The organism is Levilactobacillus enshiensis (assembly GCF_007115095.1).
Lineage (GTDB): Bacteria > Bacillota > Bacilli > Lactobacillales > Lactobacillaceae > Levilactobacillus > Levilactobacillus enshiensis.
Genome location: NZ_SULH01000011.1, coordinates 1 through 115,343 on the forward strand (window position 1 = coordinate 1; position 115,343 = coordinate 115,343).

Below are 115,343 nucleotides of genomic sequence, written 5' to 3' on the forward strand. Positions count from 1 at the left end.
CCTCAGGTGTGAATCTGGTTCTAGGCATAATAAAATCCCCTTAAGATTAATAGATGAATTATTGTTTTTCATCTGTCAACCTTAAGGGGACTATAGCACAGAGGACTGAAAAAGCTGACTTTATTTTTGGCCATTATTGTGTCAAAACGTGCGCCACCAGGCAGTTTGTTGCGCTTAACCCGAGAACAGGACTTATGCCCGGTCTTGGCATAAGTCCTGTTCTCACGTTAATGCTCGCAAACAAACCGCCTGATGGCCCACTCTATTCCTACGTTTAGGATTCGCGTTCGACGTCTTCGGCTAATTCTAGCCAAATGGTCAGTGGTGAGGGGATGTAGTCGGGCCAGACTTCCATCTTCTTTGCGCACCGGTCGAGCAGATGACTCTGACCATCTTCGGCCAAGTCCGTGAAGACACTTAACGCCTGCGCGTTGTCCTCTAAGTCGGTCATGAGTGTGGGCACATTATGTTTCCATTCTTCAATCAGATCCTGGTAGATCACAATGCGACGGGCTTGCAGAATCGTGTAGTCAACGCCCTCGACATGTAGCTGCTTGACAAAACGGTCGTATTCATTGAATACCGCCGTCTGGGCACGTTGCCAGTCCGTCTTTGTAAATTCCGCTTGTTTTTCCTTCATAACTGTTCGACCTCTTTATCTCGTGCTTAATTTCCAAAAGTTTAATGAAAACTTTTCCCTATCTTTGAGAAATTGCATCTTTTATCAGTATAGCATTTTAACGAACAATAGTAAGGTATCTTTACATGTTGGCCGGTTGGCTAGTCCGAATAGCACTAGTTGTTGGATACAAAAAGGGGAACGCAGGCGCTCCCCCATGGTTGATCTTATTTTTCCCAGCCACACAGTTTGTAGTGGGCATGCTTAGCCCATTTCAAGGTGACATGCTTGAGCTTGCCAGCGTGATTCAGACCCCGGCAGTACTTAGTATAGTGGTACTTTTTCCCGTGGTGCGGTGCAATCCAAACCTTGGTGGCCTTGGCTTCAGCAGTCGTGGTGGGGGCAGTCAGCGGTTCAACCACGCCCCCCAGCGTAAACGAGACTGCGATGAGCGCCACGGCGCGACGTAATGCTTTCATAAGATTTATCCTCCCTGAATATGTAGTGGTGACAGCTTTTTGCGTCGTCAGCAATTGGACGATCGTTTAACCGGCCTGACTATAGCCAGTCGCATAATCAATGGTGTAGCCCGGTTCGATATTGAAAATGTAAACGTTAAAGCGAATTGCGTTGGAACCAACGGACTGGGCCCGCATCTGGACACCACGAGCAACGAGTTCATGGCCCTTGAAGACGGGGGTCACCGTGTAACGAACGTAATGACGCGAGCTGGCTTTCAAGTAAGCAGCCACGTCCATTTCGTTGTGCAGCATGCTAGGGTTGTTCAAAGTTCGTGTGCCAGTCATCAGGTTCTTAGGATTATTGTTCTGTCCGGTAAATTGATAACCAATTAGGTGACTGCGATTGTACAACCACCCGTGATGCGTGCGCTTGTTGTGCCACCCGGTGGGGTCAACCGTTAAAGCTTCACGCTTGGCACTGGACATCAACGCACGATTCAGCAGGGCGGCCGCCCCAGTGACCCGATTATAACCATCGAGATTGTGGTAAGTTTGCCATGGCCCGCGTTTCGTTGAGAGTTGTGCCCGACTAAAATGCGGATTGTTGTGGTCAATGGTGATTTCCTGTTGCCCCTTGTAAGTCAGCGTTGCCAGGTTGGTCGTGGCTGGGGTAGTGGTTGGCCCTTTTTTGGCAGTCTTTTTAGCCCGGGACTTGGTCGCAGCACGCTGATGATCGTATGAAACTTGCTGTTGAGAAATGTCTTCCTTTTGACTGGATAATCGTTCTTTTTCGGCAGCGTTGGCCTGTTCCAGCTTAGCGGCCTTTTTCTCGGGTGAATGGTCGTAGACGACTTTGGTACTCGTGGTCGCCTGGGCCGATGACTTAGTAGGGGCACAACCGCTGACACCGATAGCGAAGGTGCTGAACAATGCCAACGTCAAAACTGTTATTTTTTTCATTAGCGCAGTGCCTTTCTATAGCCGGCCGCCTTGGCTTGTGCTTCCGTTTGGAAGTAGACGGCGTTACTACTATTCATGTGGTAACCTGCTTGGTCCGGCGTATGATAAATTTTGGAGTTCCGATTGCCGATAATTTTACCGGTCTTACGTGTGTCGAGGTCGCCCTTAGCGTGAGCTGCGGTGTGACTGTTGCTGGTCGCTGCCGCTCGACTCGTTGCCGTTGCCGCCTGACTAGATGCGGCGGCACGTTCTGACGCAGCTTGGCGACTGGAACGCCGGCTGGCCTGCTGACTAGCCTGCCGAGCACTTGTCGCGGCTTTGGTCGATGCAGCGGATGATGCGCTGATTTTGTCGGCCAAGGCCATGCTGGCGTCATCTTGGCGACTAGCTGTAGCTGCCAGCCGTTTGGATTCTGCCCTAGCTTTAGCTAAACGCTGTGTGCCAACGCGAACCGTCTTAGTGGTGACAATTGTCTGGGGCTTGGCATTAGCCGTGCCAATCGCATAAAAGCCACCAGACAGCACTAAAATGACACTGATGATTCCAACCAGTAGGTGACGCCTGTGATGCTGATGTGGTCGGCGAAAGGCCCAGTAGGCAACACCAGCCCATACCAGTATCCACAGAATGCTCCAAATGATAAGATGACCCCCTCAACAATAAGTTTTCAGCTTTAGCTGTTAACAATGAGTGGCAAATAATAAATGCCCAACACTAATTTTATGAGCGTAGCGGGGGTTTTGCAATGCTTACTTTTTCTTTTTTGGTAAAGAATGGGCAATTGGAAAAATTTAAGGGTAGTTTTTACGCACAGTTAATTTTGCCGGTAAACAAAAGGTCGTCTGCTGGTCCAGATGACCAGGGGACGACCGATTAACAGACAATTTATTTCTTTTCCTTCAGCAGTTCCACAATTTCCTTGAGGTAAGCCTCTTCTTGTGAGGGGGCTTCATCTTCCTCCGGCTCTTCCGGTGCTTTAGGAACCAGTTTATTGATGAATTTGATCAATAGGAAGACGACAAAAGCGATGATCAAAAAGTTAATGACGGAGTTGATAAAGGCCCCATATTTAAAGTGGGCGCTACCAATAGTTAAGACGAGATTGGAAAAATCAATATTGCCAATAAAAATTCCCAGTAATGGGTTAATCAGATTGTCGACCAGTGATTTAACGATGGCGGTGAAGGCTGCCCCGACGATCACCCCAACGGCCAAGTCCATGACGTTGCCCCGGGCAATGAATTCCTTAAACTCTTTTAACACGTGTGCTTCCTCCTTTAATTGTCGATAACGGTTACCTTCTATTTTTAACGATTAAGTTATAAAAAGCAACCAAAACGCTGGTGAGAATTTCACGGAAATCTTAGCTTTTTGCTCAGAAACTAAAGGGGAGTGTGCTATAATTGTAAGTGGTTTCAAAGTGGTTTCAAAGTGGTTCGGGAATGCCTGAAATCTGTTACATTGGTGCCTAAAAAGTGGGCCCTAACAAACGTTTTGCTTGCATTCCATTTTAAAATCAACTATTATCAATTATTGATACATTTTAACCCGTTTGGGACAACCGAAGTGGTTTTAAAATGTTTGGGGAACCGAGTAGATTGTCATTATAGGAGGTGATTACCATGCTGAGTCGAACCAAAGAGTTCTTACGGCAACATAACTATCGTTACGAAAAGTCGTATATTCGACCACTGATGGCGCCAGAGAGCGTTTATGTCTTTAAATTCGGTCAAGATTCGCTCAATAATCGGGTAATCATTCGTTATGGTCATACGTGGACGGGCCGTCAGCGAATTAACGAGATTGATTTGCGACTGCACAAGCAAAAACACCCACGTGTCTTTCAAAACGAAGCGGATATGCTAGATTATTTAGAATCGCACATTTCCCGCGGGCAGCAAGACACTGACCACACGACCGATACCGAAAAAGTTTAAGGCCGTTCTATCAATTTTTTAATTTAGCGGAGAGCTGGTGACAATTTGCGTTGTCATGAGCTCTTTTTCTATAGAAGGCGTTAAATTGAGCTGTGACTGTTGCACTCCCAGCGGCCGACCTTTAAACTGATAAATAAAGGTTGCGAGTTGAAACTGAGGTTTGGTCATCTCAAAGTGAAGAAAATGCTAACTTATTTGCGCGTCACTATAAATTTAGTAAATTAATTGAAGAAACTGTCATTAATAAGGAGGAAACAAGTCACATGCAATGGACCGAAGTGAGTGTTATTACCACGAATGAAGCGGTGGAAGCCGTTAGCAATATCTTGCAAGAAGCCGGGGCCAGTGGTGTCAAAATCGATGATGCGGCCGATTATGACCATCTCAAGGCTGGTAAGTACGGTGAAATCGTTGATCTGAAGACGATTCCACACCGTACCAGTGGGGCCGAAATCAGCGCCTACTATCCGGAAACGATCTTTGTTCCCGAAATCTTACCGACGATTAAGCAACGGGTCAGTGATCTGACGAAATTTGGGTTAGATCCAACGCCGGGGACCGTAACAACGAAGGCAGTCGATGATGTGAGTTGGGCAACTGCTTGGCAAAAGTATTACCATCCGGTTCGCGTGACGCGCTATTTGACGGTCAGTCCTAGCTGGGAAGATTATCAACCAGTCCAACCCGATGAACATGTGATTCGTCTCGACCCGGGGATGGCCTTTGGAACGGGAACGCATCCAACTACGCGACTTTCAATGACGGCATTAGAAATGGTCGTTCGCGGTGGCGAGACGATGTACGATGTCGGGACGGGTTCCGGCGTTTTGAGTATTGCTGCGAAATACTTGGGCGTGAAGCAGATTACGGCTTTTGATTTAGATGACGTTGCCGTGCGGTCTGCCAAGACAAACTTAGATTTGAACCCCGTTGCAAAGGATATCGTTGCTAAGCCGAATGATCTGCTTAAAGGGATTCATCAGCCGGTCGACCTGGTCGTGGCGAATATTCTGGCCGAAATTATCTTGCCATTGATTCCCCAAGCCTGGGAGAATTTAAACGTTGGGGGTTACTTCCTGACGTCGGGTATTATTGCGGATAAATTGAATGAAATCGTGGCTGCACAGGAAAAGCAGGGCTTTATTATTGATAACATTTTACAAATGAAAGATTGGCGCGGCGTGATTGCGCACAAGCCAACGGAGGATGAATAGACGATGCAACGGTATTTTTTAGAAACAGCCCATCAAACCGGTGATCACGTGGAATTGCCGGCATCGATTGCCCATCATTGGGTGACCGTCTTACGGGCCGAACCCGGTGCTGTGGCGGAGTTTGTGGACAATACGGCGCATCTCTTTCATGGTCAGCTCGATGCGGCAGACCCCGCAACCGTCACGTTGACGGCGGTGACTACCCCGACCGTTGAGCTACCAGTTTCAGTGACGATTGCCTGTGGTCTACCGAAACAAGAAAAAGCAGAGTGGATCACGCAAAAGGCAACCGAGCTTGGCGTCGAGCACATCATCTTTTACGCGGCGGACTGGTCCGTGGCGAAGTGGCAACCTAATAAAGTTGTGAAAAAGTTAGCGCGCCTAACTAAGATTGCTCATGGTGCTGCCGAGCAAGCCCATCGTTTGCGGCGGCCCGAGGTCAGCTTCGCCAAGAACCTCGCGGAAGTGGTTCAACGACCAGCCGATGTGAAGGTATTGGCGTACGAAGAATCGGCCAAACAAGGCGAACAAAGTGCATTAAACCAACAGCTACAGGCCATTCAGCCGGGTCAAAGCTTACTAGCTATCTTTGGTCCGGAGGGCGGTATTAGTCCGGTCGAAGTCCAAACGGCACAGGCGGCACAGGCCGTCTTAGTGGGGCTAGGTCCCCGCATTTTACGGACGGAAACGGCCCCGTTATTTCTCCTGTCAGCGGTTTCAACGGTCTTGGAGCTGCAACAACCGAGATAACAGGGTGAAATCTCACCTGAAACATGCTAAAATAATTGCAATATAAAGAGAGATAGGTGAGAGATAGATGGCAGTTTTAAATAAATTGGGGTGGCGGTACTGGCTAATCGGTATCGTTATGGGTCTCTTACTCCCGGCAGTGGCAACCTGGCTGAATATTAGTCCGGTCATGCGCTTTGGCGGTCTGTTGCTAGTTGTAAATGGTGGCTTGGCTATTTGGTTGGGGAGACTCATCTATCGGCACACGCAACCTGGTTGGTGGCTCTTGATCTGGCCACTGATCTACCTGATTGGCGCTTATTGGTTCCTGCCACAGTACACGTTGTACTTTGCCGTGGTTTATCTGTGCCTGTCTTACTTGGGGTACGGGTTAACGCAAACGAAAATTGAAGTGAAATCATAATTTAAATCTAAGGGTGGTGGCGTCCAATATGACCAAAGAACGTGTCTGGACGGCTGAAGAAGTAATTGCCAGAGTCGGTAAATATATGAATGCACAACACGTTGAAATGGTGGTCAAAGCCTGCCATTTTGCAACGGTCGCGCATAAAGACCAAACGCGTCAATCCGGCGAACCCTATATTATGCATCCTATTCAGGTGGCAGGAATCTTAGCCGACTTGAACATGGATCCCGAAACAGTTTCGGCTGGGTTCTTACATGACATCGTGGAAGATACGGGCGTTACCCTGAGTGACGTGCAGGAGCTATTTGGCGACGACGTGGCATTGATTGTGGACGGTGTGACCAAGTTAGGAAAAATCAAATACAAGTCTAACCGGGAACAATTGGCGGAAAATCACCGTAAACTCCTGCTAGCCATGTCTAAGGACATTCGGGTCATGATCGTCAAGCTGGCTGATCGGCTGCACAACATGCGGACGCTAGAACACTTGCGGCCGGATAAGCAACGGCGGATTGCGAACGAAACGCTTGAAATTTACGCACCGTTGGCTGACCGGTTAGGGATCAGCACCATCAAGTGGGAACTGGAAGATATTTCTCTGCGCTACTTGAACCCGCAACAGTATTACCGGATCGTTCACCTGATGAATTCGCGGCGAGATCAGCGGGAACAATATATCGCGGGGGCAATCAAGGATATTCAGGCGTCCATTCAGGATCTCAAACTAACGCCAGAGATCTATGGTCGGCCGAAGCATATCTACTCCGTTTACCGTAAGATGAAGGACCAGCATAAGCAGTTTAGTCAAATTTACGATCTGCTAGCAATCCGAGTAATCGTTGATACCATTAAGGACTGTTACGCGGTGCTCGGGGCCATTCACTCGCAATGGAAGCCCATGCCTGGGCGGTTCAAAGACTACATTGCGATGCCGAAGGCCAACATGTACCAGTCGTTGCACACCACGGTCATTGGGCCAGAGGGCAAGCCACTTGAGGTCCAAATTCGGACCAAAGAGATGCACGCTGTGGCTGAATATGGGGTTGCGGCGCACTGGGCCTACAAGGAAGGCGTCAAGGACAAGGTCCAAGAGACCAATTCCGGTGACAAACTGAACTTATTTAAGCACATCATCGAACTGCAAGAAGACACAGATGATGCGTCAGACTTCATGGATAGCGTCAAGGGGGAACTCTTCGGCGATCACGTCTATGCCTTCACGCCCAAGGGGGATGTCTTGGAGCTTCCCAAGGGTGCGGGGCCGCTGGATATGGCCTATGCGATTCACACTGAGGTTGGCCACCACACGACCGGGGCAACGATCAATGGGAAAATCGTGCCGTTGAACTATGAGATCAAGAACGGGGATATCGTTGACATTCGGACGTCCTCCAGTTCTGCCGGGCCAAGTCGAGACTGGATGAAACTAGTATCAACGCGCCGGGCACGAAATAAGATCAAACAGTTCTTCCGACAGACTGACCGGGAGCAAAATATCGTTGCGGGTCAGGAAACGGTTGAACGGACGATTCGCGACTTGGGATACGATCCCAAGCTGCTGATGACCAAGGAGAACTTGGATAAGGTCACGGCGAAGATGCACTATCAACACGCCGATGATCTCATGGCGGCTATTGGCTTTGGTGACATGCAGCCCCGCGGGGTCGCTAACCGCTTGACCGAAGGCGTTCGCCAGGCTGCTGAAGATGAACGTCGTCGCCGTGAAGAACGCGAGCTGCTGGAAGAACACCAGACAATCAAGAACGACAACGACAATGACAAGAAGGATCGCAAGAATAAGGACTCCGATGGCGTGGTCATCGAAGGCGTTGACAATTTGCTGATTCGGCTGAGTCATTGCTGTTCACCCGTTCCTGGCGATGACATCGTTGGTTACATTACCAAGGGTCGCGGGGTCTCGGTTCACCGGAAGGATTGCCCGAACGTCCGTAATGCTGAAAAGAATGGCGAACGGATCGTGGCGGTCCGCTGGGGCGACATGGCTGGCGACAAGACCAATTACAACGCTGACATTGAGGTCCAGGGTTACAATCGTAATGGCTTACTCAACGATGTTTTACGGACTATCAACAACAATACCAAGTACTTGACGTCGATCAATGGGAAGGTCGACCACAATAAGATGGCCACCATTTCCATCAGTTTAGGAACGCGTAATCAATTAGAATTGCAACGAATCTTAGATAATATTAAAAACATTCCGGACGTCTACGTGGTTAAACGGGCGTTCCATTAGATCAGAAGGGTGAGTTAGCATGCGAGTCTTGCTTCAACGAGTCAGTCGTGCCAGCGTGGCCATCGACGGCCAGGTTCATGGCGCCATCGATCAAGGGTTTCTCTTACTAGTTGCTGCGGAAGATAGCGATACCAGTGAACAGGTCGACTATCTGGTGCATAAGATCAGTAAGCTGCGGGTCTTTCAAGACGACGCGGACAAAATGAATTTAAGTCTAGCCGACGTTCACGGTAGCGTGCTGTCGGTGTCACAATTCACGTTGTACGCCAACACTAAGAAGGGTAACCGACCGAGTTTCGTTGCGGCCGGAGAACCCACGCACGCCAAGGCCCTTTATGAAGAATTCAATGAAAAATTAGCCGCGACGGGACTCACGGTCGCTACGGGTGTCTTTGGGGCCGACATGCAGGTTGACCTAGTTAATGATGGACCAGTAACGATTTGGTTCGATACGGATGCAAAATAGATTAAAAATGGCGGGTAGCTTCTGTGAAGGAAACTAGCCGCTTTTTAGGAGGAAAATCATGCGTTATCAGCAGTACTTTTGGGACTTCGACGGGACGCTAGTGAACACGTACCCGGGGATGGTCACCGCCTTTGGGGAAGCCCTTGTGGCATCTGGGGTCAACGATTTTGAAATCGACGGTGAAGAAATCTATAAGACGATGCGGCAACACAGTCTGGGAACGGCCCTACAACGTTTCTCAGCGGAGTATCAGCTTGATCGGGAACGGTTGGAAAAAATTTATCGACTGCAGGCGGCGCCACGACTAAAGGATGCGCAAGCCTTTAAGGGAATCGGCGAGTTGCTGGCCCAGATCACGGCGAACGGGGGTCGAAACTTTCTGCTGACGCATAAGGATCACCGGGCCATGGACCGTTTAGGCCAGTTAGGCCTAGCCCAGAACTTTACGGGCGCGGTGACGGCCGATGACAACTATCCGCGCAAACCTGACCCAACGAGTCTTCTAGCGCTGTGTCAACGCTATCAAGTCGACCCTAAAACGGCGATCATGATCGGTGACCGAAACTTGGACGTCACGGCGGGGCATCGGGCTGGTATGGCTGGGGCACTGTTTGACCCCGAACATCTGATTGTCGATGAAAGTCAACCGGAGATTCGGGTGATCAATTACGACGACTTGCGGGATTGGTTAATGACGGAGTAACTCAAAAAGACTCACGATAAGTTGTCCATACACAAGGACTGCTTGTCGTGAGCCTTTTTACGTGGAATTAGCCACGAGATAAGATCTCGTCAACGGCGCCACCATACGTTTCACCAAAGAGATTCAGGTGGGCAAGTAAGTAATATAGTTGGTAGTGCGGGAGCCGGTCGGCATAGCCCGTGTCAAAGGGATAACTGTCTTGATATCCCCGGTAGAAGTCGGCACTGAAACCGCCAAAAATGGTGGTCATGGCGATGTCGAATTCACGGTCACCATAGAGAACGTCGGGGTCGATCAGTGTGGGGGTGCCTTCGCTGGTAAAAAGGTAGTTGCCGGACCAGAGATCGCCGTGAAGTAGTGAGGGGACGATATGTCGCCCGGCGTTTTCGGTCAGAATATGTTGCCGAACGCGGTCATAGGCTGTCTGGCGTCGGTCGTTCCACAAACCGTGTTGTTGAGCCCGCCGAACCAGTGGGTCGAGGCGTTGCTGCAGATAAAAAGTCGACCAATCATCCTGCCAGTCGTTGTGCTTGGGGAGCTTCCCCACCAAGTTGTCCTGATCAAAGCCGAATTGTGGTGCTGTCACGCGATGAACCCGCGCAACGGCTTGACCGAGATCATACTGGCTGCCGTGGCCCGTTGTCAGAAATTCTAAGACGAGATAGGCATCGCCGTCAATATTGCCGGTCGCAAGAACCTCAGGGACGTTGACGGCCTGACTCAAGGCTTTTAAACCAGCGACCTCGTGACTGTAAAAGTCAGCTGGCGTCTGGGGTTGAACCAGCAGAAATGCCGGCCCCTCTGCCGTAGTTAAACGAAAGGCAAGGTTGATGTCGCCACCAGCCACGGGCGTTGCTGCCGTAATCTGTGGCAGTGGGAGTTGTGCTAACCAAGCCGTTGTGAGTGTCATATATTGTCGCGCTTCTTTCTAAAGATTAAAAATACTACTGGTATTAGGTTTTAAGCCGGTAACTGCTTAGGAGGCCGACTTAAAATAGTTGCTGAGGCCAGCGACGACACGGGTGGCCACGTGCTGCTGGTACCTGCTATTGCGAATTTCGGTAAAGTCCTTCTTGGTGTTGATGTAACCCATTTCCAGTAACAGGGATGGCCGGCTGTTATCGCGAATGACCTCGAAGTTACCAAATTCTACGCCCCGGTTGGTCAAAGGAAGATCGTTCATCTGTGAATTGACGGCTTGGGCAAGCGCGTAGGACGTTTTCCGGTGATAGTAGTAAGTGGTGGTCCCGGATCCCAGGTTGTCACTGGGTGCTGAGTCAAAGTGAAAACTGATAAAGGCACTGGCCTGATTGGTGTTGGCAAGTGCCGGCCGGTCAGCAAGACTAACCGTTTTGTCGCTTGAACGGGTCATGATGACGTGTGCACCGCGGGCCCGTAATAGTTTGGCCACTTTAGTTGCCAATTGGAGCGTGTAGGTCTTCTCATCGTGTTTCTGATCGATCGACAGGGCGCCTGAGTCACTCCCACCGTGGCCAGGATCCAAGACGATGGTAGCTTCCGACAGGTTGGTGGCCCGTTTAAGATTGCCCGGATGATCGACTAACCAACTGGCGACCCAACCAAAATGGTTATGACTGTCGCGGACGTGATACCAATTATTCTTTTCACTTAAAATGGTTAAGCGGCTATTCTTTTTAACTTTATGGGTCACTTGGTAGGTCAGTCCCGGACCATCGCGCAAGTTCAGGTTGCTAACGGTGGCGGTGACGGCGTTGTGCTGAGTAAAGGCAAAGAGCAGACCACCAGCCACTAAGAGAATGGCGAGGCTGGTGACCAAGCCCACCCAGTTTTGAGGTTTAAAGTGCATACTGTGTCTCCTTCGTCAAATTAGAATTAATTATACCACGAAAGAAATTGCGTCTTGGTTAAATTATGGTGGAAAAGGGGCTGGAAATGAAACGAGATTGTTGGTATTGGGGGTCCCATGTTGTTTAGGACAAACATGACCGGTACCGTGGAACTTTCAAACCTTAGTTTCTTCAAATAAACCGGATCATTTTCTTAGGACGCCTTGACTTTTCAAGCCATTTTCAGTATTCTTAGGAAGAATAAAATAGATTGCCAGTGAGAGAGAACAGTAGAAGAAAGCCCGTTTCCAGAGAGGTCGCGTAGCTGAGAGCGACTAACGGTGTAACTTTGAAGACACTTTTGAGGCTAATGGCGCTTGTCGTCATTCGTTTGCAACGTTATCCTGCAGAGAACTTTATTAAAGGTGGTACCGTGCATACCTGCGCCCTTGTCAATTGACAGGGGCGTTTTTTATTTTCTGCAAACGAAGAGAGGAAGAATGCTCATGCGTTATCAACGACCAAAGGGAACGGCCGACATTTTACCAGGGACTTCTGAGACTTGGCAATTTGTTGAAGCGACTGCCCGTCAGTTGTTTGCTAACTACCGCTTCAAAGAAATTCGGACGCCAATGTTTGAAAACTTTGAAGTCTTTTCACGGACTTCGGGGGACACCTCCGATATCGTGACCAAGGAAATGTACGACTTTAAGGACAAGGGTGACCGGCACTTATCCTTGCGGCCTGAAGGAACTGCCGGAGTTGTCCGGGCCTTCGTTGAAAATAAGTTGTACGGTCCCGAAACGACTAAACCTTACAAGGTCTACTACATGGGACCAATGTTCCGTTACGAACGGCCACAATCCGGCCGACAACGGGAATTCCACCAAATCGGGGTCGAAGCTTTTGGGAGTGACGCGCCTGAATTAGACGTGGAAGTCATTGCCTTAGGGATGAATCTGCTGAACCAACTGGGGTTGAAGCACTTGCGCTTAGCGTTGAACACGTTAGGTGATCAAGAGACCCGTTCGGCTTACCGGCAGGCTTTGATCGATTTCTTGGAACCGCATTTCGATGAGTTAAGTGACGACTCCAAGTTGCGGCTACACAAGAACCCATTGCGGGTCTTGGATAGCAAGGATAAGCACGATCAAGAGCTGGTTGCTGATGCGCCATCCATTCTGGACTTTTTGACGCCAGAAGCCACGGCGCACTTTGACCGGGTCAAGGCAAGTCTGGACGCCTTAGGTATCGCCTATGACGTCGATGCCACGATGGTCCGGGGGTTGGATTACTACAACCACACCATTTTTGAAATCATGGCGGATTCCCCAGCATTGGGTGAAGGCTACACGACCGTTCTGGCCGGTGGCCGGTACAACGGCTTGGTCGAAGAACTTGGCGGTCCCGAAATGCCTGGCGTTGGGTTTGGCTTAGGGGTGGAACGCCTGGTCTTATTGATGGAAGCTGAAAAAGTTGCCATTCCAGATGACCATCCACTAGACGTTTACGTTGTGGGAATCGGTGACGATACCTCACTGGAAACGTTAAAACTCGTTCAGGCTATTCGGACGGCCGGGTTAACGGCTGACCGGGATTACCTGGGTCGTAAGCCTAAGGCCCAGTTCAAGACGGCTAACCGGTTGAACGCGGCTTACACCTTGACCATCGGCGATCAAGAATTAGCCAATCAAACGGCTAACTTAAAGTCTATGGCTAGTGGTGAAGAGATCAGCGTGCCATTGGCTGACATTTATCAAGATTTCCAAAACGTCGTGACCACAAAGTTTACGGCAAAATAAGAGGGGAAAATAATGGAAAAGAATTTGAAACGGACCACATACGCTGGTTTGGTCGATGAACAATATCTGGATCAAACCATCGTCTTAAAGGGTTGGGTGCAAAAGCGCCGGAACCTGGGTGGCTTGATCTTTATCGATCTACGCGACCGCGAAGGTATCGTCCAATTGGTCTTCAGTGAAGAATATGACAAGGACGCCTTAGACGTCGCTGAACACTTACGGAGCGAATACGTTATCGAAGTGCAAGGTCAAGTCGTTGCCCGGGCGCCTAAAGAAATTAACCCTGACATGAAGACGGGGAAGGTTGAAGTCCGTGTTACGGGAATTAACCTGTTGAACAAGTCCAAGGAATTGCCATTTGAAATTAAAGATGGCGTGAATGCTTCCGATGACTTACGGCTCCAGTACCGGTACCTAGATTTACGCCGGCCAGAGATGCAAAAATCCCTGTTGCTACGGAACCGGATCGTACAGTCCGTTCACAGTTACTTTGACAAGAATGGCTTTATTGATATCGAAACGCCAGACTTGACGAAGTCCACGCCAGAAGGGGCCAGAGACTATCTGGTACCTTCTCGGATCTACAAGGGGCATTTCTACGCCTTGCCACAATCACCACAATTGTTTAAGCAATTGTTGATGGGTGCGGGCTTCGATCGGTACTACCAAATCGCCCGTTGCTTCCGTGATGAAGACTTACGTGGTGACCGTCAACCTGAATTTACGCAGATTGACTTGGAAACGTCCTTCTTAACTGCCGAAGAAATTCAGGACCTGACCGAAGGCTTGATTGCCAAGGTCATGAAGGATACCCTGAACGTTGATGTGAAGCTACCATTCAAACGTATGGACTGGGATGACTCCATGGCACGCTTTGGGACCGACCAACCGGACGTTCGTTTCGGAATGGAATTAAAGGACCTGTCTGCTATCATGGCCAACACCGACTTTAAGGTCTTCTCTGGTGCCGTTGCTGACGGTGGTCAAGTTAAGGCGATCGCCGTTCCCGGTGGTGCTGACAAGTACAGCCGCAAGGACATCGACAAGTATGGTCAATACGTGGAACGTTTCGGCGCTAAGGGCTTGGCCTGGATGAAGGTGACCGATGATGGCTTCAGCGGTCCAATTGCGAAGTTCTTCAAGGAAGGCGACTGGTTCAAGCAGATCACCGAAGCGACTGGCGCTAAGAGTGGTGACTTGCTACTGTTTGCAGCCGATTCTAAGCGAGTCGTTGCTCAGACCTTAGGTTACCTGCGGGTTGCCATTGCCAAGGAACAAGACATGATCGATCAAAACAAGTGGGCCTTCCTGTGGATCGTCAACTGGCCATTATTCGATTACGATGTCGACTTGAAGCGTTGGGTTCCTGCCCATCACCCATTCACGATGCCTGCTGAAGGGGACGCTCACTACTTAAACGATGGCGAAGACCCACACAAGGCCTACGCACAAAGTTACGACATCATCTTGAACGGGTTGGAATTAGGTGGGGGGTCCATTCGGATTCATACCCGCGAACTGCAAATGAAGATGTTGAAGGCCTTAGGCTTTACGCCTGAACGAGCAGAAAAGCAATTTGGATTCTTGCTCAAAGCCTTGGATTACGGGTTCCCGCCTCATGGTGGTCTGGCCATTGGGTTGGATCGGTTTGCCCGCTTGCTTGCTAAGCGCGACAACATCCGCGACGTGATTGCCTTCCCTAAGAACTCGAAGGCTACGGAACCAATGACGGAAGCCCCATCGACGGTTGCCGACAAGCAGTTGCTTGACCTCGACCTGTTGATTGCGGACGAAGACAAGCCTGAAGCTTAATTGAACGGACTTGAAATTTAATGAGAGGTAGTTGCAATTTGCCAGTTTGGCGGGTTGTGGCTACCTCTTTTTGAGTGAAACTAAAGGTTGAAAGACGAAATACTCGTTCCGGTATCGGTAAGTATTTGCGTCGTTAAATTAGTCTAATTTGAGTGCGCTCCGGCCGGCTACTGTGGGGACGCTTCAGCCTGGCAGAACACCAGTCTGCTCGCTTGCTTTGAGGCCACGAAAACCACGTGCCGCCCAAACGTCAACTAACACCACTTTTGCGGTTTCCAGTAAAGGAAGGGCTTGACGATACCACGAAAAAGTCGTGTAATTAGGACATTAGAAAATGGAGTGATTATGATGAGTGAAATTGAAACTGCAACGTTTGCTGGCGGCTGTTTCTGGTGTATGGTGCGGCCATTCGATGAATTTCCAGGAATTAAAAAAGTGCTGTCAGGGTATACCGGTGGGTTTGTGACCGATCCGACTTACGAACAGGTCAAGGCACAGTGGACTGGTCATACGGAGGCCGTTAAAATCTGGTTCGATCCTGCAGTGGTCAGTTACGGCCAACTGGTTGACCTCTATTGGCAGCAAACCGACCCGACCGATGACGCTGGCCAGTTTCAAGACCGTGGCAGCAACTACCGACCGGTAATCTTCGTGAATAGCCTGGCACAAGCCCAAACGGCGCAACAGTCTAGGGCGGCGCTGCAGGCACGTGAACAATTTGACCAGCCCATCGTGACGAAGATTCAAGTCGTTCAACCATTCTTTCCGGCTGAAGAACGGCATCAACAATTCTACAAGAAGAATCCAGAACGATTTGCTGCTGAGGAAGCAGGTGGCCGCGACGCCTTTGTCAAAAGTCACTGGCAGAAAGGTTAGAAGACGATAAAACCCGGTATTTGCCGTGGCCGTGGCGGCGATTAAATGCTATACTAGGCCGAGCATAGTATAAAGGATAATTAAAGATATAAGCGAGGTCGGTATTTAAATCATGGATGATGTGCAGCAGTTGTTAAAACGGCATACCTATACGGCAAAATTCTCCGTTGCTTTTTTCTACGGGGTTTTAGTGTCAATTGCGGTGAACTTTTTCTGGACGCCCGGTCATATTTATTCTTCCGGAGTTACCGGGTTAGCCCAATTGGTCAATAGTTTGACGGCTGGGTTGGGGGCATTTCATATTACAACGGCCCTGGGCCTGTTTCTGATCAACATTCCCATGTTCTTCCTAGCTTGGAAGCAGATTGGAAAGTCTTTCACGGTCTTCACCTTCATTTGTGTTCTGTTTGCGTCAGTGATGATTCGGGTGATCCAACCGGTTCATTTAACCAGTGACCCCATTATCTGTGCAATTTTTGGGGGCGCGGTCAACGGTTTCGGGACGGGATTTGCATTGAAAAATGGAATTTCGACCGGTGGGTTGGACATCATTGGCATCGTGTTACGGCGGAAAACGGGTCGTAGTATGGGGACCATCAACATTGCCTTTAACAGTTTGATCGTCATTAGTGCGGGATTTGTTTACGGCTGGCCGTATGCGCTATACTCTGCACTGGGGCTGTTTGTTAACGCCAAAGTCATTGATATGACCTTTACGCGTCAACAGCGGATGCAGGTCATGGTCATTACGGATCGGCCCAAAACGGTAATTGATAGCATTCAAAACCACATGCGCCGGGGAATTACCATCGTCCATGGTGCAGAAGGGGCTTATCGGCACGATGAAAAGACGATTTTGTTCACGGTGATCACCCGTTACGAAATGGACGCCTTAGAGACGGCCATGGAAGAGGCTGATCCTAAAGCCTTTGTTAGTATTTCTGACACGGTTAAGGTCTTGGGACACTTTTATGAGCCGAAATGGTAGTGACAACGAATTTTCAGTTAACAGGTTTTACGGCATTCCCCGTAAAACCTGTTTCTTTTCGGGGGAAATTCCGCGGTGTTTCTTAAAGGTTCTTAAAAATCGCTAGGTTCCATAGGGAGATGTGGTATAATTCTCGGTGTTATGGACTGCGAAAAATAAGTGATATTGGTGATTAGCGTGAAAGAGATTTATCTATGGTTAGTACGACTCATGTCGTTACTGTGTGCGGGTCGCCGTCAACAAAATGTGGTCTACCTGATGAGTTTCGGGGACAATCTTCCCTTCATCAAGGCATTGGCTATGGCATTGCCGGCTGACCGGACGTTGGTCGTTTTTTATCGTCCGGCGCACGAAACGGCCGCACAAGAGCTAGCTGCGGCGGGGATTACCGTTCAACCGTTTCGTGATGACCTGCGGTTTGTTTTTAAGGGAATTCCGACCATTATGCGGGCGCGCGTGTTATTTTGCGATAACTATTACGCCTTCCTCGGGGGACTTCATCATCCTAAGCGCATGCGAATCGTCCAATTGTGGCATGCGGCGGGAGCAATCAAGCGCTTTGGTTGGGACGATCCAACGACAGCGCAACGCTCACAGAGTGATCAACGGCGGTTTCAAGCGGTGTACGATCAGTTCGATGATTACGTGGTGGGGGCCGCAGCGATGGGCCAGGTCTTTGCGAAAAGTTACCATGTCCCTGCGGACCGCATGCACGTGTTGGGGTATCCACGCTCGGATCGATTGGCTAATCCAGAGTGGGTGGCGCAAGCACGCGCAAGGGTTGCCCGCCTAGCACCGGAATTAACGGGGCACCGGGTCATCTTGTATGCTCCGACTTATCGCGATGGTGTGACGTTTACACCACCGGCTGATTTGGCACGGGCTTTGCGCGCCGATCCCGATGCCCGGGTTGTCGTCAAACTCCATCCCGTGTTAGCGAATCAAGCAACGACCTTACAGTCGCAGCTGGGTCAGCAGGTCGTCGTTGCCCAGCAACTGAGTACGATTGACTTGCTAACGGTGGCGGAGACCGTGGTAACGGATTATTCCTCCGTGGCGTTTGATTACAGCCTTTTACCAAATGCCCACAGCTTATTGTTTTACCTATTCGACCTGCCAACGTATTCGCAAGATCCCGGTGTGCAGGACGATTTATTCGATTGGTTGCCGAGTCCGGCACTGACCGACAGTCAGCACTTGGCGGCAGCAATTGCTGAGGATGCGCCAACTGACTTTACACAATTCAATCAACATTGGAATAGTGCCAATGATGGCCAGGCGACGAGTCGTGTCGTGGCAACCTACGTGGCATTATTAACTGATTAATTAAAGGAGTGCAGTGCCTTGAAAGAGGTCATGACCTTATTCAAAGAACAAATTTCGAGTATCGGGATCATTTTTCGGATTTCCCGCTATGAGGATCAAGCAAGCTATCAGAGTCATTACTTAGGATTGGCGTGGGAATACTTATATCCGTTAATTCAAATCGCAATTTACTGGTTAGTCTTCGGTGTCGGTCTCAAGCATGGTCAACCCCTAAATGGAGTTGGCTACCTGCCTTGGATGGTTATCGGGATCACACCGTGGTTCTTCATGAACCGGGCAACCTTGGATGCCTCTAAGAGTATCTACCAACGGGTCAACATGGTCGCTAAGATGAAGTTCCCCGTTTCGGCATTACCAACGATCAAGATTGTCAGTAATCTGAGTTCCTTTTGGACGATGATGGTCTTCTCTATCTTCATCGGGTTGCTAAATGGTGTTTATCCGAAGGTATCTTGGTTCCAGTGGATCTACTACTTCTTCGCCATGATCTGCTTATTGGTGGCGTTGGGTATCTTGAACTCATGTATCAGTGTGCTGGTCCGGGATTACCATATCCTGCTTCAGTCCGTGATGCGGATGTTATTCTACGTGTCAGGGGTGCTATTTAACTTCGTGACGACATCGTTCCCAGCACCATTTGTTCACTTACTTGAGTTGAACCCTTACTATTACATTGTTAATGGTTTCCGGGAATCCTTTATTGGGACTGGTTGGTTCTGGCAACACCCAATGTTAACGCTGGAATTTTGGATGTTCGTGTTCTTTGTGCTGTTGATTGGTTCACACTTACACTACAAGTTCCGGTCACGCTTCGTTGATTTAATCTAATTGAAAGGGGCAACCTCAAATGGCGAATGGTTTAAGTCACATTATTCAGTCATTGAAGCTCGTTGCTCGCTATGGGCTCATCGTGTTGAACGATGGGCTTATTTGTTTACCCATTAAGCGACGGCTCGTGATGTTTGAAAGTTTTAACGGGAAGGACGTCAATGATAATCCGGCGGCCATCTACCGTGAATTGGTAAAGACCCACCCAGAATACGCTCAGACGGCATATTTTAGTGTGAAACCGCGTGAGTATGCAACATTGCAGGCAAAATATCCAGAAATTAAGTTGGTCAAGCGTTTCACGCCAAGGTGGGTGGGCTTGATGGCACGCGCCGAATTCTGGGTCTTGAACTCCCGCTTACCCAACTGGTGGCACAAGAATCGGCAGACACAAATAATCCAGACTTGGCATGGTACCCCACTGAAGAAATTAGGTGCCGATATCAAACACGTTGCGATTCCGGGAACCACGACGACCGAGTATCACCAGCAGTTCGTCACGGCCGCTAGTCGTTGGGACTACCTGATTGCACCGAACCAGTACTCACAGGATATTTTCAAGTCGGCATTTGGCTTTCACAACCAATTTTTGTCGATTGGTTATCCACGGAATGACGTTCTCTATACGACCAGTAGCGAGCGGGTTCGGCAGTTGAAACAAGACTTGCTGGGCGCGGTGACGGGACCAATCGTGACGTACGCACCGACCTGGCGAGACGACATGGCGGTGCGCCCCGGCGTCTATCAGTTTGATCTTCCGTTCGATCTGGGCGAATTCTTTCAGCATGTACCAGCAACGACTCATCTGATTATTCGGCCCCATTACTTGGTCAAGGATGCCATCGATATTCATGGTTTTGAGGACCGCGTGACGGTGTTAGCCGATACGGACATCGCTAAGCTCTATTTGATTTCAGATCTGCTGATCACGGACTATTCATCGGTCATGTTTGACTTTGCTAATTTAAAACGGCCAGAGTTATTCTTTGCCTATGATTTGGCGCACTATCGCGACCAATTACGCGGTTTTTATTTCGACTACGAACGGGAGATTCCCGGGCCGCTAGTCACAACGGCGTCAGCTTTTTACCAGCAACTTGACGTTTGGCGAACCGCCGGTGAGTTTGCTGACTATCATGACCGCCAAGCTGCCTTTTATCACAAATTCTGTGAATGGGAAGATGGCACGGCTAGTCAGCAGGTCGCACAGGTGATTGTTAACGGAAAGGAAGTTTAAAATGGCAGAATTTCTAATCGGTTCCCACGTCAGTATGAAGGGAAAGGACATGTTGCTGGGGTCGGCTCGAGAAGCCGCCAGTTTTGGCGAAAATGTCTTTATGGTCTATACAGGTGCGCCGCAGAATACACGCCGCAAGCCGATTGACGAGTTAAACATTGCCGCGGGCAAGGCATTCATGACTGTTCACGACCAACGTGCTGTCGTGGTCCACGCGCCGTACGTGGTTAATCTAGGAAATACGGTGAAGCCCCAAAATTATGGTTTTGCCGTAGAATTTTTAACGGCGGAAGTTCAACGCGCGGCGGCTATCGGCGCGACACAAATCGTTCTTCATCCGGGTGCCCATGTGGGAGCAGGGGCCCCCGCCGCCATTGCGCAAATTGCCAAGGGTCTCGATGAGATTTTAGGTGCGGCGCAGGCCCCCGTTCAGATCGCCTTGGAAACGATGGCGGGTAAGGGAACCGAAGTTGGCCGAACATTTGAAGAACTAGCCGCTATTATGGCTGCTACGGCGGCCAACGACCGCTTGTCAGTGTGCTTTGATACTTGCCATACTAGTGATGCGGGGTATGCCATTGCGGATGACTTTGACGGCGTACTCAATGAGTTTGATCACGTGCTGGGAATTGATAAGTTAAAGGTTATTCATTTGAACGATTCAAAGAATCCACAAGGCAGTCACAAGGATCGACACACTAATATTGGACTGGGGACATTGGGATTTGATGTTTTAAATGCGGTTGCGCATCATCCACAACTGACACAAGTGCCTAAAATTATGGAGACTCCGGTGATGGGGCCAGATCGGAAACATGGGGTCAATCCACATGGCTATGAGGTGGCCATGCTGAAGGCGCAGAAATTTAATCCGAATTTAGAAGCTGATGTGTTGGCAGAGAAACCGGTCGATGAATTCTTGACACGAGAATAGTGTGTTAAGTTATCTTTGGCTAAGATTAAGGGATATAAATTGTGGGCATTATGCCTGATGAAAAAATAGGAGCAGCGCTGGGTGACTGAACTGAGTCACGAGCACTGCTCCTATTTGGATGGTTAATCGGCCAGTGGATGCGGAATTAAATCGTAATCCACACTCTCCATGATCAACGTGGCCGTCTCTTCAATCGACTTATTTGAAACATCGATGACTAAACAACCAATTTTTTTATAAAGTTTAGCCGCGTAGTCGAGCTCCTCCGTAATTTTTTGGGTATCGGAATAAGCACTATCTGCGGGCAAGCCATAAGAAATCATACGTTCTTGACGAATCTTCCGTAAAATTTCTGGGCGGTTGGTTAGACCAAAGATACGCTTAGGGTCGACTTGCCAGAGTTCTTGTGGTAATTGCGTCTTGGGTGACAGCGGTAGGTTGGCGACCCGGAGATTCCGGTTGGCTAAGAACAAGGATAGTGGGGTCTTAGAGGTCCGTGAGACGCCCAAAATGACGATGTCAGCCTTTAACAGGCCAGCGGGGTCCTTACCATCATCGTAGGTCACGGCGAATTCCATGGCGGCAATACGGTCGAAATACGTGTCATTTAGATTGTGGACTAATCCCGGCACACCTTCGGGGTCTAAGCCCGTTGCGTTGTGCAGAACGGCCATGGCTGGTTGAATACAGTCGAACTGTTGTAATTGATTGGCGGTCGAGAATTCGCGGACGTGTTGACTTAATTTTGCATTGACTAACGTATGAAAAATCATGGCGCGCTGCTTCTTGGCCAGGTTTAAGATCCCTTCTAGGATGGAATCTGTTTGGATGAAGGGGAACCGTTGGTAACTGGCTTTGACGCTAGGAAACTGGGAAACAGCAGTCTGGGCAACGGTTAAGGCGGTTTCACCGGATGAATCAGATATGACGAAAATATTGATTTGCGGCATGCGGGCAACTCCTCTGACGTTTTCTTCTAGTTTAACCCGTAGACGAAAACGGTTCAAATTTTATTTGCTGGCATTATTGACGTACTTTGGGTGTTTATGTATAATAGTTAAGAACCGTTACGCCGGTGGACAAGTTCCAACCGACGTTATTACTTGTGCTCGGAGGGAGGGAATTTTATATGGCAAAGACAGTCGTTCGCAAAAACGAGTCTTTTGACGACGCTCTTCGGCGCTTCAAACGTACGGTTTCCCGTAGCGGTACTTTACAAGAATACCGTAAACGTGAATTTTACGAAAAACCAAGTGTGAAGAAAAAGTTAAAATCAGAAGCTGCGCGTAAGCGTAAAGCTAAGAAGAAGCGTTTCTAAGCTCTTTTTGCAATTTAACTAAAAAAACGCAGGACATTTACGTGTCCTGCGTTTTTTTATGCTTACTTTTCGTTGGTGAGGACGACCTTACCGATCATGCGATTGGATTCGACCAGTGCGTGAGCAGCACGCAGATTGGTGGCATTGATAGGCGTGAAAGTCTTGGTCAACGTCGACTTTAATTTACCCGTATCCAGCAGTGCACGAACTCGTTCGAGAATGTCGTGTTGGCTGATCATGTCTGGGGTCTCAAAGAAGGACTTGGTGTACATCCACTCCCAGGCGAAGGTGGCCCGCTTTTGTTTTAGTGCCCGTAAGTCAATTGGGGTATCATTTCCCGTGACGGAAACAATCGTGCCACTGGGGGCAATCAGTGAGACGATTTCGTTCCAGTGCTGATTGAGATTGCTGAGCTCTAAAATGTAATCGACGGTGGGATACCCGAGTGCCTGAACTTGAGCAACAACGTCTTCGCGGTGATTAACCACGGCATCGGCACCGTGGTCCTTCGTCCAGGCGATGGTCTCGGGACGTGAAGCCGTGGCGATGACCGTCAAGCCAGCGAGATGGGCCAGCTGGGTCGCCATGGATCCAACACCACCAGCACCATTGATGACGAGCAGGGTCTTACCAGCATTGGCGGTGGTATCGTCAAACGACAGGTGCATTTGTTCAAACAGGGCTTCCCACGCCGTCAAAGAAGTTAGCGGGACCGCTGCAATCTCAGCGGCCGTTAAACGAGTCGGGGCGTGGCCTACGAGTCGTTCGTCGACCAAATGGTACTCGCTGTCCGTTCCGGGGCGTTTAAAGGAACCAGCGTAAAAGACTCGGTCACCAGGTTGAAATAGCGTCACAGCTTCGCCAACGGCATCCACGACACCATAAGCATCCCAGCCAATTACTTTAGGGGTCGCCAGGGCTTGCTGGATTCCCCGCCGAACGCCAGTATCGACTGGGTTGACCGAGGTGGCAATCACCTTGACGAGAATATCGTGCTTCGTTGGTGTTGGTTTGGGTTCAAAAAATTCGATAAAACTTTTTTCGTCCGTAATCGGTAGCTTTTGCGTAAAGCCAATGGCCCGCATATCGGTCATAACAAAACTTCCTTTCGTATTTAGGTCTAGCGTAACTGATTCGTACGAGAATGACAATCTAAAGGTTGAAACTGCCAAAGCACCGCTCATACCTGTTTTGCCAACAACAGTTGCTCTAAAAGTAGGCGACACAGGGGTTAAGTCGCCTTACCGGCCGGCAGATATGAGCTGGATCGGTGTGAACACAATTTGAAGCCTCGCAAACCACGAGTCTACTAAGCCAGTAAGCAGATCACTTACTGACTAAGTAGAACGACGCGCCTGAACTCATATCTGCTGACCTCTCGGCTTACATTGTGTTCTCAGACAACTCTGAGAATAATCGTAACGGTTGGTTGTTATCAGTTGAATTCAAAAATGCCAGGTAGCTGTGGTTTACAGCCGTTGTCGTGATAAAACACAGGGAGGCCAGGGATGGCCCCAGCCGAGCGAGAAGACTGGTGTTCTTCCAGGCTGAAGCGTTCCCACGGCAGGCGGAATCCCTGGCAGCCGTCCTGCGCCAACTTGGACTAGTTTAACGGTACGAAAGCTTACCATTACAGAGATGGGGCCTGAATTTTATCTTTCAACCTTTAGTTAACTTTACCTGACGGGTCGCGAGATAAGGTGTAGACTAGATAGTAACCATGATTTTTAGGAGGAAATGAAATGAGTTTAGAAACCCAACTCAACACTGATTTAAAGACGGCCATGAAGGCCCACGACAAGTTGTCATTGAACGTTATCCGGATGATGAAGGCGGCTTTGACCAACGAAAAGGTCAAGCAAGGCCATGATTTGACCCCTGACGAAGAATTGACGATCGTTTCTCGTGAGTTGAAGCAACGTAAGGAATCCATGGAAGAATTTGCAAAGGGCAATCGCGATGACTTGGTTGCCGGCGTTAAAGCCGAAATCGCCATTGTTGAAAAGTATGCCCCTAAGCAAATGAGTGAAGACGACGTGGCTAAAATCGTTGCTGACAGCATTGCTAAGGTCTCTGCAAGCGGCATGAGTGACTTTGGTAAGGTGATGGGCGTCGTGATGCCTCAGGTTAAGGGCAAGGCCGATGGTGCCATGGTCAACCAGACCGTTAAGGCGCAGTTAAACAAGTAAGGGATTAGATCGCTGCGAATTTGTCGTGGCGATTTTTTTGACGGAACGGAGAAATGATTATGGGATTAACCTATCAGAAAACGACAACACCAACGCCGGAACAACTGAAACTCTTGTTATTGGCGGATCCTAGTCGACAGTTGCTGGCAACGTACTTACCGCACAGTACGATTTATGCGGCCAGTGATCACAGCGGTTTGGCGGGTATCGTGGTGTTGTGTCCCCAATCCAAGCAAGTCGTAGAGATCATGACAATTGCGGTTATTCCTGCAAAACAGCGACAGGGATATGGTCGGCAACTTCTCGAATTTTCCCGGCAGTGGGCGGCTGGACACGGGTATCAGACCGTGCGGATCGCTACGGGGACGACCAGTTTAACGCAACTTTATCTTTATCAGCAGGTCGGCTTTCGGGTAGTGGCGGTCGAACCGGATTATTTTACGACGACTTATTCGCAAGTCATCATTGAAAATGGCTTGACGTTGCGCGACCGCCTCGTCTTGGAACTGGCGATCTTACCCACTGATGGCGTGGCGACTGTCAGTTAGTGGCAGAAAAAGGCGTTCCACACTGGCTTTTCGCGTCGAATCCTTTTACAATCCGCGGCAGTATGCTAAAATTTGACTATCAGTACACCTAAATAAAAATAAAGGAGCCACCGTATTTGACTGAAAACACAACGATTGAAAAAGAATATATCTTGGAACGACCAGAAGATGAAATTGGTCTGCTGGGCGCGCAAGATCAATTTGTGACCATCCTCGAAGAAGGACAACAGGTGACCATTAAGCCTTTCGGCAATTCAATCAAAGTCTCTGGGGCCGCGGATGCGGTTGACCACACGTTGGCCATTTTACGGAACATGAGCGACTTACTAGCTAAGGGAATCAAACTGAATAGTGCTGACGTCATCAGTGCCATGAAGATGGCTGACAAGGGAACGTTGACGTACTTTAAGGATTTCTATACGGAAACCTTGATCAAGGATGCTAAGGGCCGTGCCGTACGGGTCAAGAACTTTGGTCAGCGGCAATACATCGATGCCATCAAGCATAACGATATTACCTTTGGAATCGGCCCGGCTGGTACTGGGAAAACGTATCTGGCAGTTGTCATGGCGGTTGCAGCGCTGAAGCACGGGGATGTTGAAAAATTGATCATTACCCGACCAGCCGTTGAAGCCGGTGAAAGCTTGGGATTCTTGCCGGGGGACTTGAAGGAAAAGGTCGATCCTTACTTGCGACCAATCTATGATGCGTTATATGCCATCTTAGGGGCGGAACACACGACCCGACTCATGGACCGGGGCGTTATTGAAATTGCGCCGCTGGCTTACATGCGTGGCCGGACGTTGGAATCCGCCTTCGTCATCTTGGATGAGGCACAAAACACCACGAACATGCAGATGAAGATGTTCCTGACGCGGTTGGGGTTTGGCTCAAAGATGATTGTCAATGGCGATATTTCGCAGATCGACTTGCCACACAACGCCAAGTCCGGGTTGATTCAGGCCCAACACATTTTGCAAAACGTTCAGCACATCAGCTTTGTGACCTTTAATTCTGATGATGTGGTTCGCCATCCAGTCGTGGCCAGCATCATCAACGCATACGAAGCTAACGATACTACACCAAATGGAGCTAAAAAATAATGGATTTAGAGATCTACGATAAGACTAAAGATGGCGTGCCAACGAAGCACGTTGACATGATCAAAGACGTTTTGGAATATGCCGGTAAGTACCTGAAGCTGGCAGAAAATACGGAAATGTCCGTGACCTTGATGAATAACGAAGACATTCACCAGATCAACAAGCAATACCGGGGGGTTGACCGGGCAACCGATGTCATCAGCTTTGCTATCGAAGACGATGAAGAGACTGACGATGATTTCCCACTAGTGATGGACGAAGAAATGGCGGCCGAGATTCCCGAAAATATCGGCGACATCTTTGTTTCCATGGATAAGGTTGAAGAACAAGCGGAATACTTGGGCCATTCCTACGAACGGGAATTAGGTTTTCTCGTGGTCCACGGTTTTCTACACCTCAACGGCTATGACCACATGAAGCCTGAGGACGAAAAAGTCATGTTTAAACTTCAGGCCGACATTTTGGATGCCTATGGCCTTAAGCGATAAGTCGAAACAGACGGGAAAAAATCGCGCCTTTCGTCAGTCATTAGGTCACGCGTGGGATGGCCTGCGGGCGCTGTTTCGTTATGAACGTAACTTTCGTAAACACTTAGTTGTCGGAACGCTGGCTATCGTTGCCGGGGTGATTCTGCGACTGACATTAAACGAGTGGTTGTGGCTGGTACTGGCGATTTTTTTGGTGCTGATTGCGGAAACGTTGAATACCATCGTGGAAGCAGTCGTCGACCTGATCGTGGGGGAAACCTATCATGATTTGGCGAAGCGCGCCAAGGATATTGCGGCAGGTGGGGTGTTGTTAGCGGCGATTTTTGCCGTAATCGTCGGGGCGTTGGTCATGTTGCCAGCCCTCGGCCGTTGGTTCTAGGAGGAAAAAATGGATAATCCAAATTATAAATCAGGGTTCGTGGCCATTGTTGGTCGCCCTAACGTTGGAAAATCAACGTTTTTAAATCGCGTGATCGGTCAAAAAATTGCCATCATGTCGAATACGGCGCAAACGACCCGAAACAAGATTCAAGGTATCTACACGACCGATGACGCACAGATCGTGTTTATTGACACCCCTGGGGTGCACAAGCCCAAGAGTAAGCTGGGCGACTATATGGTGCAGTCAGCGATGTCCGCACTAAACGAGGTCGATGCGGTCTTGTTCATGATCAATGCGGCTGAAAAACGAGGTGCCGGAGATAACTTTATCATCGATCGTTTAAAGGGCATCAAGGCGCCTGTGTATCTGCTGATCAATAAGATCGACCAAGTGAAGCCAGATGACCTGTTGCCAATCATGGAACAGTACCAAACGGCCTTACCATGGAAGTCGGTTTACCCTATTTCTGCATTGGAAGGGAATAACGTCGACGAACTTCTTTCGGGATTAATTGATGAAATGCCTCATGGGCCGCAGTACTATCCAGAAGATCAGGTGACCGATCACCCCGAACGATTCGTGGTCAGTGAACTGATTCGCGAAAAGATCTTCATGTTGACGCGCGAGGAAGTTCCCCATTCCGTTGCCGTTGAGATTGAAAGTATGAAGCAAAAGGACGAAGACCACGTTCACATTGAAGCAACGATCATTGTAGAACGGCCAACGCAAAAGGGAATTATGATCGGCAAGGGCGGTAGTATGCTCAAGAAGATTGGAACCATGGCGCGCCGGGATATTGAGCACTTGTTAGGAAGCAAGGTCTACCTGCAATTGTGGGTCAAGGTCCAACCTAACTGGCGCGACAAGGCAACCCTATTGAAGTCTTATGGGTACCGGAAGGACGATTTATAAACAAGGAAGTGGGGATGAGCCGTGGCACGGAATGTGACTGATTTTCACGGCATCCTCCTTTTTCGTCGGGACTATGCCGAACGTGATTTCCTGATTAAATTTTTAACAGCCGAGTTTGGCAAGAAAATGTTTTTGGTCCGCGGCGCTAAGAAGAAGGGCTTTAGGATGGTTGCTGACATTTTACCCTTTACGGTCGGCAGTTACGTCGGTGATATTGCGGATGACGGGTTGTCCTACATTCGGACAGCGCGTGAGACGAGTCAGTTTCAAAACATCAGTACCGATATCTTTAAAAATGCCTATGCGACATATATCATGAGTCTGGTCGACCAGGCTTTTCCGGATAGTCAACCACTGCCGGACTGGTACCATCGCTTGGCGCGGGCGTTGACTTTGATTGATGATGGGGTCAATCCCGCCATTGTGACGAATATCATGGAGATTCAGTTAATGCCAGCGTTTGGTGTAGCCCCACAGTTACAGGGGTGTGCCGTGTGTGGTCGTACCGACTTGCCGTTTGATTACTCCGAAAGCTATGGGGGTCTGTTATGCCAACAACATTGGCAACTCGACCCCCGGCGGTTGCATTTGAGCCAGCGGACAATTTATTATTTACGGCAGTTCTCCGTGCTGGATTTAGACCGGTTACACACAATTAACGTTAAGCCACAGACGGAGCACGCGTTGCGCCAGCTGATGGATGAAATCTATACCAGCCAGATTGGGGTGCATCCCAAGAGTAAACGGTTCTTGGATCAGATGCAGTCCTGGTCGGCCCGGTTGATGACGCCGCCGACGGATGATTCACCAGAAAAATAGTGTCATAAAAAATGCAGTTCAGGTCTACTCCTTGAGTGAGTGGTCTGGACTGCATTTTTTTATGGCGTGATTAATTGGTTTTGATGTCGCCCCACCAGTCAGGCAGGAGCGACCCCAGCGTCACCGTGCGACGAGTGGCGTAATCGGCCATAATTTGGGTATTGCGATTGTTGGTTGAAAACTGCAGGAGTGTTTATCGACAGACGCCACAAGGCATCCCGCTGATGCCGGTTGGCGGTGCATCACGAAAGGCAATGAGACGTTTGACTTCGGTTTCACCACTAGTCGTGTACATGTTGAGTAGTGCGACCCGTTCAGCACAGAGATTGAGGGTGCCGGAGAGGCCCTCGATGCAAAAGCCCGTGTAAATTTCTCCAGATTGGCTTTGCAACGCGCAAACAACGTTGTGCGCGTAGATGAAATCATTGACAGCCTCAGGGTGATACAGCGGTTTCGCCGCTTGATAAAGTTGTTCCCAAATATCCAAGGAGACCACCTCCAAGTAAAGTTAAGGCTAAGTTTAGCACAAGTCATTCGGCCCGACACAATTTTGCACTGTAACAGGAGGTAGTTAGTGCGGGTGGCCTGAGTTTTCCCTTGCTTTCAAGCTAAAAACTTAAAAAGTAAACCAATTGATACTTTCAAAGCGAAAAAACTAGCGGTATGCTTAAGTTTATTGGAAAGGAATTGAGGTCGTGTGAAGACGCGTTTGTATACGAAGGATGTCAAATTGGTTTTAGCTGCCAGTTTTTTCTTCCTGATGAGTCCCATGTTGGTCAATCCAATTATTGCTGGTTTTTCGAGTGATGTTGGGGCAACTAGTGTTGTGGCTGGCGTCGTTGCTGGAATGATGAACCTAACGTCGCTGATTTTGCGGCCACTAGCCGGCAATTTAACCGACCGTTTCTCGAAGTATCGGTTGAGTTCAATTGGGGCTAGTTTTATTTTAATTGCTTGCGTTGGATACGGCGTTTCCACAGCGGTCCCCTTGATCATGCTTTGGCGTGTCGTCAACGGGATTGGCTATACGTTGTGTTCCGTTTGCATGGCAACCTGGATGGCGAGTTTATTGCCGGCCAATCGTATCGGTGCTGGCATGGGAATCTATGGAATTGCCAATGCACTGGGGATGGCAGTTGGTCCGGCTGTGAGCGTTTTTCTCTATCATCGCTTCGGCTACCGCAGTGTTTTCTGGGTGGCAACCGGTTTTATTGTTCTTCTACTGATTACGATTCAATTCGTCGGGGATAAAAGCGTGCCGCATCCGAATTACCGGAAAGATAAGGCGGAACATCCTAAAATGCGATTAGTACAGCCCAAGGTGGTACCGGTCGCGACCATTCTATTACTTTTTTCGTTGCCTTACTTTGCGACTCAGACCTATATTGTCAGCTATGTCTTTCATCGGGGATTTGCAATTCCGGCAGGGGCCTTTTTCCCAGTCTACGCGCTAGTCCTGCTAGCCATGCGGTTAATCCTCCGTGATGCCTTTGATCAGGTGCCATTTAGGAAATTCTTCTGGATCTGTCTCGTCTGTAATCTGATTGGGATTATCGGTCTAACTGACATGACAAATTGGTCAATGCTGATCATTGGTGCGGTTGGGCTTGCTGCGGGGTATGGGTTGATGTTCTCAATTTGTCAGGCGAAGTCACTGACCTTAGTGCCCAAAGCCGATCGGGGGTTAGCCAACAGTACCTTTTACATCGGTATTGATCTGGGAATGACGTTGGGGCCAATGCTGGCGGGGGTCATTACAACGTACCTGCCTTGGTCGTGGCTTTATCCAGTCATGGCGGTCACCCTGTCAGCGATCGTGGTGGTCTACTGGGAGAATCGCCGGGGATTAGCCTAAGCACCGCTTAAAAAGCAGGGGCTTAATCGAGAGAATGTTTAAGTTGACTGAATAATTGGTTCTATGTCGGTATCGTGGTAGACTAATTTCATATTATTTTCTAATCAAATTCTTATTATTCTACCATGAATAGGGGCGCGTACAGATGAAGTATCGGCAATTGGGTCAGTCAGGATTAAGGGTCAGTGAATTGGCGTTAGGGAGTTGGTTAACGGACGTCAGTGATACCGCTAAGCAGGAGCTGGCAGCCAAGAGTGTCCAACTTGATTATGAGCAGGGTATCAATTATTTTGACTGTGCCGACGTTTACAGTGGCGGCGGTGCAGAACGGTTCTTGGGAAAGGCGCTACACCAATTTCCACGTAAAGAATTAGTGATCTCAAGCAAGGTCTACTTTCCTTCTGGTCAAGGCGTTAACGACCGGGGGCTGTCACGAAAACACATCACGGAATCAATCGACCAGTCGCTGCGCAATTTGCAGACGGACTATTTAGACCTGTACTTCTGCCATCGCTTCGACCCCCAGACACCATTAGCTGAGACGTTGACGACCCTAAGTGGGTTGGTTGATCAAGGGAAGATTCTGTATTATGGCGTCAGTGAATGGACCCCGGTTCAGCTCTTAAAGGCAGAACTGATCATTCAGAAACGGGACTTGCACCCCATCACGGTGGTTCAACCAGAGTACAACCTGTTTGACCGTTACATCGAACATGAGCTCTTAGATCTGTGCGGAGAACTGGGACTAGGCATTGTTCCATTTTCCCCGTTGGCTCAGGGACTATTGACTGGCAAGTATCGGCAGGGACAACCCGCACCAGCCGGTTCCCGGGGAACGTTCCAACCAGACTTACAGGCCCAACTAATTCCTGAGAACCTAGCCAAGGTTGAAACGTTGTCTCAGATGGCAGCGGAGTTGAATACAGACTTGGCGACGTTTGCGTTGGCCTGGGATAAGCGGGACGCGCGAATCTCTAGTCTAATTATCGGGGCCAGCAAGCCGGAGCAGTTACAAAATAATTTAAAAGCGGTCGACTTGGAGATTCCAGCAGAATATGAGGCCCGGATTGACCGGTTGTTTGGATTTAAGAAGTTTTCTCGCGAAATTTAAGTAAGCAAAAAGCGCACGCGAACTTGTTTGGTGATCAAACAGGTTCGAATGCGCTTTTAAACAAGTTACAAAGACCAGTGTAGAATGGTCGTGGCAATCCACCAGGTGAGCGTTCCACCAATAATCAAGCCAACTAGGGCGCTCAATGTCAGGACAACGATTTGATGGGCATGGGGTGATGTGGTTTTTGGTGCAGGCTGATGGCGGAGATAGGCGTTGATTTGTCGAAAGGTCTTGAGCTGGAGATGCTGACTCAAATAGATGAGGTAGCCTGCCAGCGTCAAGCCAATTGTGGTGACTGCGGCAATGGCCATCACGGTCGGAATCAATGGTAACCAACGGAGACCAATGAACAGGCCATAAACTAAGATCAGACAAACAATGGTTGCAGTAACCAATAGTTTCAAGTGATGCTTGGTCGTTTGTGATTGCATAGTCGTTAAGTCCTCCTTAACCAGGTCGTCGACGGTCACCTGATAGAGATTGGCCAGTAAGATCAAACTCTGAATATCAGGATAGGTGCGGCCGTTTTCCCAATTTGAAATTGTTTGGCGCGACAAAAATAAACGTTCGGCCAGATCGGCTTGGGTCCAATGGTGCTGCTTGCGATGAGCAATGAGTGCTGCTTGTAATTTGAGATGTTCCATGTAAGTGGCTCCTCTCTGATTAGTTCTAGCATGCCACAAACTGCGTTAGTTGTCTGTCAAAAGTCTTGGACATTGCCGGTAAATCAGCTTTTTGCGGGGGAGACATTGAAAACTTAAGTTCCCACTACCGATGACCTTTCAATTAGCGTTTCCCCTAAATTCATTGACAACCCTTACCGAGACGACTATCATAAAACTCAGTTAAATAAGTCGATTATGATGAATGAAAAACGCAGTGGTTGTTTTCAGCGAGTCCGGGGCAGTGTTAGCCGGGTAGCGAGTGCTGTGGGTTGGCACATTCGGAGTCGTTTCCAAGTAAGCTGCTAGTCAATCCATGACTAGAAGTAGGGTGGAACCGCGAAATTAAACCTTCGTCCCTACGTGAATTTGCCTCGGTGAATTCTCGTAGGGACTTTTTTGCGCGCTTATTTGTTTAATCAGTCGCTTAGTTGGCGAATGACCAGCTAACGATTATACAAGGAGGAAACAGCACCCATGACAGAAAAACTGTCCATGCAAGCAATCATTTTAAAGCTACAACAGTACTGGTCCGCACAGGGCTGCATGCTGATGCAAGCTTACGATACTGAAAAAGGGGCCGGGACGATGAGTCCTTACACCTTCTTACGGGCGATCGGGCCAGAACCTTGGAACGCCGCTTACGTTGAACCTTCCCGTCGGCCAGCTGATGGTCGTTACGGGGAAAACCCCAACCGGTTATATCAACATCACCAGTTCCAAGTGATCATGAAGCCCTCACCCGATAACATTCAGGAACTTTACCTGAACAGTCTGAAGGAACTCGGCATCAATCCACTCGAACACGATATTCGGTTCGTTGAAGATAACTGGGAAAACCCATCCATGGGTTGTGCCGGTGTTGGTTGGGAAGTTTGGTTGGACGGGATGGAAATCACCCAGTTCACTTACTTCCAAGTCGTTGGGGGGATGGAAGTTGATCCCGTTACTTCCGAAGTTACCTATGGTTTGGAACGTTTGGCTTCCTACGTCCAAGACGTCAACTCCGTCTTCGACCTGGAATGGGCTGATGGCGTCAAGTATGGCGACATTTTCAAGGAACCTGAATACGAACACTCTAAGTACAGCTTCGAAGAAAGTAACCAAGACATGTTACTTCGCCACTTCGACGAATATGAAGATGAAGCCAAAAAGCAGATTGCTAATGGTCTGGTTCACCCGGCTTACGACTACATCTTGAAGTGCAGCCACACCTTTAACCTGCTCGATGCGCGCGGTGCCGTTTCCGTTACTGAACGGGCGGGCTACCTGTCACGCATTCGGAACATGGCACGTGCCGTGGCTCGGGCCTTCGTTGCTGAACGGAAGAAGCGTGGGTTCCCATTGATCAAGGATGAAGCCTTACGCGCAAAACTATTAGCAGACGATGAGGAGGCCAAAAAATAATGGCACACACATTTTTACTTGAAATTGGACTAGAGGAAATGCCAGCCCACGTGGTGACGCCAGCAATCAAGCAACTGGTCAAGCGCACGGCTGACTACTTAAAGGAACAACGGGTCGATTATGACGACATCAAGCCATTTTCAACGCCCCGGCGCTTGGCCATTCAAATCAGTGGCCTAGCCGATAAGCAAGCAGACATCAGCGAATCCGTTAAGGGTCCTGCGAAGAAGATCGCGCAAGATGCTGATGGTAACTGGTCAAAAGCCGCCATTGGTTTTACCCGTGGTCAAGGGCTGACGCCAGACGATATCACCTTTAAGGAAATCAAGGGGACCGAATACGTCTACGTCGATAAGTTTATTGCCGGTGAACCCGTTGCCGCCGTATTGGCTGGCCTAAAGGACGTCATTACGGCGATGACCTTCCCAACCATGATGAAGTGGAGTACCCATCACTTTGAGTACGTCCGGCCAATTCGTTGGCTGGTAGCGCTGCTTGATGCCGATGTGATTCCATTTAGTATCCTGGACGTGACGACCGGTCGCAACACACGCGGTCACCGTTTCTTGGGGACCGACGTGGACGTGGCAACGGCTGCCGACTATGAAGCCGACTTAACCGCGCAATTCGTCATTGCCGATGCTGATAAGCGGAAGGCCTTGATCAAGCAACAGATTGAAAAAATCGCTGCTGACCACAGTTGGACGGTCAACATTGATGCTGGCTTGCTGGAAGAGGTCAACAACCTGGTTGAATGGCCAACTGCCTTTGAAGGTAGCTTCGATAAGAAATACCTGACCATCCCCGAAGAAGTCCTGATCACGTCGATGCGTGACCACCAACGCTTCTTCTACGCTCGCGATGCTAGTGGCAAACTTTTGCCGAACTTCATTTCCGTCCGTAATGGAAACGACCATGACTTGCAAAACGTGGTTGCTGGGAACGAAAAGGTATTGACGGCGCGATTGGAAGATGCCATGTTCTTCTACACGGAAGATCAAAAGAAGACGATCGCCGATTACGTGGAACGACTCAAGTCCGTTAGCTTCCACGATAAGATCAGTACGATGGCAGAAAAGATGGATCGTGTCAAAGCCATCGTGAGCGTCTTGGCTAAGCATTTTGACTTAAACGATGCCCAAACCAAGGCCGCTTTACGGGCTAGTGAAATTTACAAATTTGACCTGGTTACTGGGATGGTCGGTGAATTCGCCGAACTCCAAGGGGTCATGGGTGAGAAGTATGCCTTGCTTCAAGGTGAAGATCCAGCCGTTGCCCAAGCCGTTCGGGAACACTACGAACCAATCTCAGCTGATGGTGCCTTGCCAGAATCCGTACCGGGTGCTGTGCTCGCTTTAGCTGATAAATTTGACAGCATCTTGACCTTCTTCGCCGCTGGCATGATTCCTAGCGGTTCCAACGACCCTTACGCTTTACGGCGGCAGGCGACGGGAATCGTGCGGATTGCGCGTGACCAAAAGTGGTCCTTGCCGGTTGCTGAACTGGCAAGTGACTTCATTACTGCCGAAGGAGCTGCTAACGTGGCACCTGACTTGGACCAAGCTAGCCAAATCGATGCACTGGTGACGTTCATCAAGGACCGGATTCGGAAGATCTTGCGTTCCGCTAAGCAACGGCATGACATCATTGATGCCGTGACCGCTGGTTCTAGCAGTGACGTCTTACAGATCTTTACGGCTGCTGAAATCTTGGCAAGTCATGCCGAGGATGACAACTTTAAGGCCGTTATCGAATCCTTGACCCGGGTGATCCGGTTGGCCCAAAAGGCACCAGCTGAATTGGCTACTGGGACAGTGGATCCTAAGCTGTTTGAAAATGACAGTGAAGGGGCCTTAAATCAGGGCGTTGCCAAAGTTGCGACTGCAGCTGACAAGGGCTTAGATGCGCTATATGCTAGTCTGGCTGATATCCAACCGACTATTGCGGCCTACTTTGAAGCCACGATGGTCATGGATAAGAACGATGCCGTCCGGAACAACCGTTTGACGGAGCTGAGTCATTTGGCAACCTTAGCATTAACGCTGGGTGACCTGGACCAATTGATCGTTAAATAGTTAGATTCACGTGATTAATGGCGTGATTTGAGAGAATTCGAGATATCACTCAAAATCAGTTTTTTCAGACTTGTTTCTGAAAAAGCTGATTTTATTTTGCCATCATCGTGTCGAAACGTGCGCCACCAGGCAGTTTGTTGCCCTTAACGTGAGCAAAATAACCGCCTAATGGCGCTCACTTTTCTACGTCTAGCAGCGACTGCTGTGTCACCTAACTTATCACCTACTTGTACTTGTGGAACTGGCCAGATGCTGACATTATAGGAAGAAATTTCTAAGAAGTGTGGTGATTGGGATGCTATTTATGAAATTTACGCGGCAGCGGCTCCGTCTGTTTCAGGTGTTGGGGTGGCTTTTACTCGTGACAACTTGGGTCGTTCAAGTTCTGGGACTTTCGTGGCGAACACTACAACCGGTTCGCTCGTTACGGACACTCATTATTTTTACGTTACTTGCTTTATTCTGGGTGCTGATAACGGTAATATTAAAGCAGAGTAGGTGGCAGCAACGCCAAGCGTTTTTACTGGATCTGACGATTATGTGTGATTTACTCGTAGGCCTCTTGTTGGTGCTGCCCCGGGCATTGGGTGCGGTTGCACTGGCGAATCCGGTTGGCCGTGGTGGCTTGATTTGCTGGAGTGTGACGTTATTGATTGCCTACTGTCCACCGGCCGCTGTGCACGTCCCGTTGGGGTTAAAGGGAAAGTACGCTCTTATTCAGCGGTTGCTCGTGACAGAAGCCAGAGTCTTACTGATTATCAGTCTGGTGCTTCTCGTGCTGGGGGCTGACTAGCGAGCTATAAAAGTTGACACCGGTCGTAATAGGAGTAATATGTATAGTGTATTTTTGCGCACGAATTCCAATTAAAGAGTCGCACTTTTCGGGTTTCCGGGGTGCGACTTTTCAAGGCTACGGGCGCGCAGGTGAGGGAGTGATGGCTTGGCAAAGATACCCGAAGAAGTGATTGAAACTGTTCGAACGGCGACTAACATTGCAGATGTGGTTGGTCAGTACGTGCAACTCAAAAAATCCGGGAAAAACCTGTTCGGCCTTTGTCCCTTTCACGAGGAGAAGACCCCGTCATTTTCCGTGACGGAAGATAAGCAGATTTTCCATTGCTTCAGTTGTGGTCGCGGGGGGAACGTCTTCAAGTTTCTAATGGAGCTGGAACACATCAGCTTTCCCGAGGCCGTGGTGAAGGTCGCCGACTTTAGCCACGTTGATTTAGCCAGTGAATACCGGCAGGATGCTGCGGCCCCGGCTGTTGATTCCAAGACGGGACAATTGATTGCCCTCCACGAACAGGCGGCAAAGCTGTATCATCACATTTTGGTCAACACCGAGGTGGGGCAACCTGCGTTGGATTACCTGCATGACCGGGGGCTCACGGACGAGACGATTGAGACCTATCAGTTAGGATTTGCACCGAGTCAGCGACTGTTGAAGCCATTCTTCGATCAACGACAGAGCGACTATCAGTTGTTACGGCAATCGGGACTGTTCATTGAAAATGCGGATGGGGAACTCCGTGATCGGTTTACCGAGCGGGTCATGTTTCCCTTACGCAATGCCAGTGGCCACGTAGCGGCGTTCTCGGGTCGACTTTTAAAGAAGGCAGACGACCAACCGAAATATTTAAACAGTCCGGAAACGGCCCTGTTTACCAAGAGTCGGTTGTTGTTTAACTTCGATCTCGCACGGCCGGCAATTCGGCAAGCCGGTGAAGTGACGCTGTTTGAAGGCTACATGGACGTTATTTCGGCGACCCAAGCGGGTGTGCGGAATGGGATTGCCTCCATGGGGACTAGCCTGACGACCGAGCAAATTTATGCGATCGAACGGACGACGGATAAGCTCAACGTGTGTTACGATGGTGATGAGCCTGGTCAACGCGCAATCGAACGGGCCTTGTCGTTATTGGGACAGCACAGTCACCTGCAGCTCAGTGTTATTCAGTTACCGGAGGGCCAAGATCCCGATGAATATCGCAAGGCTCATGGCAACGAGGCCTTTAAGCAAATGTTGACAACGGCGAAGGAAACGCCGATTCGCTTTCAACTGCGGTACTTGCGACGTAACCGGGCGTTGGATACGGATAGTGAGCGGCTGGATTACTTAAATCAAGCCATGCCGCTGCTAGCTCAGGTCCAGGAACCGGTGGAACTTGACATGTATCTCAAGCAGTTAGCCACGGAGTTTCAGCTCGATAAGGATGCACTGGTCGCCCAGTTAAAACAGGTGCAACGTGATACGGCGGCACAACAAGAGCGGCAGCGGCCCCGTCAACAACAGGCGGCTCCAGTCCCTGCCGCTAGTCCAGCGGTCACCGTGCATCAACAGCAGCGTCCGCTCACCCGCTTAGAACGGGCAGAGCAGGGCTTGCTGTATCGGTTATTGCACGACCGCAACGTCTGGGCACAAGTCACGGCCATGCCGGACTTTAGTTTTGTTCACGACGATTATCAAATTATTTATACCTTGGCCCAGGGTTATTTCCAAACGCACCAAACGTACGTAACGGCTCAGTTCACGGACTTTATTCAAGAAGACCGGCTGCAGCAACTCGTTATTATGTTAGAGACCAAGTCTTACGCGGCGGTTACCCCGCGGGAGATTGATGACTATTTGGCAGTCATTATGGACGAGGCGCCAATCGAGGAACAGCTCCGATTGAAAAAAAATCAATTGACGGAGGCTTCCCGGTTGGGCGATGCCGAGCAACAGCGACAACTCGTTGTTGAGATTGTTCAGTTAGAACGTCAGCGACAAGCGAACAAGCAAGTTTAATAGGGGGTATTTTAATGGCAAAAAAGACCACAGATCAACCAATGTTTGACCAAAAAGCATACAACAAAACGGTGCGTGCCTTAATTAAAGATAACAAAAAGGCCGGGAGCATCACTTATGATGACCTGTCCGATAAGGTTGCGACCCCTTACACGTTGGATGCCAAGCAGATGGATAAGTTACTGGAAACTATCTCCGATGCCGGAATCAGCGTGGTTGATGCTAAGGGTGAGCCAGACCCACGGGCCGTTAAAGCCCAAAAGGCCGTTTCGAAGAAGGAATTAAAGGATGCTTCCACCACAACTGGTGTGAAGATCAACGACCCAGTCCGGATGTACTTGAAGGAAATTGGGCGGGTCAACCTGTTAACGGCGGATGAAGAAGTTGCTTTAGCCTTACGAATCGAAAACGGTGAAGAAGAAGCCAAGCAAGAGCTAGCTGAAGCCAACTTACGGTTGGTCGTTTCCATTGCCAAGCGTTACGTGGGTCGGGGGATGCAATTCCTGGACTTGATTCAAGAAGGGAACATGGGACTGATGAAGGCTGTCGAAAAGTTCGACTACCGGAAAGGGTTCAAGTTCTCCACGTACGCAACTTGGTGGATTCGGCAGGCGATTACACGGGCGATTGCTGACCAAGCACGGACGATTCGAATTCCGGTGCATATGGTTGAAACCATTAACAAATTAATCCGAATTCAACGGCAACTCCTCCAAGACTTAGGGCGGGAACCAACGCCTGAAGAAATTGGGGCCGAAATGGACATGCCAACGGAAAAGGTTCGTGAGATCTTGAAGATTGCGCAAGAACCTGTTTCTTTGGAAACGCCAATTGGTGAAGAAGATGATTCTCACTTAGGTGACTTCATTGAAGATCAAGATGCCACGAGTCCTGCCGACCATGCCGCTTACGAGTTATTAAAGGAACAGTTGGAAAGTGTCTTGGACACGCTGACTGATCGTGAAGAAAACGTCTTGCGGTTACGGTTTGGTTTGGACGATGGCCGGACGCGGACTTTGGAAGAAGTCGGCAAGGTCTTCGGTGTCACTCGTGAACGGATTCGTCAAATCGAAGCTAAGGCGCTGCGGAAGTTACGCCACCCATCACGGAGCAAGCAATTAAAAGACTTCTTGGAATAGAAAATTAGAGGATCCCACTACGACTGAATGGTTGTGGTGGGATTTTTTTCTGAGCTGACGCTTTGGCTAGCACAGTAACTTAGCAGTCGACGCAGACTAGTTGCTAGGATGAAGGTAACATGATGCTTTGAGAAACGTGTTTCTCCACGAGGTGATCACTGGCAAGTCGCCCCGCCTCGTGGTGTGATAGCACCCCTGTGAAGGGGCAGCTTCCCCAGTAGATTACAAACAAGCGGGACGTAGGTCAGGATAGACCAACGTTTATCGTTATTATACGGGACGTAACCGTTTACACACAAAAATAGCTAAATTCGTTTATAATTAGTGGGTGAAAAAGTCTTGAAAAAATAGCTAAAGGGGATATAATGTAGCTCGTTTAATCATTGCGAATTTTCAACTATTTTCATCTAAAGGAGATGTCATATGAAAGCCAAACCCAGCTTAGAACAGGCGCTGTGTATCGTTGCCTTACTTGGAATTCAGGATCGAGAGGTTCCGTTGCACGGTCGTTTAATTGCGAAGCACTTGGGAATTTCTACGAGTTACCTGAAAAAAATTGTACAAAAGTTGGCCAGTGCACAGATCGTTAAGACGATTTCGGGCCGAAATGGGGGAATCGTCTTGATGAGAGATCCCAATCAAATTACCTTGCTCGATGTCTTCGATGCCATCGAAGGAACCGTGCCGTTCGTCAAGAATACCGGGCTCGTCAAAAAGATCTTCGGCTTTGATCAAAAGCCAAAATTCATGAAAATGTATGATCTGCCTGATTTAAAGGACCAACAGCCGATTGCCAATGCGCTGGCCGTTTTTGGCGATGCGGAACAGCGCTATCGTCAGGAACTGGCCACCCTCTCAATCGGTCAGATTTCACCCCTTTCAGCGGGTCACCCCCTCCAACTGGACTGGACCGCATGGATTAGGCAACATTCAGTAGAATAGCTAAAGGTTGAAAGTCCCAAAGTATGGCTCATGCCGGTTTTGGCAACAACGGTGATCCTAAAACTGGGCAACTTAGTGGTTGAGTCGCCTTACCGGCCGGCAGATATGAGCTGGAACGGTGCGAACACAACTTGAAGCCTCGAAGAACACGAGTCTACAAGCTTGGTTTTCTACTAAGCCAGTAAGCAGACCACTTACTAACTAAGTAGAACGACGCGCCTGAGCTCATATCTGCCGACTTCTCGGCTTACATTGTGTTCTCAGACAACTCTGAGAATAACCGTAACGGTCGTTATCAATTGAATTCCAAAATACCAGGTAGCTGTGACCTACAGCCGTTGTCTTGATAAAAAATCGTCAGCATCGGCGGAGGCTAGGGATGGCCCCAGCCGTGAAAGTGGTGTAAGTTGGCGACAAATTATCAGCTGGCTTACAGCACGGGCGACTTTGGCGACATGTGGCTTCCAGTCTGAAGCGTTCCCACAGCAGCCGGAATCCCTGACGGCCTGCACCCAATTAGCCTAATTTAACGGTGTAACTGCTTACCCATACTGAGATGAGACCTGAATTTTATCTTTTAACATTCAGTAGAATAGAAAATTAAGTTACCAAATCAACCAAAGGAGGACGTCATCGTGCGTTGGATGAATAAACATTATATTTGGAATGTCTTAGGATGGTTAGTGATTGTGTTGCTAGCCGTCCTAACGATTCCTAATATGAGTAAATTGGTAGCGGATAAGGGCCAGATTACGGTACCTAACAGCTACCAAAGTACGCGGGCAACCAACATGCAAAAGCAATGGGGCCGTTCACAGCGAGGAACGACCGCTGTCGTTGTGGTTTTTAACAACGGTGATTCAGCACTGACCGCAAGTCAAAATACGCAGATCGACAAGACCATTAATCGAATCAAGTCACATGAAGACCAATATGAGATTCGGTCAATGACGGCGGCGAGTGATAGTTCGACGGCCGCTTCACAATTAATTTCGAAAGACAAGAGCACCCAGTTATTACAGCTGAACGTGCACAAGAGTTCCAGTCATTCTGTCGCATCGATTCGCTCGCAGATCACGAAGCTAGCGAAGACCAGTGGTGTGAAGACCTACGTGACCGGGGCTGACGTTTTAAATCAAGACTTCTCGGACGCCACACAAGCTGGGGTTCAGAAGACCGAAATTATTGCGGCCGTCTTTATCTTCCTAGTCCTTTGGTTAGTCTTCCGGTCACCAGTGACGCCACTCTTCTCACTGCTGACCGTTGGGGTGTCCGTGATCACCTCAATCTCCGTGGTGGCCAACTTGGTCGACCGCTTCAACTTCCCATTCTCTAATTTTACCCAGGTCTTCATCGTGATCGTCCTGTTCGGGATTGGGACCGACTATAACATCTTGCTCTATAACGAGTTTCGAGAGCGACTCGCAAGGGGGAAAGACCGATACACAGCGACTAAGGAGGCCATTAAAATTGGTGGGCGAACGGTGCTGTATTCCGGCCTATCCGTTTTAATTGGGATGAGTGTGTTGGGCTTTGCCAACTTCTCTCTGTACCGTTCAGCCGTTGGTATTGCCGTCGGGGTCGTGGTCCTACTGGCTGTGCTCCTGACGTTGAATCCATTCTTCATGGCTATCTGTGGTCCACACATGTTCTGGCCCATTAAGAAATTCCAAGGTGAAGGCGACAGCCGGCTCTGGCATGGGATGGCGAAACACGCAATGATTCGGCCAATCATCACCCTGATTGTGACCGGAATCGTGTTTGTCCCGTTGGCCCTGTCCTCACACGGAACACTGGATTACGACAACTTAGTTGAAATTGGGGACAGTGTGCCCGCTAAGCAAGGATTTAAGATCGTTCAGAGTCATTTTTCCAAAGGAACTGCTGAACCAACGACCATTTATATTCAGAGTGATCACAAGTTAGACAATGAAAAATCGCTCTTACTGATCGACCGGTTGACCAAACAATTACAAGGGTCAACGGGAGTTAAGACCGTAGCATCCGCAACTCAGCCCGGGGGAAAGGCCATTAAGGCCTTGTATGTCCGTAATCAAATGAGCACGGTCACCAGTGGATTAGTTAAGGCCCAAAAAGGGGTCAATAAAGTCAATAAGGGCCTGAAGTCGGCTAACAGCCAATTGAGTAAGCAGAACGTGGCTAGTTCCGTCAAATCAGCTAAAACGTTGGCCTCTGGTGCACAGCAGGTCAGCACGGGAACGAGTCAACTCCAATCCGCGATTGCCCAGGTATCAACCGGGGTCAACGCCTTGAACAGTCAGGTCTCTTCGGCCTCAGGCGGGAAACAGGCGGCACAGCTGGCTGAACTAGAATCAGCCTTGCCGCAGTTAAATGCAGCCATTCAGCAGCTGAACACACAAGTTTCTGCTAATTCGACGAGTACCAGTGGCGTCACGAGTTCGTTGACGACTATTGGGACACAGACCAAGGATATTGCCACGCAACTCCAGAATATCAAGAGCAGTGTCGGTAACTTGCCAAGTGTCAGTGCCAGCACGGTAGCTGCCGCGTTTAGTGCCCAAGGTGTGCCACTGTCGGCTGCGCAAAAGCAGGTCTTGGCAGGTGTTCTGGAACAGCAGACCGCTGCTCAGAACCAGTTGAAGGCGTCCTTGAGCAGTTCACTGACGAAGATTGGGAGCGATGCGAGTGCCATTGGTGCCGCTGACCAAAGTGTTGCTGGTCAGTTACAGTCGCTTCAAAGTTCAACGGCAACGTTACAAAGCGCGGTTGCCACGTTGGCACAGAATTCAAATCGAGTCTTACCGGGAGCAACAACCGCCTTACAGAAGGCTAGTTCGCAAAGTAGCCAGCTAGCGAGTGCCACCGGTCAGTTGTCGAGTGCCATGTTCAACATCAATGGCAAGATGCCAGGCCTGGTTTCCGGAGCGAGTCAAGTGGCTGCTGGCAACCAGACTATGGCCGAAAAATTGGCGGCCATGAGCAAACAGTTGACGGCACTGCGCAAGGGCCTGACCTCGGCATCGACTGGGTTGACGCAAGTTTCCAGTGGGGTCGGTACGGCCAATGTTTACCTGAAGGGTCTGCAAAAGTCGGCGGCCGCCGAGACCTTCTACATTCCAAGCAAGCAATTGCACGGGAGCACGTTCAAGGAATCCCTGAACACGTACATGTCGCCAAGCCGTAAGATCACCAAGCTGACGGTCGTCTTAAAGGATGACCCGAGCTCGGCTGCTGCGATGGCCCGGTTACCTAAACTGGAAAAGGTCGTCACGGGCTCGCTGAAGGGAACCAGTCTCAGTGGGGCCAAGGTCGCCTTTGGTGGAAATACCTCGCAGACTAACGATATCAACGAGATGGCCTCTGGTGACTTTACGCGGACCGTCATTATCATGTTGGCTGGGATCTTTATTGCCTTAATGGTAGTGACCCGTTCTCTGGTGCAACCAATCGTGATCGAGGGGATCCTCATCGTTGCTTACTCGGGAGCGTTGACCATCGTTCACTGGTTGGTCAAACCAGTCTTGGGGGCAGATATGCTGACGTGGAATACACCGTTCTTCACGTTTGTCATGTTGGTCTCCTTAGGGGTCGACTACTCGATCTTCCTGATGCGGAAATATCGTGAGTTCTTACATGAGCCGGGGGCAACGAGCGACAAGATGCTGCGCGCCGCAACCGTGATTGGGACCGTCGTTATTTCTGCCGGTATCATTTTGAGCGGGACGTTTGCCGCACTGATTCCTTCCGGGGTCATGACGCTGATTCAAATTGCGTTGGCCGTGATTATTGGGATCGTCTTGCTGGTCATCCTATTGCCAATCGTGATGCCAGCCGTCATGAAGATCACGTACCCATACCCGTACTCTAAGATGGGTGAGGCACCGGTCAATGATGAAGGTGCTGATCGTCCACAAACGCGGCGTCAGCAGAAAGATTAGCAGTTAGACGAGATGTGAAGTGGGGGAACCTCGACCACTAGCACATTCAGTTGCTGTGGGGTAGGATTCGGTCTGCACGCACATTGTCGTCTGGCGGTTAATCACTAAATATGATGCAAAATAGGTATCAAGACCGTTCACCTTAGAGTGGGCGCTCCTGATACCTATTTATTTTGGTGGAAATTTGTTGCTATTCAATTCCCCAATGGTAGCTTATACTTGAAGTTAGCGATCAGAGTTGATACTAAACATTCACGGTGCGCGCCAATTGACAACAGGTTGTGTCATTGCGAGTGCAACCGAGTTGAACGCGACTGCAGCCAAGCGGTCGGTTCTCAGACGGCCAACGCGGCTTGATTCAAGTTTGATGACCGGTAAAAGAACAGGATTGAATTAATTAAAAAATAAAACCAAGTTTCAGAAAGGAAGATTTATTCATGGATGCAGACCATCTTTCACAACGATTAGCCATTGTTGCCAGCTACGTCCCCCAAGGGGCCCGATTGGCCGACATTGGGACCGATCACGCCTATTTACCCGTGAATTTAGCGAAGAACGGCGTCATCGTCGGTGGCGTTGCCGGGGAGGTCGTTCCCGGACCATTTAAAAATGCCGAACACGAGATTACCCGTGAGGGACTGGGCGACCAAATCACGGCGCGCTTAGCCAATGGGCTTCAAGCAATCGTGCCCGATGACCACATTGATACGGTCGCTATTGCGGGGATGGGCGGGGCACTCATCACCCAGATCTTGACGCAAGACTTCGACCGGCTAGCTGGCGTGTCGCGTCTAGTTCTTCAGCCTAACGTGGGCGAGATGACCGTGCGCCGTTTCCTAATGACCCACGGCTTTCAACTGGTGGCGGAACAGATTGTGGCGGAAGACGGCCACACCTACGAAATTCTGGTCGCGGACCGTAACGCTAGTCCCGAACAATATGATGAGGAGACGTTACGCTTTGGACCGTACCTGTTGGCGGAACACAATGACATTTTTGTGGCCAAATGGCAACGCGAGTTAACGCGAACCGGTGAGGTGCTGCAACAGGTCGAATCGGCCCATGAGGTGCCAGCAGAAAAGGTTGCCGAGTTACAGACGAAGATTCAGCAGATCAAGGAGGTCTTGCAACGTGTTGGTGCGTGAGTTAGTCGATCGTTTTGAACAGTTTGCCCCGAAGACTTGGGCAGAACCTGGTGATCCAGTGGGGCTGCAGTTAGGGAGTCTGGATGCCGAGGTCCACAAGGTTCTGGTGACCTTAGACGTTCGACCAGAAGTGGTCGCAGAGGCCATTGCGGTAGGCGCTGACTTTATCTTCGCCCATCATCCGATGATGTTTCATCCGGCCAAAAATCTGGACTTAGCGGTACCACAGAATCAAATGTACGCGACCCTTTTGAAACATGACATTACCGTTTACGGGGCCCATACGAATCTGGATAGTGCACCTGGTGGCATGAATGATTGGTTAGCCAGTGCACTGGGTCTCCATGACGTGGCCGGTCTAGTTCCTAGCAACGGTACAACGGCGACCCCAGAGATTACGATGGGGCGAATCGGGACCTTGGCTCAGTCAACGACGGTCAAAGCGTTTGCCGAACAATGTAAGACCATCTTTAAGGTCAAAGGCTTGCGGTTGATCAGCCAGACCCCAGATGCGCCGGTCAGTCGCGTGGCCGTTCTGGGTGGCTCTGGTGGTCCCTTTTACCAAACGGCGTTGGCGAAGGGCGCCGACGTTTACGTGACGGGGGATATTTCCTATCATCCCGGACACGACATGATTGCTGCTGGCCTCAATGTGGTTGACCCTGGTCACCACATTGAAAGTATCTGTAAACCACACCTGACGCAGCTTTTCCGCCAATGGGCACAGGAAAATAACTGGCCAATTACCGTGGTGCCATCTACGCTAAACACTGACCCGTTTACTTTTCTTTGATCCCGAAAACGCGTACACTAATTTTGGAAGTTAATTTAATTGAGGAGTGATTCATTTTGGCAAAGTATGAAAATTTGATTCCCCGGTTTTTAAAATACGTGAAGATCAATACCCGGTCCACACCGAACTCCACGACTGTTCCCTCTAACGAGCGGCTGACGAAGTTCGCTGAGGGATTGGTGACGGACTTGAAGGCCATTGGGCTGGACAACGTTCACATCAACGCGCAATCAAGCTACGTTTACGCGACCCTGCCGGCGAATACCACCAAGCAGGTGCAAAAGATCGGGTTCATTTCCCACTTTGACACGGCTGACTTTAACAGCGAGGACATTACCCCCAAATTTGTCGAAAACTACGATGGCCACTCCGTCATCAAGCTCGATGATGCGGGTAAGTACACGTTGGATCCAGCCGTTTTCCCTAATTTGAAAAACTACAAGGGTGACACCTTGATCACCACCGATGGCAGCACGTTACTGGGGGCCGATGACAAGTCTGGGGTCGCTGAAATCATGGCGGCTGCCGAATATCTACTAGCCCACCCAGAAATCAAGCACGGTGAAATCGAAATTGGCCTTGGCCCCGATGAAGAAATCGGTACGGGTGCCGACCACTTTGACGTCAAGGACTTTGGCGCCGACATTGCTTACACGGTCGATGGCGGTCCGCTGGGACAATTGGAATATGAGACCTTTAACGCTGCCGATGCACAGGTCGACGTGACGGGGACTAACGTTCACCCCGCCGAGGCCAAAGGGGTCATGGTCAATGCGTCTCAGGTTGCCATGGACTTCCATGCCGCGTTACCTGAACATGACCGTCCAGAAAACACAGAGGGTCGGGAAGGCTTCTTCCACCTGTACAGCATGACCGGGACCGTTGATTCAGCTCATCTGAGCTACATTATTCGGGATCACGATCGTCAGGTCTTTGAAGACCGCAAAAAGCTGTTCCAAGGTGTCGCTGACCAACTGAATAAGCAATACGGGTCAAACCGGGTTCAGGTCACCATTAAGGATCAGTATTACAACATGCGCGAAGTCATCGAGAAGGATATGACGGTCGTCGATTTGGCCAAGCAGGCGCTGGAAGAACTCGACATTAAGCCACTGATTTTCCCTGTTCGTGGGGGGACTGACGGGTCCAAGATTTCCTTTATGGGCTTACCAACGCCAAACTTATTTGCTGGTGGCGAGAACATGCACGGTCGGTTCGAATACGTTTCCGAACAGACCATGGAAAAGGCAACCGATGTGGTCATCAAGATTGCCCAACTCGCCGAAGCACAGGCATAAATTAATTGGTCAAAATAGGTCAAATTATTTTGATTTTGGTCTAAAATCAGTTAGAATATGAGTGAAAAATGGAGGTTGACCTAAGGGTTGCCTCTTTTTTTGAGGCGTGTGGTCCCGGCATTTAGCTAACGAAGTTCAAGCTAGCTCATATTTTGATGGCTTAATAGTCAGCTGTGCGTTACCACATGTTGTTGGCTCACCTCAGCAGGACGCGCATCAATTGATTAGTCCTCTGCGAGGTTGATCGTTTAAAATGAGACCAAATAATCAATTAATTTAAGGGGGACACACCATGAATCCAGAAAAAATGACACAGGCATTGACCGATGCGTTGACCGAAGCACAACACATTGCGATGACCAGAAAGCACCAGGCCGTGACGGTCGCTCACCTCTTCAAGTTCTTAATTCAGCCAGGAGAACTGGGCCGAGAGATCCTCGCCGATGCGGGTGCGAACATCACCAATGTCGATGGTGAACTCGACCGGGAGCTGGACGCCATCAGTACGGTTTCCGGTAGCGGCATCCAGTATGGTCAGGAATTTTCCCGCAATTTGACGGAACTATTGCAAAAGGCCGATGCCATCAAGGATGGCTATCATGACGACTTTATGGCTGTTGACACGGTTCTCATCGCCGTGATGCAACTCAACGGGGAGAGCCTGACGGATTACCTGAAGAGCCAAGGCTTGACGGAACAGATGGTCCGCAATGCGGTCGATAAAGTTCGGGGTGGTGAACGCGTGACCTCGAAGAACCAAGAGGATCAGTACAAGGCACTTGAAAAGTATGGTATTGACCTCGTCAAGGCCATGCGTAGTGGCAAGATCGATCCCATCATTGGTCGGGATGATGAAATCCTGTCAGTGATTCGAATCCTGTCGCGTAAGACTAAGAATAATCCCGTTTTGATTGGGGAAGCCGGTGTCGGCAAGACTGCCATCGTCGAAGGGCTCGCGCAACGGATTGTGCGCGGGGATGTTCCAGATAATTTGAAAGACAAGACCATTTTCTCGCTGGATATGGGATCCTTGATTGCCGGCGCCAAGTACCGGGGCGAGTTTGAGGAACGGTTAAAGGCCGTCCTGAAGGAAGTTACCAAGAGCGATGGCCAGATCATCATGTTCATCGATGAAATTCATAACATTGTCGGGGCTGGTAAGGCGGAAGGTAGTATGGACGCCGGCAACCTGCTCAAACCAATGTTGGCCCGGGGTGAACTTCACTTGATTGGGGCCACTACGCTCGACGAATACCGGGAATACCTGGAAAAAGACAAGGCATTAGCCCGGCGGTTCCAACGAGTCTTGGTCAATGAACCCAGCATCGACGACACCGTCACCATCCTACGGGGCTTACGTGAACGATTTGAAATCCATCACGGCGTCAAGATTCACGACAACGCGTTGATTGCGGCGGCCAAACTGTCTGACCGCTACTTGACCGACCGGTTTCTCCCCGATAAGGCGATCGACCTCGTTGACGAGGCTTCCGCGTCTATCCGCGTCGAAATGAATTCGGCACCGACCGAACTGGATCAGGCCCGGCGGCAAATGATGCGTATGCAAGTCGAACAAACGGCACTCAAGCAAGAAACCGATGAGGCCTCACAGAAGCGGCTGACGGAATTGAACAAAGAACTTGCCGACATCAAGGAAAAAGTCGACAAGTTAAGTGCCCAGTGGAATCAGGAAAAGACGGCCATCAAGCGCGTTGGGGACAAGAAGACCGAACTCGACACAGCGAAGCGAGATTTGGAAAATGCCGAATCCGCCTATGACCTGAATAAGGCGGCTGAACTCCAACACGGGACGATCCCACGCCTGCAACGTGAATTAACCGAATTGGAAAAGCAGGATCAGAACCAAAACTGGTTGGTTTCCGAATCCGTCACTGAAAATGAGATTGCGGCGGTCGTCAGTCGGATGACGGGCATCCCCGTGACCAAGTTGGTCCAGGGCGAACGGGAAAAACTGTTGAAGCTTGCAGACCGGTTACATGATCGCGTCGTGGGGCAAGACCAAGCGGTTTCGGCCGTAGCCGATGCGGTGCTGCGTTCCCGGGCGGGACTCCAAGATCCCACCAAACCTTTAGGCTCATTTCTCTTCTTAGGACCAACCGGGGTCGGGAAGACGGAACTAGCTAAAGCATTGGCTGAGAACCTCTTTGATAGTGAAGATCACATGGTGCGCATTGACATGTCCGAGTACATGGAGAAGGAATCCGTATCCCGATTGGTCGGCGCGGCTCCCGGTTATGTGGGCTACGAGGAAGGCGGCCAATTGACCGAGGCGGTACGGCGTAACCCTTACACCATCGTCTTATTTGATGAAGTTGAGAAGGCCCATCCAGATGTCTTTAACCTGTTGCTACAAGTCTTAGATGATGGTCGCTTAACGGATAGTCAGGGGCGCACGGTCGACTTCAAGAACACGATTTTGATCATGACGTCGAACCTGGGATCGGACCTCCTGTTGCAGGGAACGGACGACCAGGGGCATATCAGTCCGGATGCGCAAAAGCAAGTTGCCCAGTTGCTCCAGGCCCATTTCCGGCCAGAATTCTTGAACCGAATCGACGAAACGATCATGTTCACGCCGCTGTCTTTAGCCGATGTGCAACAGATTGTGGTCAAATTGGTGGCCCACTTGGCAGTTCGGCTGCATGAACAGCAGTTAGACTTGACGATCACTCCGGCAGCCCAGGCCTGGATCGCTAAGTCGGGCTACTTACCAGCATATGGTGCCCGGCCGCTACAACGATTTATCACGACACACGTGGAAACGCCACTAGCCAAGCAACTGATTGCGGGTGAGGTGCCAGCCAACAGCCTGATTACGATTGATGTGGCAGATGACCAGCTCCAATTCACACACACCCCGCTGGCCGTAAAAGACTAAAGCTAGCGAAAAAGAAGAAGTTCTTGGTGGTCAGCACCAGGAGCTTCTTTTTTTGGTCGGTGAGAGGAAAGTGCGGACCACCGTTTTAGCAATGTAAATGCGGAAATGACCCAAGGTGTCTTCGGCGGGCGCCCAGTTTCCCTGGAGTTGTAGCAATTAGTTGACGGGAGCTGGCCAACCATCGAGTGAAAATGAGCGGTATTCGGCAGTGAAGAACATTTGTTCGCCAGCCGAGTTTTAGGGCTTATTTTCTGGTATAATAATGTCAAACTAACTGAGAGAAAGGAGTGCTGACCATGTTTGTTCCGTTACAGGTCACGAGTACGTATAGCTTACTGCAGAGTAATAGTCGCATTGATGATCTCGTACAGACGGCTAAGGACCGGGGCTATCAAGCCCTCGCCCTCACGGATAAAAATGTGATGTATGGCATCGTTGCCTTCTACAATGCCTGTCAAAAAGCGGGGATCAAACCGTTGTTAGGCCTGACCCTGTCGACTCAGGGGCTGATCGATGCGACCCAGGAACAGGATTGGCTCTTCATTGCGAGTGACTTTACGGGCTATCAGCAGCTCATGCAACTGTCGACGGCCTACCAGGTGGCCGCCGCACCTGTCAATTTGGCTGATCAGGCCCAGTACCTGAGCCACTTGAAGGTAATCGCACCGTTAAATAGTGAGGTGCACCAGGCACTGGCTGCGGGGGATGGCGCAGCGGCCGAGCGGGTATTGACCCAGATGCGGACGTTGCTCAGCACCAACAGTCTGTTTGTCGGGACCAGTCCAGAACTCACAACCGAAACGCAACAGCAAGTTCAAACTGTGGCGGATCAGGCGCAGGCAACGGTGGTAGCTTTGGCTCCAATTGACTATCTTAATCGGGAGGACCATTTCGCCGTGACGGTTTTACGGGCAATCGGCGCGGGTGCCACCCTGTCGGATACGGAGACGGCCCAACAAACTTTGGGGACACACTGGTTACGTCCTGCGGCTGAGCAAGCGGAGCTCTTCAACGCGGCGGGCTTGTCAGCGGCGGTCACGGCTAGCGAACAGTTGGCAGCTAGTACGGCGGTCACTTTAAAATTTCAACAACCACAATTACCACAATTTCCAACGCCGAATCAGCAAGACTCACAGCATTACTTAAAGGAACTGTGCCAACGCGGGTTACAGTCTCGATTGCAACAGAATCAGGTAACGGACAGTGCCCCCTATCAGCAGCGCTTAGAACGCGAACTAGGCGTCATTCACCGGATGGGGTTTGATGACTATTTCCTGATTGTTTGGGACGTCATGAACTACGCTCACCGGGCCCATATTCAGACTGGTCCCGGTCGGGGATCGGCTGCCGGATCGTTAGTGGCCTATGTCTTGGCGATTACGGAAGTGGATCCGTTAGCCTACGATCTTCTATTTGAACGTTTCTTGAACGAAGAACGGGCGCAGATGCCCGATATCGATCTGGATATTCCGGATGATAAACGCGAACAGGTCTTGCAGTACGTGCATGATAAATATGGGCATGCCCGCGTCGCCCAGATCATTACGTTTGGGACGCTGGCAGCTAAAGCGGCATTACGTGACGTAGGCCGGGTACTGGGGATGGCCCCTTATGAGATGAGCGAGTGGAGTGCAGCGATTCCCAGCCAATTACACATCACGTTGCAAGCAGCATACGAGCAGTCACAGAAATTACGAAACTTAGTGGCCGACAGTGACCAAAACAAGTTGCTCTTTGATACGGCCAAACGGTTAGAAGGGTTACCGCGGAATTATTCGACCCATGCGGCCGGAATTGTTTTGAGTCAGGGCCCACTGCTGGATCTGGTGCCGCTGCAACCAGGCGGAACGGATCTGTTGATGACCCAGTACCCTAAGGATACCGTTGAGGCGGTCGGTCTGTTGAAAATGGATTTTCTGGGGTTACGAAATCTGAGTATCTTGGCCAACGCTTTGACACTGGTAAAGAAACAGACGGGGCAGACCCTCGATTTGAATCAGATCGACCTTAACGATGCGGCGACCCTGCGCCTGTTTGCACAGGGAGAGACGAACGGGGTCTTTCAGTTCGAATCGGCGGGGATCAAACGGGTCTTGCGGCAACTACGACCGGATAGCTTTGAGCTGGTCGCGGCCGTCAATGCGTTGTATCGACCGGGGCCAATGGAAAACATTGACACCTTTATTCGGCGCAAGGATGGTCAGGAGCAGGTCAACTATGCGGCGCCAGCGCTGAAGCCTATTCTGGGGCCCACATATGGCGTATTGGTCTACCAGGAACAGGTTATGCAAGTCGCCTCTGTCATGGGGGGATTCACGTTAGGCCAAGCCGATCTGTTGCGTCGCGCCATGAGTAAGAAAAAGAAGCAGACCATGGATGCCATGCAAAAGCAATTTGTAAGTGGGGCGCAGAAGTTAGGGTATGCGCCGGCAGTGGCCGAACAGGTCTTTGCCTACATGGATCGTTTTGCCAACTACGGGTTCAACCGCTCGCATGCAGTCGCATACAGTAAGCTAGCCTTTCAACTGGCTTATTTGAAGGCCCATTACCCGGGGCCATTTTACGCAGCCCTACTCAATTCGGTGATCAACGTCCCCGTTAAGACCAAGATGTATTTAACGGAAGCTAAGCGCCACGGGGTCAACATCTTACCCCCAGACATTAACCAGTCGAGTGCTTACTTCAATCTGCGGGGCCAGGCCGTTATCTTTGGTTTGAGTTCAATCAAGGGGGTCCGGCGGGATTTCCTCAGAGAACTCCTAGCCGACCGCCATGCTAATGGGCCATTTCGTGACCTACACCAATTTCTCCAGCGAATCGATGCGAAGTATCGGAAGGCCGACCTCCTGAATGCATTGGTCTATGCCGGAGCGTTTGATCACTTTGGCTATAACCGGGCGGAATTGATTGCGGCTTTGCCTGAATTTCTGAGCACGGTCGAGCTATCGGGAGACAATGTCGAGCTTTTCGCGGCACTCGCACCCAAGGTGACGCCGAAGCCAGATCTGGATCTGATGACGAAATTGACGCAAGAGGAAGCCGTGCTGGGAGCTTATTTATCGGGCCATCCGGTCGAACAGTACCGACCACTTGCCAAGAAGATTCAGGCGCAACCGGTCAGTGACCTGACCGTCGATGCCCGTGTCAGCGTGATCGTTTATGTGACTAAGATTCGGACGATTCGAACGAAGCGCGGTGAACCCATGGCATTTGTGACCGGGAGTGATGAGACGGCTGAAATCAGTCTCACGATTTTTCCCAACCTGTACCGGCAGGCCAGCACCTGGTTGGCGACGGACCAGGTCATCGTTGTTCAGGGCAAGGTCGAACGGCAGCGGGGCCTGCAGATCGTCGTTGATCGTGTGACGCCTGCAGCCCAGATGCAACCCAGTGCGCCCCAGGCCTTACCTCAGGGAGCACGCTGGTTCGTACGGGTCGATTCGCAGCACGATGAACGAACGATTGCTGCAAAACTGGGCCAATTTCTGGTGGCGCATAGTGGCCCCGTGCCGGTCATTGTGTACCAGCCCCAGACGGATCAGAAGCGCGTTCTCCCGAAGTCCCAATGGTTACGGGGGGATGTCCAGTTACAAGCAGCATTGGAAGAGCTAATGGGTAGCGGAAATGTTGTTTTCCAAAATGGATAGACCGATTTAACTAAAAATACTTCTAGACTATTTATACTAGCGTTGGTATGATTATACCAATGATTTAATATAACGACTTTGGAGGTATTTTTTTAATGCAATTAACTGTGAAGATTTATTCCGATGGGGCGGAATTATCCGCCATGAAAGACGTCGCTGCTAAGGGACTTGTCGAAGGGTTCACCACGAACCCCAGTCTGATGAAGGCAGCGGGCATCACTGACTACTTGGCCTTTGCTAAGGCGGCCGTGGCTGCGTTCCCTGACCGGTCAATCAGTTTTGAGGTTTTTGGCAATACGCCTGCCCGGATGTTGGCCGAGGCTAAGGTTTTAGCCGCCTTAGGTCCCCATGTCGCCGTTAAGGTCCCCGTGATTCGGGCCAACGGTGAAGATAATGCTGAAGTGATTCATCAACTTTCGCTGGCGGGCGTTAAGGTCAACGTCACGGCCATTACGACGCTGTCACAGGTCAAGTTGGCGGTGGATGCCCTAGATCCCGAGGTGGGCGGTATCGTGTCCGTCTTCGCTGGACGCATCGCAGATACCGGGGTCAATCCGTTACCGGTCATGACGCAAGCAGCGACACTGTGTCATACTAAGCCCAACGTGGAATTACTCTGGGCAAGTACGCGGGAGGTCTTCAACATTGTTCAAGCTGATCAGACGGGGTGCGACATCATTACCGTACCCCCCAAGATTTTAGGTAAATTGAGCAAGTTCGACACGCCAGCACTTCAAGTTTCAGTAGACACGGTCAAAACGTTTGATCATGATATCGCGGAATTAGGATTTACAATTCCGGTCGATTCGGTTGTGACGAAGTAGAATATTTTTATCCGTAACATAACCTGTTAGTTATCAAACTAGCAGGTTTTAACTTTCTATGAGGCCCCGCAGCTGTAAGAAAACGCTTACTTTGATAATTTGTCCACAAAGTAGCGAAAAAGAGGGAAACATAGCAGACATAAATTTTTAAAAGTGATAGAATAATTTTGGAATCAAATTTGTGCCGAAACTTTTCGCTTGTCAATTTTTAGTTAAATTGATGAACAGTTCGTGCCAATTCTAAAGGAGAGATTTTTCTAATGAAGAAAACCAAGATCGTAAGTACCCTTGGTCCTGCAAGTACTGACGTTGATACGATTGTTAAGTTGATCGAATCTGGCGCCAACATCTTCCGGTTCAACTTTTCACATGGTGACCATGAAGAACACTTAGGCCGTTTGGAGAATGTCCACAAGGCTGAAAAGATTACTGGTAAGACCGTTGGTATCATGTTAGATACTAAGGGTGCCGAAATTCGGACCACTGTTGAAAAGGGCGGCAAGCTCAACTTCAAGACTGGTGACGTTTTCCGGATTTCCATGGACGACTCACTCGAAGGAACCAAGGAAAAGATTGCTGTTACTTACCCTGGCTTGTTTGATGACGTTCACGAAGGCGGCCACGTCTTATTCGATGATGGTTTATTAGATACTGTCGTTGAAAAGAAGGATGACGCAACTAAGGAATTAGTTGTTACTGTTCAAAACGACGGTGTATTGGGTTCTCGTAAGGGTGTTAACGCACCTGGTGTTTCCATCAACTTACCTGGGATCACTGAAAAGGACTCCGATGACATTCGCTTTGGTTTGGACCACGAAATCAACTTCATCGCTGCTTCATTCGTTCGGAAGCCACAAGATGTCATGGACATCCGTGAACTCCTCGAAGAAAAGCACATGGAACACGTTCAAATCTTCCCTAAGATCGAATCTCAAGAAGGTATCAACAACTTTGATGACATCATCAAGGTTTCCGATGGTTTAATGGTTGCTCGTGGTGACATGGGTGTCGAAATTCCAACGGAAAACGTACCTTTGGTTCAAAAGGCTTTGATCAAGAAGTGCAACATCTTAGGCAAGCCAGTTATCACGGCTACGCAAATGTTGGACTCCATGCAAGAAAACCCACGTCCTACCCGTGCCGAAGCATCTGACGTTGCCAACGCTGTCTTTGACGGTACTGACGCAACCATGCTTTCTGGTGAAAGTGCTAACGGTGAATACCCAGTAGAATCCGTTGCAACGATGAACCGGATCGACATCAAGGCTGAAAATGCTTTGAAGGAATTTGGTCGTGACAACTTAGACTTCGATAACGGTGACGTTACTGAATCTATCGGTGCTTCTGTTGCTCGGGTTGCTAACGAATTGGGCGTTAAGACCATCGTTGCTGCAACTGAAAGTGGCTACACCGCTAAGATGATTTCTAAGTACCGGCCAAATGCTGATATCTTAGCTGTTACCTTTGACGACCGGACCCGTCGTGGTTTGATGGTCAACTGGGGTGTTTACCCAATCGTTACCGAAAAGCCTTCAAACACTGATGAAATGTTTGATTTAGCAGCTGCTAAGGCTGTTGAAACTGGCTTAGCCAAGGAAGGCGACCTGATCTTGATCACCGCTGGTGTGCCAGTTGGCGAACGTGGGACGACTAATTTGATGAAGATCCAATTAATCGGCTCAAAGTTAGTTCAAGGCCAAGGTGTCGGTGACGACACTGTTATCGGTAAGGCAATCATTGCCAACACCGCTGCCGAAGCTAACGCTAAAGTCGTTGAAGGTGGTATCTTGATTGCTAAGAACACCGACAAAGACTACTTGCCAGCTATCGAAAAGTCTAGCGCCGTTATCGTTGAAAACGGTGGGTTGACTTCTCATGCTGCTGTTGTTGGAATTTCCATGGGGATTCCTGTTATCGTTGGTGCCGTTGGCGCTAGCGACAAGATCTCCGATGGCGAATTGATCACCGTTGACTCACGTCGCGGTATCGTTTACCACGGTGCTTCCAACGCGCTTTAATAAGAGATAAACCTGTTATGAAAAACGGACCCTCTGTCGGGGGTCCGTTTTTTGCTGTCCACCAGTTTAACCGCTCGGTAAGGTACTAATTTGGCTCAGGCTAGCAATGGTCGAGATGGTCACTATTTGGGGTTAGATTAAAAATTTGTCAGAATTAGGCTCGCTAGTTCGGCCGTTTCCGTGTAAAATATAAACTAGACACTTTTGGACGGTAAACTGGGAAACCAGTAGAATTGAGGAGATTATGGAAGAACTATTAGGCCGCATCATCGCGGGAAAAGTTACCGATGAAAATGAACAGGATTACTTCGTACAAGTTGATGGGACGACCTTTCGTCTCGATAAGGGCGAAATCGAAAAACCACTAAAACTAGGTGCGACGTTTAAAGGATTTGCGTACGAAAACGAGGGTCACGATTTACAGATTACGCGCAACGCCCCTCAGGTGCAGGTTGATCACTATGGTTTTGGGACCGTTGTGCGGACACAACGGACACTAGGGGTCTTTGTGAACATTGGCTTACCTAACAAGGACGTCGTGGTGTCATTAGATGATCTCCCAGATATGATGGAACTCTGGCCACAACAAGGGGATCGGCTTTTGATTGCCCTGCGCGAAGATGCTAAGCAACGATTGTGGGGCGTGTTAGCCGATGGTGAAGTCTACCAAGCCATCGCCCAGCCGGCGAAGAAGCACATGCAAAACGCCAATGTCATTGCGACGGCTTACCAATTGAAGTTGGTGGGGACGCGCGTGATGACTGATCACTACGAGTTAGGCTTCATTCACCCATCTGAACGGGAAACGGAACCTCGCTTGGGTGAAGAGCTACATGCTCGGGTGATTGGTGTTCGTGAAGACGGTACACTGAACCTGTCGTTACGGCCACGAACCTATGAGGCCATTGATGACGATGCAGCCATGTTATACGCAGCACTACAACACTCTGAAGATGGTCACTTAGACTTTAGTGATAAGTCCGATCCCGCTGCCATCAAGGCCTATTTCGGAATCAGCAAAGGACAATTCAAGCGGGCCATTGGTCATTTGTTAAAGGACCGTCAGATTACCCAACATGATGGTCAACTCTGGTTAGTCAGTGCCGAAACGGAACCGAGTGAGACGACGACCGAAGACTAGGAGGTCTGGCCATGACCGTTTTAGAGAATCAGACGGCAGACTTTGCCCACTATTTGACTGTGGAACAGGGATTAGCTGTTAATTCGGTCACGAGTTATACGCAAGAACTACACAACTTCAGCCATTACCTGACGAGTAAAGGCGTCTTGGACTTTAAGCAGGTGGATCGACTGCAACTTATGGCCTATCTAAGTGCGTTGACCGTGGCAGGGAAGTCACGTAATTCGGTGATTCATGCCGTCTCGGCGTTACGAAAATTCTATCGTTATCTGGTACAGACACATCAACTAACGGTCAATCCCATGGCAAACATTGCGGCGCCTAAGCATGCGGAACATTTACCGGCTGTTTTGACGGTTGCGGAGGTGGATCGCTTGCTCGCAGCGCCGGATACGACCAATAAATACGGCCTCAGGGATCGGGCCATTTTAGAAGTGATGTACGCTACCGGGTTACGGGTCAGTGAATTGGTTCACCTCAAGCTGGCGGATCTCCATTTGGAAATGGGGTTGATCCAGACGCTGGGTAAGGGTGACAAGGAGCGCATCATTCCCATCGGCGATGTTGCGACTGACTGGATCAACCAGTATCTTCAGACGAGTCGGCCGGTCTTACTGAAACAGCGGACGAGTCCCTATCTATTTTTAAATGGTCACGGTGGGGGCTTGAGTCGTCAGGCAATTTGGCAAAAAATCAAGAAGTATGTGGCGTTGACGGGGATTCAAAAGGACGTGACACCCCATACACTACGGCATTCGTTTGCAACGCATATTTTAGAAAACGGGGCTGACTTGCGGGTGGTGCAGGAACTTCTGGGCCACGCGGACATTACCACGACACAGATCTACACGCATATTTCAAAGAAACGCTTAAAGAATGTTTATGATCAGTACCATCCTCGGGCCTAGGAGCGAGGACGGGGAACGGAGGCGGACGCATGTTATTGAAATACCGATCAGATTACCAAAAAATCGCGATGGGCCTGATGAGCCTACTTCCGAGCTTCAAAGACTGGGACCGACTCCAACGTGAATTGGCCTGGTATCAGGGCGGGGAAGATCGGACCCTGTACCTGTGGAAAGATGAACACGATGACTTTGCTGGCGCCGTGGGCACTGAAACGCAGGGTGACTACCTGATCGTTCGGTTGATCACGCTAATGCCAGATAAGCAGTCGCCTTTGAACAATCGGCGAATGTTGGACCAGCTCGCTGCGTTAGCATCTAAGAAGCGACTGATGGGGACCTTGAATACGGCGAAAACGATTGCGGACTGGGAGTATCATCATGGACAAAAACAAGACAACGACTGATGGCCAGCCACTGATTCAAGTCAGTGACTTCGAGGGCCCTTTGGATCTATTGCTACATTTGATCAAGACAAATAAAATGGACATCTATGATATTCGCATTACGACCATTACCAGCCAATACCTGACGTACCTGCATCAGATGCAGACGTTACGGCTCGACATTGCCGGGGAATACTTCGTGATGGCGGCAACCCTGATGGCGATTAAGGCAAAATTATTGTTGCCCAAGCCACAGACGATTGAACCACAGGATGATGCGGAGATGGGCGATCCTCGAGAAGAGCTGGTCAATCAATTGCTGGAATATCAACGCTATAAGCAAGCAGCGCAGGCCTTGAAGGAACTGGCAGTTGCCCGACAGCATCACTTTACGCGGCCAGCTATGGCGGTTCCAGAAGATACAACGGTTACCGTAGCGTTGGGATTACAAACCAGTGATCTACAGGCAGCGTTGGTTCGGCTAATGCAGCAGACGACTCGAGCGAAACCAGTCACCCAAAGCATTCAGGAAGAACACTTTACAATTAAAGATCAGATGGTAACGGTTCTGGCCCGTTTGGAGCACGCACATGGTCCAATCGCCTTTGACCACTTGCTGGGACATGTTCCGGCGATGGAAGAGGTCGTGACGACCTTTCTGGCCGTTTTAGAGCTTGCCAGACAGCGGCAGGTTGCGTTGACCCAAGTAAGTCGCTTGTTACCATTGCAGGTCAATTTTTTAAAGCTGAAAGGAAGGTATGCCACCGATGTCACCTCTGGCACAGATTGAAAGTTTATTGTTCGTAAGTGGTGATGAGGGCATCACTGTGGCGGATTTGGCTGCTGCGACTGGATTGTTGCGACCGGCTATTCTGGCGACTTTGGAACGGCTGGCACAGAAGTACGCGGCTGATACCGATTCAGCTCTGGAACTCATGGTCAACGACACGACTTACCGCCTGGTCACCAAGGCGGCTGTGGGGGACGTGATCAAGCATTACTTTGAGAACCCCCTGAGTACCAGCTTGTCCCCGGCCTCACTGGAGGTGTTGGCGATCATTGCTTACCGGCAGCCAATTACCCGGATCGAGGTCGATGAGATTCGGGGCGTTCAGAGTTCATCGACCGTCCAAAAGCTAGTTTTACGGCGATTGATTGAAGCTACCGGACGGTTGGACGAACCTGGACGGCCGAAAGTCTATCGGACCAGTGATTACTTTTTAGATTATTTTGGCTTGAAGCAGCTCAGTGACTTGCCACCCTTACCTGCAGCTGCAACGACTAGTGAGGCGACTGGTGACGGGGGCGATCTATTCTTACAGGCCTTTAACCAGCAACTTAACCAATCAGAATCAGGAGATGAATCGTAGAATGGAACGTTTACAAAAAGTTTTAGCCCATGACGGCGTCGCTTCACGGCGGCAGTCAGAAAAGTTGATCATGAGCGGTCGCGTGAAAGTTAATGGCACCGTTGTGACTGAGCTAGGAACCAAGGTGGGGGTTCACGACCAGATCATGGTCGATGGCGTTCAGGTCACTAGTGAAGCGCCAGCCTACGTGCTGTTGTACAAGCCACGGGGCGTCATTTCAACGGCCAACGATGAAAAGGGCCGTAAAACGGTAGTTGATCTGGTCGCGGATGTCAGTCAACGGATCTACCCGGTTGGTCGGTTGGACTATGATACGTCGGGGTTGCTCCTGCTGACCAATGATGGTGAGCTTGCTAACCGCCTGACTCATCCCAAGTATGAGGTGGAAAAGACCTACGTTGCACGCGTCAAGGGAATTCCTACTAACGATGCCATGCGGAAACTACGACAAGGCATTACGGTCGATGGTGAGACCTATGCACCAGCCAAGTCTAAAGTGTTGAGTCATGACGACAAACGGAAGACGGCCATCATTGAGGTCATTATTCATGAGGGCAAGAATCATCAGGTCAAGAAAATGCTAGAAGCCGTGGGTTATCCAGTGGAGAAACTCAAGCGTGAACAGTACGGTTTCTTGACGTTGAAGGGACTGAACGCCGGTGAAGCACGCAACTTAAAGCCGGAAGAAGTTAAGGAACTCAAGCGGCTGACCGGGCTGTTAAGCTAAGCGGTTGACACTGCCTGAGAATGTTAGTATATTAAACATGTAATAAAATTTAGGTCCATCTTCAAGGCAGGGTGCAATTCCCGACCGGCGGTAAAGTCCGCAACCCGTGAGAGCGGTTGATTCGGTGCAACTCCGAAACCGACAGTATAGTCTGGTATGCAGAAGATGAGATGTTGCTTTTTGCGTAGGTGTCATTTTAAAGTACGTAAATTCCAAGGTCTTGCCCTTCTGTGGCGAGGCCTTTTTTCATGAGGTCGCGCTACGTGAGATGGCCGCAAGGAGGAACATGTGATGGAAAATAGTCGACACGGGTTAAGTGTGCGGGCAATGGTTGAGATGGCATTATTTGCGGGGGTGGCTTACGTCTTAATGTTTGTCTCACTCCCAATTATCCCCATCGTCCCTTATATGAAACTCGACCTGAGTGATTTGGTGGTCTTATTGGGGATGAGCTTGTTCGGTCCAGCAGGGGCGGTTTTGATTGCGGCCGTAAAGGAGCTGCTTTACTTTGTGACCACTGGACTGGATATCGTTAACTTTATTGGGATTTTAACGGCGTTTATTGCTGATCTGGCCCTAGTCTTGCCGATCAGTGCCGTCCTCAAGCAACACCACAATCCAACACTGAAGCGGCAGATCAGCGCCGTTATCGTGGGAACGTTGACGTTAACGTTAGTCCTGTCCCTAGCCAATTGGTGGGTGATTACGCCCCTGTACTTAAAGGTGTGGGGCATGTCATTGGGCTTACCCGTTAACAAACTGATTCTGTTAGGCGTGATTCCATTCAACCTGATCAAGGGCATCGTGCTCGGCATTCTGTTCATTCTGCTGAGTCGGCGCATGGCACCGTGGCTAGCTAAGCATACGCTGTCATAAAGTAGACAATTCTTAAATATTAAAAGGTGGGGCTGACAAGTCGTTGGCCCCTTTTGTGTATGGTAAACTAGGAGCAGACTTGATGAGGAGGGATGCAGATGGAAGCAACGGATCTTTTATACGTACTAGACCGCCAGCAGCCCCGGCGATTGCGCGTCATTGAGAATCTTTTGCGGGGCCGCCGAACCGTTTCAACGTTGTACTGGGGCCAACGTTACCAGCTGTTACCCCTACTAGACGCGGATAAGCACTTGGACCGCGGTGCGTTGATGGGACCAACGAAAGCGTTGGTTGCCGAGGGGCTCGTGACCTTAGATCCCGAGGAAGATCAGTTGTTACTCACATCTGCCGGTCAGCAAAAACTATCGGTGACTTATTACCGCCCCCAGACCAGTGAGGACTGGCTCAACTTGGACTTAGAGGCGGCGCGCCAACGGTTACTACTTGCCGTGCAGGTTACGTCGCAGTACGCCCATTCGACCAGCCGTTATTACCCCTTGGCAACGGACCTTGCAACCCGACGCGTCATTCGGTCATGGTTCCACCGACTAAAGGGACCACAGTTAGCGGCGGCCCTGGCAACGGCCATGATTCACAGCTGGCAACAGTTACCGGTTCAAACGGCAGAGGTGATGACGGATCTATTGACGGGGTATCAACACCCTGGCCTGACAGTGGACCAGGTTGCGAGTGACCAGCAGCAAACAGCTTGGGAGATTCAGTTACGACAGCGTGATGGCGTGACTCAAATTGCGCGTGATGCGCAACAGGCCGATCATCCGCTGCATGCCCTATTACACCCGCTATGGCGTTCGCCGATCACCCGGAGTGCACAGGCGACGCTGTATGCCGTGGAGCAGGGGGGGAGTTTGGACCAGGTGGCGATGCAACGCCATGTGAAAGCCAATACGGTGAAGGAACACCTCTTGGAGGCAGCAATTCTATCGCCAACGGGTGCGTTTCCCTTTGATCAACTCTTGCCGGCGCACGTCCGAGCTGACTTTGCAGCGGTGCTAAATGCTGATATTGATTCGTGGCAGTTTGCCCAGCTGCCGGAAGCGTTACGAACGCGTTATGATTTCTTTTATTTTCGACTTTACGCGATTTGGCGGGGACGGGGGATGACGGATGATGGAGTCACTGACAAGTAGTTTGCAGCGGGTGTTCGGGTTCAGTACATTTCGAACCGGTCAGGTAGAAGCACTGACGGCATTGGAGCAAGGACAGGATACACTCGCCATTTTACCGACTGGTGCGGGGAAAACCCTGATCTACCAGTTATATGGGTATCGCCATGCAGGGTGTGTGCTCGTGATTTCGCCCCTACTGTCCCTGATGAATGATCAGGTCGCTCGGATGCGGGTCAATGGGTTTCGACGCTCAGCAGCCATTACATCGCTGACGAGTTACGTAGAGCGTCAAGAGATCTTACGTCACCTGGGAGACTATCAGTTTCTGTTTCTGTCGCCGGAGATGCTGGCACAACCGCAGATGCTGGCGCAGATTCAGCAGTTACAACTCAGCTTACTGGTGATCGATGAAGCCCATTGTATTGTGCAATGGGGGCCAGACTTTCGTCCAGAGTACTTATTATTAGGTGCGATTCGGACAAAATTACACCAACCGTTGACCCTGATGCTGACGGCAACTGCTGGAAAGACAACTCGGCATGAAATTGCCAAACAGTTACGGACGACGCCGCAAGTTATCTCTGAATCGGTGAATCGGCCCAATATTTTCTTAGACGTGGAGAATGTGGCCGATGAACCAGAAAAACAGGCCCGTCTGAAAAGTTTGGTCGGTCAATTACAACAACCTGGGGTCGTGTACTTTTCTAGCAAGCAGCAGGCAACGGATACGGCGCTGTGGCTACATCAGGAGACGGGGGTGCGGGCAGCGGCTTATCATGCTGGCCTGGATAGTGAGGATCGGTTTAAGATTCAACAGCAATTTATGGCTGGGCAGCTGGACGTCATTTGTGCGACCAGTGCGTTTGGCATGGGAATCGATAAGAATAATGTGCGTTACGTGATTCATTATCACTTGCCTGCCGACCTAGAGAGCTATGCGCAGGAAATCGGTCGTGCCGGTCGGGATGGCAACCCCAGTGTGGCGATATTGCTCTATGCACCCGGGGATGAACAATTACCGTTGGCTCTGGGACAATCCAATCGACCGGATGAGACAACGATTCAACGATACTATGCGCACCCACAGCAATTTTCGGCGGAGGATCCGGTGATTCAGCTACTGGCATTTTACCGACAACATGGTATCAGTGAGGCTGCCGTAACCCAGATGTTTACGGGGCGTGAGCGAGAGCGTAACCGTGCCTTGGCTCAGATGATGGCGTATGCACGGGAAACGCATTGCTTACGGGAGCGCTGGTTAGCGGCTTTTGATGAGCAGAGTCCCGAGCACACGGTGGCGTGCTGCTCACCGGTAAATGTTCCCTTAGATTTAACGGCATTGAACTTAAAGCGTGAGCAACGCGCCACAACGGCGGAGCCGCAACGTGAGGATTGGATCACCCGGTTACAGCAATTATTTTAAGTGGGGACCTAGTTGACACATTAATTTAGTTGATTGATAATGCAAAAAGGCCTTTCATAGCGATATCTTAAGGAAATATGGGTATCGCAAAATCTGTAATAATGATACAATTACAGTCGAAGATTTTTCAGGGAGGTTAGATGATGAGTCAAAAGCGTGACGATCAAACGTCGAAGGAGCAAGAATCCCATCCTTGGGATCAATCGTTTGCCGATGATCGAGACGATCAGGGAAACCTGTCGCGAACGAAAATGCGGCGACAAAATCATAGCAATACCATGGTGACGGTCATTCTGGTTGCCATTATCGTTGTGATTGCGGCGGCCTCGTTGGTCTACGGTCTGGCACGCCAGAGCGCGGTTAACCGGCCCCAGAACACAGAAAATGTGGCTGCTGGTTCGTCGAGTTCTTCACACAAGGACAAGACAGCCAAGAGTTCTAAGAGTAGCAAAAAGGCTAAGTCCAGTAGCAAAAAGAAATCAACAACTTCAACCACAACTGCTAGTTCGGTTTCACACACTAGCAGTTCTTCTGCTACCACCGATGAGTCAACGACGTCACAGTCAAGTAGCTCAAGCAAGAGTAGCAGTAGTTCCGTTTCAGGTGCCAAATACGCGACGGTTGAGTCTGGTCAGGGTGTTTACCGGGTTGCCACTAATGCGGGGATCTCTGTGCAGAAATTATTGGAATTAAACGGCCTTTCTTCCGGGGCTTCATTACAACCCGGGCAGAAATTACGGGTTCGTTAAACTTTATTTGATAGGAGTTTGGCTTTATGGAGAAACAAGGGTTACAAGTTGCGATTGATGGTCCTGCTTCGGCCGGTAAAAGCACGGTCGCCAAGATTGTTGCGCAACGTTTTCATTACATCTATTGTGACACCGGTGCCATGTATCGGGCAATTACTTGGAAAGTCTTACAAGCTGGTGTGGCTTTGGATGATGAACCGGCCGTTAAGCAACTGCTGGATCAGATAACGATTCGCTTTGAGCCGGGGACACCCGTACAAAAAGTGTTTGTGGATGATACAGAAGTGACTTTGGCAATTCGCCAACCGGACGTCACTAACTCGGTTTCAGCCGTTTCGGCACTGCCAGCGATTCGTCAGGAATTGACTGAACGTCAACGACAAATTGCTGAGGCCGGTGGCATCGTGATGGACGGCCGAGATATCGGGTCGACCGTCTTGCCACATGCCCAGGTCAAGATTTTCTTGGTCGCCAGTGTTGATGAACGGGCACAACGGCGCTTGAAGGACAATGCCGCTAAGGGAATTGATACCCCACTGGCAACCTTGAAACATGAAATCGAAGAACGGGACCGAAAAGATTCGACCCGGAAGGTTTCTCCATTGACCCAAGCAGCCGACGCGATTCGCTTAGATACAACGTCTATGAGTATCGAACAGGTGGCTGATAAAATCGCTGAAACCATTCAAGAAAAAGAATCCCTATAGAAATGGGCTTTTTACTAGCTTTTACGGACACAATCGGCTAGAATAGTATATAGAGTTGTCGCAAGGAGGAAAAATTCGCATGAGTGAAAATGGCACGAGTCAAAACAATGAAAATAACGATCTGTTAGATGCTTTAAACAGCATCGACACCGTTAAAGTTGGTGACGTTGTTAAGGGTGAAGTCTTAGCAATCGATGATGACCAACAAGCAATCGTTGGTATTGCTGATACTGGCGTTGAAGGGGTTGTTCCAAAGAAGGAACTTTCCACGAAACCAGTAGATGATATTAATTCTGTAATTAAAGTCGGGGACGTTATGGACCTCGTCGTAATTTCTCGTATTGGTACCGATAAGGAAGGCGGCAGTTACTTACTGTCACAACGTCGTTTGGAGGCCCGTAAGGTTTGGGACGACATCCAAAAGGAATTCGAAGCAGGTCATACGTTAACTGCACCCGTTACCCAAGTGGTTAAGGGTGGGTTAGTTGTTGATGCCGGTGTGCGTGGATTCGTTCCTGCATCCATGGTATCCGACCACTTCGTTGAAGATCTTTCTCAATTCAAGGGTCAAACGCTTGAATTCAAGATCGTTGAAATCGAACCTAGCGAAAACCGTCTGATCTTGTCTCACCGTGCACTTGTTGAAAAAGAACGGGCTGCACAAAAGGCTGAAATCATGGCTAAGTTAACTGCTGGCGATATTGTCGAAGGTAAAGTTGCTCGTTTGACCAACTTCGGTGCCTTTGTTGACCTTGGTGGTGTTGATGGTTTGGTTCACGTTTCAGAAATCGCCTTTGAACGGGTTGAAAAGCCTAGCGATGTCTTGAAGGTGGGTCAAGAAGTTAAGGTTAAGGTCTTATCTGTAGACCCAGACCGCGACCGGATTTCTCTTTCCATCAAGCAAACCTTACCAGAACCTTGGGACGGGATTGAAGACAAAGCCCCTCAAGGTAGCGTCTTAGATGGTACGGTTAAGCGTCTGACTAGCTTCGGTGCCTTTGTGGAAGTCTTCCCTGGCGTTGAAGGTTTAGTTCACATTTCCCAAATTTCTCACCAACACATCGCAACGCCTGCTGACGTTTTGAAGGTTGGTCAAGAAATCAAGGTTAAGGTCTTGGACGTTCGTCCTGACGACCACCGCTTGGCATTGTCCATCAAGGCCTTGGAAGAAAAGCCACAATCTGGTGACGAAGCTTCCGAAAGCCACAGTAACAATAACCGGAGCCGGAGCAACAATGGCGGTAACAACAACCGTCGTCGTAACAACCGGAACTCTGCTGAAACTTCAACGGCTAACGCCCCAGAAGAAAGCACCGGTTTCTCTTTAGGTGACCTCATTGGGGACAGCTTGAAGAAAGATATGGAAGATAACGAAAACAACTAATACGTTTGGTTGAAGAGGGTTTAGAGCGGAACTTTGTTGGTTTCGTTCTGAGCCCCCTTTTCATGTCAACAGACGTTTTGCTTAAAAGTTAAAGGAGGGATTTGTAGTGGCATTTCCAGTAGTTGCCATTGTCGGCCGACCTAACGTTGGGAAATCGACCCTGTTCAACCGGATCGCCGGCGAACGGATCTCCATCGTGGAAGATACACCGGGGGTTACCCGGGACCGAATCTATACCCGTGCTGAATGGCTCGGAACTGAATTTCGGATGATCGATACCGGGGGGATTGACCTCGGTGATGAACCATTTTTGACACAAATTACGCAACAAGCCGAAATCGCGATTGAAGAAGCCGATGTGATTGTCTTCATCGTTAGTGCTCCTGAGGGGGTTACCGACGCTGATGAAAAGGTTGCTAAGATCTTATACCGTGCGGACAAGCCAGTCTTGCTAGCCGTCAATAAGGCTGACAATCCGGATGTTAGAGAGTCAATCTATGACTTCTATTCACTCGGCTTTGGCGATCCATACCCCGTTTCTGGGGTCCACGGGTTGGGCTTAGGAGACTTACTAGACGCCGTTGTGAAGGAATTTCCTGACGATGACGGTGCGCCTAAGGACGACACGATTCGTTTCAGTCTAATTGGTCGCCCGAACGTGGGAAAATCATCATTGGTTAACGCCATTCTTGGTGAAGACCGCGTGATTGTTTCTAACATTGCTGGGACCACCCGTGATGCCGTCGACACTAAGTTCACCGCGGATGATACCAAGTTTACGATGGTCGATACGGCCGGAATTCGTAAACGGGGGAAAGTCTACGAAAATACGGAACGTTACAGCGTCATGCGTGCGATGCGCGCCATTGACGATTCAGATGTTGTGTTAGTCGTGTTGAATGCCGAAGAAGGGATTCGCGAACAGGATAAACGGGTCGCTGGCTATGCCCATGAGGCGGGTCGCGGAATCATTATCCTAGTTAATAAGTGGGATACCTTGAAGAAGGATAATCACACGTTGACTGATTTCCAGAATCTGATTCGGTTAGAGTTCCAATACCTGAGTTATGCACCAATCATCTTTGTCTCAGCAAAGACGGGGCAACGGTTGGAACAATTGCCGGACATGATTAAGCGCGTGTCTGAGAACCACAATAAGCGGGTTCAATCCGCAACGTTAAACGACGTGATCATGGATGCGATTGCCCTGAACCCAACGCCATCCGACAACGGCAAACGGCTGCGAGTTTACTACGCAACACAAGTGGCCGTGGCGCCACCGACCTTCGTGGTCTTTGTCAACGATCCTAAAATGATGCACTTCTCCTACGAGCGATTCCTTGAGAATCAAATTCGGGAACACTTCGATTTCGAGGGGACCCCAATTCATCTGATTGAGCGTGCGCGGAAGTAATTTAGGTGCGTGGGACCAGCTTTGGGAACGATTTTAGGCGTTTTTTCACCAAAATCAGTAATTCTTTTAGGATAATTACTAAAAAGTACCGTTATCCCTTGTCATATAAGGCTTCCTGTGCTATCTTTGATAAAGAAATGATGCGGTTGACCGTATTTGTTTCATCATTTTTGGACCACTCAAAAATGATCACTAGATGGCATTCATCTAATCTTCTGTTCAGGAGGTGAATTCAAACATGGCAAACAAAGCACAATTGGTTAGCGACGTTGCAACTGCAACTGGTTTAACTAAAAAGGACGCAACGGCTGCAGTTGACGCAGTCTTCGATTCTGTCCAAGCAACGTTAGCTAAAGGCGAAAAGGTTCAACTGATCGGCTTTGGTAACTTTGAAGTACGTGAACGTGCAGCTCGTAAGGGCCGTAACCCACAAACTGGACAAGAAATCCAAATCCCTGCAAGCAAAGTACCTGCATTCAAGCCAGGTAAAGCTTTAAAGGATGCTGTTAAATAATTATTTATTTAACGCGTAAAGAAGTCAGAACGGCGTATGCCGGGCTGGCTTTTTTGGTATATGCAAAAGGTTGAAAACAGTTATCGTGCTTGATAGCCCAGAATTGGAGGTTAAGCTGGGCCTCACCATTCTCTCAATGCCATGGGCTACAGCTGGTTCCTATGGCGACAGCCGCAGGTCACGTTTTGGTAAAGCAAACGGATTTCTGTAGTTCCACCTCGGCTGGACAATTTATGCTGAATGGCTAAAAATAAGTCAAAATAGCAGTATTTCGGGCAAAAATCTTGTAAACTAGAATGGTTGCGCAATAAGTTGTGACCAGTAGTTAGCCGCCAGTATCATTTAGCGGTTAACCGCAATCGGAAAATGATAATTGGAGGCGGGTTATGAGTTACGCAGAAACGGCATTGGACCTATTAGAGAAGGGTCAACTTGAAGAATTTAAGAAGCAGTACGCTCTGTCCCTGCGACACGACGACGATGATACGCTGTTTAGTCTAGCCGAAGAGCTCTACTCGTTAGGTTTTTTGAATCAATCCCGGCGAATTTACGAAAAATTACTAAAAAAATACCCAACTGAAGATGAATTAAGGACAAATTTAGCCGATATTGCCATCGATGAAGATAAAAATGATGAGGCCTTGACCTATTTGAACGAAGTCAGTCCCGAGTCATCGGCTTACGTTCAAGCCTTGATGGTGGCTGCGGATCTTTACCAAACGCAGGAACTTTTTGAAGTCAGCGAACAGAAATTGTTAACGGCCAAGAAATTGGCCCCTGACGAGCCGGTCATCACGTTTGCCTTAGCGGAGCTCTATTTCACCATGCGTGAGTTTAGAAAGGCCATTCCGCTGTATTTAGACCTCATTACGGCCGGTACAACGGAACTCTCACGGGTCAACCTAGTCGAACGGCTGGGCGTTGCTTATGCGAATGCCGGGCGCTTTGAACAAGCCATTGGTTACCTCAAGCAGATTCATACGGGTGATATGACCCCCGATGTGAAATTTGAAACGGCCTTCACTTACCTGCAGCTGAAGGATCGGACCACGGCTATTCGTTTGTTCGGTGAGTTGAAGGACAGTGATGCCCATTACACCTCCTTGTATCCTTATCTGGGACAAGCCCTCGAAGAAGAGAACCGGTTAGCCGAAGCATTGACGACCTTGCAGGAGGGACTGGGAGTTGATCAGTACAACGAGAAGCTCTGGTTACAGGCGGCTCACGTGGCTACTAAGCTCGATGACGAGGAATTGGCTGAGAAGTACCTAAAGAAGGGTCACGAGCTCGACAGTGACGATTTAGGCGCTGTTATTCAACTCAGCAATCTGTACGTCAAGCAGGAGCGTTGGGACGAAAACGAAGCCTTAGCGAAACCATACGTGAAGGCGGAAGACGCGGATCCCCAATTATACTGGAACTTAGCCGTCACGGCTGAACATCAGGAAGAATATGACTTGGCACGCCAGTATTACGATGCGGCCCAGCCGTTCTTTATGGATCAGGCGGACTTCCTGAAGCCGGCCATCTACTTCTACCGGGAAGAAGGGGCCAGTGAAACAGTTGTGAAGCTGTTACACGCTTATTTGAAGGTCGTTCCAGACGATGCGGAAATGGCATTGATGTTGGAAGGCTACCAAGATTAAAAAAACGACGAAAAGGGCGACTCACTGGAGTTGCTCTTTTTATATAGTTAACACACAAAAATTACTTTAACTTATAAACATCAAAAAAAGCAACCGCCAAACCCGCGGTTGCAAACCCAGCCACTAACGCTTTAGTTTCCCCAGCCAACCTTTTTTAGGGACAGAGAAGGTAAATCCTTCGCCCAGCGCCTCATTCACGTTGATCACCGAAACAAACGCACGCGGATCGTTACGCTGAATAATTTGCCGCAAGCGGTGGAGTTCGCTCGGCGCAACAACTACGTAGATCATCTTACGTGCTTGATGGGAGTAACCACCTTCACCGTCAATCAGACTAACGCCACGACCCAATTCATCCATGATATTGTCCGTAATTTCTTGATGATGATCTGACACCACAATGATTCCTCGTGCCGCATACGCACCTTCCTGCGTAAAGTTCACAATGCGGGCGAAGATGTACGAGTAGATCAACGTGTAGGCCATGTGTTGAATATCAATGTAGACCAAAGAGAATAAGAGAACCACGACATCTAGGTAGAGCAGGGTTCGTCCCATGGGCACACCGCGAAACCGTTCAAAGATTCGTGCGATAATATCAGTTCCACCAGTCGTCCCACCATAACGGTAGAGGAGACCAGAACCGAAACCACCGATGACACCGGCACCTAACGCCGACAGCAAAAGGTCACTGTGTAGTTGAATGACGATCGGTACACGTTGCCAGATCCATAGGAATAAGGACAGCATAATCGTCCCGTAGATCGTATAGATCAATGATTGCCGACCTAAAAAGCGCCACCCAATTAAAATTAAGGGAACGTTAATCAGAATCGTTGAATAGGCGGGGTCAATACCAAATAAAGCCCGTAAAATCAACGTTACCCCCGAAATGCCGCCATCCGCTAAGTGGTTGGCAATGTTAAAAAATACCAATCCGAAAGCAAACATGGCGCACCCAACACCAATCATAATCAAATCTAGCACATGAATTGACTCATCCTGTTGTGTCATCTGCATCGCTCCCAACAAAAATCCTTATTTCATGATAGCACAGCCAATATAGAAACTGCTGAGAAACTGATTAGCGAATCGTGGTTTGAATTCAATTCTTGCGGCGAATCTGTTAGACTGGCATATAGAACCTTGTGACCACGTACATGTTGAACGCGGTGCAAGCACTGACAGAATTTAGCTGGCAGAAGGGTGAAAGATAATGAAGTTAGAACACTTACCAAATGAATTTGAGGCTGCGCGACCAGTACTTCAGACCATTGAAGCGGCTGGTTACGAAGCCTACTTTGTGGGTGGTAGCGTTCGCGATACCATCTTAGGGAAGGCCATCCATGACGTTGATATTGCCACGAGTGCCTATCCCAACGAAATTAAAGGGCTATTCAAGCGCACAGTTGACACAGGAATCGATCACGGTACCGTGATGATTTTAGATCATGGCACCGGTTATGAGACCACAACTTTTCGGTCCGAATCGACCTACACCGATTTTCGTCGCCCCGACCAAGTCACCTTTGTCCGTTCTTTACAAGAGGATCTAAAGCGCCGTGATTTCACGATTAATGCCCTAGCGATGCGTGAAGACGGCGAAATCATCGACTTATTTGACGGCTTGACGGACCTCCAAAACCATCACATTCGGGCCGTGGGTGATCCGCAAGAACGGTTCCACGAAGACGCCTTGCGCATGATGCGGGCGGTACGTTTTGCCAGTCAGCTCGACTTTGACATTATTCCTGAGACCGAGGCAGCCATTACTGACCACGCCCAACTCTTGGCTAAAATTGCCGTTGAACGAACACAGGTAGAATTACAAAAAATGTTCACGGGGAAGGCGCCCCAGCGCGGTCTCACCGTCTTCATGCGGACCGGTCTTTGGCAACACTGTCCGGACTTTGCAGCTCATGAACACGACCTACAGGCACTGAGTGAACAGCTTCGTCAAGGAACCTCTAGCGACACGGCGACCTGGACGTTATTAGCCACGAAATTTGGTTTAGACTATACGACGATCACACCATTTCTTAAGCATTGGAAAGCTGCCAACCAAATGATTACGGCCGTTCAAACCGCTAGTCGTCTGGCACAAACACTACTGACTGCGACCCCGAACGCTTGGCAACTCTATCAGTGCGGTGTCGAGCTGACCCCTGTCGCTAACGAAGTCGCCGTTATTCTTGGTGCGCCTGATCGAGACGTAGAGTTAACACAACACCTTCACGACTTGCCCATCCAGAACAAAAAAGAGCTTGCGGCTACTGGTAAGGACCTGATGCAAGCAGGGGTTCAACCTGGACCCCAACTTGGGGCCTTACTGGGTGATTTGGAATACCAGGTCGTCACGGGACAACTGCCGAATGAATCAACGGCATTGGTTGCTTACGCGACGGCCCAATCGAATTTGAAATAAGAGAGTGAGACATTATGCAAACCTTACGCGCAGAAAATCTACACCGCACTTACGGTGAAAAAACACTATTTGATAATCTGAATTTCATCATCAATGAGCACGACCGCATCGGACTGATCGGTGTCAACGGGAGTGGGAAAACGTCCCTGCTAAACACCCTGGATGGCATCAGTAACGAACAATCAGGGGAGATCAATACCCCTAAGGACTACACCATTGGTTACCTGACGCAAAAACCAGATTTGGATGAAAATTTAACCGTCATGGATGCCGTCTTTTCAGGTGATCAAAAAGTCTTCGTGACAATTCGCCGGTACGAGGCCGCCCTGGCAACTTATGGGGAACATCCAGAGGATTCCCAGGCGCAGCAACGTTACTTAGACGCTGAAGCCCAGATGAACGAAGAGGACGCGTGGACCGCTGAAAGTGACGTTAAGACGATTCTCACCCAACTGAAGATTACTGACTTGTCACAGTCTATCAAGACAATGTCCGGTGGCCAAATCAAGCGGGTCGGTCTGGCACAGGTTTTGATTCAATCGCCCGACCTCTTACTGTTGGACGAACCTACCAACCATCTAGACTTCGACTCCATCGCCTGGCTTCAACAATATTTAAGCTCTTATAAGGGCGCCTTACTGGTTGTCACTCATGACCGGTACTTCTTGGACCAGATTGCCAATCAGATCTGGGAACTAGACTTCGGTAAGCTCTACCAATATCCCGGTAATTATCAAGCCTATGTCCAAGAAAAAGCTGAACGGGTCACCCAAGAGGCTGAGGCCGACCAGAAGCAACAACAGCTTTATAAAAAGGAACTAGCTTGGATGAAGGCCGGGGCCAAAGCCCGTTCAACCAAGCAACAGGCCCGAATCAACCGGTTCAATGATATTGCCAGTAACGTCGGTACTCGTCAGGTGCAAAACAACGTTTCCATTTCGCTCGGCCAACAACGACTGGGAAAAAAGGTCATTGAGTTAAAGGATGCTAGCCTCAAGCTAGGCGATCATGTCATTTTGGACCACTTTAGTGACCTGATTCAAGGAAACGAGCGCATCGGAATCAGTGGTGAAAACGGGGCGGGTAAATCGAGCCTGCTTAATGTCATTGCTCAGCGTTTGCCATTGGATTCTGGAATCGTCACGATTGGGGAAACGGTTAAGATGGCGTACTATACGCAACAAATCGAACCCATTCCAGAGGACAAGCGAATGATCAGTTACCTGTCCGAAGTCGGTCAAAACGTGACCAATAATCAGGGTGATTCCGTCAGTGTTGCCGAATTGCTGGAACAGTTTCTGTTTCCGCGCTTCATGCACGGTACCTTGATTCGCAAGCTCTCCGGTGGTGAAAAACGGCGGTTATATCTCTTGAAACTACTGATGGAACAACCCAACGTCTTACTTCTCGACGAACCAACTAATGACCTGGATATTGGGACACTGACCGTCTTGGAAGACTATATCAGTCAATTTGCCGGTACCGTAATTACCGTCTCTCATGACCGGTACTTCCTGGACAAGGTGGCCGATCGTCTCCTTATCTTTACGGGTAACGGCAACATTGAACGTTACTCTGGGCAATTTAGCACGTACCTTGACATGGCCCAACAGCAAACGCATGCTGCCAAGGCCAAACCGAAGACGACAGAAAAGCCAGCTCAGGCTACCGAAGATAAGCCCAAGAAGAAGGTCAAGTTGACCTACGCTGAACAAAAGGAGTGGGAAGGCATTGAGGGGGTCATTGACGATCTTGAAAGTCAAAAATCCCAAGTTCAAGCGGATATGAATGCCAACGGAGACAATTATGATAAGTTAGCTGACTTACAAGCCAAACTAGATGACCTCGACCATCAATTAGATGATAAGATGACTCGGTGGGAATACCTGAGTGAATACGCCGAATAGGAGATAACGAGTATGTTAGAAGATGCTTACCTTAACTTAGCCAAAACCGTTCTAACAACGGGACATGAAAAGACTGATCGAACTGGTACCGGGACCATTAGTTTATTCGGCTACCAGATGCGGTTTAACCTCCAAGAAGGTTTTCCGCTGCTAACCACGAAAAAGGTTCCCTTTGGACTCATCAAATCCGAACTACTGTGGTTCTTACGTGGTGACACAAATATTCGTTTCCTGCTACAACATCACAATCACATTTGGGACGAATGGGCGTTTCAGCGCTACGTTGACAGTCCCGACTATCATGGACCGGATATGACCGACTTCGGTCGACGGTCCTTGGTCGATGCTGACTTCAACACCGCTTATCAGGCTGAAAAAAAGGCGTTCTGTGACCGCATTGTGACTGACCAAGCCTTTGGCGACCACTATGGCGATCTGGGGCTGGTTTACGGTAGTCAATGGCGTGCTTGGCAAGGACACAATGGCGAAACTATCGATCAACTTCAAAACGTGATTGACACGCTACGAACACATCCTGACTCTCGGCGGATGATTGTTTCTGCCTGGAACCCGGCTGATGTGCCGTCCATGGCCTTACCACCATGCCACACGCTCTTTCAGTTTTACGTCAACGATGGCAAACTGAGTTGCCAGCTCTATCAACGGAGTGCGGACATTTTTCTCGGCGTCCCATTTAACATTGCGAGTTACGCCTTGCTAACATCACTCATTGCCAAAGAAGTTGGCTTGGAGGTTGGGGATTTTGTCCACACGCTGGGCGATGCACATATTTACCTGAACCACATCGACCAAATTAAGACGCAGCTCGCCCGTACGCCGCACGAGGCACCCCAACTCTGGCTCAATCCAGACAAGTCCAGTATCTTTGACTATGACATGCACGATATCAAGGTCACGGGCTATGACCCAGAACCTGCAATCAAGGCCCCCGTGGCCGTTTAGGAGGGAATGCCGATGTTGATTTTCCTATGGGCCGAGAGTCAGGGCCACGTCATTGGTTTTAAGGGCCAGTTGCCATGGCACTTACCAGCTGACATGCACTTCTTCAAGACCGTCACGACCGGCAATACCATTATCGCTGGGTCTAAAACATTCGCCTCATTTCCCAAGGCATTACCCAATCGAACCAACGTGGTTTTGACCCACCAACCCGCAGAAAATTTTCCGGCGGGCGTGACAGTCTTGAACTCACGTGATGCCGTTCGGGAATACGCTGCGCAGCGACCAACTGAGAAGCTGTTCGTTGTGGGGGGCGCTGAACTCTTTAATGAGTTAAAAGACGACGTGGATTTGCTCTATCGGACCACTATTGATGCTGGCTTCGATGGCGACACTTGGATGCCCGCCCTCGATTACAGTCAATTTCAACGCATCAATCGCCAACCGGGGGTTCGCAACGAAAAGAATCCGTACGACTACGTATTCGAGCAGTTCCAGCGGATTACTGATTCCAAGTAAATAACTGTTCACGAGCGCTCAAATTCAAAGGTGACCGGCATCAAGCCTGCGTATCAGCAAGATTTTCATCCTTGGTCCCGAAAGCAATCTTGTAACTAAAAAAGGCTTTGCCATTGTCTGAAGAATCAGATAACGGCAGAGCCTTTAGTTATTAAGCGTAAAATAAAATTGAAAAGTACATGAGCCCCGTTCCGAGCATCACAAACAGGTGCCAGATGACATGGCCGAACGGAATTCCTTTGAAACTATAAATGACTGCGCCCAAAGTAAAGGCGACACCGCCGCAGAACAGTAGCGCAAATCCAACGGGTCCTAACCCCGTATACAGGGGTTTAATCCCCATCAGACACATCCAGCCCATGACCACGTAAATAATAGTCGACAATTTCTGATACTTGCCTAACCAAATGGCCTTGTAGACAATCCCCAAAACGGCCATTGCCCAGATAATGCCAAACATGGTCCAGCCCAGAGCACCGCCAACCACCAATAAACTAAATGGGGTATAGGTCCCGGCAATCAATAAGTAGATGGCACAGTGGTCGAATATTTGAAAAACATGGCGACCACGGGTAAAGTACAAACTATGAAAAAGTGTGGATGCGAGGTAAAACAGAACTAGGATGGCGCCGTAGATGGCAAACGTGGTCATTCGTAAGGAACCGCCCTTACCGTGTGCCTGTAACAACAAGATAACTAGACCCGCGATACTTAGCGCGGCACCAATTCCGTGTGTTGCGGCGTTTAAGACCTCATTGACGATTTGATAGGTGTGACTACGTTGTTTTTCCAAACAAATTCCTCCTTTATTGTTGTAAATAATTTTTATGAAAACGAACGGGGGAGTTCCGAACAACTACTGAAAAAAATTAGCAACTCTGCTATACTATTACCGTATGTTTCATTACGCATATTGTAGCATAAACCAAAATCTCTGGTCAGAAAGAGTGGAATAGCATGGCTAAAATAAAAATTGTTACGGACTCATCTGCCGGTATCTCCGAGCAGGACATCCAAGACTACAACATTACCATTATTCCGTTGACGGTCATGATCGACGATACGATTTACGTTGAACGGGAATCCATTACGAATAAAGAGTTCATTGAAAAAATGAAAACGGCAAAGACATTGCCTAAGACCAGTCAGCCACCGTTAGGGTCATTTGTTGAGACCTTTGACAAATTAGGTGCCGATGGTAGCAGTGTCATCTGCTTTAACATGCTGGCAGCCATCAGTGGGACGGTCCATACGGCCGAACAGGCGGCTAACTTATCCAAAACGGACGTCACGGTTGTGGACAGTCAAACGACCGACCAGGCCCTGGGCTTCCAAGTCGTTGAAGCCGCTAAATTGGCCGCAGCCGGCGCCACGAAGGATGAAATCATCGAGCGTGCGGCCGCTGTTCGTGACCACACCAAGTTATTCATGGGAATTGTGACCCTTGAAAACATTTTGAAGGGTGGCCGTCTCAGTCGTGCGGCAGGCATGCTAACCTCCTTGTTAAATATTAAAATCGTGTTGCAAGTTACCGGTGGTGAACTGAAGATTCGGGCTAAAGGCCGGGGTATGAAGACCATTGATCGTTATTTTGACAAGGTTTACGAACAGATCAAGCAGACGCCTGACATCGTTGCCATTGGGATTTCTCACGTTGAGGCTTTTGAATCCGTAGATAAGATTCAAGGCCACCTGCACGAGATTTTACCAGACAAAGACGTTTTAGTTAGAGAAACGGTTCCCATCATTGCGACCCACGGGGGACCTGGCGCGTTTGCTTTGATGTACTATACGGACCCAACTAAATAATCAACTTAGGAAAAGGGGTGGCCACGTCACCGCTTTTTCTTTATCCCGAGGGGGGATTGAGATGAAATTTAAAAATATCAGTAAGATCATTGGGGTGACCTTGCTACTCGTCGTTATCGTGGTTGCCGCAGTCACGTATTGGCATCCCGGCGCGCGGACGACCCAAGACACCTCATCAACACGTGATAATCACCGTAAAGTTGTCCGTATCGTGGCACTAGGAGATTCCCTAACACAAGGTGTGGGTGATCAGCAAAATGATGGTGGCTACACTGGCCGGCTGAAAACCATGATTCATCGTAAAGATCACGTGAAAGTAGTCATGCACAACTATGGCAAGTCGGGTGACCGGAGTGACCAGATTGAAAAGCGGCTATTGGATAGCAAGGATATGCAAGACCAGGTCAGCAAGGCACAAGCCATCGTGATGACGGTCGGTGGGAATGACTTGTTGCAAACCTTAGAGAAGAATGTGACGATCAATAAGCAATCGCGGCTAGATGCCCAATTAGATACCGCAGAAGCAGCGTATCAAACGAAGCTCCACCGACTATTGACCACGGTGCGGAGCTACAATGAGCGTGCGCCCATCTATCTGTACTCCATTTACAATCCCATCTACGTTTACTTTGCCAATATCGACCAGATTACCAATGCGGTCGACGATTGGAATGTTACGACAAAGACGACCGCCGCTAAGACGGATAATTTATACATGATCGATATTAATCGGGCCTTGTCCGTGGGACAGTTCAAGTCAGTGACCCAACAGGCACGGTTAAAACGGCAGTCACAGAAGTCGAATAATGGGAATATATCTACCCAAAGCCTCCAGGAGATGGCCTTATCCAGCGATAGTAGTAAGGAACTTAATCAGTACCTGTCATCGGTCGACCACTTTCATCCCAACGCTAGAGGATACCGGCTCATGACCCGCTATGCCTTTCAGCAGATGCAGGCCCATCAACAATGGTTATTAAAGTAAACTAGAAGGAGGAACCGCCGTATGCAACGACAAACAAAAAGTCCGGAACGGACACATAACTGGTGGAAATGGGGGTTCATCGCCCTGGTCGCCGTCTTACTGATTACGACCGTTACCATCGGCGTCAAGGCCTTTTCACCAGTCAAAATTGACTCAACGGCCAAGGTTACGAAGAATACGACTAACCTTGATGTGACCTTAAACAAGGCCCAGGTCAATGCCTTGGCTGACTACTATGTCAATAAGTCACTCAAAAATTCAGCGCTCAAATACAGCTTTCAAGTGACCGATCACGCGATGCTGACTGGGTCAACGCAAGTTCTCGGCGCCAACGTCAACTTTGTTTTACTCTTTAAGCCGACCGTGTTATCCTCAGGAGACGTCCAATTAAAGGCCCAAAAGCTGTCGATTGGCTCCTTACCGGTTCCCGTAAGCTTCGTCCTGAGTTACATCGCTAAGAACTATCCACTTCCCAAATGGGTCGCAATGGATACCAAAGCGGAAACCATGACCCTACACTTAACGGCCATCGGTAATGGCAATAAGCTATCGTACGTAGCCAAAGAGATCGACCTCTCCGGCGCTGGTAAGTTTGTCTTTCAGGCCCGGATTCCTAAAAACTAAGGAGACCACTAATGCCCAAAACGTTCTATCAATTTTTAATGACCCAACGCAACACCGAAAGCTACGATCCTGTAGCAACATTTGCCAACAATGCCTTTCTGGATAGCGCTTTTCCGAAACAAGAGACCCAGTTTGAGCCACTCTCCAAGTACCTAGAGGAGAATGCCCCTTATTTACCGTCCATGACGATTTTTGACGATGCCTGGCAACTATACCTGGCAGCACTCGCGTAAGAGAAAAGGAGACAATTATGAGTACCATTCAATGGTTCCCCGGCCATATGGCCAAGGCGATTCGCCAAATGGAAGAAAATATCCATCTCGTCGATATCGTATTTGAATTAGTCGACGCGCGCATCCCCGCAGCATCCCGTAATCCGGAGATCGCCCGCATCGCACAGCATAAACCGCACCTGATCATTTTGACTAAAAAAGACCTTGCCGATCCCCAGCAAACGGCCGCTTGGATGACCTATTATCGGTCCCAGGGCATCCCCGCCATCGCTATCGACTCCCGGGCTAACGTGACCCCTAAGCAGATTACCAAGATTGCCAGTAGCATTCTGGCCGACAAACTGGCTGCCGAACACGAAAAGGGATTAAAGGAACGCCCCATGCGGGCCATGACCGTTGGGGTGCCTAACGTCGGCAAGTCAACCTTACTCAATCACTTGGTTAACCGGAAGGCTGCCGTCACTGGGGATACTCCCGGCGTGACCAAGGGCCAACAGTGGTTACGCTCCAGCAAGCATTTGGAATTGCTCGACACACCCGGGATTCTCTGGCCCAAGTTCAAGGACCAGACTACGGCTCAAAAATTAGCCTTGACCGGTGCCATTAAGGAAAAACTCTACGCCAAGGACGACGTTGCACTGTACGGCCTGAGCTTCTTTCGGCAGTACTACGCCCCAGCCCTGACTGAACGCTATCACTTGGCTGCAGCCGACTTAGAGCTTAGCGACGTTGACCTGCTCCTGAAGATCACCGAAAAGTTCGGGATGCGTGACGACTATGAACGGGCTAGTGAACGCCTCATTTTAGATGCTCGGCACCGCAAGCTGGGGGGCTTCACCCTTGACCGCGCCCCTAAGGGTGATGAGTCTGATGAGTGACCGTCCCAGTTTAAGTGCCTTAAAACAGGCGCTAAATGACGTTACTGACCCCGCTGACCCGCGACTGGACTCGTTAGCCACGGACGCCCGCAAAGGGGCCCAGCAGCTTCTAGGGCAGATTAAACGCCGGCTGGCCAAAGCTGCAGCAGCCGAAGCCGCGTTTCAACAACGCTTGCACTACGAACGGCCATTCTGGGAGCAGGGGAAACTCGTCGCTGGTATTGATGAGGTTGGACGAGGCCCACTCGCTGGTCCGGTCGTGACGAGTGCTGTGATCTTACCACCGAGTTTTGACATTCCCTTAGTCAACGACTCTAAGCAGCTCACACCTAAGGAACGTGAACGCCTCTACCCCTTGATTTTAGCCCAGGCACAAGCCGTCAGCATTGGTATTGGTAGCCCGCAATTGATTGATCAACTCAACATCTATCAAGCGACTCGGGTAGCCATGCAACGCGCCGTCCTTGGTCTCGGTTTGGCACCACAACATTTGATTGTTGATGCCATGCAGATTCCGGTAGACTTACCCCAAACACGACTGATCAAGGGTGACGCTAAGAGCGCTAGTGTCGCCGCTGCCAGTATCGTGGCCAAAGTGTACCGAGACCATTTAATGGCGACTTATGACCAGCTTTATCCCGGTTATGGCTTTGCTCAGAATGCTGGCTATGGGACGGCTGAACACTTGGCGGGACTGGCTGACCGGGGAGTCACACCGATTCACCGCCAAACTTTTTCACCCGTCCAAAAAATAATTACAAACAAATCACGGAGTTAACCCTAAAAGGGAAAAAGGAGGTTGCTTATGCAACTGACACTTCGTGATTTTTTCATGCGCTTACCACTCATCTCTGGCATCGGTCATGGGACCACCACCGCTTGCTGGCATTGGACGTTGGCCCATCCCCAAGTCACTCACATCAACGCCCGCGTCCTAATGACCATGCTGACTGAACTCAACCTGCCCGAAAAGCGGACCACGGCCATTACCCAGCATCTCTTTTCGGCAAAGCTCGACGCCACCATCACCACTAATCTTGCACACAGTGGGTGCTTGACGATCGCCGACGCTGCTTACCCAGAAGCGTTGAAAGAGACCTATGCGCCGCCAGTTGCCTTATTCTTTCTGGGTGATCTCCGATTACTACGGGCGCCGCAATTGGCCGTGGTGGGCACGCGGCACCCCACGCCGTACGCCATCAAAGCGATGCGGCTCTTATTACCAGCCGTCGTCGAGCGGGGCGTCTGTCTGGTGTCTGGCTTGGCACAAGGCGTTGATACGCTGGCTCATCAGGTGGCCCTTGCCCATTGTGGCAAGACCATTGCCGTCATCGGTACGGGATTGGATCATTGTTACCCCGCAGCCAATCGCGACTTGATGACGACACTAACGCATCAACAACTTATCTTTTCGGAGTATCCGTGGGGTACCCAGGGGGCCCGCCATCATTTTCCGGAGCGTAATCGGATCATTGCCGGTCTTTCACAAAGTGTCCTGGTGATTGAGGCCGCCCATCACTCGGGCAGCCTGATTACCGCCAATATCGCGCTTCAGGAAAATCGGAATGTTCTGGCTGTTCCGGGAACTATCGACGGTAAAAATTCGGTGGGAACCAACGAATTAATTTTAGCTGGAGCGAAACCAATCTTGAATTCGGAGCATATAATGGAAGAAGTTTTAGTTGACAAGTGGCCCTGACTTGAAATATCATGTGTGGGATTATAGTGAATAAATTAGCGAACTCTAAGTTCGTCGTAAAAACAAATCAAATAGAGGTGACGGGCCCCACCAAACGGGCCTTTATCGTCTATCATTCGAGGGAGTAATGTGATTTGCCGACTAAGTCTAAACCAACAGCAAGTACCAAGAAACGGCGAAAAACGCAAAAAAAATTAGTTATCGTTGAATCACCAGCAAAAGCGAAAACCATTGAAAAATATTTAGGTCGGACCTACAAGGTAATGCCTAGTCTAGGACATGTGCGTGATCTACCGAAAAGTTCGATGGGGGTCGACACTGAAAACAATTATGATCCACACTACATCTCCATTCGTGGTAAGGGTGACGTCATTAAGGGCTTACGGTCAGAAGCCAAGAAGGCCAAAGCCGTCTATCTCGCATCTGACCCTGACCGTGAAGGGGAATCCATTGCCTGGCATTTAGCTCATGTCCTAAACTTAGATGTGAACGACAAAAACCGGGTGACGTTTAACGAAATCACGAAGGATGCCGTTAAGGAAGCCTTCAAGACCCCACGGACCATCGACATGGACCTCGTCAACGCCCAACAGGCACGGCGGATTCTTGACCGGTTGGTCGGTTACTCAATTTCGCCATTGCTCTGGAAAAAGGTGAAGAAGGGGCTCAGTGCTGGACGGGTACAATCGATTGCCTTGTCACTGATCATCGAACGGGAAAAGGAAATCAAAGCCTTCGTTCCTGAAGAATACTGGACGATCGATGGTGCCTTCAAAAAAGCACGGCACACCTTTGACGCGAGTTTCTATGGGCTCAACGGTAAGAAGGCTAGCTTAAAGGACAATACGGCCGTGCAAGAAGTGTTAGGCAAGCTCGACAAGACCGGCAAGTTTGACATTGTTAACGTTGTACGTAAAGAACGGAAACGTTCACCGCAACCACCGTTTACGACCAGTTCCATGCAACAAGACGCTAACCGGAAGCTCAACTTCAGAACGCGGAAGACCATGATGGCCGCACAACAGCTTTACGAAGGAATCAACCTGGGTAAGGAAGGGACGCAGGGGCTCATTACCTATATGCGGACCGACTCCACCCGGATTTCAAGTATCGCTAAACACGAGGCCTCAACCTTCCTGCACGAAAAGTACGGTGCCGAATATGCCGCCACGAAGCCCATCAAGGGCAAGCTGCCAGAAGGGGCACAGGACGCCCATGAAGCAATTCGGCCAACGTCTGTCTTCCGGACTCCGGCTAGCTTGAAGGATCGCCTCAACAAGGACCAATTCCGGCTCTACCAATTGATCTGGAACCGCTTTGTGGCTAGTCAAATGACGAATGCCGTCATGGATACTATGGCCGTCACGTTGGAACAAAATGGCGTGACGTTCCGGGCTAACGGCTCAAAGATGAAGTTTGAAGGGTTCTTGAAGATCTACAAGGACAACAAGGAAAAGGATAACCTGTTACCTGATCTTGAAATCGGGGACCAAGTCAACCTGGCCAAAACCGATCCGGCGCAACACTTTACCCAGCCGCCTGCACGTTATTCCGAAGCCAACCTGATCAAGGCATTGGAAGAAAACGGTGTCGGCCGGCCATCAACGTATGCCCCAACCTTGGACACGATTCAACGGCGTTACTACGTCAAACTAGTTGGTCGTCGCTTTGAACCGACTGAACTGGGGGAAATCGTCGATGGCATCATCAATGAATATTTCCCTGATGTGGTCAACGTTGACTTTACGGCCAATTTGGAACACGAGTTGGATGGTATCGAAGAGGGGCAACAGGATTGGGTCAAGGTTATCGACACCTTCTATAAGCCATTTTCAACGGAAGTTGCCCATGCCGAGGACGCCATTGAAAAGATTCAGATTCGTGACGAACCCGCTGGCTTTGACTGCGACATCTGTGGCGCACCAATGGTCATCAAGATGGGCCGTTACGGAAAATTCTACGCTTGTTCTCGTTTCCCCGATTGTCGTAATACCAAGCCAATCGTCAAGGAAATCGGTGTCGTTTGCCCCGTTTGTCACAAGGGCCAAGTCATCGAGCGGAAGTCTAAGAAGAACCGGATTTTCTACGGTTGTTCACGTTATCCCGACTGTGACTTTGTCTCATGGGACAAGCCAGTCGGCCGTGATTGCCCGAAGGACGGCCACTACTTAGTTGCCAAGAAGATTCGTGGTGGCGTACAAATCGTCTGCCCGAACGGCGACTACGAAGAGGCACCGCAAAAGTAAATAGCGTTAAACCTCAAAATAGGCATTGGCCGTTTTCCGCAAGGGAAGCTGCCAATGCCTATTTAGCTGTCAAGAAAACCACCGCGTTGCCGACCCCATGTCGACATTTTGATGAGTTAGTTGTGTTTTTCAGGGCTGTTTGCTAGCATTAACACGTACAGGAGGTGTTGTTCGTGGATGACACGGTCGCACAGTTTATGACGTATCTTAGCGGCGAACGCCAATACTCACCGGAAACGGTTAAGGCCTACCGCGAGGACATCGACGAGTTTACCCAGTTTTTAACCGACAATGGCGGCATCAAACCGTGGACGGCAATTGATCAACTAGATGTTGAGGTCTACTTGAGCGATTTGTATGATCACCATTACGCGCGCACGACCATTGCCCGTAAGTTGTCAACGTTGCGATCATTCTACAGCTTTCTGATGAGTAACGATTTGGCCAAGGATGACCCGTTTGCCTACGTGCAGCTTAAGCACCATCAAAATCATTTGCCCCGATTCTTCTATGAACGGGAAATGACCGCGCTGTTTACGGCCGCGGCTGCCAATCCGAATACGCAACTAGCAACGCGGGATTCGGCAGTGTTAGAAGTCCTGTACGGTACCGGTATTCGGGTCAGTGAGTGTGTCAACCTCACGTTACCCGACGTTGACTTCGACAACCGGATCATGTTGATTCATGGGAAGGGTAACAAGGAACGTTACGTGCCATTTGGCAATTACGCGACCGATGCCCTAGAACGTTACTTTACTGCCGCCCGCACACCGCTGATGACGAAATTCAACCGCACGCATCCGTATGTCTTTATCAACGCACGGGGAGAGCAGTTGACCCCGGCTGGCGTGACCTACCTGTTGAATCAGGTCATCAAGCGCAGTAGCCTCACCACGGACATTCATCCCCACATGCTGCGGCACACCTTTGCCACACACTTGCTTAACCGCGGTGCAGATCTACGGTCGGTCCAAGAATTGTTGGGACACAGCAGTCTGTCGACCACGCAGATCTACACCCACGTGACCCGGGAACATTTACAACGCGATTATCGCCAGTTCTTCCCGCGCGCCACTGAAGATAATTCTGATCACACAAAACAATCGTAAGGAGATTGATGAAACTATGCCAGTAAAATTTGAAGCAACTACCATCTGTGCAGTTCGGCATAACGGCCATAATGCTATGGCTGGTGACGGCCAAGTAACCATGGGTGAAAAGGTCATCATGAAGGGGACCGCGCACAAGATTCGCCGGATCTACAACAACCAAGTCGTCGTCGGCTTTGCCGGGAGTGTTGCTGACGCCTTCAACCTTGAAGAAAAATTCGAGAGCCAACTTAACGAATACAGCGGTAACCTTCAACGAGCAGCCGTGGAACTGGCTAAGCAATGGCGTTCCGATCAGGCGTTGCAAAAGTTAGAGGCCTTATTGATCGTCATGGATAAGGACGAAATGTTACTGGTTTCCGGTTCCGGTGAAGTCATCGCCCCCGATGATGATATTCTGGCTATCGGTTCTGGTGGGAACTTTGCCCTAGCCGCTGCCACAGCCTTACACCACCATGCAACTGACATGAGCGCTAAGGAAATTGCTGAAAGTGCCATCCATATTGCGGGTGGGATCGATATCTTTACCAACGAAAATGTTATTTCTGAAGAACTTTAATCGAAACGGAGGAATCCATTGTGGACGCTATTAATAAAACACCTAAAGAAATCGTCGCCTTACTCGACCAATACGTCATTGGCCAGGACGAAGCCAAGCGGGCGATTGCGATTGCATTACGTAACCGTTACCGTCGCATGCAACTAGACGCTGCTATGCAAGAGGAAATTTCACCGAAGAACATGTTAATGATTGGACCGACCGGGGTTGGGAAGACTGAAATTGCCCGCCGGTTAGCCAAAATCGTTCACGCGCCATTTACCAAGGTTGAAGCCAGCAAGTTTACCGAAGTTGGGTACGTTGGTCGCGATGTGGAATCCATGGTTCGTGACTTGGTCGAAGTTTCCGTAGCGATGGAAAAACAAGACCAATTTAAGAATGTTCGGGCCGATGCCATTCAAGCGGCTAACAAACGGTTGGTCAAGCTCTTGGCTCCCGCAAAGAAGAAGGAAAACAAGAACAACAACGACTTCGCCAACATGATGAACATGTTCTCCCAGATGCAAAACGGTCAAACCCCAACTGCACCCGGTGAAGAGGAAGAAGTCACCGACGACATCCGTAACGAACGGCTCTCCTTGTCCGAACAACTGGATAAAGGTCTACTCGAAAATCACATGGTCGAAATTGAAATGGACGATCCTCAACAAGCCAATGCGGGGGACAACAACATGCTGGGCCAAATGGGTGTGGACCTCAACGATACGTTGGGCGCGATTATGCCTAAGAAGCGGATCAAGCGCACGGTCACGGTCGCTGAAGCGCGGGAAATCCTGGTTGCCGAAGAATCCGAGAAGCTGGTCAACAACGCTGACATCAACCACGATGCCATCAAGCGGGCCGAAAATACGGGCATCATCTTCCTCGATGAAATCGATAAGATTGCTAAGGGCAGTAGCCAAAATAGTGGCGACGTCTCCCGTGAAGGGGTCCAACGTGATATCTTACCAATCGTCGAAGGTACTCAGGTCAAGACCAAGTACGGGACGATCGATACGGACCACATCCTGTTCATCGCCGCTGGAGCATTTGCTGAATCCAAGCCTAGCGATTTGATTGCTGAATTACAGGGTCGTTTCCCAATCCGGGTCGAATTAAATGACCTAAGCAAGGAAGACTTCGTCAAGATCTTGACGGAACCAAACAACGCCCTTATCAAGCAATACATTGCGTTGATTGGTACGGACAACGTTAAGGTCACGTTTACCATGGAAGCCATCGAACGCATTGCCGATCTGGCTTTCGAACTGAACCACGAGAACCAAAACATTGGGGCCCGGCGTTTACAGACGGTTCTGGAAAAGCTGTTGGAAGACCTGTTGTTTGAAGGTCCTGACATGGGAACCGGCGACGTGACGATTACTGAAAGTTACGTCAACGACAAGATCGGTGACATTGTGCAAAACAAAGACCTGTCGCGTTACATCCTGTAACTAATTTGTGGGGCCGAGACGGTTGTCTTGGCCCTTTTTTCGGCAGTCAGGTACGCCGGATTAAAGTGGGAGATTGTGCGTATTCATTAAAAATCATTCAATTTCACGACAAGGAAACGTCGGGAGGAATTTACATGCTAACGTTAAGAAACACGTATTTAACGGTTAAAATTAATCCGTTGGGCGCTGAGTTAACCAGCGTTCAGGACAACGATAGTCACTTGGAATATATGTGGCAGGCAGATAAAGCCTATTGGGGCCGCCACGCACCGTTCTTGTTCCCCATCGTGGGGCGTTTGCAGGACAATCACTATCGACTCGCCGGTAAGACCTACGAGATGAGTCAACATGGGTTTGCCCGTGATCGAGAATTTCAAGTGGTCGCGCAAACCGAGACACAGCTCAGCTTACAGCTGACGGCCGACGAGCAAAGCCGGCTGCTCTTTCCCAGCGATTTTACGCTGACGATTACCTACACGCTGGTCGACCATCAACTGCAGGTCGCCGCAGAGGTTGCTAATCCAGCTGATACCCCACTGATCTTCTCATTTGGCGCCCATCCCGGCTTCAATGTGCCGCTAGGTGAGGCGACCGCTGACTTTACCGACTATCAGGTCACGGTCTCACCCAAGCAAACGTATCAACGCGTGCCACTCGTTGGGCCATACAGTGATACCGGTCACACGGTGCCACTTGACCTGACGCAACCGTTGCAGTTGGACCACCACCTGTTCGATCACGATGCACAGGTCCTGACACTGAACGATCAAGAGACCACGCTCATGCTGAGTAGCACCGCCAATGACCACGGCATTGCCTTAACGGTTGCGGCACCATACGTTGGTATCTGGTCCCCATATCCTAAGCAGGCCCCCTTTGTCTGCATCGAGCCTTGGTGGGGATTAGCGGACGATGTTCAGGCCACCGGGGATCTCGAAACCAAGGTCGCCATTCAGCACCTAGCCGCACATGACCATTTTCAGGCGGGGTATCAGATCACTTACTTCTAACCATAGCGACGTTGATGTTACGAAGGCGGGTACGCCAAGGCCCTCAGCCACCGCGCACACACCTTGCAAAAAAAGGAGGCCAGGACATGATGTCCGGGCCTCCTTACGTTTCTAGCACAGGTTAACTCTTCTTTCGCTTATGATAGCCCCGACCAAAGGGGACCATCGATTCTGTTCCTTCACGGATACGTTGAATATTGGCGCGGTGACGATAAAATACAAAGATGGTCAAGACCAACGCAATGCCAGTCAGGTACCAGTCTTGAAATGCTAGGGAAATCAATGTGATTAGGCTAAAGGCAATCATGCTAGCCAGACTGACCATACTGGTCCAATAGATCAGGCTGACCCATAGTCCAGCAGCAATCACAAACATCAGCGGGTTGTAGGCTAATAGCATCCCCGCAGACGTAGCGACGGCCTTGCCACCCTTAAAGTGATCAAAGATCGATACGGTGTGGCCTAAAATAGCAAATAGACCAAACAGCAAGGGTGTCGCTGTTCCTAAAAACGTTGTGACGTGGCCTAGGGTCGGCAACAGCGTCGCCACACTTCCTTTAGCGATATCGAGAACCATGACGGCCGTTCCCGCGTAGGGGCCCAAGACCCGATACGTGTTGGTCGTCCCAATATTACCCGATCCTGATTGGCGAATATCCGTGCCAAAGAAGGCTTTACCGACCCAGACCCCATTAGGAATGGCACCCAGTAGGTAAGCCAAAACAAGTAAACCAATTAATTTCACGACTCAATTCCTCCGCTCTTTCTCCCAATGTCGTCCTCGTGACCGCATTGCAAATAAGCTGTTCTATATTTTAGCATGTTTTCAACGCCACGCCAATTATCTCAAGAGAACTAGCAAGTTTTCAGCTTCCTGTGGTATGATAATGTGGTTATTGTTGACCACACCGTGGGCGTTTGTCCATTTTATTTGAACATACGTTCGCATTGCGGTAAACTAGGTAAGGCTGGCAACACACCATTTAAAACGAATAAAAATGTAAAGGGGATTTACGCATGGCGAAAGCAAAACCAAAGTATGACGATTCCTCCATTCAGGTCTTGGAGGGATTGGAAGCTGTTCGTAAACGTCCTGGGATGTATATCGGCTCAACCGACGGCCGTGGATTGCACCACTTGGTCTACGAAATCGTGGATAACGCCGTTGATGAGGCCTTAGCGGGCTACGGTAAGGAAATTAACGTAACCATTCACCAGGATAACAGTATCACGGTCGTCGATCATGGACGGGGGATGCCGGTGGGCATGCACGCGTCGGGAATTCCGACCCCCGAAGTCATCTTAACGGTCCTCCATGCCGGTGGGAAGTTCGGCCAGGGAGGCTACAAGACGTCTGGTGGGCTTCATGGGGTTGGTGCTTCCGTTGTGAATGCACTGTCCAGTAAGCTAACCGTGACCATTGTGCGTGATGGCGTGCGCTACCAAGAAAAATTTGCAGACGGTGGGAAGCCACAGGGGACGCTGAAAAAATTGGGCAATACCCGGGCACACAACGGCACAACGATTGATTTCAAACCGGATAGTAGCATCTTCACGACGACGGTCTACAACTTCGGGACGCTCTCCGAACGGCTGCGCGAGTCGGCATTCTTGCTAAAGGGCGTTAAGATCACGCTGACCGACGAACGTGAAGGCCAAGAAAAGGCTGAAGAATATCATTTTGAAGACGGTATCAAAGAGTTTGTTGGCTATCTAAACGAAGATAAAGACACGTTGGGCAACGTCATGTACTTTGACGGTAAGAAAGACGGTATCGAAGTTGAAGTTGCCGCGCAATACAATGACGGGTATACCGAAAACTTACTGTCGTTTGTGAACAACGTCCGGACGAAGGACGGGGGCACACACGAAGTCGGGATGCGTAGCGGCTGGACCAAGGCATTCAATGAATACGCACGGAAGGTCGGCCTATTGAAGGATCGCGATAAGAATCTGGAAGGTTCCGACGTCCGGGAAGGGCTCTCTGCGGTCATATCGCTGCGGGTTCCGGAAAACCTGCTCCAATTTGAAGGTCAGACCAAGGAAAAGCTGGGGACACCGGAAGCACGAACCATCGTGGACAATGTCATCAGTGAACAGCTGGGTTACTACCTGATGGAAAATGGGGACTTCGGGAAGATGCTGATCAAGAAGTCCACACAAGCACGTCAGGCGCGTGAGGCCGCACGGAAGGCCCGTGATGAAAGCCGGAATGGTAAGCGTCATAAAAAGCACGAACGTCTTTTATCCGGTAAGCTTACGCCCGCTCAGTCAAAGAATTCAGCGAAGAACGAACTGTTCTTGGTCGAAGGGGATTCCGCCGGCGGATCAGCCAAACAGGGGCGTAACCGAAAGTTCCAAGCCATCCTCCCTTTACGAGGAAAGGTGCTGAACACGGAACGCGCTAAGCTCCCAGATATTATGAAGAATGAAGAAATCAGTACCATGATCTACACCATTGGCGCTGGTGTTGGCACCGAATTTAACATTGAAGATGCCAATTACGATAAGATTATTATCATGACCGATGCCGATGATGATGGGGCTCACATTCAGATTCTACTGCTGACCTTCTTCTACAAATACATGCGACCAATGATCGACGCTGGCCGGGTCTACATTGCCTTACCACCGCTGTATCGCATCAAACGAACCGGCAAGAACCAGGATATCGAATACGCCTGGACCAACGATGAATTGACTGAAAAGACGCAGAAGATCCCCAACCACGGCTACAACCTCCAACGTTTTAAGGGGTTAGGGGAAATGGACGCCGAACAGCTGTGGGAAACGACCATGGATCCCGACAACCGAACGCTGATTCGCGTGCAAATCGACGATGCCGCTCTGGCTGAACGCCGGGTTACAACGTTGATGGGCGATAAAGTTGAACCCCGTCGGAAATGGATCGAAAATAATGTTCAATTTACGCTGGAAGATGACAACACCAGCTTATTAGAAAATGATGCCACGTCGACCAGTGATTAATCGACCGGTGAAAGGAGCAAACATGTCGTGAGTGAAGGACAAAAGATTCAAGAATTAACTCTGGAAGAAGTCATGGGTGACCGCTTCGGCCGTTATTCCAAATCCATCATCCAAGAACGGGCCTTACCCGATATTCGTGACGGATTGAAACCCGTTCAACGGCGGATCTTGTTTGCCATGAACAAGGATGGTAACACCTACGATAAAGGTTTTCGGAAATCCGCAAAATCTGTCGGTAATGTCATGGGGAACTTTCACCCCCATGGTGACAGTTCCATCTACGAAGCCTTGACGCGGATGAGCCAAGATTGGAAGGTTCGAGAACCCCTGATTGAAATGCACGGGAACAATGGGTCTATGGATGGTGACCCGGCCGCTGCCATGCGGTATACCGAAGCGCGTTTGAGCAAGTTAGCCGGTGAAATGTTACGGGACATCGACAAAGATACGGTTGAAATGGTCCTTAACTTTGATGACACCGAGTATGAACCCACCGTCTTGCCCGCCCGTTTTCCGAACCTATTGGTCAACGGTGCCACTGGGATTTCTGCCGGCTACGCCACGGATATTCCGCCGCACAACTTAGGTGAGGTCGTCGACGCTTGTATTTACCTATTAAGTCATCCCAAGGCTAGCTTGGAAGAACTGATGGGCTTCGTTCAAGGCCCGGACTTCCCAACTGGAGGCATCATTCAAGGGAAAGATGGCATTGTTAAAGCCTATGAAACTGGCCGTGGTCGCGTGGTTGTTCGTTCTAAAACGGCAATCGAAGCGTTACGCGGTAACAAGAGTCAGATTACGGTGACGGAAATCCCGTATGAAGTCAATAAGGCACAATTGGTCAAGAAGATTGACGAGATTCGCTTGAATAAAAAGGTCGAAGGCTTGGCCGAGGTTCGGGATGAAACCGACCGAGATGGCTTGCGGATCGCCATTGAACTAAAGCGCGATGCTGATGCTCAAGGGGTGTTGAATTACCTATTCAAGAACACTGAGTTACAGATCACCTACAACTTCAATATGGTTGCCATCAACCACCAACGTCCGGAACACGTTGGCCTCAAAACGATTTTGTCAGCGTACTTGGAACATCAATGCCAAGTCATCACGAAACGAACGGAATATGATCTGCAAAAGGCCTTAGACCGACAACACATCGTAACGGGTCTGATCAAAGCACTGTCTATTTTGGATCAAGTAATCAAGACCATTCGGGCAAGTAAGAACCGCCGGGATGCACGTGACAATCTGGTGAATACCTACGACTTTTCCGAGAAGCAGGCCGATGCCATTGTCGCCTTACAGTTGTATCGGTTGACTAACACTGATGTGACCCAGTTGGAGGCCGAATCTGACAAGTTATCCGCTGCAATTGCGGAGGACCATAAGATTTTAGCTGACCCTAAAGCCTTAAACGCTGTCCTCCGAAAGGAACTGAAGGCAGTGGGCAAGGCCTATCGGAATCCACGGCGGACTGAAATTCAAGCCGAGATTGAAGACCTGAAGATCAATACCGAAGTCACGGTTGCCGATGAAGACGTCGTGGTTTTAGTCAGTCACGATGGGTACCTGAAACGTTCCGGTGTCCGATCCTATACGGCTTCCGATCCCGACGACAACGGGTTGAAGGATGAAGATTACCCAATTTTCATGCAGAAACTCAGCACGTTGGACCACCTGATGATGTTCACCAATAAGGGGAATCTCATCTACCGGCCCGTCCACGAGATCAGCGACGTCAAGTGGAAGGAGACCGGTGAACACATTTCACAAACGACTGGTCTTGCTGCGGATGAAGAAATCGTTGCTACATTTGCCTTCAAGACGCTCAAAGAACCTGGCCGCTTCTTAATCGCAACCAGTGATGGCTACATTAAGCAGACTGCCTTTAGTGACTTGACTCCCGGCCGGACCTACAAGAGTCGGGCCGCCGTTTATGAGAAACTGAAGCATCCTGAAGCACGAGTCGTTCAGGTTAAGTATCTGACTGAACCGATCGATCAAGGTATCCTATTGATCTCCAAGAACGGCTATGCCTTGCGTTACAGTATCGATGAAGTCTCCGTCAATGGTGCCCGAACGACCGGTGTTCGGTCCATGGATCTCCGCGACGATGACGAGGTCGTCAACTTGGCCCTCGTTACCGATAGCGATACCATCGCCATGGTGACCCAACGCGGTGCCTTTAAACGTTTGGCCATGAAGGAACTGTCCGTGACCAGTCGCGCTCGCCGTGGCGTCATCGTCCTTCGTGAATTGAAACGTGATCCACATCGAATCGTTGACTTCATGGCGATTCCAGCAGGTAACCCGCCACTGGAGATTCTGACCAGTCGGGAACGCACCCACGATGTGTTGCCAACGGAACACCCGTTAAGTGGTCGCTACTCCAACGGCTCCTTCGTGGTCGACACGGACGTTGAAGGCATACCAACCCAACTACGCGTCAAACCGACAACACTCGTTTTGGACTAGTTAGTTGCTAGCAATGATTTTATAAGCAGAAATCGTTGCGCTTTTAGGGCAAACAGCCTATCATAGTGATTAATAGTAACCATTAGGTTGGCCTGGCATCAGACTAATCATAAGGAGTAAAAGCGGATGAAGACGAAACAGGAAAGTATCTTTTCTTCGAAGACCTTGACGTACTTCCTACAGCTTGCAGAAACCATGAACTACACGCAGGCTGCTCAGATTCTAGGAATTACGCAACCGGCATTGACGCAACAAATCAAGAAGCTCGAACGGACGGTGGGCGCACCGCTCTTCTATTCGGTCGGCAAGAAGTTGCGGTTATCTGACGCTGGTTACACCATGTTGGACGCCACGCACAAGATTTATGGCATCTTAAACCAAGCCACTGACGAGATTCAGCAGTCGACTAGTGCGACACAGGGAGAAATTAATATTGGGCTACTGGCCTCCATGGAAGACGCCGTGTTTGAGGACTTCGCCATCTTGTCCTACCAAAATAATCCCGACTTAAAGATTTCCTTTCACATGTTGACGCGGAAGGAAATTTGGGAACGACTGGAAAATAATAAAATTGATCTGGCGATTATGTATTTGCCGGATGATTCGATTAAGAACTGGAAGCCCTACGAGTCGAAGAAAATTATTTCGGATGATCTCTTGTTCATTCACCACGATGAGCAACTGTCTAAAAAGCGGCGAATCAAGTTCAAAGACACAACAGCCGATGTTTGGGCAATGTACCCAGAGGGCTACTACCTCAATCAGACGTTGCATGAAGCCTACAAGAATCAGCTAGCTGATTTCCCCAAGAGTGTCGCGAACTTTACGACACCAACGCAGCTGTTACATTTCTCGATGCAGACGCAGGCGTCTACGGCCTTGCCAAATTCATTCATGATCGGCCAGGACGCCTTGCCACAGACTTGGACGGCTCATTTCGATCCCAACATCCGCTTTGACTTAGCCTTTGTGTTCCGCAAGGGCAAAGCCGAAATTCCGCGAATCAGCCATTTCTTGGCCCAGTTTGATCGTTATCTACACACAGACGATTATATTTCGCGGCTCAAACAATTGCGTAACAAGTAACACTAAAACTATTCTGTTAAAGGAGTTCTACTCATGAGCAAGTCATTAATTTTCGGTCACCAGAATCCAGATACGGACGCCATTGTTGCTGCTAAGGCGTTTGCCTACTTCCAAACCCAAAAAGGTTTCGACGTTGAAGCCGTTGCCTTGGGCGAGCCTAACATGGAAACCACTTACGTTTTGAACCACTTTGACGAACCAGCACCACGGGTCGTCAAGACAGTGGCTAACGAAGTCGACGACGTTATGTTAGTCGACCACAACGAAGCACAACAAAGTGTTAGCGATCTTGATAAGGTTCAGGTCAGCTACGTGGTCGACCATCACCGGATTGCTAACTTCAAGACGGATTCACCTCTGTACTACCGGGCAGAACCCGTTGGTTGCACGAGTACGATTCTGACCGAAATGTTTAACGAAGAGAAGATGGAAATTCCTGCTAAATTAGCTGGGTTAATGTTATCAGCCATCATCTCTGACACGCTGTTACTCCAATCACCAACCACGACTGATACAGACCGTGAAGCCGTTCGGATGTTAGCTGAAATTGCTGATATCGATGTTCAAAGCTACGGTATTGCGATGTTAAAGGCAGGGACAAACTTGGCTGCCAAGAGTGACAAGGAACTCATCGATGGCGATGCTAAGTCCTTTGATATGGCCGGCAAGAGCGTCCGTATTGGCCAAATCAATACGGTTGACTTAGCCGATGTCTTAGATCGTCAGGCAGGTCTAGAAAAGGAAATGCAAGCTGAAATGGCCGCTGATGGCTATGACTTGTTCATTACCTTGGCCACTAACGTGTTGAACAGTGACTCCGAATTAATCGTTGCTGGTGAACCTAAGGAAATTGTTGAAAAAGCCTTTAACACCAAGCTTGACAACAATCGCGCTAGTTTACCAGGCGTTGTTTCCCGGAAGAAGCAAGTTGTGCCACCATTGACAGCTGCTTTCGAAGCTTAATTCGCTCAATTTACAATCTGAATGAACGCTCTATGGTAATTTAGCGGTTGCCATGGAGCGTTTTAATTCGCTTTAAGGTCACTGACTGCTATAATGACGCCGATGGTAGCCGTTAGGCATCTTCCTTCGCGAAGAGAGGGATTATGCATGGCAAGAAGCTTTTGGTCCCGAGGGATTACCCTTGCGGTTGTTACTGTTGGTCTTTTTGTCACCCCAGTGGGCGGGAGTGCTGTTGCCGTAGCTGCAGCCGGCACAACACCTTTTGGTCCGGAGCGGTTTGCCCACAATCACGCGACCTACGTAATCACCACCAAATCGGCTTACTATCGGCAAGTTTGGCAATCCGCCATTAACGCTTGGAATAAGACTGGTGCATTTCGTTTCAAATTAGGAACGACTCAAAGTGCACAGATTACTCTCAAAACGGCCTCCAAGACACAGGCCGTGGCTCTGGGAGAAGACGTCGGCTTAACTGATTATTGGTCTAAGAATGACCTGCTACTCGACGTCACGGCAACCCTCAATCCAACGCTACTGAAATCGTACGGCTATTCCCGTGCCGATGATATTCACGTTGCGGAACATGAATTGGGCCACGCTATGGGATTAGCACACAACCCAGCAGAAGAGAGCGTGATGTACTATCGCAATCGTTCTGTTGGCATCAAACAAGTTGACGTCAATGGTGTTAAATTGCGTTACCAAACTCCGGCTGGTCAATCCAGCTAATCTGAACCGCTGATCGACTCACAGTCGACCAGCGGTTTTTTAGATGACCCTCCGAAACTGGTGTGTTAGGAGTCACGACCGTCTCGTGTAACGTATTTTTCCACTGCAGGGGCGCTTTAACCACATTTACCAGCGTGTACATGCTTTGCACACCTAAGTGGAAGGTGGGGCCGCCAATGCCAGTGCAGATAACCAAACGAATTAGTTGCCTTTTAATCTGAGAGCTTTAAACTAAGAATTATAGGAAACTGGTTGTGTACAATTAATTGGAGGAAATTATTATGGCTAAACAAGACACACAGGATGATTTAAAGCAGCGGCTCACCGCTGAGGAATATGCGGTTACTCAGGAGGCGGCCACAGAGGCAGCGTTCACGGGTAAGTACGATCACTTCTACGAACCCGGCATCTACGTGGACGTGGTCAGCGGTCAACCACTATTTAGTTCAACCGACAAATATGACGCTGGGTGCGGTTGGCCATCTTTCACCAAACCAATCGATGCAGCCAACGTTAAGGAAAATACCGACCATTCATTTGGAATGGTTCGCCAGGAAGTCCGCAGCACCGATGCCGGCTCACACTTGGGACACGTCTTTAATGATGGTCCAGCAGCTCAGGGTGGCTTACGGTATTGCATTAACTCGGCAGCACTAAAGTTCATTCCGGCCGATAAATTAGAAGCCGCTGGTTATCATGATTTTGACCAATTATTCAACTAACAACTAAAGAGGGACTTCCGTATGAGTCAAACTGAAACGGCAATCTTTGCAGGTGGGTGCTTCTGGTGTATGGTGAAGCCCTTTGACACTCAGCCGGGCATTCAAACTGTTGTGTCCGGTTACACGGGTGGACACACGGTAAACCCGACGTACGCTGAAGTTGCCAGCCACACAACTGGTCATACCGAGGCCGTCAAGATTACCTTTGATCCGTCAATAATCAGTTATGCAGAACTCGTCGAAATTTACTGGCACCAAACAGATCCCACTGATGCCGGGGGACAATTTCAAGACAGAGGCGACAGCTACCGACCGGTGATTTACGTCGCAAATGATGAGCAGCGGCAAATCGCAGAAAAGTCAAAAGCCAACTTAGCGGCCAGTGCACACTTTGATGTCCCCATCGTGACACAGATTGAGGCTGCCCAGCCATTTTATCCCGCGGAAGAGGAACATCAAGACTTTTATCAGAAGAATCCGTTTCGCTACCAGATTGAAGAAATGGGCGGACGTGAGGCCTTCCTTCACCAAAATTGGCATTAGCAAGTCCCCAATTGCATGTTACAATTAGGTAAAGGACGGGGATTTACGTATGGGTTATATCCTAGATTTACGACAAAAAGTGGGTCAACAACCATTAATTGTGATCGGTTCAGCAGCCGTTGTGCGACAACACCAACAGTTATTGTTGGTTAAACGCCGTGATATCCAACTTTGGGGCTTGCCAGCGGGATCAAAAGAATTAAACGAAGATACAGCTACGACGGCTGAACGTGAATTACACGAAGAAACTGGGTTGCAAGGAACCGTTCAGCAACTGCTGGCAGTTGTTAGCGGTCAGGACATGCAGTACACGTATCCAAATGGTGATCAGATTGATTCAGTGACCGTGGTCTATGATGTGCTGGCAACTGGCAATTTGACAAATCAAACGGACGAAACCAGTGCCGTAAAGTTCTATGACTTGAATCACTTGCCAGAACAGCTGACGCCACTGACTAAAAAAATTTTAACTACGCTCAACCTAATTTAAAGGTTAGCGGTAGCAGTCAACTCGGAACGTCAAAAAACGAGTTGGCTGTTTTTATTTGCAGATTACGCAAAGTAGCTGACTTTTTACTTTTTGACTCTACTTTCGATAATATATATTATGTAAAGTAGAATATCTTTTTCAATTGCAACCGCAGAATAGCCATACCCTTTCTTTTACCTGCGTCATTATTTTTTGTAACGCTACTCATGTTAGCTGTTTATACAATTAAAACAATTCTAGCTGTGCCGAACGGTAAATTCCTGACGACATACGCGGGTCTAACAATCACTCTCGAGACACATTTGATTGTTTGCGTCACCGCTAACTAAACTTGTCGACCGTAATCGTCCGTCTGCAGCCGAATTCGTTTACTTGCGATTAAGTACGACCATCACAGCTAATATCGTCAGCAATCCTATTTCGCCGGTAAGATCCGTCAAAAACGGTAAGTTACAGGTGGATTCTCTGCTAATTTCATGGTCAGGTCTCCGTCTAAAGACTGAACGTGTGCTTAGAATCAACGTCTAAAAATACGTTATGCCAGTCGAATCCACTAGTAATTGATTCTGGGACATTGCTGGCAGTTTTTCAGTCAACGTACCAAGCAAATGCGGCTTGTCAGTCAGAATCAGCAAGTAACTTATGCCCAGCTCAGTGATAGCAGTCGCTGTGCTTAATCAGCCAGCTATGTTGAAGCATGGACGATACCTTATGGGCTCAAAACACTGGTGTGACAGCGATTTAGACTGTCGACGATTGCTAAGCCTGTGACGACTATTAACCATGCTTAGTCGCTTAAATACCCAAAGAATGCTGACATATCAGTGTTTAGCGGCCATCCGTCAGTTAGTCTATAAGTTCAACATAAACGGTAACACACACTGTCAAAAATCCTATATACAGGTTTTACGACCCAATTAGGCTTAAGCTGTGCTCCTCAGGACATCTCAGTATCATTTAAACTACTACTTTCATTAAAACAAATATTTTAAAGATAGTAGTGGGTGAAAATAAGGCGGGGGACTTGCTAATTTGAGCATTCACCGGTATCATATAAAATATGAGAACATATGTTTGGAGGCCGCTTCTATTATGGAAAAACAGCACTACTTAAAATTAATCAATGAAGAATTGGCCATCGCGCCCTGGTACGTCCAAGAATATTATCAGGCCAAGGCTACTGTCCCCTTATCGCCTGCCACATTGTACCAATACCTCACGGAGTATCGCCGTTTCTTCAACTGGCTCATTAGTGAAGGCCTAACCACGGCTACCCACCCCGCCGATATCGACATTCAAGTCTTGGCGAAGTTAAAAAAAGAAACCGTCGAACTGTACAAGTCTGCTCTGCTGAACCAGACCAAGCTCACAGGCGCTCCTGGGAGCCGAACCCATCCAACTATCAATCGTTCCCTAAACGCCCTCTCGTCTCTCTTTAAGTACCTCACGGAGGATACTGAAGATGAACATGGTGAGGCCTACTTTGACCGTAACGTCATGCATAAGATTGCCTTGGTTCGGACCAGCGAGACCTACGCAACGCGAGCCGCTAACTTAAAAACGAAGCTCATGCTGGGCAACACGGATCATGATTACTTGGCCTTTATCGACGAAAAATATGAAGGCTTGCTGTCACCAGCCAAGAAACGGTATTTTCATCGGGATAAACAACGTGATCTGGCCATTAATGCCCTGTTGTTGGGCAGTGGCTTGCGCGTCTCGGAGGCCGCTAATGCTGACTTGCGCCACCTGAATCTGAAGACCGGAACGATTGGCGTGGTCCGTAAGGGTGGCCAACGGGATACGGTGCCGATTGCGCCGTGGACTTTGCCTTACATTCAAGACTACGTTGCACACCGAACAGCCATTTATCACGCCACCAGTAGTGATCGGGCCCTTTTCCTCAGCAGTTATCGCGGTCAGGCTTCACGGATGCAAGCCAACTCGATGGAGAAAATGGTAGCCAAATACTCCTCAGCGTTTAAGGTCCGTATCACACCGCATAAGCTGCGTCATACGTTGGCTTCAAAACTCTACCTAGCCACCAAGAATGAACAGCTGGTGGCCACCCAGTTGGGACAAAACTCAACCAGTGCGACCGGTCTGTATACCCACATCATTGATGAGGAGCAACGGCATGGATTGGAGAAAATGTAACCTAATTGAACTGAAATAACACAAAGCGACTAATTCTGAATGCTTGATTGCACTCGGAGTTAGTTGTTTTTGCTGTACAGCTTTTTAGAAATGTCGCTAACTTATTTTCGATGACATTTTCTGCTGCTATGTTCATGCTAAAAAGCGTCTGAGTTTTTATCAACCACAGACGCTCGCCCAAATCAGATAGTCGCGCCGCTTTCTAACAGATGCAAACAAGATGTACATTTAGCTATCCTTATTCACTACTCGTCTGATAAAAGCCAGCCTTACAACTTGATCGTTCGCATAGGCATCAAATGACCCTAACAGTATCTCCGCAATCCCAAGTGCATCCGGATTATGCTTACCTTTACCTGTATCAAGTGACTATAACTGATCTATCTCATCAATTAAGCACTAGTTCTGCTTTGACACAAGCGCTCACTATTAACGATAAACTGGCATATCGCCATCAGTTCCAGCTTTAGCAATGCCTAAACTGCTCCGACTATGTAATGTCGGTTGCTTAGCAATCGCTACAATGAGGTCAGCAATGCTTTTTCGGGAGATTGTCGTCCCCTTAAAGGTCTCCCCCTTTTCTGTCAGTTCATAATCCACTTCATCGTTATTCGTCATATATCCTGCCCGAATGATTGTATAATTTAATGTTGATGTCTCAATTAGCTTGGCTGCTCGCCGAGTATCTTCCATCACATCATGACCAATTGCATCTTCTAACCATGAATCGAATTTTTCTGGTAATTCATGGTATAGGCCCAACCCCGTGATGTAGATTAACCGTTGAACACTAGTCTCTTCCATGGAGCGAACAATGCTCTGTACCATGGGTTCAAAGCGACCACCGAGATCTGCTAATACCAGGTCCTGTCCGACCATCGCTGCTTTCAATGTGGTGTAGTCATTGACATCTCCCTCAACCACCGTTTCTCGGGTACTCTGAACGTCTTGCAAACGATCAGCCTGCCGAAGATAGAGGGTTAACGTCGTATCGGTCTCCGCCAATAGCCGCGATCGAACCAATTGTGCAATTTGCCCATGTGCGCCAAGAATTAGAATCTTCATATTAATTAAATACCTCCTTAAAGTATCTAAATCAAAGTCTATACCTTCGTGTAGACTCGAAGGCAAATTTAAAGGGTCATTCCGATTTGTCCACTTATACACTTTAAAAAAAGAGAGCAGTAGCCCTGACATTCCTTACACTATCGAAAATATTCTTCAAATATATTAGTCATTCCTCTAATAACCCTTAACTTTCAATGGCTGTCTGCCTCTCCACTTTCTAAGTTGCTTTCATGTGTTATAATATGTGTAATAAATATTGGTAAGTGCAGGCGTAACCAAACTCAACAGTGCCGTTGATGTGAAGGGAAACTATGCTATCAATATTTTTTTTAGTTGTCATGAGTTTGTTGGCCGGCGTCTTAACTGGAATTATTGGTATGGCCTCACTAACGTTATATCCCGTGTTATTGGCGATTGGTGTCCCGGCAATTTCTGCTAACGCTACCATCACTGTCGCACAAGTTAGTGCTGGCGTTGGTACCGTTCTGAGTTCATTAAAGGAGCTACGCGGTCAATGGTGGACAGCCATTAAAATTGCGGGCCTCAATGCTAGCGGCGGTATTTTGGGGGCTTGGCTGCTTACAAAGAGTTCGTCAACTAGCTTTCAAGGTATGGTGCCGTGGTTTATTCTAATGGCTGGCATATTACTCTTATGGCCTCATTCAAAAGTCGAGGCATCGTATCGTCAGTCTAGATTACTTATTTACTTTAATTTAGTCATTCTTTTTCTCGTTGGCACCTATAATGGTTACTTTGGTGCTGCTTCTGGTTTATTGATGATCGCCGTGCTTTCAAGAATCATAAACAATGAATATATCATCTATAATGCGATGCGGAATTTTGCAGCATTCATCAATAACATCGTTGCTTCAATTATATTTATTATCCAACTTCCAATTGATTGGAGCGTTATGTTGCCACTAATATCAGGACTATTTATTGGCGGCTATATTGGCCCCATCATTTTACGCTTCATTCCGGCAAAAGTGATTAAGATAACTGTCGGGTGGGTTGCAATTATCTTAGCTATTTATTTGGGGTATAAAGCCTATTTCTGATTTGCGTCTCTGATACAAGCGTTTAATCTAAATTTTTATTAAAACAAGGAACACGCTAGCTAAGTCGGCGATTGACTTTCGTTAGTGTGTTCCTTATTTGGCTTTCCGCTAGTTAAAGGTATCGTGGGAAAAATGAGTCGCTACACCATATCTTTCATTGACCCCGCCATTATTTCGGGTAATTTGTTGTCCGTTCCGGGTTTCGAGATTCCTAGGCTTGCTCTAACATATCGACTCGGGTCGGCGATAATCTTCAAAATCAAATCGGCAATACTAGCACGCGAGACTAGCGTTCCTTTAAAGACTTCGCCCTTTTGCGTCAACTCGTAGTCTATTTCATGGTCATTCGTCATGTACGCAGCACGGATAATCGTATACTTCAAATCAGAACTTTCAATAATTCTGGCCGCCTTCCGAGTATCCTCCTTGTTAGCATGTCCCACTGTATTTTCAACCCACGTGCCAAATGGGTCGGGCGTTTCATGGTACAATCCCGAACCAGTAATCCAAATCAGCTGTTTCACCTGGTTAACACGCATCGCACGAACGATAACTTTCGCCATCAGCGCCATACCACCAGCTAAATTTGCATAAACCACGTCTTGCCCAGCCATTATCGTCGATACCAGCTTGTAATCCGACACATCACCCTCAACAACGGTTTCCCGATTTTTATCTAAAATCTTCAACCGATCCGCATTTCGTAAGACTAAGGTTAAATGGACATCACACGCATTGAGCAACTCCTGTTCTACAATCCTGGCAATCCGGCCGTAAGCACCTAAGATTAAAACATGCTTCATAAATAACCTCCCGTAAATTGACATTTCATGATCAACCGTCAAACCAATCTATCCCTTGACGGTAAGGCCATCAGTGACATCAAACACTGCGAATAGCATTCTTAATCAATGCTTTCTAGCGTTAATTGAACGTGACTACCCATATGAAGTTGAGAAAGGATCTCGCTGTCATTGATATGGCCAACCCTTTGCAAGTTACTAATCACTTCACCCGTTTGTTTATAAAAGATAACGAAGCTATGTCGAGGTGTCCAATAAGCAATATCACCCACTGCGTATCCTGCTGTATGTGCCTCGTTTACCGGTAATGCCTGGCTAAACCGATACGTTAATTCTCGAGCGTATAAATTCATCATATCCAGTTGGCGTGGCATTTTCTCAATCAGCGCGGCTGTAGTTTGATTGTCTTCAAGATTAGCCGTTAGTACTTTCCCATCAAGGGTAATTTTTATTTTTTTCAAATTAATCACTTCCTAATTTAGACTTTTATAGTCAGAATCGCTAACTGGTTCTAGCCATTCTGGCGTACCAGCAGTAATCGCCAAATGGCTGAACCAACTATCCTTAGTGGCGCCGTGCCAATGTTTAACACCGTCATGCGTGACGACAACATCACCGGGATGTAAGCGTCGAGCCGGCTTACCAGTCTCTTGGTACCAGCCTTCGCCACCCGTTACTAACAAAATTTGATAACCATCATGGTGGATATGCCAATTATTACGTGCCCCTGGTTCAAAGCTAACATTACTAACCGTCACGTTCACAGCGGGATCCTTAACCAATGAATTGTGATAGCTATTTCCCACAAAATAATCCTTGAAGGCCAGGTTTAGGTCCCCAATACCAAACAATCCATGCTTTACGTCATTCTCATTTTTAGTCATTATCAATGATGCTCCTTTTAATTTATTTTGCTAAAATCTGTATTTCCGCTTTCGCCATTACGCTATCGCTAAGTGCTGTGCGAAAATCATTGTAAAAAAAGCCGTTTTTCAAGTCTAAATCATGGGCTAACGCAAATGTCGTTAGCGTGTAATGGTGTGGCTGGTCTGGTGGGTTAGGTCCCGCATAATGGTTGGTAAAATAGTCATCATCTAGCTCGTAAAATCGAGATTCCCAGGAGTTCTGCCCCTGCGGTCCCACAAAATTTCTACTAAAGTCAGCCGGGATTTCCGACATTATAGGAATATTAGTTGCTAACCAATGAATAAACGGAAAACCCGTCAATGGTACGGCGTCATAATCGATTAGCGTTACTGCCAGTGCTACAGCCTCTTTTGGCATATTTGTTAATTCGATTGGGAAGGAAATAATCGGTTGGTTGGCACGTCTTGTATTCGCCAAACTGGTATAAATCGCTGGTAAATAACCTTTTTCGTCCAAAGTTACTGTGACTTTCATGAATTCATCTCCTAATAGAAAGATGGCTTGGACCACGCCGTGTTAGGCTCTGCAACTCCTATACTGGCTCGCTGATATAGCTCTGGATTCTGCATAATCCTAGCAATTAGGCTTGCGACTGCCTGCCGTGTGACTTGCGTATCCTTAAAATCGGTTCCCTGCGGAATCACCTTATAGTCAGCGTGATGAACGTCATTATACAGCCAGGCCATTCGTAGAAAAGTATAGTTTAAGTCACTATCGTCAATGACCTTAGCGGCCCGTTTGATTTCCGTATAGTCTCCCATCATCCGAGCGTTCCAGCGGCCAAAATCACCGACAACTTCATCGTAAATCCCTAATCCACCAGCCACGATTAGTCTTTCAACATGAGTTGATTTCATCGCTTGCACAACATTTTGGTTCGCCGTTGTAAAGTGCCCCGTTGCCAAGTAGACAATATCGCCATCAGTCAGTGCTCTTTTTAAATCTTCTACATGATTCCAATTACCGTCGACTAAAGAAACGTTCGTCATGTTTGTATATTCCTTCAAGCGACTGGTCGCGTGCCGCGCGAATAAAACCAGTTGGACATCTGTTTGTTTTAACAATTCAGGGATTAAGAATTTTGAAATATTACTTGTAGCTCCTAATAGAATGATTTTTTTCATTTTTACCTCTTTCGCTTACTTGTAAAATAACTATCGTGATCCTGATACATACCGTACAAAATTACCCTTGCTTTGTTGGATAAATCGTAAACTCACTTACATTGACATCATCCGGTTGATCAATTGCAAAGCTAACGACTCTTGCTACAGCATCTGGCGTGATTCCAACAGACTGGTAGAGTTTACTCATGCCCCGCTTTGAAGCACTATCAGTAATTGTTTGTAGTAATTCCGTATTGATAGCAGCTGGATACAAACTGGTTGTTCGAATGTTAGTATGCTCACGGGCACTTTCCATTCGGATAACCTCCATCAAATTACGAACAGCAAACTTAGTCGCCCCGTAGACACCCGAACCAACAAAACTTTTAATCCCCGCCACTGAAGAAGTGGTCATGATTTGGCCATGTTTTTGCTTGGTGAACTCCGGCATAACAGCGGCCACACCGTTCAGAACACCCTTTAAGTTCACATCGATCATCTTGTTCCATTCGTCCGTTTTTAAAGCGCTAATTGGAGACGTTGGCATAATACCAGCATTATTAAAAATCACATCAATCCCGCCATACGTCTCTTTTGCTAGTGACACCAGAGCAACTAGATCCTCTGGCCTCGTCACATCCGTCACGCGATAAGTTGCCTGACCGCCCTGATCTTTAATGCTCTCCATGAGGCTTTGAAGCCGATCTTCACGACGTGCTCCCAAAACAACTTTAGCGCCCTGACTAGCCAATAACTTGGCACTGGCTTCACCAATTCCAGAAGAAGCACCCGTAATCACAATCACTTTATTTTTCAACGTCATAACTTATTTCCTCCAATTATTTTGATTCTTTGTCTAAAATGTGGTTATAATTTAAAACCTTCATCATTTGCAACTCATTCCCATAAAGCTGAATTTTTTCACCATAAGGTGCCAAAGAAATTCTGTTATGGCCTACCCGTTTCCAAGTACCCGAGTAGATATTGGTGATTCCATGTTGATTTTCTTGCCACCTATGATTTGCAGTGAATGTAATTTTTTGATGAAGCTTCTTATCATGGTGGTTAATCCAAATACCTACAACATCATCGTTGCTTAATGTCGTCTCTACTGATGGCACTTTCACTACGACATCTGGTTTACTTGTTACTTCCTTTCGGTTAAATACAACCGTTATGAATAGTCCAAGCAGTAATATAGGCATGATCACTAATATAACTTTTCTGTTCATACTATTATTTCCGTCCCTCCTTGCCTTTTTGATTACAGTTACCAGTATATCCGGAATTGCTGCTTTTTGAAGAACTACCTGGTTGACTAACTATCAACCAAAAGTTTATACTTAGTTTATAAGGGGGAACACGTATGGATATTAATCAACTTCAAACTTTTATCAGGGTCAGTGAGTTTGGCAGCTTTACCAAGGCCGGTGAGCAGAGCTTCATTTCTGGAACAGCCGTCATGAAACAAATCAATCGGTTAGAAACGGAGCTCAATCTAAAGCTATTTTTGCGAACCGCGACCGGGGTGACCCTGACCCCCCAGGGGAAGAAATTCTTACCTTATGTACACCAACTACTAGCTTTACTGGATACTGCCATTGAAGAGACCCGGAAAGTCCGTTTGGATGACAAACAGGTCATTTCGATTGGCACCTCAATCCTTCACCCGGCAGATCCGTTCATGGTGTTGTGGCGACAACTAGCACCAAGATTGTCCAAATTTCAATTGCGTCTCGTCCAATTACAGGAAGACTTAACTTCTAGCAATCGTGAATACGCGCTTTTGGGTCGCAGTAGTGATTTAATTGTCGGAACCTTCGACAATACCACACTCAAACAATCATTTAGAGCGATAAAATTAGGGGCCTACCATTTTGGAATTGCCGTGAGAAGTGACAACCCACTGGCACAGCTCGACACCATTAAATTTGAAAATTTAGCCAATCAAAGACTGCTTACGGTACCAACGGGTATCAGCGAGAAAAATGATCAATTGCGTTCAGAAATGCTAAATACGGTTTCTAGTATCCGCATGGTGGAAACCGATGGTCGTTACGACATCAATACCTTTAATAGAGCCGTCGATGAAAATATTGCGTTGATTTCATTAACCCCTTGGAAAGATATTCATCCAAATCTGGTCACTATTCCATTGGAGACGAAAATAACGGTTCCTTATGGCCTAATAAGTACCAAGTTTCCCGGTAGAATAACGGATAATTTCTTAAATGCCTTTCTACAAGTTTTTAACCAAAAATGAAAGTATCCCCAGAGACTGACTATCATTTCAGTCCTTGGAGATACTTTTGCAAAACAAGAAATGCTACTAGTCCGGCTTTTTAATTGGGGGAATGGTAGCATTTCCTTTGGCTCTATTTAATTTCCCATTCATAGTAATTAAATGAGTTAATCACCAATAGTACCCAATGAAACGGATTTGTTTCGTAGTGGTTTCCCTGGCTTCTTGAACGCATAGCGTCGTCCAAAGGCGTCGACGCCGTTGTGGATGCCGTCAGTGCTTGGACACCAGCGACCTTTGCTGTTCATACGGACGGTATTTCTCATATTGCGCAAATCTTAGCTAATACGAAAACCCGCTATCTCAAAGTTGGTGGTGCCGGAACGCTCTACATTAATGCCGATCACACGAGAATGTTGAAAGATCGTGAAGACTACCCACAAGACTGGTTACCCTTAGCAGACGTTTTAGTCGCTAGCCTTGCACGGTTGCGATCATATTCCAATTTAGCTTGGACGTATGTCACGCCTGCTTTTAATTACGATGCTGAAGGTTCCGCCACTGGTAATTATCACATTGACGGCGAGGACTATTTAGCTAAAAATGACGCCGATAGTTATATTAGCTATGCAGACTTTGCCATGGGTATCTTAGATGTTCTTGAACAGCAGACTTATATCCGGCAACGGATCACTCTAGTAGGGAATACCCACTAGATAAGTGAATCCTTCACTCAATAAGCCCCAGCCTTATCTCAATTTTATGAGATAGAGCTGGGGCTTATTGTCATTTTTCGGCATACCTTACTAAACAAAGATATCGTGAAGAAGCTATTATAAAAATCTTCACACTGTCTTCCAATGACACCTCGCTATTATTTCGGGTAATTGGCAGGCCAATCTAATTTTAGAAATTTTTCAAAATTTTCTACGTTTGCTCTAACAGACCGACTTCGTATAGCAGACATGTTCCTTAATAAGGGCTAAGAGTTACCGATTATAGTATTCGCTCACAAACGTACGCTGGCCATTCAACACGTATCGGAAGCACGCAACATCAAGTTAGCCCGAAGCGGGACTTTAATGTCCTTACTCATCACCACAAAGGATTCCCGGATCTTTTTTGAATCGTTATACTAACTCATCTATCAATCAGCACACACAAGTCGTTGTTATTGATAAAACTTCGAAAAAACTGTCGTCAATTCCGTGTGCCCCTCTTTAACAGCCTGACGAATATCAACACCGTGCGTTTGGGTTCCCTGGACCCGGACCATGTAAAACTTATCAAAACCCATAATCTCAGTAAACATTTTCTCCAGGTACATCCGCGAAAATTCCATCGATGTATAACGATCATTACGGGTATAAACTGAACCGCTGGCCTGTAACAGCATCACCTTGTAATTGTCCGTCATCAGACCAACCGAACCAGCCGTTGTATACCGAAATGTTTCACGCGCCACTAAAATATTATCCATGTAGTCCTTTAACTTCGCTGTCACGTTAAAGTTATGCAGCGGCGTGGCAATCACGATCCGATGATGGGCTTTGAACTGGGCAAGCAACTGTTGATTAACTTCATACACACATTGTTCCTTAAGATTTAAATGCACGTGGTTCTTTTGCTTCTCCCAGATACCCAGCAGTTCTTTCGTCGTCGCCTGTGGAATTTCGGTATCGTAAAGATTCAAAACATCGACGGTCTCATTTGGAAAAGCGACCCGAAACTGCATTAAAAAGTCCTGTGCCAATTGAATCGAGTAGTGGGTGGCATTCCGAAAATCAGGATGCGCATTAATCAGTAACGTTTTCATCATTAGTCAGTCCTCATTTCTGTTATCTTTTAACAAGGCCTATACTAAACGTTAAAGGTGCCAATCACCGTCACCATTAAAAAGCATTTGGAAAGGAATTTACTATGACGCGCTCTGAACGATTAAACCAAGAGTTAATTTTCTTAAGCTACAAAAATGGCTTCCACATCAAAGATTTAATGACAACCTTTGCTATTTCAAAACGTACCGCCTTACGTGATATTCAATCTCTAGAGCAATTAGGACTCACCTTTTACGTCGAACCCGGCCGTTACGGCGGCTATAAACTTACCAAACGCCAACTGTGGGTCCCCGTACTATTGAACATGCAAGAGATCAATGCACTCTTCTTTGCCCTCAAAGCCCTCAGCCTACTATCAGCGACACCGTTTGAGAAATCCTACACCACTATTTACCAAAAACTCATGGCGACCTTACCCCTAGCTGAACAGCAAAAAGTGACGCGATTGCAGGACGTGGTCAATTACTATGCCATTCCTAATCTCGATGGTCCCCAACTCCTACAGCCGTTGCTAAATGCCATTTTAAACGAGACCGTCGTGACCTTACAGCTAAAAGGCCGGGCAACCCCACAACCGTTCCAGCTATTCGATCTTCTCTTCCGAAACGGTGTTTGGTTCGTCAGTGGTGTTAACTTAGCCACACGACAGTGGAAAATCATTCGCTGCGATACAGTAACTGGGCTCACCGTTACTTACCAACCAGCTCTGTTCAGTTACGAAGCCCTTAAACAAAGTCAAGCCGCCTATGATCAACACCATCATAATATTTCTTACAGGTGCAAGCTGACCCCGAGAGGACGTGAAATCGTTCAGCGGAATCACTATGCAAACATGCAGCTTGAACACATTGACAATCAAGACTACTTGTATGGTGGCTACAACCAAGACGAATATGATTACATGATTCAGTATTTACTATCCCTGGGAACTAACGTTGAAATCCTAGAACCAAAATCCTTACAAACTGGCTACCTAGCTGAAATTAATAAAATCAAGGCCATGTATCGCTAAAACTTTTTCAACGGTCCTAGCCAATCAACTTCACATTTTCACCGCAGTCGCAGATAATCGGCATAATTCCGCCTGTTTAACTATGGCTTTAGCGGATACCTCAAGTCAGTCAAAGATACCAGCCATATTGTTTTATTGGTTCTAACTAGTATACTCTGAATAGGTAGTGACTCTCTGCTTCGAAAGGAGACTTATGATGACGACGTATTTTCTGGTTAACCATCAGGATTATTTTGCAGTGGGTTTTATCGTCAATAATGGCACCGCATACGTCGATACAGCCGCTGGACTTGATGTCGCCAGTAGCTGTAAAGGCGGATACCCCGACGAGTGCCAAAACTGACTTATACCAGCAGGTCCTCATGCATCCTGCCGCTAGTAGTGAGCGGCCCCAATTAACTGAGCAAGAACAAGCGCGGCTAATCCAGAAACTCGAAGCGGACTTTGCCCTAGTCAGCACCGATGGCCTGGAAAGTTGCTAGATTACTGAATTCGAGGTGATAACAATGACTGAAAACGTTAAAAAGGACGAGACGAAAGCCGAAGACAATCCCTTTTGCCATGCTGGGATGACGTGCACCCCTGGTTGCGGCTGTGCAAGTGCCGATGGTATTTGTCACTGCCCAATGATCTCTGATCGCAAATGCGCCTGTGACGGTTTCTGTGGTACACCAAAGCACTAGCGATTTATATCCGTGTACTTACTTTAGCGATACTTCTAAAAAGATTCGACAAACTAAAGTGCCCGCTAATTGTTAGACATAGCTAAATCTAACAATTAGCGAGCACTTTGGTATCACAACTAACTTTTAATTTATCTTAATCGCACCACGGTTCACGGCTCCCTGAATACTCAGTTCAATGGTCTCCTCCACCGAATACTGTGGTTGATAACCAATGAGCTGCTGGGCATTGGCAATGCTATACTGACCGCTGCGGGCGATGTGATAGTACGTCTTGTCACTGTCAACTGGCCTGTCTAGCATAGTGACCCAATCAGGCCACGGTAAGAAGTCAATCTTAGCTTCTTGATGGAAGAAATGATACATCAACCGAGCATAACCATACAAGGTAATTGAATTCGCTGAAACCGCATGGAAGCTCTCACCTAGAGCTTGATTCCGATGTTGAACGGCATCTACAAACTGTTGCGCCACATCGCTAGCATGCACATGATGCAAGGTCTCCATGCCAAAGTTCGGCAGCGTAATCTGCTTGCCATCAGCAATATCTTGGAAGACTTGGCTATTTTGATTGCCCTCTGGATTAATAATATCCCAACCTGGACCAGAAATTTGACCCGGCATAATCACAGTTGCTGGGAACCCATTCTGACGATACTCTTCTTTCAAGTACCGTTCACTCTGATATTTATTCTTTCCGTAATCGTCTAACGGAGCTTTCACGCCATTGGGTTCAACTGGTAAAGTTTGTGCCCTGCCATGAGCCCAGACGGAAGAACAAAACAAATAATGACTAAGCTTTGTTTTTTTTAAAACCGCTACAATTTTCTTCGTGTTTTCAAACTTGAAATTCACTAGGTCAATGACAATATCGGCATCCAACTCAACCAGCTTTTGCGTGAATACTTCTGTATCATTTCTATCTAATGCGACAAACCTCGCTCTTTGCCAAGCCCAGTCATCTACGTAGGGCTGGCGTTCATGCCGACTGATCACGATAACTTCATTTCCCAGTTTCACCAATTTGGGAACTAAATAAGACCCAATGTGCCCGTAACCACCAATAACAACAACTTTCATTTTTTAACCTCCTGTTTTGTAAAGACCCCTTCAACATGGTCATCGTAGTGCATCAGCTTCTCTTCTAGTCTGGCATAAGCTTTCTGCATATCCTTAATCCGCCGTGCCATATCGACCAGTTGTCCTCTCAATAGCTGCTGGCGTTTCTGCTTGGTTTCGACACCATCTTTAAATAATTGATAGTACGTCACCAACGTTGAAATACCAACTCCTGAGCTGCGCATGCAAGTTACAAAATCAATCCACTCAATTTCATTCTGTGTGTAATCGCGGTATCCGCGCGAGTTGCGAGGAACTTTAGGAATCATCCCTGCTTTTTCCCAATATCGAAGGGCATCAATCGAGACATCAAATTTCTTAGCAACATCACTACTTTTCACTTACATTCACCTTCACTTCTGATTACATCATAACCTATGGTGTGCACTCCATAGCAAGAGAAAAGTCAGCCGTTTTTCAATAAAATTAAAGAGATGGTCAACTCTACTGATAGAGAACACCACCTTGCATTGCTTACTATTTAGCCTTTTCCATTATAAACACGTATGCGTCATCCATTGCAGAAATTGTGATCCTAGTGCCCAATCCTACCGACGGCCGTTCTAAGCTAGTCACGGTAACCCCGCTAGAATTAACCAAATATGCCCAACTTGATAAGCATGACTGACAAACGAGCAAAGGACTCTTTGCTGGCTTTACACCAGAAGAACAACAATTTCTAGCATTGGCCCGCCGTGCTAATGCTAACTTAGAAGTGAAATGATTTGGCATGCATGCATTACTTATATTACCAACAAATGGCTTATCCAAATTCGTTTTTTGCTGCCTGATTTCGTCTAGAATACCAAAAGTTTTTCTGCTAAAATAGCAGTTACCAATCGTATTGTCACCATTAGATAGGAAAGCCAGGTATCGAGCATGACCAACACCCCTAAA

Annotated in this window: 108 protein-coding genes, 2 pseudogenes and 1 riboswitch (1 of these 111 running past the window's edge); of the genes and pseudogenes, 85 read left to right on the forward strand and 25 right to left on the reverse strand. The window is 48.7% G+C overall.

Going from position 1 to position 115,343, the window contains the following annotated elements; translation table 11 throughout:
- Window positions 1–274: 274 nt before the first annotated feature.
- The 5 genes from FAY32_RS10880 to mscL form a co-directional block, all read right to left on the reverse strand.
- On the reverse strand, window positions 275–640 hold the full coding sequence (locus FAY32_RS10880; RefSeq protein WP_143463463.1) for a hypothetical protein: 366 nt from the start codon (window positions 638–640) through the stop codon (window positions 275–277).
- Window positions 641–846: 206 nt separating this feature from the next.
- The gene (locus FAY32_RS10885; protein WP_143463464.1) at window positions 847–1,098 is read right to left on the reverse strand and encodes a hypothetical protein; all 252 of its coding nucleotides are present in this window, start codon (window positions 1,096–1,098) and stop codon (window positions 847–849) included.
- Window positions 1,099–1,164: 66 nt separating this feature from the next.
- Window positions 1,165–2,040, reverse strand: coding sequence for a DNA/RNA non-specific endonuclease (locus FAY32_RS10890; RefSeq protein WP_143463465.1), 876 nt, complete (start codon window positions 2,038–2,040; stop codon window positions 1,165–1,167).
- The gene (locus tag FAY32_RS10895) at window positions 2,040–2,564 is read right to left on the reverse strand and encodes a sunset domain-containing protein (RefSeq protein ID WP_143463466.1); all 525 of its coding nucleotides are present in this window, start codon (window positions 2,562–2,564) and stop codon (window positions 2,040–2,042) included. Before FAY32_RS10895 ends, FAY32_RS10890 begins: the two co-directional genes overlap by 1 nt.
- A 361-nt stretch (window positions 2,565–2,925) precedes the next feature.
- Entirely contained in the window at window positions 2,926–3,303 is a 378-nt protein-coding gene (gene mscL / locus FAY32_RS10900) for a large-conductance mechanosensitive channel protein MscL (protein ID WP_143463467.1), read from the reverse strand.
- 359 nt (window positions 3,304–3,662) lie between these two features.
- Here mscL and FAY32_RS10905 point away from each other — a divergent pair, with 359 nt between their 5' ends.
- The 7 genes from FAY32_RS10905 to FAY32_RS10935 all read left to right on the forward strand — a co-directional run bounded on the left by FAY32_RS10905 (window position 3,663) and on the right by FAY32_RS10935 (window position 9,773).
- Entirely contained in the window at window positions 3,663–3,977 is a 315-nt protein-coding gene (locus tag FAY32_RS10905; protein ID WP_143463468.1) for a hypothetical protein, read from the forward strand.
- 263 nt (window positions 3,978–4,240) lie between these two features.
- Window positions 4,241–5,191 carry a 50S ribosomal protein L11 methyltransferase gene (prmA, locus tag FAY32_RS10910; protein ID WP_143463469.1) on the forward strand — a complete coding sequence of 317 codons (951 nt, stop codon included), beginning with the start codon at window positions 4,241–4,243 and terminating at the stop codon, window positions 5,189–5,191.
- A gap of 3 nt (window positions 5,192–5,194) precedes the next feature.
- On the forward strand, window positions 5,195–5,941 hold the full coding sequence (locus FAY32_RS10915; protein WP_143463470.1) for an RsmE family RNA methyltransferase: 747 nt from the start codon (window positions 5,195–5,197) through the stop codon (window positions 5,939–5,941).
- A gap of 67 nt (window positions 5,942–6,008) precedes the next feature.
- On the forward strand, window positions 6,009–6,344 hold the full coding sequence (locus tag FAY32_RS10920; protein ID WP_143463471.1) for a hypothetical protein: 336 nt from the start codon (window positions 6,009–6,011) through the stop codon (window positions 6,342–6,344).
- 28 nt (window positions 6,345–6,372) lie between these two features.
- Window positions 6,373–8,604 (forward strand): RelA/SpoT family protein, encoded by a 2,232-nt coding sequence (locus FAY32_RS10925; RefSeq protein ID WP_143463472.1) that lies wholly within the window; start codon window positions 6,373–6,375, stop codon window positions 8,602–8,604.
- A gap of 19 nt (window positions 8,605–8,623) precedes the next feature.
- On the forward strand, window positions 8,624–9,070 hold the full coding sequence (dtd, locus tag FAY32_RS10930) for a D-aminoacyl-tRNA deacylase (RefSeq protein WP_143463473.1): 447 nt from the start codon (window positions 8,624–8,626) through the stop codon (window positions 9,068–9,070).
- 58 nt (window positions 9,071–9,128) lie between these two features.
- Window positions 9,129–9,773, forward strand: coding sequence for an HAD-IA family hydrolase (locus FAY32_RS10935; protein WP_143463474.1), 645 nt, complete (start codon window positions 9,129–9,131; stop codon window positions 9,771–9,773).
- Between the two features lie 67 nt (window positions 9,774–9,840).
- Here the strand turns inward: FAY32_RS10935 and FAY32_RS10940 are convergent, their stop codons facing one another.
- On the reverse strand, window positions 9,841–10,683 hold the full coding sequence (locus tag FAY32_RS10940; protein WP_143463475.1) for a fructosamine kinase family protein: 843 nt from the start codon (window positions 10,681–10,683) through the stop codon (window positions 9,841–9,843).
- A gap of 66 nt (window positions 10,684–10,749) precedes the next feature.
- Window positions 10,750–11,601, reverse strand: a complete 852-nt coding sequence (locus tag FAY32_RS10945) for an N-acetylmuramoyl-L-alanine amidase (protein WP_143463476.1) — start codon at window positions 11,599–11,601, stop codon at window positions 10,750–10,752.
- Between the two features lie 486 nt (window positions 11,602–12,087).
- On the opposite strand from FAY32_RS10945, the gene hisS reads away from it, so the two are divergent.
- From hisS to FAY32_RS10985, 8 genes are all read left to right on the forward strand, one after another.
- Window positions 12,088–13,383: a histidine--tRNA ligase gene (gene hisS / locus FAY32_RS10950; RefSeq protein ID WP_143463477.1), complete on the forward strand. Its 1,296-nt coding sequence runs from the start codon at window positions 12,088–12,090 to the stop codon at window positions 13,381–13,383.
- 24 nt (window positions 13,384–13,407) lie between these two features.
- The gene (gene aspS / locus FAY32_RS10955; RefSeq protein WP_143463569.1) at window positions 13,408–15,195 is read left to right on the forward strand and encodes an aspartate--tRNA ligase; all 1,788 of its coding nucleotides are present in this window, start codon (window positions 13,408–13,410) and stop codon (window positions 15,193–15,195) included.
- Window positions 15,196–15,543: 348 nt separating this feature from the next.
- Window positions 15,544–16,071 carry a peptide-methionine (S)-S-oxide reductase MsrA gene (msrA, locus tag FAY32_RS10960; RefSeq protein ID WP_143463478.1) on the forward strand — a complete coding sequence of 176 codons (528 nt, stop codon included), beginning with the start codon at window positions 15,544–15,546 and terminating at the stop codon, window positions 16,069–16,071.
- 112 nt (window positions 16,072–16,183) lie between these two features.
- Window positions 16,184–17,059 carry a YitT family protein gene (locus tag FAY32_RS10965; RefSeq protein WP_125575863.1) on the forward strand — a complete coding sequence of 292 codons (876 nt, stop codon included), beginning with the start codon at window positions 16,184–16,186 and terminating at the stop codon, window positions 17,057–17,059.
- 168 nt (window positions 17,060–17,227) lie between these two features.
- On the forward strand, window positions 17,228–18,385 hold the full coding sequence (locus FAY32_RS10970; protein ID WP_225428339.1) for a CDP-glycerol glycerophosphotransferase family protein: 1,158 nt from the start codon (window positions 17,228–17,230) through the stop codon (window positions 18,383–18,385).
- Between the two features lie 18 nt (window positions 18,386–18,403).
- Complete coding sequence (locus FAY32_RS10975; protein ID WP_143463479.1) at window positions 18,404–19,213, forward strand: ABC transporter permease; 810 nt, start codon at window positions 18,404–18,406, stop codon at window positions 19,211–19,213.
- Between the two features lie 19 nt (window positions 19,214–19,232).
- Window positions 19,233–20,450, forward strand: coding sequence for a CDP-glycerol glycerophosphotransferase family protein (locus FAY32_RS10980; protein WP_143463480.1), 1,218 nt, complete (start codon window positions 19,233–19,235; stop codon window positions 20,448–20,450).
- 1 nt (window position 20,451) lies between these two features.
- Window positions 20,452–21,384, forward strand: a complete 933-nt coding sequence (locus FAY32_RS10985; RefSeq protein ID WP_143463481.1) for a deoxyribonuclease IV — start codon at window positions 20,452–20,454, stop codon at window positions 21,382–21,384.
- 122 nt (window positions 21,385–21,506) lie between these two features.
- Here FAY32_RS10985 and FAY32_RS10990 read toward each other — a convergent pair whose 3' ends face one another.
- Window positions 21,507–22,334 carry a pyruvate, water dikinase regulatory protein gene (locus FAY32_RS10990; RefSeq protein ID WP_143463482.1) on the reverse strand — a complete coding sequence of 276 codons (828 nt, stop codon included), beginning with the start codon at window positions 22,332–22,334 and terminating at the stop codon, window positions 21,507–21,509.
- Between the two features lie 179 nt (window positions 22,335–22,513).
- Here FAY32_RS10990 and rpsU point away from each other — a divergent pair, with 179 nt between their 5' ends.
- Window positions 22,514–22,702, forward strand: a complete 189-nt coding sequence (rpsU, locus tag FAY32_RS10995) for a 30S ribosomal protein S21 (protein ID WP_011667518.1) — start codon at window positions 22,514–22,516, stop codon at window positions 22,700–22,702.
- Between the two features lie 62 nt (window positions 22,703–22,764).
- Here rpsU and FAY32_RS11000 read toward each other — a convergent pair whose 3' ends face one another.
- Entirely contained in the window at window positions 22,765–23,787 is a 1,023-nt protein-coding gene (locus FAY32_RS11000; RefSeq protein WP_191988185.1) for a zinc-binding alcohol dehydrogenase family protein, read from the reverse strand.
- A 657-nt stretch (window positions 23,788–24,444) separates the two neighbouring features.
- On the opposite strand from FAY32_RS11000, the gene FAY32_RS11005 reads away from it, so the two are divergent.
- The 7 genes from FAY32_RS11005 to recO all read left to right on the forward strand — a co-directional run bounded on the left by FAY32_RS11005 (window position 24,445) and on the right by recO (window position 29,143).
- Window positions 24,445–24,891 (forward strand): GatB/YqeY domain-containing protein, encoded by a 447-nt coding sequence (locus tag FAY32_RS11005; protein ID WP_143463484.1) that lies wholly within the window; start codon window positions 24,445–24,447, stop codon window positions 24,889–24,891.
- A 59-nt stretch (window positions 24,892–24,950) separates the two neighbouring features.
- A complete protein-coding gene (locus FAY32_RS11010) occupies window positions 24,951–25,439 on the forward strand; it encodes a GNAT family N-acetyltransferase (RefSeq protein WP_158727587.1) in 489 nt (162 codons plus the stop codon).
- Window positions 25,440–25,555: 116 nt separating this feature from the next.
- Window positions 25,556–26,542, forward strand: a complete 987-nt coding sequence (locus FAY32_RS11015) for a PhoH family protein (protein ID WP_143463486.1) — start codon at window positions 25,556–25,558, stop codon at window positions 26,540–26,542.
- Window positions 26,542–27,030: an rRNA maturation RNase YbeY gene (gene ybeY / locus FAY32_RS11020; RefSeq protein WP_143463487.1), complete on the forward strand. Its 489-nt coding sequence runs from the start codon at window positions 26,542–26,544 to the stop codon at window positions 27,028–27,030. The genes FAY32_RS11015 and ybeY overlap by 1 nt, the downstream gene beginning before the upstream one ends.
- Window positions 27,008–27,409, forward strand: coding sequence for a diacylglycerol kinase family protein (locus tag FAY32_RS11025; protein WP_143463488.1), 402 nt, complete (start codon window positions 27,008–27,010; stop codon window positions 27,407–27,409). Before ybeY ends, FAY32_RS11025 begins: the two co-directional genes overlap by 23 nt.
- Before the next feature lie 9 nt (window positions 27,410–27,418).
- Entirely contained in the window at window positions 27,419–28,324 is a 906-nt protein-coding gene (gene era / locus FAY32_RS11030) for a GTPase Era (RefSeq protein WP_143463489.1), read from the forward strand.
- Window positions 28,325–28,345: 21 nt separating this feature from the next.
- Window positions 28,346–29,143, forward strand: coding sequence for a DNA repair protein RecO (gene recO, locus FAY32_RS11035; RefSeq protein ID WP_143463490.1), 798 nt, complete (start codon window positions 28,346–28,348; stop codon window positions 29,141–29,143).
- 70 nt (window positions 29,144–29,213) lie between these two features.
- Here the strand turns inward: recO and FAY32_RS11040 are convergent.
- Window positions 29,214–29,630, reverse strand: a pseudogene (locus tag FAY32_RS11040) (cytidine deaminase family protein).
- A 210-nt stretch (window positions 29,631–29,840) separates the two neighbouring features.
- On the opposite strand from FAY32_RS11040, the gene FAY32_RS11045 reads away from it, so the two are divergent.
- Window positions 29,841–30,998: an MFS transporter gene (locus FAY32_RS11045; protein WP_143463491.1), complete on the forward strand. Its 1,158-nt coding sequence runs from the start codon at window positions 29,841–29,843 to the stop codon at window positions 30,996–30,998.
- Between the two features lie 145 nt (window positions 30,999–31,143).
- Entirely contained in the window at window positions 31,144–32,109 is a 966-nt protein-coding gene (locus FAY32_RS11050) for an aldo/keto reductase family protein (protein ID WP_143463492.1), read from the forward strand.
- A 65-nt stretch (window positions 32,110–32,174) separates the two neighbouring features.
- Here FAY32_RS11050 and FAY32_RS11055 read toward each other — a convergent pair whose 3' ends face one another.
- Window positions 32,175–32,756 (reverse strand): helix-turn-helix transcriptional regulator, encoded by a 582-nt coding sequence (locus FAY32_RS11055; RefSeq protein ID WP_143463493.1) that lies wholly within the window; start codon window positions 32,754–32,756, stop codon window positions 32,175–32,177.
- Window positions 32,757–33,251: 495 nt separating this feature from the next.
- On the opposite strand from FAY32_RS11055, the gene glyQ reads away from it, so the two are divergent.
- The 29 genes and pseudogenes from glyQ to FAY32_RS11200 form a co-directional block, all read left to right on the forward strand.
- Window positions 33,252–34,181, forward strand: a complete 930-nt coding sequence (gene glyQ / locus FAY32_RS11060) for a glycine--tRNA ligase subunit alpha (protein ID WP_143463494.1) — start codon at window positions 33,252–33,254, stop codon at window positions 34,179–34,181.
- Window positions 34,181–36,256 (forward strand): glycine--tRNA ligase subunit beta, encoded by a 2,076-nt coding sequence (gene glyS / locus FAY32_RS11065; RefSeq protein ID WP_143463495.1) that lies wholly within the window; start codon window positions 34,181–34,183, stop codon window positions 36,254–36,256. Before glyQ ends, glyS begins: the two co-directional genes overlap by 1 nt.
- A 304-nt stretch (window positions 36,257–36,560) precedes the next feature.
- Window positions 36,561–37,049, forward strand: coding sequence for a hypothetical protein (locus FAY32_RS11070; protein ID WP_143463496.1), 489 nt, complete (start codon window positions 36,561–36,563; stop codon window positions 37,047–37,049).
- A 147-nt stretch (window positions 37,050–37,196) separates the two neighbouring features.
- Entirely contained in the window at window positions 37,197–39,044 is a 1,848-nt protein-coding gene (dnaG, locus tag FAY32_RS11075) for a DNA primase (protein ID WP_143463497.1), read from the forward strand.
- Between the two features lie 8 nt (window positions 39,045–39,052).
- The gene (rpoD, locus tag FAY32_RS11080) at window positions 39,053–40,183 is read left to right on the forward strand and encodes an RNA polymerase sigma factor RpoD (protein ID WP_404820141.1); all 1,131 of its coding nucleotides are present in this window, start codon (window positions 39,053–39,055) and stop codon (window positions 40,181–40,183) included.
- A 423-nt stretch (window positions 40,184–40,606) separates the two neighbouring features.
- A complete protein-coding gene (locus tag FAY32_RS11085) occupies window positions 40,607–41,125 on the forward strand; it encodes an RrF2 family transcriptional regulator (protein ID WP_143463498.1) in 519 nt (172 codons plus the stop codon).
- Between the two features lie 644 nt (window positions 41,126–41,769).
- On the forward strand, window positions 41,770–45,045 hold the full coding sequence (locus FAY32_RS11090) for an MMPL family transporter (protein WP_225428341.1): 3,276 nt from the start codon (window positions 41,770–41,772) through the stop codon (window positions 45,043–45,045).
- A 437-nt stretch (window positions 45,046–45,482) separates the two neighbouring features.
- The gene (locus FAY32_RS11095; RefSeq protein ID WP_143463500.1) at window positions 45,483–46,190 is read left to right on the forward strand and encodes a tRNA (adenine(22)-N(1))-methyltransferase; all 708 of its coding nucleotides are present in this window, start codon (window positions 45,483–45,485) and stop codon (window positions 46,188–46,190) included.
- A complete protein-coding gene (locus FAY32_RS11100) occupies window positions 46,177–46,983 on the forward strand; it encodes a Nif3-like dinuclear metal center hexameric protein (protein WP_143463501.1) in 807 nt (268 codons plus the stop codon). Before FAY32_RS11095 ends, FAY32_RS11100 begins: the two co-directional genes overlap by 14 nt.
- A gap of 56 nt (window positions 46,984–47,039) precedes the next feature.
- Window positions 47,040–48,281: a peptidase T gene (pepT, locus tag FAY32_RS11105; protein WP_143463502.1), complete on the forward strand. Its 1,242-nt coding sequence runs from the start codon at window positions 47,040–47,042 to the stop codon at window positions 48,279–48,281.
- A 292-nt stretch (window positions 48,282–48,573) separates the two neighbouring features.
- Window positions 48,574–51,180, forward strand: a complete 2,607-nt coding sequence (clpB, locus tag FAY32_RS11110; protein WP_143463503.1) for an ATP-dependent chaperone ClpB — start codon at window positions 48,574–48,576, stop codon at window positions 51,178–51,180.
- Window positions 51,181–51,476: 296 nt separating this feature from the next.
- Entirely contained in the window at window positions 51,477–54,827 is a 3,351-nt protein-coding gene (dnaE, locus tag FAY32_RS11115; protein WP_143463504.1) for a DNA polymerase III subunit alpha, read from the forward strand.
- A 95-nt stretch (window positions 54,828–54,922) separates the two neighbouring features.
- A complete protein-coding gene (locus tag FAY32_RS11120; RefSeq protein ID WP_143463505.1) occupies window positions 54,923–55,651 on the forward strand; it encodes a transaldolase family protein in 729 nt (242 codons plus the stop codon).
- 260 nt (window positions 55,652–55,911) lie between these two features.
- Window positions 55,912–57,669 (forward strand): pyruvate kinase, encoded by a 1,758-nt coding sequence (pyk, locus tag FAY32_RS11125; protein ID WP_143463506.1) that lies wholly within the window; start codon window positions 55,912–55,914, stop codon window positions 57,667–57,669.
- A 244-nt stretch (window positions 57,670–57,913) separates the two neighbouring features.
- Window positions 57,914–58,810 (forward strand): CvfB family protein, encoded by an 897-nt coding sequence (locus FAY32_RS11130; protein ID WP_143463507.1) that lies wholly within the window; start codon window positions 57,914–57,916, stop codon window positions 58,808–58,810.
- Between the two features lie 11 nt (window positions 58,811–58,821).
- The gene (xerD, locus tag FAY32_RS11135; protein WP_143463508.1) at window positions 58,822–59,718 is read left to right on the forward strand and encodes a site-specific tyrosine recombinase XerD; all 897 of its coding nucleotides are present in this window, start codon (window positions 58,822–58,824) and stop codon (window positions 59,716–59,718) included.
- Window positions 59,719–59,747: 29 nt separating this feature from the next.
- On the forward strand, window positions 59,748–60,122 hold the full coding sequence (locus FAY32_RS11140; RefSeq protein WP_143463509.1) for an N-acetyltransferase: 375 nt from the start codon (window positions 59,748–59,750) through the stop codon (window positions 60,120–60,122).
- Window positions 60,097–60,891, forward strand: coding sequence for a segregation and condensation protein A (locus FAY32_RS11145; RefSeq protein ID WP_143463510.1), 795 nt, complete (start codon window positions 60,097–60,099; stop codon window positions 60,889–60,891). Before FAY32_RS11140 ends, FAY32_RS11145 begins: the two co-directional genes overlap by 26 nt.
- Complete coding sequence (scpB, locus tag FAY32_RS11150) at window positions 60,869–61,471, forward strand: SMC-Scp complex subunit ScpB (protein WP_143463511.1); 603 nt, start codon at window positions 60,869–60,871, stop codon at window positions 61,469–61,471. Before FAY32_RS11145 ends, scpB begins: the two co-directional genes overlap by 23 nt.
- A gap of 1 nt (window position 61,472) precedes the next feature.
- Window positions 61,473–62,198 carry a pseudouridine synthase gene (locus FAY32_RS11155; RefSeq protein ID WP_143463512.1) on the forward strand — a complete coding sequence of 242 codons (726 nt, stop codon included), beginning with the start codon at window positions 61,473–61,475 and terminating at the stop codon, window positions 62,196–62,198.
- 53 nt (window positions 62,199–62,251) lie between these two features.
- Window positions 62,252–62,369: riboswitch (FMN riboswitch) on the forward strand.
- Window positions 62,370–62,489: 120 nt separating this feature from the next.
- Window positions 62,490–63,074 (forward strand): ECF transporter S component, encoded by a 585-nt coding sequence (locus FAY32_RS11160; RefSeq protein ID WP_143463513.1) that lies wholly within the window; start codon window positions 62,490–62,492, stop codon window positions 63,072–63,074.
- Window positions 63,075–63,172: 98 nt separating this feature from the next.
- Entirely contained in the window at window positions 63,173–64,225 is a 1,053-nt protein-coding gene (locus tag FAY32_RS11165; protein WP_143463514.1) for a helix-turn-helix domain-containing protein, read from the forward strand.
- Window positions 64,203–65,627, forward strand: coding sequence for a RecQ family ATP-dependent DNA helicase (locus FAY32_RS11170; RefSeq protein WP_143463515.1), 1,425 nt, complete (start codon window positions 64,203–64,205; stop codon window positions 65,625–65,627). The genes FAY32_RS11165 and FAY32_RS11170 overlap by 23 nt, the downstream gene beginning before the upstream one ends.
- A gap of 143 nt (window positions 65,628–65,770) precedes the next feature.
- Window positions 65,771–66,376 carry a LysM peptidoglycan-binding domain-containing protein gene (locus tag FAY32_RS11175; protein ID WP_143463516.1) on the forward strand — a complete coding sequence of 202 codons (606 nt, stop codon included), beginning with the start codon at window positions 65,771–65,773 and terminating at the stop codon, window positions 66,374–66,376.
- Between the two features lie 26 nt (window positions 66,377–66,402).
- A complete protein-coding gene (gene cmk, locus FAY32_RS11180; RefSeq protein ID WP_143463517.1) occupies window positions 66,403–67,083 on the forward strand; it encodes a (d)CMP kinase in 681 nt (226 codons plus the stop codon).
- 79 nt (window positions 67,084–67,162) lie between these two features.
- Window positions 67,163–68,467, forward strand: coding sequence for a 30S ribosomal protein S1 (rpsA, locus tag FAY32_RS11185; protein WP_143463518.1), 1,305 nt, complete (start codon window positions 67,163–67,165; stop codon window positions 68,465–68,467).
- 106 nt (window positions 68,468–68,573) lie between these two features.
- Entirely contained in the window at window positions 68,574–69,881 is a 1,308-nt protein-coding gene (gene der, locus FAY32_RS11190; RefSeq protein WP_143463519.1) for a ribosome biogenesis GTPase Der, read from the forward strand.
- Between the two features lie 226 nt (window positions 69,882–70,107).
- A complete protein-coding gene (locus tag FAY32_RS11195; RefSeq protein WP_225421803.1) occupies window positions 70,108–70,395 on the forward strand; it encodes an HU family DNA-binding protein in 288 nt (95 codons plus the stop codon).
- A 377-nt stretch (window positions 70,396–70,772) separates the two neighbouring features.
- Window positions 70,773–72,041: pseudogene (locus FAY32_RS11200) on the forward strand (tetratricopeptide repeat protein); the annotation flags it as partial.
- 123 nt (window positions 72,042–72,164) lie between these two features.
- Here FAY32_RS11200 and FAY32_RS11205 read toward each other — a convergent pair.
- Complete coding sequence (locus tag FAY32_RS11205; protein ID WP_143463521.1) at window positions 72,165–73,055, reverse strand: YitT family protein; 891 nt, start codon at window positions 73,053–73,055, stop codon at window positions 72,165–72,167.
- A 202-nt stretch (window positions 73,056–73,257) separates the two neighbouring features.
- Here FAY32_RS11205 and FAY32_RS11210 point away from each other — a divergent pair, with 202 nt between their 5' ends.
- The 4 genes from FAY32_RS11210 to FAY32_RS11225 are packed head-to-tail and all read left to right on the forward strand — an operon-like array spanning window position 73,258 to window position 77,852.
- Window positions 73,258–74,466 (forward strand): CCA tRNA nucleotidyltransferase, encoded by a 1,209-nt coding sequence (locus FAY32_RS11210; RefSeq protein ID WP_143463522.1) that lies wholly within the window; start codon window positions 73,258–73,260, stop codon window positions 74,464–74,466.
- A gap of 14 nt (window positions 74,467–74,480) precedes the next feature.
- Window positions 74,481–76,373, forward strand: a complete 1,893-nt coding sequence (locus tag FAY32_RS11215; protein WP_143463523.1) for an ABC-F family ATP-binding cassette domain-containing protein — start codon at window positions 74,481–74,483, stop codon at window positions 76,371–76,373.
- A gap of 12 nt (window positions 76,374–76,385) precedes the next feature.
- Window positions 76,386–77,336: a thymidylate synthase gene (locus FAY32_RS11220; RefSeq protein ID WP_143463524.1), complete on the forward strand. Its 951-nt coding sequence runs from the start codon at window positions 76,386–76,388 to the stop codon at window positions 77,334–77,336.
- Between the two features lie 12 nt (window positions 77,337–77,348).
- Window positions 77,349–77,852: a dihydrofolate reductase gene (locus FAY32_RS11225; protein ID WP_143463525.1), complete on the forward strand. Its 504-nt coding sequence runs from the start codon at window positions 77,349–77,351 to the stop codon at window positions 77,850–77,852.
- A 151-nt stretch (window positions 77,853–78,003) separates the two neighbouring features.
- On the opposite strand, the gene trhA is transcribed toward FAY32_RS11225, so the two are convergent.
- Complete coding sequence (gene trhA / locus FAY32_RS11230; protein ID WP_143463526.1) at window positions 78,004–78,645, reverse strand: PAQR family membrane homeostasis protein TrhA; 642 nt, start codon at window positions 78,643–78,645, stop codon at window positions 78,004–78,006.
- Window positions 78,646–78,809: 164 nt separating this feature from the next.
- Between trhA and FAY32_RS11235 the strand changes: the two genes are divergently transcribed.
- The 12 genes from FAY32_RS11235 (at window position 78,810) to FAY32_RS11290 (ending at window position 90,437) form a co-directional block, all read left to right on the forward strand.
- Entirely contained in the window at window positions 78,810–79,661 is an 852-nt protein-coding gene (locus tag FAY32_RS11235) for a DegV family protein (protein WP_143463527.1), read from the forward strand.
- Between the two features lie 61 nt (window positions 79,662–79,722).
- Entirely contained in the window at window positions 79,723–80,646 is a 924-nt protein-coding gene (locus FAY32_RS11240) for a GDSL-type esterase/lipase family protein (protein ID WP_143463528.1), read from the forward strand.
- Between the two features lie 21 nt (window positions 80,647–80,667).
- Window positions 80,668–81,270 carry a YpmS family protein gene (locus FAY32_RS11245; RefSeq protein ID WP_143463529.1) on the forward strand — a complete coding sequence of 201 codons (603 nt, stop codon included), beginning with the start codon at window positions 80,668–80,670 and terminating at the stop codon, window positions 81,268–81,270.
- Between the two features lie 11 nt (window positions 81,271–81,281).
- On the forward strand, window positions 81,282–81,503 hold the full coding sequence (locus FAY32_RS11250) for a YozE family protein (protein WP_143463530.1): 222 nt from the start codon (window positions 81,282–81,284) through the stop codon (window positions 81,501–81,503).
- A gap of 17 nt (window positions 81,504–81,520) precedes the next feature.
- Window positions 81,521–82,381, forward strand: a complete 861-nt coding sequence (gene ylqF, locus FAY32_RS11255; protein WP_143463531.1) for a ribosome biogenesis GTPase YlqF — start codon at window positions 81,521–81,523, stop codon at window positions 82,379–82,381.
- Window positions 82,374–83,159: a ribonuclease HII gene (locus FAY32_RS11260; protein WP_143463532.1), complete on the forward strand. Its 786-nt coding sequence runs from the start codon at window positions 82,374–82,376 to the stop codon at window positions 83,157–83,159. Before ylqF ends, FAY32_RS11260 begins: the two co-directional genes overlap by 8 nt.
- Before the next feature lie 27 nt (window positions 83,160–83,186).
- The gene (gene dprA / locus FAY32_RS11265; RefSeq protein ID WP_143463533.1) at window positions 83,187–84,080 is read left to right on the forward strand and encodes a DNA-processing protein DprA; all 894 of its coding nucleotides are present in this window, start codon (window positions 83,187–83,189) and stop codon (window positions 84,078–84,080) included.
- Window positions 84,081–84,214: 134 nt separating this feature from the next.
- Entirely contained in the window at window positions 84,215–86,326 is a 2,112-nt protein-coding gene (gene topA / locus FAY32_RS11270) for a type I DNA topoisomerase (protein ID WP_143463534.1), read from the forward strand.
- 197 nt (window positions 86,327–86,523) lie between these two features.
- On the forward strand, window positions 86,524–87,435 hold the full coding sequence (gene xerC, locus FAY32_RS11275) for a tyrosine recombinase XerC (RefSeq protein WP_263862555.1): 912 nt from the start codon (window positions 86,524–86,526) through the stop codon (window positions 87,433–87,435).
- Between the two features lie 16 nt (window positions 87,436–87,451).
- On the forward strand, window positions 87,452–87,994 hold the full coding sequence (gene hslV, locus FAY32_RS11280; RefSeq protein WP_048736015.1) for an HslVU peptidase proteolytic subunit: 543 nt from the start codon (window positions 87,452–87,454) through the stop codon (window positions 87,992–87,994).
- A gap of 20 nt (window positions 87,995–88,014) precedes the next feature.
- Window positions 88,015–89,427, forward strand: a complete 1,413-nt coding sequence (hslU, locus tag FAY32_RS11285) for an ATP-dependent protease ATPase subunit HslU (protein WP_143463536.1) — start codon at window positions 88,015–88,017, stop codon at window positions 89,425–89,427.
- A gap of 134 nt (window positions 89,428–89,561) precedes the next feature.
- Window positions 89,562–90,437 (forward strand): aldose 1-epimerase family protein, encoded by an 876-nt coding sequence (locus tag FAY32_RS11290; protein WP_143463537.1) that lies wholly within the window; start codon window positions 89,562–89,564, stop codon window positions 90,435–90,437.
- A 121-nt stretch (window positions 90,438–90,558) separates the two neighbouring features.
- On the opposite strand, the gene plsY is transcribed toward FAY32_RS11290, so the two are convergent.
- A complete protein-coding gene (gene plsY, locus FAY32_RS11295; protein WP_143463538.1) occupies window positions 90,559–91,182 on the reverse strand; it encodes a glycerol-3-phosphate 1-O-acyltransferase PlsY in 624 nt (207 codons plus the stop codon).
- A 272-nt stretch (window positions 91,183–91,454) separates the two neighbouring features.
- Here plsY and parE point away from each other — a divergent pair, with 272 nt between their 5' ends.
- From parE to xerS, 9 genes are all read left to right on the forward strand, one after another.
- Window positions 91,455–93,425, forward strand: a complete 1,971-nt coding sequence (gene parE / locus FAY32_RS11300) for a DNA topoisomerase IV subunit B (protein ID WP_143463539.1) — start codon at window positions 91,455–91,457, stop codon at window positions 93,423–93,425.
- A gap of 27 nt (window positions 93,426–93,452) precedes the next feature.
- Window positions 93,453–95,900, forward strand: a complete 2,448-nt coding sequence (gene parC, locus FAY32_RS11305) for a DNA topoisomerase IV subunit A (RefSeq protein WP_143463540.1) — start codon at window positions 93,453–93,455, stop codon at window positions 95,898–95,900.
- A gap of 126 nt (window positions 95,901–96,026) precedes the next feature.
- Window positions 96,027–96,986: a LysR family transcriptional regulator gene (locus FAY32_RS11310; RefSeq protein WP_143463541.1), complete on the forward strand. Its 960-nt coding sequence runs from the start codon at window positions 96,027–96,029 to the stop codon at window positions 96,984–96,986.
- 33 nt (window positions 96,987–97,019) lie between these two features.
- Window positions 97,020–97,949, forward strand: a complete 930-nt coding sequence (locus FAY32_RS11315) for a manganese-dependent inorganic pyrophosphatase (RefSeq protein ID WP_143463542.1) — start codon at window positions 97,020–97,022, stop codon at window positions 97,947–97,949.
- A gap of 147 nt (window positions 97,950–98,096) precedes the next feature.
- A complete protein-coding gene (locus FAY32_RS11320; RefSeq protein ID WP_143463543.1) occupies window positions 98,097–98,678 on the forward strand; it encodes a matrixin family metalloprotease in 582 nt (193 codons plus the stop codon).
- A 281-nt stretch (window positions 98,679–98,959) separates the two neighbouring features.
- Complete coding sequence (msrB, locus tag FAY32_RS11325; RefSeq protein WP_143463544.1) at window positions 98,960–99,400, forward strand: peptide-methionine (R)-S-oxide reductase MsrB; 441 nt, start codon at window positions 98,960–98,962, stop codon at window positions 99,398–99,400.
- A gap of 21 nt (window positions 99,401–99,421) precedes the next feature.
- On the forward strand, window positions 99,422–99,943 hold the full coding sequence (msrA, locus tag FAY32_RS11330; RefSeq protein WP_143463545.1) for a peptide-methionine (S)-S-oxide reductase MsrA: 522 nt from the start codon (window positions 99,422–99,424) through the stop codon (window positions 99,941–99,943).
- 49 nt (window positions 99,944–99,992) lie between these two features.
- The gene (locus FAY32_RS11335; RefSeq protein WP_143463546.1) at window positions 99,993–100,433 is read left to right on the forward strand and encodes an NUDIX domain-containing protein; all 441 of its coding nucleotides are present in this window, start codon (window positions 99,993–99,995) and stop codon (window positions 100,431–100,433) included.
- Window positions 100,434–101,525: 1,092 nt separating this feature from the next.
- Window positions 101,526–102,590: a tyrosine recombinase XerS gene (gene xerS / locus FAY32_RS11340; protein WP_143463547.1), complete on the forward strand. Its 1,065-nt coding sequence runs from the start codon at window positions 101,526–101,528 to the stop codon at window positions 102,588–102,590.
- A 429-nt stretch (window positions 102,591–103,019) separates the two neighbouring features.
- On the opposite strand, the gene FAY32_RS11345 is transcribed toward xerS, so the two are convergent.
- On the reverse strand, window positions 103,020–103,655 hold the full coding sequence (locus FAY32_RS11345) for an NAD(P)H-binding protein (RefSeq protein ID WP_143463548.1): 636 nt from the start codon (window positions 103,653–103,655) through the stop codon (window positions 103,020–103,022).
- A 314-nt stretch (window positions 103,656–103,969) separates the two neighbouring features.
- Here FAY32_RS11345 and FAY32_RS11350 point away from each other — a divergent pair, with 314 nt between their 5' ends.
- A complete protein-coding gene (locus FAY32_RS11350; protein WP_143463549.1) occupies window positions 103,970–104,716 on the forward strand; it encodes a sulfite exporter TauE/SafE family protein in 747 nt (248 codons plus the stop codon).
- Window positions 104,717–104,856: 140 nt separating this feature from the next.
- On the opposite strand, the gene FAY32_RS11355 is transcribed toward FAY32_RS11350, so the two are convergent.
- From FAY32_RS11355 to FAY32_RS14910, 7 genes are all read right to left on the reverse strand, one after another.
- A complete protein-coding gene (locus FAY32_RS11355) occupies window positions 104,857–105,519 on the reverse strand; it encodes an NAD(P)H-binding protein (protein ID WP_143463550.1) in 663 nt (220 codons plus the stop codon).
- Window positions 105,520–105,620: 101 nt separating this feature from the next.
- Complete coding sequence (locus FAY32_RS11360) at window positions 105,621–105,980, reverse strand: cyclophilin-like fold protein (protein WP_143463551.1); 360 nt, start codon at window positions 105,978–105,980, stop codon at window positions 105,621–105,623.
- 12 nt (window positions 105,981–105,992) lie between these two features.
- Window positions 105,993–106,403, reverse strand: coding sequence for a cupin domain-containing protein (locus tag FAY32_RS11365; protein ID WP_143463552.1), 411 nt, complete (start codon window positions 106,401–106,403; stop codon window positions 105,993–105,995).
- A gap of 22 nt (window positions 106,404–106,425) precedes the next feature.
- Window positions 106,426–106,920: a YbhB/YbcL family Raf kinase inhibitor-like protein gene (locus FAY32_RS11370; protein ID WP_143463553.1), complete on the reverse strand. Its 495-nt coding sequence runs from the start codon at window positions 106,918–106,920 to the stop codon at window positions 106,426–106,428.
- 11 nt (window positions 106,921–106,931) lie between these two features.
- Window positions 106,932–107,570 carry an NAD(P)H-binding protein gene (locus FAY32_RS11375; protein WP_143463554.1) on the reverse strand — a complete coding sequence of 213 codons (639 nt, stop codon included), beginning with the start codon at window positions 107,568–107,570 and terminating at the stop codon, window positions 106,932–106,934.
- 61 nt (window positions 107,571–107,631) lie between these two features.
- The gene (locus FAY32_RS11380; RefSeq protein WP_143463555.1) at window positions 107,632–108,375 is read right to left on the reverse strand and encodes an SDR family oxidoreductase; all 744 of its coding nucleotides are present in this window, start codon (window positions 108,373–108,375) and stop codon (window positions 107,632–107,634) included.
- 16 nt (window positions 108,376–108,391) lie between these two features.
- Window positions 108,392–108,784 carry a hypothetical protein gene (locus FAY32_RS14910; RefSeq protein ID WP_225428340.1) on the reverse strand — a complete coding sequence of 131 codons (393 nt, stop codon included), beginning with the start codon at window positions 108,782–108,784 and terminating at the stop codon, window positions 108,392–108,394.
- Window positions 108,785–108,918: 134 nt separating this feature from the next.
- On the opposite strand from FAY32_RS14910, the gene FAY32_RS11390 reads away from it, so the two are divergent.
- Both FAY32_RS11390 and FAY32_RS11395 read left to right on the forward strand, forming a co-directional pair.
- Window positions 108,919–109,815, forward strand: a complete 897-nt coding sequence (locus tag FAY32_RS11390; RefSeq protein WP_143463556.1) for a LysR family transcriptional regulator — start codon at window positions 108,919–108,921, stop codon at window positions 109,813–109,815.
- A gap of 242 nt (window positions 109,816–110,057) precedes the next feature.
- Window positions 110,058–110,510, forward strand: coding sequence for an NAD(P)-dependent oxidoreductase (locus tag FAY32_RS11395; RefSeq protein WP_143463557.1), 453 nt, complete (start codon window positions 110,058–110,060; stop codon window positions 110,508–110,510).
- 455 nt (window positions 110,511–110,965) lie between these two features.
- Here FAY32_RS11395 and FAY32_RS11400 read toward each other — a convergent pair whose 3' ends face one another.
- Complete coding sequence (locus FAY32_RS11400; RefSeq protein WP_143463558.1) at window positions 110,966–111,613, reverse strand: FMN-dependent NADH-azoreductase; 648 nt, start codon at window positions 111,611–111,613, stop codon at window positions 110,966–110,968.
- A gap of 101 nt (window positions 111,614–111,714) precedes the next feature.
- On the opposite strand from FAY32_RS11400, the gene FAY32_RS11405 reads away from it, so the two are divergent.
- Complete coding sequence (locus FAY32_RS11405) at window positions 111,715–112,644, forward strand: helix-turn-helix transcriptional regulator (protein ID WP_143463559.1); 930 nt, start codon at window positions 111,715–111,717, stop codon at window positions 112,642–112,644.
- A 257-nt stretch (window positions 112,645–112,901) separates the two neighbouring features.
- A complete protein-coding gene (locus tag FAY32_RS11410) occupies window positions 112,902–113,126 on the forward strand; it encodes a hypothetical protein (protein WP_143463560.1) in 225 nt (74 codons plus the stop codon).
- 327 nt (window positions 113,127–113,453) lie between these two features.
- On the opposite strand, the gene FAY32_RS11415 is transcribed toward FAY32_RS11410, so the two are convergent.
- Both FAY32_RS11415 and FAY32_RS11420 read right to left on the reverse strand, forming a co-directional pair.
- Complete coding sequence (locus FAY32_RS11415; protein ID WP_143463561.1) at window positions 113,454–114,407, reverse strand: NAD-dependent epimerase/dehydratase family protein; 954 nt, start codon at window positions 114,405–114,407, stop codon at window positions 113,454–113,456.
- A complete protein-coding gene (locus tag FAY32_RS11420) occupies window positions 114,404–114,787 on the reverse strand; it encodes a MerR family transcriptional regulator (RefSeq protein WP_143463562.1) in 384 nt (127 codons plus the stop codon). Before FAY32_RS11420 ends, FAY32_RS11415 begins: the two co-directional genes overlap by 4 nt.
- A 538-nt stretch (window positions 114,788–115,325) precedes the next feature.
- Between FAY32_RS11420 and FAY32_RS11425 the strand changes: the two genes are divergently transcribed.
- Window positions 115,326–115,343 carry the start of a hypothetical protein gene (locus tag FAY32_RS11425; RefSeq protein ID WP_143463563.1) on the forward strand. 165 nt of this gene lie beyond the right edge of the window, so 18 of the gene's 183 nt are visible here — the first part of the coding sequence; the start codon lies at window positions 115,326–115,328; its stop codon lies beyond the right edge, outside the window.

What these genes read in the sequence shown, in the direction of transcription:
- FAY32_RS10880 (WP_143463463.1), bottom strand. Translation starts at nt 640, where the DNA reads ATGAAGGAAAAACAAGCGGAATTTACAAAGACGGACTGGCAACGTGCC.
- FAY32_RS10885 (WP_143463464.1), bottom strand. Translation starts at nt 1,098, where the DNA reads ATGAAAGCATTACGTCGCGCCGTGGCGCTCATCGCAGTCTCGTTTACG.
- FAY32_RS10890 (WP_143463465.1), bottom strand. Translation starts at nt 2,040, where the DNA reads ATGAAAAAAATAACAGTTTTGACGTTGGCATTGTTCAGCACCTTCGCT.
- FAY32_RS10905 (WP_143463468.1), top strand. Translation starts at nt 3,663, where the DNA reads ATGCTGAGTCGAACCAAAGAGTTCTTACGGCAACATAACTATCGTTAC.
- prmA (WP_143463469.1), top strand. Translation starts at nt 4,241, where the DNA reads ATGCAATGGACCGAAGTGAGTGTTATTACCACGAATGAAGCGGTGGAA.
- FAY32_RS10915 (WP_143463470.1), top strand. Translation starts at nt 5,195, where the DNA reads ATGCAACGGTATTTTTTAGAAACAGCCCATCAAACCGGTGATCACGTG.
- FAY32_RS10920 (WP_143463471.1), top strand. Translation starts at nt 6,009, where the DNA reads ATGGCAGTTTTAAATAAATTGGGGTGGCGGTACTGGCTAATCGGTATC.
- FAY32_RS10925 (WP_143463472.1), top strand. Translation starts at nt 6,373, where the DNA reads ATGACCAAAGAACGTGTCTGGACGGCTGAAGAAGTAATTGCCAGAGTC.
- dtd (WP_143463473.1), top strand. Translation starts at nt 8,624, where the DNA reads ATGCGAGTCTTGCTTCAACGAGTCAGTCGTGCCAGCGTGGCCATCGAC.
- FAY32_RS10935 (WP_143463474.1), top strand. Translation starts at nt 9,129, where the DNA reads ATGCGTTATCAGCAGTACTTTTGGGACTTCGACGGGACGCTAGTGAAC.
- FAY32_RS10940 (WP_143463475.1), bottom strand. Translation starts at nt 10,683, where the DNA reads ATGACACTCACAACGGCTTGGTTAGCACAACTCCCACTGCCACAGATT.
- FAY32_RS10945 (WP_143463476.1), bottom strand. Translation starts at nt 11,601, where the DNA reads ATGCACTTTAAACCTCAAAACTGGGTGGGCTTGGTCACCAGCCTCGCC.
- hisS (WP_143463477.1), top strand. Translation starts at nt 12,088, where the DNA reads ATGCGTTATCAACGACCAAAGGGAACGGCCGACATTTTACCAGGGACT.
- msrA (WP_143463478.1), top strand. Translation starts at nt 15,544, where the DNA reads ATGAGTGAAATTGAAACTGCAACGTTTGCTGGCGGCTGTTTCTGGTGT.
- FAY32_RS10965 (WP_125575863.1), top strand. Translation starts at nt 16,184, where the DNA reads ATGGATGATGTGCAGCAGTTGTTAAAACGGCATACCTATACGGCAAAA.
- FAY32_RS10980 (WP_143463480.1), top strand. Translation starts at nt 19,233, where the DNA reads ATGGCGAATGGTTTAAGTCACATTATTCAGTCATTGAAGCTCGTTGCT.
- FAY32_RS10985 (WP_143463481.1), top strand. Translation starts at nt 20,452, where the DNA reads ATGGCAGAATTTCTAATCGGTTCCCACGTCAGTATGAAGGGAAAGGAC.
- FAY32_RS10990 (WP_143463482.1), bottom strand. Translation starts at nt 22,334, where the DNA reads ATGCCGCAAATCAATATTTTCGTCATATCTGATTCATCCGGTGAAACC.
- rpsU (WP_011667518.1), top strand. Translation starts at nt 22,514, where the DNA reads ATGGCAAAGACAGTCGTTCGCAAAAACGAGTCTTTTGACGACGCTCTT.
- FAY32_RS11000 (WP_191988185.1), bottom strand. Translation starts at nt 23,787, where the DNA reads ATGCGGGCCATTGGCTTTACGCAAAAGCTACCGATTACGGACGAAAAA.
- FAY32_RS11005 (WP_143463484.1), top strand. Translation starts at nt 24,445, where the DNA reads ATGAGTTTAGAAACCCAACTCAACACTGATTTAAAGACGGCCATGAAG.
- FAY32_RS11010 (WP_158727587.1), top strand. Translation starts at nt 24,951, where the DNA reads ATGGGATTAACCTATCAGAAAACGACAACACCAACGCCGGAACAACTG.
- ybeY (WP_143463487.1), top strand. Translation starts at nt 26,542, where the DNA reads ATGGATTTAGAGATCTACGATAAGACTAAAGATGGCGTGCCAACGAAG.
- FAY32_RS11025 (WP_143463488.1), top strand. Translation starts at nt 27,008, where the DNA reads ATGCCTATGGCCTTAAGCGATAAGTCGAAACAGACGGGAAAAAATCGC.
- era (WP_143463489.1), top strand. Translation starts at nt 27,419, where the DNA reads ATGGATAATCCAAATTATAAATCAGGGTTCGTGGCCATTGTTGGTCGC.
- FAY32_RS11050 (WP_143463492.1), top strand. Translation starts at nt 31,144, where the DNA reads ATGAAGTATCGGCAATTGGGTCAGTCAGGATTAAGGGTCAGTGAATTG.
- FAY32_RS11055 (WP_143463493.1), bottom strand. Translation starts at nt 32,756, where the DNA reads ATGGAACATCTCAAATTACAAGCAGCACTCATTGCTCATCGCAAGCAG.
- glyQ (WP_143463494.1), top strand. Translation starts at nt 33,252, where the DNA reads ATGACAGAAAAACTGTCCATGCAAGCAATCATTTTAAAGCTACAACAG.
- glyS (WP_143463495.1), top strand. Translation starts at nt 34,181, where the DNA reads ATGGCACACACATTTTTACTTGAAATTGGACTAGAGGAAATGCCAGCC.
- FAY32_RS11070 (WP_143463496.1), top strand. Translation starts at nt 36,561, where the DNA reads ATGAAATTTACGCGGCAGCGGCTCCGTCTGTTTCAGGTGTTGGGGTGG.
- FAY32_RS11085 (WP_143463498.1), top strand. Translation starts at nt 40,607, where the DNA reads ATGAAAGCCAAACCCAGCTTAGAACAGGCGCTGTGTATCGTTGCCTTA.
- FAY32_RS11090 (WP_225428341.1), top strand. Translation starts at nt 41,770, where the DNA reads ATGAATAAACATTATATTTGGAATGTCTTAGGATGGTTAGTGATTGTG.
- FAY32_RS11095 (WP_143463500.1), top strand. Translation starts at nt 45,483, where the DNA reads ATGGATGCAGACCATCTTTCACAACGATTAGCCATTGTTGCCAGCTAC.
- clpB (WP_143463503.1), top strand. Translation starts at nt 48,574, where the DNA reads ATGAATCCAGAAAAAATGACACAGGCATTGACCGATGCGTTGACCGAA.
- dnaE (WP_143463504.1), top strand. Translation starts at nt 51,477, where the DNA reads ATGTTTGTTCCGTTACAGGTCACGAGTACGTATAGCTTACTGCAGAGT.
- FAY32_RS11120 (WP_143463505.1), top strand. Translation starts at nt 54,923, where the DNA reads ATGCAATTAACTGTGAAGATTTATTCCGATGGGGCGGAATTATCCGCC.
- pyk (WP_143463506.1), top strand. Translation starts at nt 55,912, where the DNA reads ATGAAGAAAACCAAGATCGTAAGTACCCTTGGTCCTGCAAGTACTGAC.
- FAY32_RS11130 (WP_143463507.1), top strand. Translation starts at nt 57,914, where the DNA reads ATGGAAGAACTATTAGGCCGCATCATCGCGGGAAAAGTTACCGATGAA.
- xerD (WP_143463508.1), top strand. Translation starts at nt 58,822, where the DNA reads ATGACCGTTTTAGAGAATCAGACGGCAGACTTTGCCCACTATTTGACT.
- FAY32_RS11140 (WP_143463509.1), top strand. Translation starts at nt 59,748, where the DNA reads ATGTTATTGAAATACCGATCAGATTACCAAAAAATCGCGATGGGCCTG.
- FAY32_RS11145 (WP_143463510.1), top strand. Translation starts at nt 60,097, where the DNA reads ATGGACAAAAACAAGACAACGACTGATGGCCAGCCACTGATTCAAGTC.
- scpB (WP_143463511.1), top strand. Translation starts at nt 60,869, where the DNA reads ATGTCACCTCTGGCACAGATTGAAAGTTTATTGTTCGTAAGTGGTGAT.
- FAY32_RS11155 (WP_143463512.1), top strand. Translation starts at nt 61,473, where the DNA reads ATGGAACGTTTACAAAAAGTTTTAGCCCATGACGGCGTCGCTTCACGG.
- FAY32_RS11160 (WP_143463513.1), top strand. Translation starts at nt 62,490, where the DNA reads ATGGAAAATAGTCGACACGGGTTAAGTGTGCGGGCAATGGTTGAGATG.
- FAY32_RS11165 (WP_143463514.1), top strand. Translation starts at nt 63,173, where the DNA reads ATGGAAGCAACGGATCTTTTATACGTACTAGACCGCCAGCAGCCCCGG.
- FAY32_RS11170 (WP_143463515.1), top strand. Translation starts at nt 64,203, where the DNA reads ATGATGGAGTCACTGACAAGTAGTTTGCAGCGGGTGTTCGGGTTCAGT.
- FAY32_RS11175 (WP_143463516.1), top strand. Translation starts at nt 65,771, where the DNA reads ATGAGTCAAAAGCGTGACGATCAAACGTCGAAGGAGCAAGAATCCCAT.
- cmk (WP_143463517.1), top strand. Translation starts at nt 66,403, where the DNA reads ATGGAGAAACAAGGGTTACAAGTTGCGATTGATGGTCCTGCTTCGGCC.
- rpsA (WP_143463518.1), top strand. Translation starts at nt 67,163, where the DNA reads ATGAGTGAAAATGGCACGAGTCAAAACAATGAAAATAACGATCTGTTA.
- FAY32_RS11205 (WP_143463521.1), bottom strand. Translation starts at nt 73,055, where the DNA reads ATGACACAACAGGATGAGTCAATTCATGTGCTAGATTTGATTATGATT.
- FAY32_RS11210 (WP_143463522.1), top strand. Translation starts at nt 73,258, where the DNA reads ATGAAGTTAGAACACTTACCAAATGAATTTGAGGCTGCGCGACCAGTA.
- FAY32_RS11215 (WP_143463523.1), top strand. Translation starts at nt 74,481, where the DNA reads ATGCAAACCTTACGCGCAGAAAATCTACACCGCACTTACGGTGAAAAA.
- FAY32_RS11220 (WP_143463524.1), top strand. Translation starts at nt 76,386, where the DNA reads ATGTTAGAAGATGCTTACCTTAACTTAGCCAAAACCGTTCTAACAACG.
- FAY32_RS11225 (WP_143463525.1), top strand. Translation starts at nt 77,349, where the DNA reads ATGTTGATTTTCCTATGGGCCGAGAGTCAGGGCCACGTCATTGGTTTT.
- FAY32_RS11235 (WP_143463527.1), top strand. Translation starts at nt 78,810, where the DNA reads ATGGCTAAAATAAAAATTGTTACGGACTCATCTGCCGGTATCTCCGAG.
- FAY32_RS11240 (WP_143463528.1), top strand. Translation starts at nt 79,723, where the DNA reads ATGAAATTTAAAAATATCAGTAAGATCATTGGGGTGACCTTGCTACTC.
- FAY32_RS11245 (WP_143463529.1), top strand. Translation starts at nt 80,668, where the DNA reads ATGCAACGACAAACAAAAAGTCCGGAACGGACACATAACTGGTGGAAA.
- FAY32_RS11250 (WP_143463530.1), top strand. Translation starts at nt 81,282, where the DNA reads ATGCCCAAAACGTTCTATCAATTTTTAATGACCCAACGCAACACCGAA.
- ylqF (WP_143463531.1), top strand. Translation starts at nt 81,521, where the DNA reads ATGAGTACCATTCAATGGTTCCCCGGCCATATGGCCAAGGCGATTCGC.
- FAY32_RS11260 (WP_143463532.1), top strand. Translation starts at nt 82,374, where the DNA reads ATGAGTGACCGTCCCAGTTTAAGTGCCTTAAAACAGGCGCTAAATGAC.
- dprA (WP_143463533.1), top strand. Translation starts at nt 83,187, where the DNA reads ATGCAACTGACACTTCGTGATTTTTTCATGCGCTTACCACTCATCTCT.
- xerC (WP_263862555.1), top strand. Translation starts at nt 86,524, where the DNA reads ATGACGTATCTTAGCGGCGAACGCCAATACTCACCGGAAACGGTTAAG.
- hslV (WP_048736015.1), top strand. Translation starts at nt 87,452, where the DNA reads ATGCCAGTAAAATTTGAAGCAACTACCATCTGTGCAGTTCGGCATAAC.
- FAY32_RS11290 (WP_143463537.1), top strand. Translation starts at nt 89,562, where the DNA reads ATGCTAACGTTAAGAAACACGTATTTAACGGTTAAAATTAATCCGTTG.
- parE (WP_143463539.1), top strand. Translation starts at nt 91,455, where the DNA reads ATGGCGAAAGCAAAACCAAAGTATGACGATTCCTCCATTCAGGTCTTG.
- FAY32_RS11310 (WP_143463541.1), top strand. Translation starts at nt 96,027, where the DNA reads ATGAAGACGAAACAGGAAAGTATCTTTTCTTCGAAGACCTTGACGTAC.
- FAY32_RS11315 (WP_143463542.1), top strand. Translation starts at nt 97,020, where the DNA reads ATGAGCAAGTCATTAATTTTCGGTCACCAGAATCCAGATACGGACGCC.
- FAY32_RS11320 (WP_143463543.1), top strand. Translation starts at nt 98,097, where the DNA reads ATGGCAAGAAGCTTTTGGTCCCGAGGGATTACCCTTGCGGTTGTTACT.
- msrB (WP_143463544.1), top strand. Translation starts at nt 98,960, where the DNA reads ATGGCTAAACAAGACACACAGGATGATTTAAAGCAGCGGCTCACCGCT.
- msrA (WP_143463545.1), top strand. Translation starts at nt 99,422, where the DNA reads ATGAGTCAAACTGAAACGGCAATCTTTGCAGGTGGGTGCTTCTGGTGT.
- FAY32_RS11335 (WP_143463546.1), top strand. Translation starts at nt 99,993, where the DNA reads ATGGGTTATATCCTAGATTTACGACAAAAAGTGGGTCAACAACCATTA.
- xerS (WP_143463547.1), top strand. Translation starts at nt 101,526, where the DNA reads ATGGAAAAACAGCACTACTTAAAATTAATCAATGAAGAATTGGCCATC.
- FAY32_RS11345 (WP_143463548.1), bottom strand. Translation starts at nt 103,655, where the DNA reads ATGAAGATTCTAATTCTTGGCGCACATGGGCAAATTGCACAATTGGTT.
- FAY32_RS11350 (WP_143463549.1), top strand. Translation starts at nt 103,970, where the DNA reads ATGCTATCAATATTTTTTTTAGTTGTCATGAGTTTGTTGGCCGGCGTC.
- FAY32_RS11355 (WP_143463550.1), bottom strand. Translation starts at nt 105,519, where the DNA reads ATGAAGCATGTTTTAATCTTAGGTGCTTACGGCCGGATTGCCAGGATT.
- FAY32_RS11365 (WP_143463552.1), bottom strand. Translation starts at nt 106,403, where the DNA reads ATGACTAAAAATGAGAATGACGTAAAGCATGGATTGTTTGGTATTGGG.
- FAY32_RS11370 (WP_143463553.1), bottom strand. Translation starts at nt 106,920, where the DNA reads ATGAAAGTCACAGTAACTTTGGACGAAAAAGGTTATTTACCAGCGATT.
- FAY32_RS11375 (WP_143463554.1), bottom strand. Translation starts at nt 107,570, where the DNA reads ATGAAAAAAATCATTCTATTAGGAGCTACAAGTAATATTTCAAAATTC.
- FAY32_RS11380 (WP_143463555.1), bottom strand. Translation starts at nt 108,375, where the DNA reads ATGACGTTGAAAAATAAAGTGATTGTGATTACGGGTGCTTCTTCTGGA.
- FAY32_RS14910 (WP_225428340.1), bottom strand. Translation starts at nt 108,784, where the DNA reads ATGAACAGAAAAGTTATATTAGTGATCATGCCTATATTACTGCTTGGA.
- FAY32_RS11390 (WP_143463556.1), top strand. Translation starts at nt 108,919, where the DNA reads ATGGATATTAATCAACTTCAAACTTTTATCAGGGTCAGTGAGTTTGGC.
- FAY32_RS11400 (WP_143463558.1), bottom strand. Translation starts at nt 111,613, where the DNA reads ATGATGAAAACGTTACTGATTAATGCGCATCCTGATTTTCGGAATGCC.
- FAY32_RS11405 (WP_143463559.1), top strand. Translation starts at nt 111,715, where the DNA reads ATGACGCGCTCTGAACGATTAAACCAAGAGTTAATTTTCTTAAGCTAC.
- FAY32_RS11410 (WP_143463560.1), top strand. Translation starts at nt 112,902, where the DNA reads ATGGCACCGCATACGTCGATACAGCCGCTGGACTTGATGTCGCCAGTA.
- FAY32_RS11415 (WP_143463561.1), bottom strand. Translation starts at nt 114,407, where the DNA reads ATGAAAGTTGTTGTTATTGGTGGTTACGGGCACATTGGGTCTTATTTA.